The 115,343-nt window shown below is 39.5% G+C and carries 104 protein-coding genes, 1 tRNA gene and 4 pseudogenes (1 of these 109 cut by a window edge); 59 read left to right on the top strand and 50 right to left on the bottom strand.

Translation table 11 applies throughout. The features are described 5' to 3' along the window. A protein-coding gene (gene ftsZ, locus A9Y75_RS10025; RefSeq protein WP_071189419.1) for a cell division protein FtsZ crosses the window boundary here: on the top strand, positions 1 to 902 show its 3' portion. 385 nt of this gene lie to the left of the window's left edge; only the last 902 of its 1,287 coding nucleotides appear in the window; the start codon falls outside the window, past its left edge; the stop codon is at positions 900 to 902. 404 nt (positions 903 to 1,306) lie between these two features. On the opposite strand, the gene gshB is transcribed toward ftsZ, so the two are convergent. Together gshB and grxC are read right to left on the bottom strand one after the other, a co-directional pair. Beyond that, positions 1,307 to 2,296 carry a glutathione synthase gene (gene gshB, locus A9Y75_RS10020; RefSeq protein ID WP_071189418.1) on the bottom strand — a complete coding sequence of 330 codons (990 nt, stop codon included), beginning with the start codon at positions 2,294 to 2,296 and terminating at the stop codon, positions 1,307 to 1,309. Positions 2,297 to 2,403: 107 nt separating this feature from the next. Continuing rightward, the gene (gene grxC, locus A9Y75_RS10015; RefSeq protein WP_071189417.1) at positions 2,404 to 2,673 is read right to left on the bottom strand and encodes a glutaredoxin 3; all 270 of its coding nucleotides are present in this window, start codon (positions 2,671 to 2,673) and stop codon (positions 2,404 to 2,406) included. 368 nt (positions 2,674 to 3,041) lie between these two features. Here grxC and A9Y75_RS10010 point away from each other — a divergent pair, with 368 nt between their 5' ends. After that, positions 3,042 to 3,731, top strand: a complete 690-nt coding sequence (locus A9Y75_RS10010; protein WP_071189416.1) for a PEP-CTERM sorting domain-containing protein — start codon at positions 3,042 to 3,044, stop codon at positions 3,729 to 3,731. 90 nt (positions 3,732 to 3,821) lie between these two features. Here A9Y75_RS10010 and A9Y75_RS30115 read toward each other — a convergent pair whose 3' ends face one another. The 4 genes from A9Y75_RS30115 to cofG form a co-directional block, all read right to left on the bottom strand. Further along, positions 3,822 to 3,950: a hypothetical protein gene (locus A9Y75_RS30115; RefSeq protein ID WP_269086284.1), complete on the bottom strand. Its 129-nt coding sequence runs from the start codon at positions 3,948 to 3,950 to the stop codon at positions 3,822 to 3,824. Between the two features lie 31 nt (positions 3,951 to 3,981). Further along, positions 3,982 to 4,335 carry a hypothetical protein gene (locus A9Y75_RS10005; RefSeq protein ID WP_071189415.1) on the bottom strand — a complete coding sequence of 118 codons (354 nt, stop codon included), beginning with the start codon at positions 4,333 to 4,335 and terminating at the stop codon, positions 3,982 to 3,984. A gap of 240 nt (positions 4,336 to 4,575) precedes the next feature. Continuing rightward, positions 4,576 to 6,315, bottom strand: a complete 1,740-nt coding sequence (hflX, locus tag A9Y75_RS10000) for a GTPase HflX (RefSeq protein ID WP_071189414.1) — start codon at positions 6,313 to 6,315, stop codon at positions 4,576 to 4,578. Positions 6,316 to 6,496: 181 nt separating this feature from the next. Next, positions 6,497 to 7,456 carry a 7,8-didemethyl-8-hydroxy-5-deazariboflavin synthase subunit CofG gene (cofG, locus tag A9Y75_RS09995; RefSeq protein ID WP_071189413.1) on the bottom strand — a complete coding sequence of 320 codons (960 nt, stop codon included), beginning with the start codon at positions 7,454 to 7,456 and terminating at the stop codon, positions 6,497 to 6,499. A gap of 652 nt (positions 7,457 to 8,108) precedes the next feature. On the opposite strand from cofG, the pseudogene A9Y75_RS27485 reads away from it, so the two are divergent. Next, positions 8,109 to 8,255: pseudogene (locus A9Y75_RS27485) on the top strand (photosystem II q(b) protein); the annotation flags it as partial. A 9-nt stretch (positions 8,256 to 8,264) separates the two neighbouring features. Here A9Y75_RS27485 and A9Y75_RS26375 read toward each other — a convergent pair. Beyond that, positions 8,265 to 8,726, bottom strand: a pseudogene (locus A9Y75_RS26375) (GTPase HflX); the annotation flags it as partial. Between the two features lie 202 nt (positions 8,727 to 8,928). On the opposite strand from A9Y75_RS26375, the pseudogene A9Y75_RS09980 reads away from it, so the two are divergent. Next, positions 8,929 to 9,351: pseudogene (locus A9Y75_RS09980) on the top strand (photosystem II q(b) protein); the annotation flags it as partial. A 130-nt stretch (positions 9,352 to 9,481) separates the two neighbouring features. Here A9Y75_RS09980 and A9Y75_RS09975 read toward each other — a convergent pair. Next, a complete protein-coding gene (locus A9Y75_RS09975; protein ID WP_071189411.1) occupies positions 9,482 to 9,823 on the bottom strand; it encodes a hypothetical protein in 342 nt (113 codons plus the stop codon). 143 nt (positions 9,824 to 9,966) lie between these two features. Between A9Y75_RS09975 and A9Y75_RS09970 the strand changes: the two genes are divergently transcribed. Further along, on the top strand, positions 9,967 to 10,302 hold the full coding sequence (locus A9Y75_RS09970) for a hypothetical protein (protein ID WP_071189410.1): 336 nt from the start codon (positions 9,967 to 9,969) through the stop codon (positions 10,300 to 10,302). A 78-nt stretch (positions 10,303 to 10,380) separates the two neighbouring features. On the opposite strand, the gene A9Y75_RS09965 is transcribed toward A9Y75_RS09970, so the two are convergent. Further along, positions 10,381 to 11,493, bottom strand: a complete 1,113-nt coding sequence (locus tag A9Y75_RS09965) for a hypothetical protein (protein WP_071189409.1) — start codon at positions 11,491 to 11,493, stop codon at positions 10,381 to 10,383. A gap of 207 nt (positions 11,494 to 11,700) precedes the next feature. Between A9Y75_RS09965 and A9Y75_RS09960 the strand changes: the two genes are divergently transcribed. The 9 genes from A9Y75_RS09960 (at position 11,701) to crtW (ending at position 19,428) form a co-directional block, all read left to right on the top strand. After that, positions 11,701 to 11,919, top strand: coding sequence for a type II toxin-antitoxin system HicB family antitoxin (locus A9Y75_RS09960; protein ID WP_071189408.1), 219 nt, complete (start codon positions 11,701 to 11,703; stop codon positions 11,917 to 11,919). After that, complete coding sequence (locus A9Y75_RS09955) at positions 11,916 to 12,137, top strand: type II toxin-antitoxin system HicA family toxin (protein WP_071189407.1); 222 nt, start codon at positions 11,916 to 11,918, stop codon at positions 12,135 to 12,137. The genes A9Y75_RS09960 and A9Y75_RS09955 overlap by 4 nt, the downstream gene beginning before the upstream one ends. A 74-nt stretch (positions 12,138 to 12,211) precedes the next feature. Next, entirely contained in the window at positions 12,212 to 13,300 is a 1,089-nt protein-coding gene (aroC, locus tag A9Y75_RS09950; protein ID WP_071189406.1) for a chorismate synthase, read from the top strand. A 102-nt stretch (positions 13,301 to 13,402) separates the two neighbouring features. Next, positions 13,403 to 15,277 carry a hypothetical protein gene (locus A9Y75_RS09945; RefSeq protein WP_071189405.1) on the top strand — a complete coding sequence of 625 codons (1,875 nt, stop codon included), beginning with the start codon at positions 13,403 to 13,405 and terminating at the stop codon, positions 15,275 to 15,277. A gap of 157 nt (positions 15,278 to 15,434) precedes the next feature. Continuing rightward, complete coding sequence (locus tag A9Y75_RS09940; protein WP_071189403.1) at positions 15,435 to 15,689, top strand: SemiSWEET transporter; 255 nt, start codon at positions 15,435 to 15,437, stop codon at positions 15,687 to 15,689. A gap of 142 nt (positions 15,690 to 15,831) precedes the next feature. Beyond that, positions 15,832 to 17,478: a radical SAM protein gene (locus tag A9Y75_RS09935; protein ID WP_071189667.1), complete on the top strand. Its 1,647-nt coding sequence runs from the start codon at positions 15,832 to 15,834 to the stop codon at positions 17,476 to 17,478. A gap of 67 nt (positions 17,479 to 17,545) precedes the next feature. After that, complete coding sequence (locus A9Y75_RS09930) at positions 17,546 to 17,734, top strand: CPXCG motif-containing cysteine-rich protein (protein ID WP_016948965.1); 189 nt, start codon at positions 17,546 to 17,548, stop codon at positions 17,732 to 17,734. A 19-nt stretch (positions 17,735 to 17,753) separates the two neighbouring features. Then, on the top strand, positions 17,754 to 18,200 hold the full coding sequence (locus A9Y75_RS09925) for an SRPBCC family protein (protein ID WP_071189401.1): 447 nt from the start codon (positions 17,754 to 17,756) through the stop codon (positions 18,198 to 18,200). A gap of 484 nt (positions 18,201 to 18,684) precedes the next feature. Continuing rightward, positions 18,685 to 19,428 carry a beta-carotene ketolase CrtW gene (gene crtW / locus A9Y75_RS09915; RefSeq protein WP_071189398.1) on the top strand — a complete coding sequence of 248 codons (744 nt, stop codon included), beginning with the start codon at positions 18,685 to 18,687 and terminating at the stop codon, positions 19,426 to 19,428. A gap of 317 nt (positions 19,429 to 19,745) precedes the next feature. On the opposite strand, the gene A9Y75_RS09910 is transcribed toward crtW, so the two are convergent. The 3 genes from A9Y75_RS09910 to A9Y75_RS09900 form a co-directional block, all read right to left on the bottom strand. Next, positions 19,746 to 20,396 carry a DUF2834 domain-containing protein gene (locus A9Y75_RS09910; protein WP_071189397.1) on the bottom strand — a complete coding sequence of 217 codons (651 nt, stop codon included), beginning with the start codon at positions 20,394 to 20,396 and terminating at the stop codon, positions 19,746 to 19,748. 12 nt (positions 20,397 to 20,408) lie between these two features. After that, the gene (hrcA, locus tag A9Y75_RS09905) at positions 20,409 to 21,548 is read right to left on the bottom strand and encodes a heat-inducible transcriptional repressor HrcA (protein WP_071189395.1); all 1,140 of its coding nucleotides are present in this window, start codon (positions 21,546 to 21,548) and stop codon (positions 20,409 to 20,411) included. A gap of 780 nt (positions 21,549 to 22,328) precedes the next feature. Beyond that, positions 22,329 to 22,676: a rhodanese-like domain-containing protein gene (locus A9Y75_RS09900; protein ID WP_071189394.1), complete on the bottom strand. Its 348-nt coding sequence runs from the start codon at positions 22,674 to 22,676 to the stop codon at positions 22,329 to 22,331. Positions 22,677 to 22,885: 209 nt separating this feature from the next. On the opposite strand from A9Y75_RS09900, the gene A9Y75_RS09895 reads away from it, so the two are divergent. The 3 genes from A9Y75_RS09895 (at position 22,886) to cysE (ending at position 26,177) form a co-directional block, all read left to right on the top strand. Further along, positions 22,886 to 24,577, top strand: a complete 1,692-nt coding sequence (locus A9Y75_RS09895; RefSeq protein WP_071189393.1) for a DUF3352 domain-containing protein — start codon at positions 22,886 to 22,888, stop codon at positions 24,575 to 24,577. Between the two features lie 207 nt (positions 24,578 to 24,784). Further along, positions 24,785 to 25,288 carry a hypothetical protein gene (locus A9Y75_RS09890; protein ID WP_071189392.1) on the top strand — a complete coding sequence of 168 codons (504 nt, stop codon included), beginning with the start codon at positions 24,785 to 24,787 and terminating at the stop codon, positions 25,286 to 25,288. Between the two features lie 136 nt (positions 25,289 to 25,424). Next, positions 25,425 to 26,177, top strand: coding sequence for a serine O-acetyltransferase (gene cysE, locus A9Y75_RS09885; RefSeq protein ID WP_071189390.1), 753 nt, complete (start codon positions 25,425 to 25,427; stop codon positions 26,175 to 26,177). Between the two features lie 36 nt (positions 26,178 to 26,213). On the opposite strand, the gene A9Y75_RS09880 is transcribed toward cysE, so the two are convergent. Both A9Y75_RS09880 and A9Y75_RS09875 read right to left on the bottom strand, forming a co-directional pair. Further along, positions 26,214 to 26,795: an Npun_F5749 family FMN-dependent PPOX-type flavoprotein gene (locus A9Y75_RS09880; protein ID WP_071189389.1), complete on the bottom strand. Its 582-nt coding sequence runs from the start codon at positions 26,793 to 26,795 to the stop codon at positions 26,214 to 26,216. A gap of 141 nt (positions 26,796 to 26,936) precedes the next feature. Continuing rightward, a complete protein-coding gene (locus A9Y75_RS09875; RefSeq protein ID WP_071189387.1) occupies positions 26,937 to 27,797 on the bottom strand; it encodes an Rpn family recombination-promoting nuclease/putative transposase in 861 nt (286 codons plus the stop codon). A gap of 658 nt (positions 27,798 to 28,455) precedes the next feature. Between A9Y75_RS09875 and A9Y75_RS09870 the strand changes: the two genes are divergently transcribed. The 9 genes from A9Y75_RS09870 to A9Y75_RS09830 all read left to right on the top strand — a co-directional run bounded on the left by A9Y75_RS09870 (position 28,456) and on the right by A9Y75_RS09830 (position 41,457). Continuing rightward, positions 28,456 to 28,716 (top strand): hypothetical protein, encoded by a 261-nt coding sequence (locus tag A9Y75_RS09870; protein ID WP_071189386.1) that lies wholly within the window; start codon positions 28,456 to 28,458, stop codon positions 28,714 to 28,716. A 297-nt stretch (positions 28,717 to 29,013) separates the two neighbouring features. After that, a complete protein-coding gene (gene nrdJ / locus A9Y75_RS09865; protein WP_071189384.1) occupies positions 29,014 to 32,433 on the top strand; it encodes a ribonucleoside-triphosphate reductase, adenosylcobalamin-dependent in 3,420 nt (1,139 codons plus the stop codon). Between the two features lie 130 nt (positions 32,434 to 32,563). Then, positions 32,564 to 32,776: a hypothetical protein gene (locus A9Y75_RS09860; RefSeq protein WP_071189383.1), complete on the top strand. Its 213-nt coding sequence runs from the start codon at positions 32,564 to 32,566 to the stop codon at positions 32,774 to 32,776. 564 nt (positions 32,777 to 33,340) lie between these two features. Further along, a complete protein-coding gene (locus tag A9Y75_RS09855) occupies positions 33,341 to 33,625 on the top strand; it encodes an RNA-binding protein (RefSeq protein WP_071189382.1) in 285 nt (94 codons plus the stop codon). A gap of 535 nt (positions 33,626 to 34,160) precedes the next feature. Further along, positions 34,161 to 35,210 (top strand): class 1 fructose-bisphosphatase, encoded by a 1,050-nt coding sequence (gene fbp / locus A9Y75_RS09850; RefSeq protein ID WP_071189380.1) that lies wholly within the window; start codon positions 34,161 to 34,163, stop codon positions 35,208 to 35,210. Between the two features lie 222 nt (positions 35,211 to 35,432). Beyond that, positions 35,433 to 36,578, top strand: coding sequence for a transaldolase (gene tal, locus A9Y75_RS09845; protein ID WP_071189379.1), 1,146 nt, complete (start codon positions 35,433 to 35,435; stop codon positions 36,576 to 36,578). Between the two features lie 240 nt (positions 36,579 to 36,818). After that, on the top strand, positions 36,819 to 38,348 hold the full coding sequence (gene zwf, locus A9Y75_RS09840) for a glucose-6-phosphate dehydrogenase (RefSeq protein ID WP_071189378.1): 1,530 nt from the start codon (positions 36,819 to 36,821) through the stop codon (positions 38,346 to 38,348). 110 nt (positions 38,349 to 38,458) lie between these two features. After that, positions 38,459 to 39,835 (top strand): glucose-6-phosphate dehydrogenase assembly protein OpcA, encoded by a 1,377-nt coding sequence (gene opcA / locus A9Y75_RS09835; protein WP_071189377.1) that lies wholly within the window; start codon positions 38,459 to 38,461, stop codon positions 39,833 to 39,835. 233 nt (positions 39,836 to 40,068) lie between these two features. Next, a complete protein-coding gene (locus A9Y75_RS09830) occupies positions 40,069 to 41,457 on the top strand; it encodes a cobyrinate a,c-diamide synthase (RefSeq protein WP_071189375.1) in 1,389 nt (462 codons plus the stop codon). 28 nt (positions 41,458 to 41,485) lie between these two features. On the opposite strand, the gene A9Y75_RS09825 is transcribed toward A9Y75_RS09830, so the two are convergent. Further along, the gene (locus A9Y75_RS09825) at positions 41,486 to 41,911 is read right to left on the bottom strand and encodes a cyclic nucleotide-binding domain-containing protein (RefSeq protein ID WP_071189373.1); all 426 of its coding nucleotides are present in this window, start codon (positions 41,909 to 41,911) and stop codon (positions 41,486 to 41,488) included. Positions 41,912 to 42,418: 507 nt separating this feature from the next. Here A9Y75_RS09825 and A9Y75_RS09820 point away from each other — a divergent pair. Both A9Y75_RS09820 and A9Y75_RS09815 read left to right on the top strand, forming a co-directional pair. Then, the gene (locus A9Y75_RS09820; protein ID WP_071189372.1) at positions 42,419 to 43,420 is read left to right on the top strand and encodes a hypothetical protein; all 1,002 of its coding nucleotides are present in this window, start codon (positions 42,419 to 42,421) and stop codon (positions 43,418 to 43,420) included. Between the two features lie 33 nt (positions 43,421 to 43,453). Further along, complete coding sequence (locus tag A9Y75_RS09815) at positions 43,454 to 44,950, top strand: CHAT domain-containing protein (protein WP_071189370.1); 1,497 nt, start codon at positions 43,454 to 43,456, stop codon at positions 44,948 to 44,950. 37 nt (positions 44,951 to 44,987) lie between these two features. Here A9Y75_RS09815 and A9Y75_RS30110 read toward each other — a convergent pair whose 3' ends face one another. Next, entirely contained in the window at positions 44,988 to 45,119 is a 132-nt protein-coding gene (locus A9Y75_RS30110) for a hypothetical protein (RefSeq protein WP_269086283.1), read from the bottom strand. A gap of 61 nt (positions 45,120 to 45,180) precedes the next feature. Between A9Y75_RS30110 and A9Y75_RS09810 the strand changes: the two genes are divergently transcribed. Next, positions 45,181 to 48,144, top strand: a complete 2,964-nt coding sequence (locus A9Y75_RS09810) for a UPF0182 family protein (protein ID WP_071189369.1) — start codon at positions 45,181 to 45,183, stop codon at positions 48,142 to 48,144. Positions 48,145 to 48,314: 170 nt separating this feature from the next. Here the strand turns inward: A9Y75_RS09810 and A9Y75_RS09805 are convergent, their stop codons facing one another. After that, positions 48,315 to 48,638: a hypothetical protein gene (locus A9Y75_RS09805; protein ID WP_201788404.1), complete on the bottom strand. Its 324-nt coding sequence runs from the start codon at positions 48,636 to 48,638 to the stop codon at positions 48,315 to 48,317. A gap of 215 nt (positions 48,639 to 48,853) precedes the next feature. On the opposite strand from A9Y75_RS09805, the gene A9Y75_RS09800 reads away from it, so the two are divergent. From A9Y75_RS09800 to A9Y75_RS09780, 6 genes are all read left to right on the top strand, one after another. Next, entirely contained in the window at positions 48,854 to 50,260 is a 1,407-nt protein-coding gene (locus A9Y75_RS09800) for an aspartate ammonia-lyase (protein ID WP_071189367.1), read from the top strand. A 172-nt stretch (positions 50,261 to 50,432) separates the two neighbouring features. After that, positions 50,433 to 51,404 (top strand): DUF362 domain-containing protein, encoded by a 972-nt coding sequence (locus A9Y75_RS09795; protein ID WP_071189365.1) that lies wholly within the window; start codon positions 50,433 to 50,435, stop codon positions 51,402 to 51,404. Positions 51,405 to 52,538: 1,134 nt separating this feature from the next. Then, on the top strand, positions 52,539 to 52,727 hold the full coding sequence (locus A9Y75_RS26360; RefSeq protein ID WP_083389537.1) for a hypothetical protein: 189 nt from the start codon (positions 52,539 to 52,541) through the stop codon (positions 52,725 to 52,727). 193 nt (positions 52,728 to 52,920) lie between these two features. Continuing rightward, positions 52,921 to 53,433: an inorganic diphosphatase gene (locus A9Y75_RS09790; protein WP_071189363.1), complete on the top strand. Its 513-nt coding sequence runs from the start codon at positions 52,921 to 52,923 to the stop codon at positions 53,431 to 53,433. 140 nt (positions 53,434 to 53,573) lie between these two features. After that, a complete protein-coding gene (panD, locus tag A9Y75_RS09785; protein WP_071189362.1) occupies positions 53,574 to 53,957 on the top strand; it encodes an aspartate 1-decarboxylase in 384 nt (127 codons plus the stop codon). Positions 53,958 to 53,968: 11 nt separating this feature from the next. Next, a complete protein-coding gene (locus A9Y75_RS09780) occupies positions 53,969 to 54,871 on the top strand; it encodes an MBL fold metallo-hydrolase (protein ID WP_071189361.1) in 903 nt (300 codons plus the stop codon). Positions 54,872 to 54,878: 7 nt separating this feature from the next. On the opposite strand, the gene A9Y75_RS09775 is transcribed toward A9Y75_RS09780, so the two are convergent. Continuing rightward, positions 54,879 to 55,919, bottom strand: a complete 1,041-nt coding sequence (locus A9Y75_RS09775) for an anthranilate phosphoribosyltransferase family protein (protein ID WP_071189359.1) — start codon at positions 55,917 to 55,919, stop codon at positions 54,879 to 54,881. Positions 55,920 to 56,167: 248 nt separating this feature from the next. Here A9Y75_RS09775 and A9Y75_RS30105 point away from each other — a divergent pair, with 248 nt between their 5' ends. Continuing rightward, on the top strand, positions 56,168 to 56,290 hold the full coding sequence (locus tag A9Y75_RS30105) for a hypothetical protein (protein WP_269086282.1): 123 nt from the start codon (positions 56,168 to 56,170) through the stop codon (positions 56,288 to 56,290). A gap of 71 nt (positions 56,291 to 56,361) precedes the next feature. Here the strand turns inward: A9Y75_RS30105 and A9Y75_RS09770 are convergent, their stop codons facing one another. Together A9Y75_RS09770 and A9Y75_RS09765 are read right to left on the bottom strand one after the other, a co-directional pair. Next, the gene (locus A9Y75_RS09770; protein WP_071189358.1) at positions 56,362 to 57,054 is read right to left on the bottom strand and encodes a glutathione binding-like protein; all 693 of its coding nucleotides are present in this window, start codon (positions 57,052 to 57,054) and stop codon (positions 56,362 to 56,364) included. 211 nt (positions 57,055 to 57,265) lie between these two features. After that, positions 57,266 to 58,207, bottom strand: a complete 942-nt coding sequence (locus A9Y75_RS09765) for a LysR family transcriptional regulator (RefSeq protein WP_071189356.1) — start codon at positions 58,205 to 58,207, stop codon at positions 57,266 to 57,268. Between the two features lie 562 nt (positions 58,208 to 58,769). On the opposite strand from A9Y75_RS09765, the gene A9Y75_RS09760 reads away from it, so the two are divergent. Continuing rightward, entirely contained in the window at positions 58,770 to 59,735 is a 966-nt protein-coding gene (locus A9Y75_RS09760; RefSeq protein ID WP_083389514.1) for a transposase, read from the top strand. Between the two features lie 109 nt (positions 59,736 to 59,844). Here the strand turns inward: A9Y75_RS09760 and A9Y75_RS09755 are convergent, their stop codons facing one another. The 4 genes from A9Y75_RS09755 to glcD form a co-directional block, all read right to left on the bottom strand. Next, the gene (locus tag A9Y75_RS09755) at positions 59,845 to 62,106 is read right to left on the bottom strand and encodes a GAF domain-containing protein (RefSeq protein WP_071189355.1); all 2,262 of its coding nucleotides are present in this window, start codon (positions 62,104 to 62,106) and stop codon (positions 59,845 to 59,847) included. Positions 62,107 to 62,619: 513 nt separating this feature from the next. After that, on the bottom strand, positions 62,620 to 63,201 hold the full coding sequence (locus A9Y75_RS09750; protein ID WP_071189353.1) for a hypothetical protein: 582 nt from the start codon (positions 63,199 to 63,201) through the stop codon (positions 62,620 to 62,622). Continuing rightward, complete coding sequence (locus A9Y75_RS09745) at positions 63,201 to 64,439, bottom strand: glycoside hydrolase family 10 protein (protein ID WP_071189351.1); 1,239 nt, start codon at positions 64,437 to 64,439, stop codon at positions 63,201 to 63,203. Before A9Y75_RS09745 ends, A9Y75_RS09750 begins: the two co-directional genes overlap by 1 nt. Positions 64,440 to 64,641: 202 nt before the next feature. After that, positions 64,642 to 66,123 carry a glycolate oxidase subunit GlcD gene (gene glcD, locus A9Y75_RS09740; RefSeq protein ID WP_071189350.1) on the bottom strand — a complete coding sequence of 494 codons (1,482 nt, stop codon included), beginning with the start codon at positions 66,121 to 66,123 and terminating at the stop codon, positions 64,642 to 64,644. Between the two features lie 205 nt (positions 66,124 to 66,328). On the opposite strand from glcD, the gene A9Y75_RS29055 reads away from it, so the two are divergent. Beyond that, entirely contained in the window at positions 66,329 to 66,640 is a 312-nt protein-coding gene (locus A9Y75_RS29055; RefSeq protein ID WP_201788403.1) for a hypothetical protein, read from the top strand. A gap of 143 nt (positions 66,641 to 66,783) precedes the next feature. After that, positions 66,784 to 67,485, top strand: a complete 702-nt coding sequence (locus A9Y75_RS09730; RefSeq protein WP_071189348.1) for a Uma2 family endonuclease — start codon at positions 66,784 to 66,786, stop codon at positions 67,483 to 67,485. Between the two features lie 106 nt (positions 67,486 to 67,591). Here A9Y75_RS09730 and A9Y75_RS09725 read toward each other — a convergent pair whose 3' ends face one another. The 3 genes from A9Y75_RS09725 to A9Y75_RS09715 form a co-directional block, all read right to left on the bottom strand. Next, positions 67,592 to 69,319, bottom strand: coding sequence for a succinate dehydrogenase/fumarate reductase flavoprotein subunit (locus tag A9Y75_RS09725; protein WP_071189347.1), 1,728 nt, complete (start codon positions 69,317 to 69,319; stop codon positions 67,592 to 67,594). Positions 69,320 to 69,418: 99 nt separating this feature from the next. After that, positions 69,419 to 69,736, bottom strand: coding sequence for a hypothetical protein (locus A9Y75_RS09720; RefSeq protein WP_071189346.1), 318 nt, complete (start codon positions 69,734 to 69,736; stop codon positions 69,419 to 69,421). Between the two features lie 295 nt (positions 69,737 to 70,031). Then, positions 70,032 to 70,316 (bottom strand): DUF2470 domain-containing protein, encoded by a 285-nt coding sequence (locus A9Y75_RS09715; RefSeq protein WP_071189345.1) that lies wholly within the window; start codon positions 70,314 to 70,316, stop codon positions 70,032 to 70,034. A 231-nt stretch (positions 70,317 to 70,547) separates the two neighbouring features. On the opposite strand from A9Y75_RS09715, the gene A9Y75_RS09710 reads away from it, so the two are divergent. Continuing rightward, a complete protein-coding gene (locus A9Y75_RS09710; RefSeq protein ID WP_071189344.1) occupies positions 70,548 to 71,309 on the top strand; it encodes a metallophosphoesterase family protein in 762 nt (253 codons plus the stop codon). Positions 71,310 to 71,375: 66 nt separating this feature from the next. Here A9Y75_RS09710 and A9Y75_RS09705 read toward each other — a convergent pair whose 3' ends face one another. Further along, a complete protein-coding gene (locus A9Y75_RS09705) occupies positions 71,376 to 72,230 on the bottom strand; it encodes a M48 family metallopeptidase (protein ID WP_071189343.1) in 855 nt (284 codons plus the stop codon). Positions 72,231 to 72,565: 335 nt separating this feature from the next. Here A9Y75_RS09705 and A9Y75_RS09700 point away from each other — a divergent pair, with 335 nt between their 5' ends. Then, positions 72,566 to 73,099, top strand: coding sequence for a DUF4330 domain-containing protein (locus tag A9Y75_RS09700; RefSeq protein ID WP_071189342.1), 534 nt, complete (start codon positions 72,566 to 72,568; stop codon positions 73,097 to 73,099). A 130-nt stretch (positions 73,100 to 73,229) separates the two neighbouring features. Here the strand turns inward: A9Y75_RS09700 and A9Y75_RS09695 are convergent, their stop codons facing one another. Next, positions 73,230 to 74,126, bottom strand: a complete 897-nt coding sequence (locus A9Y75_RS09695; protein WP_071189341.1) for an alpha/beta hydrolase — start codon at positions 74,124 to 74,126, stop codon at positions 73,230 to 73,232. A gap of 409 nt (positions 74,127 to 74,535) precedes the next feature. Here A9Y75_RS09695 and A9Y75_RS09690 point away from each other — a divergent pair, with 409 nt between their 5' ends. The 4 genes from A9Y75_RS09690 (at position 74,536) to A9Y75_RS09675 (ending at position 77,750) form a co-directional block, all read left to right on the top strand. Continuing rightward, entirely contained in the window at positions 74,536 to 75,504 is a 969-nt protein-coding gene (locus tag A9Y75_RS09690) for an ROK family protein (RefSeq protein ID WP_071189340.1), read from the top strand. 165 nt (positions 75,505 to 75,669) lie between these two features. Continuing rightward, on the top strand, positions 75,670 to 76,446 hold the full coding sequence (locus tag A9Y75_RS09685) for a TIGR04255 family protein (RefSeq protein ID WP_071189339.1): 777 nt from the start codon (positions 75,670 to 75,672) through the stop codon (positions 76,444 to 76,446). Further along, positions 76,412 to 77,215: a hypothetical protein gene (locus A9Y75_RS09680; RefSeq protein WP_177176142.1), complete on the top strand. Its 804-nt coding sequence runs from the start codon at positions 76,412 to 76,414 to the stop codon at positions 77,213 to 77,215. The genes A9Y75_RS09685 and A9Y75_RS09680 overlap by 35 nt, the downstream gene beginning before the upstream one ends. 19 nt (positions 77,216 to 77,234) lie before the next feature. Beyond that, positions 77,235 to 77,750: a hypothetical protein gene (locus A9Y75_RS09675; protein WP_071189337.1), complete on the top strand. Its 516-nt coding sequence runs from the start codon at positions 77,235 to 77,237 to the stop codon at positions 77,748 to 77,750. A 48-nt stretch (positions 77,751 to 77,798) separates the two neighbouring features. Here the strand turns inward: A9Y75_RS09675 and A9Y75_RS09670 are convergent, their stop codons facing one another. The 8 genes from A9Y75_RS09670 to A9Y75_RS30100 all read right to left on the bottom strand — a co-directional run bounded on the left by A9Y75_RS09670 (position 77,799) and on the right by A9Y75_RS30100 (position 88,688). Next, complete coding sequence (locus tag A9Y75_RS09670; RefSeq protein ID WP_071189336.1) at positions 77,799 to 79,487, bottom strand: NAD-binding protein; 1,689 nt, start codon at positions 79,485 to 79,487, stop codon at positions 77,799 to 77,801. Between the two features lie 331 nt (positions 79,488 to 79,818). Further along, entirely contained in the window at positions 79,819 to 82,350 is a 2,532-nt protein-coding gene (locus tag A9Y75_RS09665) for a sigma 54-interacting transcriptional regulator (RefSeq protein ID WP_071189665.1), read from the bottom strand. Positions 82,351 to 83,260: 910 nt separating this feature from the next. Next, entirely contained in the window at positions 83,261 to 83,872 is a 612-nt protein-coding gene (locus A9Y75_RS09660; RefSeq protein ID WP_071189335.1) for an RloB family protein, read from the bottom strand. Next, entirely contained in the window at positions 83,856 to 85,280 is a 1,425-nt protein-coding gene (locus A9Y75_RS09655) for an ATP/GTP-binding protein (RefSeq protein ID WP_071189334.1), read from the bottom strand. The genes A9Y75_RS09660 and A9Y75_RS09655 overlap by 17 nt, the downstream gene beginning before the upstream one ends. 218 nt (positions 85,281 to 85,498) lie before the next feature. Further along, on the bottom strand, positions 85,499 to 86,692 hold the full coding sequence (locus tag A9Y75_RS09650) for an MFS transporter (RefSeq protein WP_071189333.1): 1,194 nt from the start codon (positions 86,690 to 86,692) through the stop codon (positions 85,499 to 85,501). 26 nt (positions 86,693 to 86,718) lie between these two features. Further along, complete coding sequence (locus tag A9Y75_RS09645) at positions 86,719 to 87,213, bottom strand: hypothetical protein (protein ID WP_071189332.1); 495 nt, start codon at positions 87,211 to 87,213, stop codon at positions 86,719 to 86,721. Between the two features lie 146 nt (positions 87,214 to 87,359). Beyond that, complete coding sequence (locus A9Y75_RS09640) at positions 87,360 to 88,073, bottom strand: rubrerythrin family protein (RefSeq protein WP_071189331.1); 714 nt, start codon at positions 88,071 to 88,073, stop codon at positions 87,360 to 87,362. A gap of 489 nt (positions 88,074 to 88,562) precedes the next feature. Next, positions 88,563 to 88,688, bottom strand: coding sequence for a hypothetical protein (locus tag A9Y75_RS30100; protein WP_269086281.1), 126 nt, complete (start codon positions 88,686 to 88,688; stop codon positions 88,563 to 88,565). Between the two features lie 267 nt (positions 88,689 to 88,955). Between A9Y75_RS30100 and A9Y75_RS09635 the strand changes: the two genes are divergently transcribed. Genes A9Y75_RS09635 through A9Y75_RS09625 form a run of 3 tightly spaced genes read left to right on the top strand, consistent with a single transcriptional unit; the run spans position 88,956 to position 91,558 of the window. After that, positions 88,956 to 89,954, top strand: a complete 999-nt coding sequence (locus A9Y75_RS09635) for a GDP-mannose 4,6-dehydratase (protein WP_071189330.1) — start codon at positions 88,956 to 88,958, stop codon at positions 89,952 to 89,954. Further along, positions 89,944 to 91,131: a glycosyltransferase gene (locus A9Y75_RS09630; RefSeq protein ID WP_071189329.1), complete on the top strand. Its 1,188-nt coding sequence runs from the start codon at positions 89,944 to 89,946 to the stop codon at positions 91,129 to 91,131. Before A9Y75_RS09635 ends, A9Y75_RS09630 begins: the two co-directional genes overlap by 11 nt. A gap of 55 nt (positions 91,132 to 91,186) precedes the next feature. Further along, a complete protein-coding gene (locus A9Y75_RS09625; RefSeq protein ID WP_071189328.1) occupies positions 91,187 to 91,558 on the top strand; it encodes a hypothetical protein in 372 nt (123 codons plus the stop codon). 79 nt (positions 91,559 to 91,637) lie between these two features. Here the strand turns inward: A9Y75_RS09625 and A9Y75_RS09620 are convergent, their stop codons facing one another. Then, positions 91,638 to 92,069 carry a hypothetical protein gene (locus tag A9Y75_RS09620; RefSeq protein ID WP_071189327.1) on the bottom strand — a complete coding sequence of 144 codons (432 nt, stop codon included), beginning with the start codon at positions 92,067 to 92,069 and terminating at the stop codon, positions 91,638 to 91,640. Positions 92,070 to 92,184: 115 nt separating this feature from the next. Continuing rightward, entirely contained in the window at positions 92,185 to 92,421 is a 237-nt protein-coding gene (locus A9Y75_RS27475; RefSeq protein WP_143046391.1) for a hypothetical protein, read from the bottom strand. A 253-nt stretch (positions 92,422 to 92,674) separates the two neighbouring features. On the opposite strand from A9Y75_RS27475, the gene A9Y75_RS09615 reads away from it, so the two are divergent. From A9Y75_RS09615 to tnpA, 6 genes and pseudogenes are all read left to right on the top strand, one after another. Continuing rightward, on the top strand, positions 92,675 to 93,019 hold the full coding sequence (locus A9Y75_RS09615; protein ID WP_071189326.1) for a hypothetical protein: 345 nt from the start codon (positions 92,675 to 92,677) through the stop codon (positions 93,017 to 93,019). 56 nt (positions 93,020 to 93,075) lie between these two features. Then, the gene (locus A9Y75_RS09610) at positions 93,076 to 95,202 is read left to right on the top strand and encodes a pentapeptide repeat-containing protein (RefSeq protein ID WP_071189325.1); all 2,127 of its coding nucleotides are present in this window, start codon (positions 93,076 to 93,078) and stop codon (positions 95,200 to 95,202) included. A gap of 171 nt (positions 95,203 to 95,373) precedes the next feature. Beyond that, positions 95,374 to 95,868 (top strand): hypothetical protein, encoded by a 495-nt coding sequence (locus tag A9Y75_RS09605; protein WP_071189324.1) that lies wholly within the window; start codon positions 95,374 to 95,376, stop codon positions 95,866 to 95,868. A gap of 94 nt (positions 95,869 to 95,962) precedes the next feature. Further along, positions 95,963 to 96,388 carry a DUF1636 domain-containing protein gene (locus A9Y75_RS09600; RefSeq protein ID WP_071189323.1) on the top strand — a complete coding sequence of 142 codons (426 nt, stop codon included), beginning with the start codon at positions 95,963 to 95,965 and terminating at the stop codon, positions 96,386 to 96,388. A gap of 340 nt (positions 96,389 to 96,728) precedes the next feature. After that, entirely contained in the window at positions 96,729 to 97,475 is a 747-nt protein-coding gene (locus A9Y75_RS09595) for a cobalt-precorrin-6A reductase (protein ID WP_071189322.1), read from the top strand. A gap of 402 nt (positions 97,476 to 97,877) precedes the next feature. After that, positions 97,878 to 98,339 (top strand): annotated as a pseudogene (gene tnpA, locus A9Y75_RS09590) (IS200/IS605 family transposase). Between the two features lie 103 nt (positions 98,340 to 98,442). On the opposite strand, the gene A9Y75_RS09585 reads toward tnpA, so the two are convergent. Beyond that, a tRNA-Val gene (locus A9Y75_RS09585) sits at positions 98,443 to 98,516 on the bottom strand. Positions 98,517 to 98,585: 69 nt separating this feature from the next. After that, complete coding sequence (locus A9Y75_RS09580) at positions 98,586 to 99,854, bottom strand: hypothetical protein (protein ID WP_071189321.1); 1,269 nt, start codon at positions 99,852 to 99,854, stop codon at positions 98,586 to 98,588. Between the two features lie 210 nt (positions 99,855 to 100,064). On the opposite strand from A9Y75_RS09580, the gene A9Y75_RS09575 reads away from it, so the two are divergent. Continuing rightward, positions 100,065 to 100,853 carry an SDR family oxidoreductase gene (locus A9Y75_RS09575; protein WP_071189320.1) on the top strand — a complete coding sequence of 263 codons (789 nt, stop codon included), beginning with the start codon at positions 100,065 to 100,067 and terminating at the stop codon, positions 100,851 to 100,853. A gap of 34 nt (positions 100,854 to 100,887) precedes the next feature. Continuing rightward, positions 100,888 to 101,103 (top strand): hypothetical protein, encoded by a 216-nt coding sequence (locus tag A9Y75_RS27470; RefSeq protein WP_143046390.1) that lies wholly within the window; start codon positions 100,888 to 100,890, stop codon positions 101,101 to 101,103. Here the strand turns inward: A9Y75_RS27470 and A9Y75_RS09570 are convergent. The 7 genes from A9Y75_RS09570 to A9Y75_RS09540 all read right to left on the bottom strand — a co-directional run bounded on the left by A9Y75_RS09570 (position 101,035) and on the right by A9Y75_RS09540 (position 107,899). Continuing rightward, a complete protein-coding gene (locus tag A9Y75_RS09570) occupies positions 101,035 to 101,814 on the bottom strand; it encodes a photosystem II S4 domain protein (RefSeq protein ID WP_071189319.1) in 780 nt (259 codons plus the stop codon). The two genes, A9Y75_RS27470 and A9Y75_RS09570, sit on opposite strands and share 69 nt — an antisense overlap. A 93-nt stretch (positions 101,815 to 101,907) precedes the next feature. Next, entirely contained in the window at positions 101,908 to 102,408 is a 501-nt protein-coding gene (locus tag A9Y75_RS09565) for a hypothetical protein (protein WP_071189318.1), read from the bottom strand. A 100-nt stretch (positions 102,409 to 102,508) separates the two neighbouring features. Further along, entirely contained in the window at positions 102,509 to 102,886 is a 378-nt protein-coding gene (locus tag A9Y75_RS09560; protein WP_071189317.1) for a hypothetical protein, read from the bottom strand. Positions 102,887 to 103,221: 335 nt separating this feature from the next. Next, entirely contained in the window at positions 103,222 to 105,126 is a 1,905-nt protein-coding gene (locus A9Y75_RS09555) for a TolC family protein (RefSeq protein ID WP_071189316.1), read from the bottom strand. Positions 105,127 to 105,251: 125 nt separating this feature from the next. Next, positions 105,252 to 106,811, bottom strand: a complete 1,560-nt coding sequence (gene kaiC, locus A9Y75_RS09550; RefSeq protein ID WP_071189315.1) for a circadian clock protein KaiC — start codon at positions 106,809 to 106,811, stop codon at positions 105,252 to 105,254. 77 nt (positions 106,812 to 106,888) lie between these two features. Beyond that, entirely contained in the window at positions 106,889 to 107,203 is a 315-nt protein-coding gene (gene kaiB / locus A9Y75_RS09545; RefSeq protein ID WP_071189314.1) for a circadian clock protein KaiB, read from the bottom strand. A 102-nt stretch (positions 107,204 to 107,305) separates the two neighbouring features. Next, positions 107,306 to 107,899, bottom strand: coding sequence for a KaiA family protein (locus A9Y75_RS09540; RefSeq protein WP_071189313.1), 594 nt, complete (start codon positions 107,897 to 107,899; stop codon positions 107,306 to 107,308). Between the two features lie 782 nt (positions 107,900 to 108,681). Between A9Y75_RS09540 and A9Y75_RS09535 the strand changes: the two genes are divergently transcribed. Both A9Y75_RS09535 and A9Y75_RS26355 read left to right on the top strand, forming a co-directional pair. After that, positions 108,682 to 112,038, top strand: coding sequence for an ATP-binding protein (locus A9Y75_RS09535; RefSeq protein WP_071189312.1), 3,357 nt, complete (start codon positions 108,682 to 108,684; stop codon positions 112,036 to 112,038). A 10-nt stretch (positions 112,039 to 112,048) separates the two neighbouring features. Further along, positions 112,049 to 112,486, top strand: coding sequence for a hypothetical protein (locus tag A9Y75_RS26355; RefSeq protein WP_143046389.1), 438 nt, complete (start codon positions 112,049 to 112,051; stop codon positions 112,484 to 112,486). Here A9Y75_RS26355 and A9Y75_RS09530 read toward each other — a convergent pair. Beyond that, a complete protein-coding gene (locus A9Y75_RS09530) occupies positions 112,426 to 114,243 on the bottom strand; it encodes a glycosyltransferase family 39 protein (protein ID WP_071189311.1) in 1,818 nt (605 codons plus the stop codon). The genes A9Y75_RS26355 and A9Y75_RS09530 overlap by 61 nt on opposite strands. Before the next feature lie 220 nt (positions 114,244 to 114,463). Here A9Y75_RS09530 and A9Y75_RS09525 point away from each other — a divergent pair, with 220 nt between their 5' ends. Next, positions 114,464 to 115,009: a hypothetical protein gene (locus A9Y75_RS09525; RefSeq protein WP_143046388.1), complete on the top strand. Its 546-nt coding sequence runs from the start codon at positions 114,464 to 114,466 to the stop codon at positions 115,007 to 115,009. 121 nt (positions 115,010 to 115,130) lie between these two features. On the opposite strand, the gene A9Y75_RS29535 is transcribed toward A9Y75_RS09525, so the two are convergent. Next, on the bottom strand, positions 115,131 to 115,343 hold a 213-nt coding region (locus A9Y75_RS29535; RefSeq protein ID WP_236721366.1), incomplete at its 5' end, for a hypothetical protein.

The raw sequence follows: 115,343 nt of genomic DNA, 5'->3' as shown, positions 1-115,343 counted from the left end.
GTCAAAAGGCAGCAGAGGAATCTCGTGATGAGATTGCTACGGCTTTAGAAGGTGCAGACCTAGTGTTTATCACCGCTGGTATGGGCGGTGGAACTGGTACGGGTGCAGCACCAATTGTGGCAGAAGTGGCGAAAGAAATGGGCGCTCTTACTGTCGGTGTGGTAACACGTCCATTTGTATTCGAGGGACGGCGACGCACTAGCCAAGCCGAGCAAGGAATTGAAGGCTTGAAAAGTCGGGTGGATACCCTGATAATTATTCCCAATAATAAGCTGTTGGAGGTGATTCCTGAACAAACGCCTGTACAAGAAGCTTTTCGCTATGCTGATGATGTGTTGCGTCAAGGGGTACAAGGTATTTCTGATATCATTACGATTCCTGGGTTAGTCAACGTTGACTTTGCCGATGTGCGAGCAGTTATGGCAGATGCAGGATCAGCATTGATGGGCATTGGTGTGAGTTCTGGCAAATCTAGAGCTAGAGAAGCTGCGATCGCCGCCATTTCTTCACCTTTGTTAGAATGTTCTATAGAAGGAGCTAGAGGAGTTGTCTTCAATATCACTGGGGGAAGTGACCTGACTTTACATGAAGTCAATGCGGCTGCTGAAACCATCTATGAAGTAGTTGATCCCAACGCTAATATTATTTTTGGCGCAGTAATTGATGACAGACTGCAAGGAGAAGTCAGAATTACTGTGATTGCGACTGGGTTTACAGGCGAAATCCAGGTGGCACCACAACAAAATGTGGTTAATACAAGAATAGTCACTCCCACCAATACTAGAAAACCTACACCACAACCAACTGTTAATCAACCCAACCCAATTCCAGAGCCTAAAGAGAAACCCGCATTAGATATTCCTGATTTTCTCCAACGACGACGCACACCACCCAAAAATTAACTGATTGTGGATTTGAGATTTTAGATTAAATTTGCAGTCTCAGTTGCGGTTGAGTGCTGTATACAATTTGCTAGTTTTAGGGTTTATTTCACCAAGGAGGGGTCAGCAATACGGTTGCTACCCCAAAATTTTATCGGTAGTTGCTTGTTAGGGCAAAGGCGACTGGTCACTCGATTTTGGATTTACGATTTTGGATTTTGGATTGACTCCACCTTCAAGTGTAGAGCTTGAAAATTTTGGATTTGGGATTTACGTTAGCGAAGCGTACGCAGCGCAGCGAGTATTTTGCCGTCAGTAGAGGACGGGGAACCTATACCAAATTTTTTTTAATCTAAAATCTAAAATCTAAAATCTAAAATTCCTGGTCAGTAGTTTACCAATTACCAATTACCTTTTTCCCTGCCTCAACTAGAAACTGCATAACTTGGGTTGTTTAGCTTCTGCTCAACCCATTCAATAACCTGATGACCAAGATGTGTTCCATCTAAACGGTCAATCTCACGAATTCCCGTGGGACTGGTAACGTTTACTTCCGTCAAGTAGCCACCAATCACGTCAATACCGACAAAAATTAAACCATCTTGACGGAGTTGGTCGGCTAAAACGGCGCAAATTTTCTGCTCTGAGGGGGTAATTTGGGTTTGAGCCACAGTACCGCCTGTGGCCATATTATTGCGAAAATCACTGCCATTGGAAAGGCGATTGAGCGCCCCAATAGGTTCACCATTGAGCAAAATAATCCGCTTGTCTCCCTCTTTAGCTGCTGGTAAATAGTTTTGTACCATCACAGGTACTCGACCTTGGAGAGTACTAAGTTCGACGATAGAATTGAAATTGCGATCGCCTGATTGCAAAAATAAAATCCCCTCCCCAGCTTTGTTACCTAGTGGTTTGAGAACAGTTGCTCCCTTGGCTTCCACAAAGGAGCGGATAACTTCCTTGTCAGCACTGACAATCGTTTCAGGAATGCATTCGGTGAACTGAAGGGCATACATTTTCTCATTTGCACTTCGGATACCACTAGGACTGTTAATCACCAGGGTTTTATTTGGGTCAACGTAATCCAAAATGTAAGTCGCATACAGGTAGGAATCGTTGACGGGTGGATCTGTCCGCATAAATACAGCATCCATTGATTCTAAGGAAGTTAAGACCCTAGAACTTAACTTATACCAAGGATTTGCTGCTATCCAACGTCCCCCTACCAACTTCACTGGTACAAGTTCTACCTGCTGTAGCACAGCCCAAGCTTTGCTATCCACAACATTCAGTAGGTTAGCTTGAGTTATCCAAACTTCATGACCTAAAATTTGCGCGGCTTCCATGAGAGCAACACTTGTGTCATGGCATGGATCAAGCTGATGGATGGGATCTATAATAAAAGCCAGTTTCACCCTCTTTACCTCAATCACCAAGAATGTAATGGGTCAATTTAGATGATCTCACTGATTGACGTAGAAGCTAAACTTCTAGTCCCTGAGATTACTTCTGTGGATTTGCTTTAAATGCTATCAGCAGCGAGCAGTTCATCTAACTTGCCTTGACTGTCTAAAGCGTGAATATCGTCACAACCACCAATATGATCATCATTGATAAAAATTTGTGGCAGAGAGCGTCTACCATTTGCCCTTTGAGCCATTTTATTCCGTGCGTTTTCATCTCCATCAATGCTGTATTCGATGAAATCAACTTCTTTGTTCTTCAGCAAGCTTTTAGCACGGATGCAAAATGGGCAAGTACTCCAAGTGTAAATTTCTACTTTTGCAGTCATAATATTTTTAACTTAGATCAAAATACTGTTCAATTTTAGCTTAAACAGCAAGGAACCTGTCACTTAGCAGTTCGCGGTAGCGTTCTGTAGGAAAGGAAGCTGATGAAAAGTTGGCACTTTAAAGCTAAAGTTAGCAAAATTTATTTTGAACTGGGTAGTGTGTATCTGCGTAGTGTCCCTGACACCAGTCAGCAAATTCACGTTATGTATAAAATCTTTATATCTTTACACCAAATTCACTGTAATTATCTATAAGATGAAGATAATATGAATTAAACCGTAACCCAATTTACATTCTTAATTTAGTCCTTGTACTATTGATAGTATAGAAACACTTAAAAAAAATTTACACTTAGAGATTTACATTTATGAAATTAGCATCCATTGCTACAGCACTTGCAGCCGTTACCGGAATCACCATCGCGGCAATAGCTATGCCAGCTTCCGCCACTACTACTAACTTTGGTTTTGGTAACATCGAATCTGGTGACACAGTTGGTGATGCTTTTGCCTCAGGCTTATCTTTTAATTTCACCAATAATAATGACGGTACAGTTCTGTTCAAATTCTTAAACAATACTTCTGGTCAAAATGCCATTAAGCAATTTGCTTTCAGCGTTGACCCTACAGTGTCTGGTCTTCTATCTGGTATGCAGCTAAACGTTGGTAACGTTGGTAATGTTAATTTTGCCGCAAATACTCAAAATTTATCCCAAAGCAATAAGATCTCAGGATGGGATGGAACAACTTTTGGCGGCGGAACAACCGGAGGAAACAACAAATCAGTACAAGTAGGCGAACAATTGGGTGTTAAGTTTACTGGTGTCTATGATAATATTTTGGCAGCCCTAAACAATGGTAGCTTAAAGGTAGGTCTCCACGTTGGTAGTTTGCCAATAAATGGAACTGGAGATGGTGGAAGTGATAGCTACGTAAATCTCTACACTCCTCCTGCACCTCCTCCTGCTAGAGTTCCCGAACCAGCCTCTTTGGTAGGTCTTGGTTTAGTCGCCAGTGGCATGGTAATGGTTCGTCGTCGCCGCACCTTTGCTAACTAATACTCCAAAATATTTCACACACGCGAGATTAAAACTTGTACTTAGCCTAAAACTTTCCAGTCGTTACAGAGTGATACCTGTTGCGGCTTATTATTTTTTATCCTCTTCTTGCGGAGGTGATATTGCGGTGAGGAAAGAGAATTTTGTGATTGTTGCACAAATGGCGTAATCATAACTACTAATTAGGGCTTGCTGATAGCGCAGCGTGGCGTAAGCCATATAAATGTAAAACCAAGATAAATCAAGGGATTCAGGGGTAAAAAAGGTGAATCAGGTGCAAGGAATAGACATGAAACCCATCAAAAATCCAAAATTTTAAGGCTCTCCCCGTTGCGGGGAGAGGTTTATCAGAGGGCATCATTTGCCTTCCTACAAGCGAATCATCCTGGAAAAATGAATGATGATTAATTAGGGCTTGCTGATAGCGCTTTTTCAGCTTTCGCATTTCCTCAAAACTGAGGGGACCGACGTTGGTATGTGGTAAAAATCCCATCTCTATTGCTAATGCACACAAATCATTATTATTTTTTATCCTCTTCTTGCGGAGGTGATATTGCGGTGAGGAAAGAGAATTTTGTGATTGTTGCACAAATGGCGTAATCATAACTACTAATTAGGGCTTGCTGATAGCGCAGCGTGGCGTAAGCCATATAAATGTAAAACCAAGATAAATCAAGGGATTCAGGGGTAAAAAAGGTGAATCAGGTGCAAGGAATAGACATGAAACCCATCAAAAATCCAAAATTTTAAGGCTCTCCCCGTTGCGGGGAGAGGTTTATCAGAGGGCATCATTTGCCTTCCTACAAGCGAATCATCCTGGAAAAATGAATGATGATTAGCTTATTTACCCACCATCAACAGCATATTCGATCAACTGAGACAGACGATAGCGTAGAGTTTCTAAACCTAAACGCTGACTAGCGCAGATAAACACGGCTAAGGGAAATTCTTCTTTAGCTAAAGCCAGTGTTTCGCTGCTCACTTGATCAATTTTGTTAAAAGCTACCAAGGCAGGGCCAGGAGCAATAGGCATTTGGGCAAGAATATCCCTAACTGAGCGAATATGACTCAACCAAGCAGGATGGGACAAATCTACCAAATGTAGTAGAGCATCAGCTTCTGTGACTTCCTCCAAAGTGGCGCGAAAGGCATCCATTAAGGAGGGAGGTAACTCATGAATAAACCCCACCGTATCTGTTAGTAAAGTTTCCTGAAGTTCATTAGTATCTGCATGAGGAATGACCAAGCGACGTGTGGTGGGGTCGAGTGTGGCAAACAGTTGGTCGGCTGTGTAAACTTCAGCGTTAGTGAGGGCGTTGAGTAAGGTAGACTTACCCGCGTTGGTATAACCCACCAAGGCCACTGAAGGAACTTCACGATGTTGTCTTCGTTGACGTAAGCGTGAGCGATGAGCTTGCAACTGGTTGACTTCATGTTGTAGTCGGGAAATTCGCTGCTGAATTGCTCGGCGTTCAGTTTCCAGTTTTGTTTCACCAGGCCCGCGAGTCCCAATACCGCCCCCTAGTCGGGACATGGTACGACCTCGACCTGTGAGTCGTGGCATCATATATTCTAACTGTGCCAGTTCGACTTGTAATTTCCCCGCACCTGATTGGGCGCGTTGAGCAAAGATATCTAATATAACTTCTGTACGGTCAACTACTCTGACCCCAATTTGTGCTTCTAGGTTGCGGACTTGAGCGGGTGAGAGGTCTCGGTCAAAGACGACAAGATTGGCTCCCAAGGTTTGGGCTGTGAGGGCAACTTCTTGAACTTTACCTTCACCAATGACGGTTTGGGGATGAATGCGCGATCGCTTTTGTTGGAGTATCTGCAATACATCTCCCCCGGCTGTATCCACTAACCGCACCAATTCTGCTATGGTGTCTTGGAATTGTTGAGGAGTGGTGCTATCCGTTATTACCCCGACAATGACCACACGATCATTGTCAGCGCCTACTTCTTGAGCAATATATTCCCGGCGGAATTCTTCTTCTAGACCTTCCACTAAGTCCAGAAAGTCCTGTTCTGCGATCGCATCTAAACTCTGAGGTGGCGACACGCTGGAATATAGAGTTGCGTCTGGGGTAGTGATTCCCGAAGACTGAGTTAAAACTAACTGTTTGCTATTATTGGCTACTAAATGTGCCAAATAAGCTTCTTTGACGTAACCTGTCGCACCACCGCCTCGTCGGGTAAATCCCGATCCAGTAATGTTTAATACTACCAAAGCATCTAAGCGTTGTAGTGCCATGGCGGTTAATGCCGCTTCATTTGGTGGTTCTGGCTTGAGATGGGTAGCTATACAACGAATCCCACTCAGACGTTCTGCACCGTAACGGGGTAGTTCTAGAGGTGGAATTTGAGTTTGACGTGGACTGCCTACCCCCACCCGAATCACTTGTCCGCGACGGTTGAGGTAGGCACATACAGGCTGATTTAGTTCCGTACTAATGGCGGCCAGACGCTGGGCGAACTCCGATGTTGTGATGAGATTGCCCGATATGCGCTGGTGGTACAGCCGCTGTAGTTGTTTCAGCTGGCTGGACTTTAAACCTTGGAGATTACCGAAGATGGTCTCTATAGACGTTTATGACCAGTGAACTGGCCCCCCCTAATCGTTCTATTGCTCTATTGTCTATTTTACAACAGAGAGTGAGTTGTCAGGTCTATCTGTTGGCAGATGCTTTTGCGTTTTGTAAAAATCATGTATTTAACAGCGATGAGTACACCTGCAAGTTTTTTGCCTAACCGATACAAAAAAGCTAACTAATGCTAATGCGATCGCACAAAAGCTGATCACTCAACCAACTTGCAAACTGAGGATATACTGGCAACCTTGGTACTAACTCCCATCCCCCAAGCTGTAAAATTTCTCTCAATGCCTGTTCTTGCAAATGAGGATAATCAGGATTCACTTCATCTTTAGGACTTATTCCCCCCAAATCCCTCGCACCCGCAGCTATACAAGCAAGTAACCATTCTTGATCTTGAATTAAATTGGGCGGAATTTGAATTGTAATATCTCTTGGTAAAATCTGCCTGGCTTTGGCGATGACTTCGGGTAATTGATGAGGGTCAAAAGGCGATGCATCAAAGCTTTGCTGACTTCCCGGACTGTGGGGTTGCATGATCACTTCTTGTATATGCTGGTAGCGTTGATGCAAATCTGAGATAGCGGCTAAAGTTTCCCACCAATCATTTTCAGTTTCGCCTATTCCCAAAAGCAGTCCAGTAGTAAAAGGAATTTGCAACTCTCCTGCCCATTTTAATTGTTGCAGCCTGACTTCTGGTATTTTACTAGGCGCGTGGCGATGCACTGTATTTAGTAATTGTGGTGTTAACTGTTCCAACATCAACCCCATCGACACATTTACATTTTTCAGCTTTCGCATTTCCTCAAAACTGAGGGGACCGACGTTGGTATGTGGTAAAAATCCCATCTCTATTGCTAATGCACACAAATCATAAATTCGCTGTAACCACGCCGAACGCCTTGGTGAATGCGGATGAACTTCCCCACTGAGGATGAGGATTTCACAGACATTCTGACTTTGCAGTTGTTGTAAAATACTCTTGGCTTCTGCCAGAGTCAACCAGGGATCTTGACCGGGATCTGTGCGGAAATTGCAGTAGGAACAGCGGTTAAAGCATTCATAAGTCGGGACGATGGTGTAAGCAGGGCTATATGTAACAATATTTTGATTTTGACTAAATGAGAACATAGGACATATATATAGGGTTTGCTGTATCCCTTACGGGAGCCGTTAGGCATAAAACTCTTTTGGTTAGGGCTAGGAGTCAGTAGGGGCGTATTGCAATACGCCCGTACAGGAGTCAGCACTTCTCTTCTCCTGTCGGAGACACTACGTGAACGACTACGCTCAGTGAGCGGACGAAGAATTAGAAGAAGAGTCTTGAATCTGGTCAAATGATAGGTAAATGAACAGTTTCAACGCTTATTCCTTGCACCTGATTCACCTTTTTAACCTTCAAACTCTTGATATATCTAAGTTTTAGCTTTATTAAGCAAGCCATATATATAAGTAACGGATTTTTCGTGGGGAGTGTTATGCCAAAAGCTAACGTAGCAATGGCTTTCACTTCAAGTGTTTGATGTGGCAGGTGGCTTACTTTCTGGGCTTTAGCGTAGCCATGCAAGGGCTATACCCACCCTACAAGAAAATTATTAGAGAAATTGTTACAAAACATTAACGCCTAAAACCCTTACTGTGTCTGCTTTATCATTCTATTTTTCAAATTTATTAAAAAATATTAAGAAAAATACTTTACAAATCTCAATAAAAGTCCTAATATAAATTCATGAGGTAGAAACACCTACCAAAACATACATAACTCAAACGCAATTATAAACACATGACCACAGCCATTCAACAGCGCCAAAGCGCTAACGTATGGGATCGCTTTTGCGAGTGGATCACCAGCACCGAAAACCGTATCTACATCGGTTGGTTCGGCGTTCTAATGATCCCTACCCTGTTAGCTGCTACCACCTGCTTCATCAACTAACTGTTTGCTATTATTGGCTACTAAATGTGCCAAATAAGCTTCTTTGACGTAACCTGTCGCACCACCGCCTCGTCGGGTAAATCCCGATCCAGTAATGTTTAATACTACCAAAGCATCTAAGCGTTGTAGTGCCATGGCGGTTAATGCCGCTTCATTTGGTGGTTCTGGCTTGAGATGGGTAGCTATACAACGAATCCCACTCAGACGTTCTGCACCGTAACGGGGTAGTTCTAGAGGTGGAATTTGAGTTTGACGTGGACTGCCTACCCCCACCCGAATCACTTGTCCGCGACGGTTGAGGTAGGCACATACAGGCTGATTTAGTTCCGTACTAATGGCGGCCAGACGCTGGGCGAACTCCGATGTTGTGATGAGATTGCCCGATATGCGCTGGTGGTACAGCCGCTGTAGTTGTTTCAGCTGGCTGGACTTTAAACCTTGGAGATTACCGAAGATGGTCTCTATAGACGTTTATGACCAGTGAACTGGCCCCCCCTAATCGTTCTATTGCTCTATTGTCTATTTTACAACAGAGAGTGAGTTGTCAGGTCTATCTGTTGGCAGATGCTTTTGCGTTTTGTAAAAATCATGTATTTAACAGCGATGAGTACACCTGCAAGTTTTTTGCCTAACCGATACAAAAAAGCTAACTAATGCTAATGCGATCGCATCCTTGGTTCGTGAAACAACCGAAACCGAATCACAAAACTACGGTTACAAGTTCGGTCAAGAAGAAGAAACCTACAACATCGTTGCAGCACACGGTTACTTCGGTCGCTTGATTTTCCAATACGCTTCCTTCAACAACAGCCGTTCACTTCACTTCTTCTTGGCTGCATGGCCAGTAGTTGGAATCTGGTTCACCGCTTTAGGTGTAAGCACAATGGCGTTCAACTTGAACGGTTTCAACTTCAACCAATCCATCATTGATTCTCAAGGTCGTGTAATTGGTACATGGGCTGACGTAATCAACCGCGCTAACCTCGGTATGGAAGTAATGCACGAGCGTAACGCTCACAACTTCCCCCTAGACTTAGCTGCTGGTGATGTTGCTCCTGTTGCAATGAGCGCTCCTGCAATCAACGGTTAATATTTCTAGCTTAGTTAAATAAAAAACGCTCTCCTAACGGGGGGCGTTTTTTTTGTTTTTAATTCACTGTCTGAATCAGGATTTGCAGGATTTGAGGATGAACAGGATTTTATTTTTTGTGCATATTTTTTTACACAGGTAAGCGTCCGGTGATGAACATTTTATAGCCTCCTGACATGAGAATTAATGATAGAAAAAATTGCCATAGGCTCGTAGGATTGAGGATGGCTCGACTGCTCATAAATACAAGGATAATTCCCAGAACTACGGGTATCCAGCCTAGCTCTTTCGTACCTCTGGGGAAGAATATTAATATCATCACTCCTATTGTTAGTGCAAGTACAGAAGTATCTGCGGCTATTCCTCTCCACCAGTAAGGATAAACGTTGGTTGTGAAAATGATGTTTTGTCCAACCAAGTAGATGCCTAATATCAGCAAACCAAAGCCGAATATTCTCAGTAAAAAGCCCATGATTACCTTAGTGCAAAAGTTTTGTTTTAATTTAGCACTTACTATACTTATAGTATAAATATTGTTACAACAGTACAAGATACTTATTTTTTTTGTCTGAATCAGGATGTCCAGGATTTAAGGATTTACAGGATGGTAATTTTATGATTCAAGATGTAAATATTGATAATCCGTCCAGTTCTGAGGTAAATTGGAACTATCTGGAAGCGTCCCAACAGTTGCAGTTAGATAAGCAAAATTATGGCTCAGATTATATTCATCTTTATGTTGATGATATAGAAGGTGATTGGCTGGAAAATTGGGCTTGGGAAGATGATTTAACAGATTATATTGATGCTTTTTATCATCATTGTGAACAGGGAAATTATCAATTTGCTTTAGATACTTTAAAGGCTGGTGATGATTTGTTGAATCAGCCAGAGAATTATGAAAAGCGTTTAGAACTTTATGGTTATTTGAGTAAAATTTCAAAAATTTAAGTTTTCACAAACACCATGTTATATAGAAAATAACTGTAATGTTGGTTTGCCTAAAGTCAACCCAACCTACTACGAATTTTATTCAATTCCATTTTCCTTCATGAAATCAATATATTCACGCCATGCTGTAGAGGTTGTTTCTTTAATATCAATTTCTAAATAATTTTCCTGAATATAAGTCAGAAATTCATCAAATACTAATTCAAGCTGTCTTAAAGCCTCTTTAATATCATCCCAATCTTCTTGCTGTTTGCTAGTGAATGGCATATAGTCATGACTGCTAAAAATATAGAAGTCATGTCTAACTGAAAGTTGGTAATGTTGATCGTATGAAAGAGTTTTATCCCATAGAGCATGAATTTTGGTTACTAAGTCTTTAAGCTTTTCATCATAAAGATAAAGCTCGTAGCTATTATAATAAATTTTTTCATGGAAAATATCCCGAAAAAAGAATATTTTACCATCAATTTTGTAGGGAGCTTCGTTGATATGGTTCTTGAGACTCGTTATATGAATTGTTTCCAGAATAGTTTTGATAGTAGAAATATCATGGTTACGCTTCGTTTCTTCCGGTGTAAGTTCATCTTTGTATCTTGGTTTCTTTGGCGATTTTTCAATGATTAGTTTTAAGGCTTCATGAATTTTTTCGCTCAGTTGTTTTTGATTTCCTTGCAACTGCTTTTCGGTAACATCTTCTGGTTTAGGACTTAAATTATAGTCAGTAATGCGATTTACTACTATATCAAAAGGTGCATCTTTTAAATCACCATAGGAGGTATTAAACAACATAATTATTCTGTCCCAACCAAGATGTGCAATTGCATATCCTAGTTCAATCATTACATTTGGGTTAGGAACAGTTCTTAATTCTTGTGGCTTTTTTCTACCTTCTGTAGCTTGCAGATTTTTTATAGCTTCTATAACTTCCCTTTCTCTAACTTCTTTATTAATTGTCGTTATGTCACAAATAAAGGCATCAGCAGATGCAATTTTATCAAAAATAGCGGATGGTATATGAGGGCTTCCAGGTAAACCACGTGTCGCTTCATCTATAATAATATGTAAATCAGTTTCTTTAAACTCATGTTCCAGTTTATTACTCGCTATTCTGATAGCTCCTTGAATTATTCCTTGGTTAGTTTCTTTGGGTAAATCAGATTGCCAGGAGTAGAATACTGTAAATTGCGTCATAATGTATATTGTTGGAAGTTTCTTTATATTGCAAACATTTTACATCACAGTTTGTAATTATCATAATCAACATAGCGTTTCAAACACCCAACTCAATCTAAAATACATCAGGCAAACTAGCAAATAAAGTTATATGATATAAATAATTTACCTGAATAAAATATTTTTTAACTAGGTTTGTTATTTCATGGAGACACTGATTGAACTATGGTAACAATGAAATCTCAAAGAAAAGTGCTATTATCTCATGGTGAAGATGGGTATTTTGTTGTCGAAGTCCCAAGTTTACCCGGTTGTATAAGTCAGGGTAAAACTCGTGAGGAGGCTTTAGCTAATATTGAAGAAGCAATATCTCTCTACATTGAAGTTTTGCAAGACAGAAATGAACCTATTCCAGAAGATACGGTTGAGGTAGTGCTGGTGTGAGTAAATTACCTATTATCTCAGGTTTAGAGTGTGTGAAAGCACTAGAAAAAATCGGCTTTTTTGTAGATAGACAAAGAGGAAGTCACATTATAATAGTTCGTGAAGAACCTAGAACCACAATATCCGTACCAGATCACAAAGAATTAGATAGAGGTACTTTGCGAGGAATTATTCGACAAGCGGGTTTAAGTGTAGATGAATTTATTGAATTATTGTGACACAGCAATAAAGGCATGATCTCTGGTGCAACTCCATGTAAAATACAGATTCCAGACTGTATTTCCTCAACATCATGGGCAGCACTTTTGGTCATCTTTTCCGAATTACGACATTTGGCGAATCTCACGGCGGCGGTGTGGGCGTTATTATTGATGGTTGTCCCCCACAACTGGAAATTTCCCCGGAAGAAATTCAATTTGAACTAGACAGAAGACGGCCAGGACAAAGTAAAATCACGACTCCTCGCAAGGAAGCGGACACCTGTGAGATATTATCAGGAGTCTTTGAAGGTAAAACTCTGGGAACACCGATCGCTATCTTAGTCAGAAATAAAAATACCCGTCCTGAAGATTATGATGAGATGGCGCAAAAATATCGTCCTTCTCACGCAGATGCTACCTATGATGCTAAGTATGGGTTTAGAAATTGGCAAGGTGGCGGTAGGTCGTCAGCCCGTGAGACAATAGGAAGAGTAGCAGCTGGTGCGATCGCTAAAAAGATTCTTCGTCAAGTTGCAAATGTAGAAGTTATCGCCTATGTGAAGCGCATCAAAGATTTAGAAGGCGTTGTTGATACTAATACCGTCACATTAGAAGATGTAGAAAGCAATATTGTCCGTTGTCCAGATAGCGAAATTGCTAACACCATGATTTCATTAATTGAACAAACTGGTAGAGATGGTAATTCCATCGGTGGTGTGGTTGAATGTGTGGTGCGGAATGTTCCCAAGGGTTTAGGTGAGCCGGTTTTTGATAAATTGGAAGCAGATTTAGCAAAAGCGGTGATGTCCCTTCCTGCAAGTAAAGGTTTTGAAATCGGTTCAGGTTTTGACGGAACTTTGTTAACAGGTTTTGAACATAACGACGAATTTTATATTGATGAAAATGGGGAAATTAGAACAGTAACTAATCGTTCTGGAGGCATTCAAGGGGGAATTTCTAACGGCGAAAATATCATTATCCGAGTTGCATTTAAACCAACTGCAACTATTAGAAAAGAACAAAAAACCGTAACTAAGGAAGGTGAAGAAACGCTTTTGGCAGGAAAGGGAAGGCACGATCCTTGTGTTTTACCCCGCGCTGTACCGATGGTTGATGCGATGGTGGCTTTGGTTTTATGTGACCATCTTTTAAGGCATCATGGGCAGTGTAAGGTGTTGTAGGAAGTTGGAATTTTAGACAATTTTGCTGGGGTGTTTTTCTGGAATGCCCCTTTTGATTGATGTAGTCATACTTAATCAAGCCTAACTGCATCAATAGTTCCTATGACTACCATCAATACAGATCAAGACAACCAAAATCGCGTTAAACACTTTATTTCTTTAAAATCTAAATACCAAGCAACTCAATATCAAAATTCATCACCTTCTAGTCTTCTATATCTGATTTTGCGTAAAGTAGATTTAGAATTAGAACTTAGTGAGTTAGAGTTAAATTGGTTAGAAGAAAATCAACTAACACAAACAATTGAAATCATTTGGATACAGAAATTTAGAAAGGGTGAACTCAAAAAACTGGAAGATGAATTTTTTCAGTTGAAAGCTAAGTATCAAATTACTAAATCTTGTGAATCATCATTAGATAGTTTTTTATATCCTATACTTTGGAAACTTGATCAAGAAGGTAATTTAGGTAATTATGAAATTCAATTACTTCGAGATAATAATTTATCTGCAATAGTTGAAATTGCTCAAGAGATAAGAAATTTTTCCCTTCTAAAACAGAAGTATCAAGCTACTAAATATCAAGACGCATCTCCTGATAAGCTACTCTATCCAATTCTCCAAAAATTAGACAAGTCTCAACGTTTGGATGATTCGGAATATGAATGGTTACTAGAAAATGAATTATTTGAAACTATAGAGATTTTTGAACAACAAGAGTTGAAGAAAGAAGAAGATTTAAAGAGGCAAAAAGAGTTAGAAAAACAAAAAGAGTTAGAAAGACAAGAAGAGTTAGCAAAACAAGCGAAATTTACTCAACTAAAAGAGAAATATAAAGCTAATAAATACTTCGAGGCCTCTGTCGCTAGTAGATTACATGAAATATTGCAAAAATTGGAGGAAAATAAAAAGTTAGCTTATTTTGATGAAGATTGGTTGAAAAATAGAGGGCTAAAACAAACAATTAAGATTGCTAAAGAGCTTGAATTTAAAAGAGAATTTATTGAACTAAAAGGAAAATACAAAGCAGAAAAGTATGCAGACTTATCAGCTGATAGTGATTTGTATATTATTCTCAAAAAACTTGAATCAGAGAATAATTTAAGTAAGGATGAGTTAGAATTTTTGCAAAAATATCAATTAACAGATACTTTAGCCATTGCTAATGAAAAGTATACTGCTAGTTTAAAACACAAAGCAGAATTAGGGCAGTTTTTAAATGATTTGGAAATTGAATGGTTGCAAAATAATGGACGTGAAGATGTTATCAATTTTGCTAAAAATAAGCACTTTGTAGCACTAAAAAGAAAGTATGGATTGATAGATCCTTCACTTCCTCTAGAACCATTATATACGATTATGGTCAAATTAGAGAAAAAAGAACGGCTAGATCCTGTGTTAGTTGTTCAGCTTATAGAAGAAAAGCTTTTATCTCGTGATGGAAAAATTACTGTTGCATATTATAAGTTAGAAGCTGAGTTTTTAGAACAAGAAATTAAACGCACCGGACACAAATGGCATATCCCCACAGCAAGTAGTTATTGGCGCAAAGCCAATGAACCTGAACAGGCTTTAAAACTTACTAATTTAGATTTAGGTAAAATCAAAGAAAATAATCTCAAATCAGCTATTTCAGTCACTAGAGGTGCAGCCTTTAGAGATATTGATAAATTAGACGATGCAGAAAGTTGTGCAATAAAAGCTATGGAGTATCAGCCTGATAGTCATCAACCTTACACATTAATGGGTGCTATCTGTTATGATAGATACGACTATGAGGAAGGTAATGATTGGTTTGAAAAAGCCGTTCAGCGTGGGGCTGATATTGAAGATATAGATTCTGAAATTAAGCGGGTAATCAAGAATGAAAAGAATGATGATAAACGACGTGAAGCAGCAAAGTATCTCTTGAAAAAAGATTCACACCGTTATGCTTGGGCTAAAGATTATCTGAAAAAGCAGAAGGATAAAAAATAAAATCTGCGGATGATATATTCCCGACTTGTTTAATAAGGGAATACCAAAAAATAAATTATCCTATCTTGTGGGGTGGGCAAGATGCCCACCCTTATTTTGAGAATAGACTGTATTATATTAATATGTAATAATATACTCTTTTATAAAAAGATTAAACATGGATTTCGTCACGCTTTTAGGATTCGCAGCCGGTTTATTAACAACTATCGCTTTCTTACCCCAGATGTTTCAAACATGGAAGACAAAATCAGCAAAAGATGTTTCTTTCGTTATGCTGATTACTTTTATGTCTGGTTTATTTCTATGGTTAATCTATGGAATAATTCTCGGTGCATTACCGATTATCTTGGCTAATGGTATAACATTATTTTTTAATTTTATTATTCTCTGGCTGAAAATTAAATATAAGTAAAATTATCTCGTATCGGTAGGGGGTCAGTATTGCTGAACCCTTACAGAATCTAATAATGTGTCAGTGTCGTTACTCAAACCAACCTGCAAATTTATTATTATCTGGTTTACAATTAGATATATATAACGCATTAGATAAACTTGTGACATCATCTGTATTTGACTCTGAACGCCTTCTATTCACCCCAGCAAACCCCCATAATGATGCTATCCCGCTGATTTTCGCTTTTCCTAATGAGTACACTGTGGGGATAACTAGCCTTGGCTATCAGGTAGTTTGGGCGACTTTGGCTATGCGTGATGATTTGCAGGTAAGTCGCTTATTTACTGATACTCAAGAACAACTTCCTAGACAGCCAGAAATCTTAGGTTTTTCTATGTCTTGGGAATTAGATTATGTGAATATTTTCAATCTTTTGGAATCTTTAGGAATTCCCCTTCGGGCTAGTTTTCGTAATAAACAACATCCCTTAGTTTTTGGTGGTGGACCAGTTCTCACAGCGAACCCAGAACCTTTTGCTGAGTTTTTTGATGTAATTTTATTGGGAGACGGAGAAAATCTGCTGGGAAATTTTATTGATGTTTATAAAGAAGTTAGAAATGCTGATAGAGAAACTCAATTAAAAAGATTAGCACAAGTTCCAGGAATTTATATTCCTAGTTTATATTATGTAGAATATAAAACAAAAGATGGAGAAATAAAATCTATTAATCCCATTGCATCTGAAATTCCCGAAGTTGTCCAAAAGCAAACTTACCGAGGAAATACTCTCTCTGCTTCTACTGTAGTGACAGAAAAAGCAGCATGGGAAAATATTTTTATGGTAGAAGTGGTGCGGAGTTGTCCCGAAATGTGCCGCTTTTGTTTAGCGAGTTATTTAACTTTACCTTTTAGAACTGCGAGTTTAGAAGCTTCTTTGATTCCTGCTATTGAACGCGGTTTAAAAGTTACAAATCGCTTGGGTTTATTGGGTGCTTCAGTTACTCAACATCCTGAATTTACAGAGTTATTAGATTATATTAGTCAGCCAAAATATGATGATGTTCGTTTGAGTGTTGCGTCAGTCAGAACGAATACGGTAACGGTTAAACTAGCTCAAACTTTAGCAAAACGAGACACGCGATCGCTTACCATTGCTATAGAAAGTGGTTCGGACAAATTACGCCAAATCATCAATAAAAAGTTATATAACGATGAAATTATTCAAGCAGCTATAAATGCAAAAGCTGGTGGTTTATCAAGTTTGAAGTTATACGGAATGGCGGGAATTCCTGGGGAAGAAGCGGAAGATTTAGAAGAAACTGTAGCGATGATGCAAAATGTCAAAAAAGCTGCTCCTGGTTTGCGGTTAACACTGGGATGTAGCACATTTGTACCCAAGTCTCACACACCTTTTCAATGGTTTGGGGTAAATAAACAAGCCGAGAAGCGGTTACAATTTTTACAAAAAAAACTAAAACCCCAAGGGATAGATTTTCGCCCAGAAAGCTATAATTGGTCAATTATACAGGCTTTGTTATCGAGGGGCGATCGCAGACTCTCTTATCTGCTAGAGTTAACTCGTGACTTTGGTGATTCTTTGGGAAGCTATAAACGCGCTTTTAAGCAACTTAAAGGACAAATTCCCGATTTAGATTTCTATGTTTACGCTAATTGGTCAACTGAGCAAGTTTTACCTTGGAATCACTTGCAAGGGCCGTTACCTCAGTCTACACTAATAAAGCATTTGAGTGAAGCTACCAGTCATTTTCGTTCATCCTCTCAGCAATTAGAAATTGTAAATTTATAAACGCAGAGGGACAATGAGGAAAACGCAGAGGTACGCAGAGTTATGAAATTAAGGATAATCTCTAGAGATGCAAAACACATCTGAATTTTATTGTGCTTATTGTGGGGAACCAAATTTAACTTTTATTGATTTTAGTGCAGGAATGCAACAAAGTTACATAGAAGATTGTCAAGTTTGCTGTCGTCCTAATATTTTGTATGTCAGGATTGATGAAGATACCCTAGATATTGAAATTGATAGTGAATACGAAGGCTAAATTTTAGGTTGTTATTTCTATGTTGCAATTTAAACATTCCTCAATTATTAACGCACCAGTAGAAGTAGTTTGGAAATTACATGAAAGACCAGACATTTTACAACTACTCACCCCACCTTGGCAACCAATCCAAGTAATTCGTCGTGAGGGGGGACTAAATGAAGGTGCAATTACAGAATTTCGCTTGTTTCTTGGCCTGTTACCTTTGACTTGGTTAGCGCGTCATACTGAATATGAACAATATAAACTGTTTACCGATGAACAGATATCCGGTCCTTTTGAGTCTTGGGTACATCGCCATGAATTTGAGCTAGAACATGGCAACACTAGATTAACTGATAATATCGCTTTTTCTATGCCTGGTGGCGATGGTGTGGAATTTGTCAGTGGTTGGTTAGTACAAGTTCAGTTAGAAGCGATGTTTCGTTATCGTCATTATGTGACTAAGCGGGAATGCGAATCATAATAATCTAAAATAAAAATTTATACTGATATTTTCTAGGCATTGGCTCAGTAAACCTTTTGAAAATACTCTTAGTTATACTCAAAACGGCTAGGAACCTTACTTTTTCATAATACAAAAGCCAAGTCTTAAGCCTCTGTTTGGAGAGGGGTTCCATATTTGGTTAAACAATGAGCCGTTTGCAGTATACCAATCATATAACTCTATTCATCCAGCATAGAGCCTTAATATTATTAATTTTAATATTACTAAACCTCTTAGTAATTTCACATATATAATCTAACTTCCTCACAGAAAACAATTTTTGGTCTGGCTGTATTGTGCAATAATACTTAAAGTGTCTTAATACTTCTACATATTTTAGATGATTAACATTAGCCCCTGCGAAAACACTAATCATTTGTAGGCTTTTATGGACAGTGATTGGACTATTCTGCTGTGAGTATATTTTAGGGATTATTACTGAAATTCAACCGGGTGTAAAAGCATGATTCACGTCAAACAACTACTTAGGTTTCCAAACAAATTAAACCCAGCCCAAGGGATGTTTATTGCTATTGCGATTATTAGCGTTTGGGCTATTAGCCTGATTTTTTTAATGTGTATTGATATCTCCAATGTCAATTTTTTAATGTTATCTCCTATCATCCTTTGGCAAACATTTTTATACACAGGATTATTTATTACAGCCCATGATGCTATGCATGGAATAGTGTTTCCACAAAATCCTAAAATTAACCATTTTATGGGTTCGTTATGCCTATTTCTTTATGGTCTTTTACCATATCAAAAACTTTTAAAAAAGCATTGGTTACACCACCATAACCCAGCTAGTGAAATAGATCCCGATTTTCATGATGGTAAACACAAAAATTTCTTAGCTTGGTATTTTTATTTCATGATGCGTTACTGGAATTGGTTGCAAATTATCACTTTAATGGTTATCTATAATATTATAGTTTACACTCTTCATATACCTCGTAATAATCTCACTTATTTTTGGGTAATTCCTTCGCTTTTAAGTTCATTACAATTATTTTATTTTGGCACTTTCTTACCTCATACAGAACCAATTGATGGTTATAATGAACCTCATCGCGCCCAAACTATTAATCGTCCTATTTGGTGGTCTTTTATAACTTGCTATCATTTTGGTTATCACGAAGAACATCATCAATATCCCCATGCAGCTTGGTGGCAGCTACCTGACATTTATAAGCAATACAAATAATTTGCTAGTTTTTATAAATATAGGTTTGTGCCGACATATTCTAGGGTGCGGCACAACCATAAAGTCTACAAAAGCTGGCTTCTCTTGTGTATTGCCAAACTTTAGTTTGTGGGCGTTAAAAAATATAAGATAGACCTAACCCCCCAGCCCCCTTCCCTACCAGGGAAGTGGGAGTCAAAGCCTCTCCAGTATTAAGAGTTATTCCTTTTCTCTCTCCACCCCCCAAGTCCCCCCCCTGAAAGGGGGAGTCCATATGTTCCCTCTCCTTTCAGGAGAGGGGTAGGGGAGAGGTTTTATATTTAATTGCGCCAAGCTACTTAGTTTGTGGATGAATTTTCTGGTAAAGGTGGACGCACACACAAATATATTAAAGGACCGAATAGGGGAATCATAGCAAATAACCAAAATAATTGATTGTGCTTCCAACCTCGTCGCGTCATATCATCTCCTAATAAAGCGGGAAATAATAGACTTAACATACAAAAATCTAAACTCATGACATGAATAAAACGGCTAGTTTGCCATTGCTGAACAAAGTTTTCCCAGTCTCCTTGTAAAGCATAGGCAACTAAAAGCCCTGCGCCTAAAGTTAATAAAATTCCATTTATCCGTGAATCTAAAAGTTTGATAAATAGATTTTTTTTACCTACAAACTCTTGATTTGATGCTCTTAAAGCTAAATACGGTAAAAGAGCAAATGCACCAACAGCAAAGGAAGCAGTAGCAAATGGCCAAGCGCGGATTTTTTGCCCTCTACCATCAATAAATAAAACGGCGCTGTAGATTAAAGGCCATACACCCATGATATTAAATAAGGCGATAACTAAAGGGTTAATGCCTTGCCATTGACCAGTAGAAAGATTTTTAATTAACTCTAAACTTTCTGGGAAATTGTCAGGAGGAGCAAATAAAAAGGCGTAGGAAATAAATCCTAGCCATAACAAACCAAAAGCAATTTTTCTGAACATGATTTAAGTAATTTAACTAAAAGCTTCTGAGAGGTAATCTGCGGCTGCGGCTACAACAGCGATCGCACTTTCATAGTCTAACCGAGTTGGTCCCAAAACTCCCACACTTCCCACTGGTACAGAACCCCGACGATAGGGAGAAGAAATCAAAGTACAAGTGCGAATCGGTTCTAATGGATTTTCTGCACCAATACGAACTGTCACCCTTGACTTACCCAAATCCTCTGTTTCTGGTTCCTCACAAATTAGCCGCCATAGCTGTTCTTGTTCTTCTTCCAGCAGATGGATAATCGTTTGTACTTGCTGTACTTGGGAAAATTCCGGTTGACGCAAAACCTCTCCTACACCCCGCACCATAATTTGTGTAGCAGCTGGTGCAAAAGTCCGACGAGTTAATTCTACCAATGAATTTTTCAAGAATTCGCCATAGCGTTGAAATTCTTGATCCAATTCACTCCAGTCCAGATTAGCTAATTCCAACAGACTGCGGCCTCTTAAGTGGCTATTCAGAAAATTAGATACAATCTGCAACTCATGATCAATTACCTCTGGCTCTGGTTTGGTTTCTGATGAAGCTGTGAATAAATCCATCACCTTGGAATGTGTTTCATAACTATCAGTCACCACAATCAGCATAATCTTACCCGATTCAATTTGCACTAATTGCAAATGTCGTAACTGTGCTGTATTAGTTTGGGGCATAGTAATCAAAGTAATACAGCCACTCAAAGTTGCCAAAATTTGGGCTGCTCCTTGTAATAGCGCTTCCAAACCCCAATCTTCCCAAGGTCGAAGTTGTTGTAATGCGGCTTCCACCTCTTTACCTACAGCTTCCGTACCCCTTTCTTGGGGAACACTACGCGCTCGGTGAAGTAAACTACGTGTAGCATCTTGCAGAGACGGTGTAATCAGTTGGTCAACATAAATGCGATAACCAGAATCAGAAGGTATTCTCCCAGCAGAAGTGTGCGGTTGATAAACTAACCCAGATTTTTCTAAAACTCCCATGACATTGCGAATGGTAGCGGAGCTAACACCCAGGTCAAACTCCTCAATTAAAGCTTTTGAACCAACAGGTTCTGCGGTAGCGATATAGTGACGTATAATTGCACAAAGTATATGCTGTTGTCGATTGGTTAGCTGAACTTGCATAGGAGATGTTTTACTGAAGGCAAATTTTAATCAAAGGTTGAAAAAATTTGTGGCTTTTACCACTAAAAAATATTAAGTATTAATTAATTTAAGATAGCAAATTATATGGTTATGTAATGATAATTTAAAGCAAAACTCTACTTAAGCGTATTTACTAAACTAGTTTGCTGATTGCTACAATCTCTATTTTGAGAGTATCATCTCATCTTTTCCTGTATATTCTCACAGTACATTAACAAAAGCAGTATTTTAAGTTACAAATATAATCTTTGCATTTTGTCGCCTTCATAGCTGTATAAATCCTCAGAGGATGTTTTCAAAGTATTTTATGAAACCATTGGAGAAGGAGTCAGTAGTCAGGAGTCAGTAGTCAGAATCAATCAGTCGAGTATTCAGACCTGCGACTGATTAAAGATTACCAAATCTACGATTTGGTGCGGGTCTTAAACCCGGTTATTCATCCGCCACTCGCACAGAATTCAGAATGTATTCTGACTCCTGACTTCTGAATTCTGTTCGATAAAACCTAGATACTTAACCCCCCTTCCTACAAGGTTATGGGCATTTTAAAGCGTTTTTCCTAAAAAGAGAGAGGTTTTTTGGTAAAGTTTATAACCTTTCAAACATCCTCTCCGGGACTTGCAAATAAAAATCTCCCATTTCTAGGTTGTGTGAGGATGGTAGTCTTTAACACATTCTAGATAGAAGGAATAATGATGGGTGACGCTATCGCTACAATTTTTGGGTAATTTATTTTTGGGAAATCTCTCCATCTTTTCCCTAATATTGTGGAACTGAAGGATCAACTAATATAGAGTAGGCAGCAATACCACCACCAATATTTTTAACATTTGTGAATCCTTGCGCCACTAACCATTGGCACATTTGAGCAGAACGAATACCATGATGACACAGCACAAGAGTTTCCGCTTCCGAATCAAAGCGAGTAGAAACCTCTTCGTTCCATTCAGCAAATTCGCTCAGAGGAAGGTTAACAAAACCCTCAATGCTGGCTATTTCCACTTCTTGAGGTTCTCGGACATCCACCAACTGTAGTCCAGAATCACCAGCAGCCAGACGTTGTGCTAGTTCCTCTACGCTAATTTGGATAAAAGATTGACCTGTCATGTAGTTTTTCTAAACAATCCTCATATTACAGCAGATTGCAGATCAATGAGGTACAGAATCAAAATTGAAACTTAGACACCAAGCCAGTTTTACTCCTGACTCCTGCTGTATTTATGTTCGCAGAAAAAATCAGAAAAATCCTGTTTTTCAATGCATAGAAGTTGCGCTTCTAGCCTAAAATCAAAAACGGAGCATTTACTAGGTCTAATGTGAACAGCCAAAGCTCATTTTTTAGGTTTCTAGTAGCTGGTGCGATCGCCCTGCTACTGTTTAGTATTGCTGGCTTTTACTGGTTTTTTGCCAAAAGTCCGGTTGGCCTAGTGACTTATGGCTCTCAACCTGGCGCTGCTATCTTTGTATCAAAACTGTCACCTGTGATGGTGTCATTGCTGATAAATCCTGATGGGTTGCAGGGATTGGAGCAAAAAGGGGAAATTTCCCAGATCAAAACCAATTTATTGGCTAAAACTAGCATAAATTATCAAGAAGATATCAAACCCTGGCTGGGAAATGAAATTACATTGGCTGTAACTAGCCAAGATATAGACCGCGATCCAGAAAACGGACTACAAACAGGGTATCTGATGGCGTTAGCAACAGAGAACCCAGCCCAAAGCCGCGAGTTTATCGAGTTGTTGTTTTCCAAACGGTCTTTAGCTGGGGCTAATTTAGCTGTTGAACAATACAAAGGTGTGAAGTTACTTTATGACACCCCAGAAACATTAGCACCCGCCAAAATCCCAACTGCTTTAGCTGGTGCGGTTGTTGATAATTTTGTTTTGTTTGCTAATGATGCCAAAGTGGTGCGAGAAGCTATTAATAATGTCCAAGCACCGGATTTGAATTTAACCAGTTCTCCGCAATATGAAAAAGCTACTCAAGAATTAGCTAAAGATGCTGTAGCTGTAGCTTTCCTAAATCTGTCCGAAGTTGCAAAGTGGCAAGGGTTTGAACTGGCGGAATCTACCTATAATAGTCAAATTCTGTCTTTGGTATTAAATCCCCAAGGATTGCTGGCGGAAAGCACGTTTTTAACATCTACTTTAACATCTACAGACGTTACGCCTGTGTCTGCATCACTATCTCAACCTGTGGGAGCATTGAAGTATATTCCAGCATCAGCAGGTTTGGCAATTTCTGGGGCGAATTTGAGTAATTTAGCTGACAGTGATTTAGCAAAACTCTGGAGACAAGGAACAGCGACAATATACGGTTCATCAGCAGAGGCTATTTCTCGCTGGATACAACCTTTGGTAGATGTGCAGAACGATTGGGGTTTGAATTTTAGAGAGGATATTTTTAGTTGGGTAGTAGGAGAATATGCGATCGCTACGCTGACTGAAAATAACACACCTGTAACCAATCAAGGAAATACAACTCCCAATTGGGTGTTTGTGGTAGAAAAAACACCGCAGTTAGTAGCAGGTATAGCCCGTTTAGATAAAATTGCCAGTAGCAAAGGCTTAAATGTCAGTTCCCTAACTCTCAATCAGCAAACAGTCTCCGCTTGGACAGAGTTAACAGCTAATACTGAGGATAAATCAGCCCTCAGCGTCGCCGCCAAAATTCAGGGGGTGCATACAACCCAGGGTAATTATGAGATTTTTACCTCTGACTTAAAGACGATGGATGAAGTCTTGAGTAGCAAGGAAAAATCCTTAATTGACAATCCCAATTTTCAAGATGTGATCGCCCCTATTCCCCAACTTAACCAAGGCTACATCTATGTTGACTGGAAAAAGAGCCAAAAATTTCTCGAACGTCAACTACCCTTGCTGAAATTGGTGGAAGTTTTAGGCAAACCACTGTTTGACAATCTGCGATCGCTTACAGTTAGTAGTTATAGCCGTGAGCCAGGAACTCTAAAAGGCGGTGTATTCTTCCAGTTTCATCGTTCTTAATTTCTATTCATGACCCTGCGCGAACGCTGAGGAAGAGGTATTACGCCAATTCTGATAAAATGTAGTACATATAGCAGGGAGCAGGGAACTTTTTAAAAGGGTGGAAAGTCTCTTGGTATCTGAGTTTTATTAACTGTCTGTACTAATCGATCTGGCAACTTCTATACAGTCTTGCTACGCTGAGGATGGGGTATTCCCCAGAAAAAGATGAAAGATTTTCGTTTCTGGCTTCAATTTCGAGGTGGCTGGTTGTTGGCTACGATGACCGCTATGATGGCGATACCGGCAGCAGCCCAAACAGCAAATTTTGGAACTCTCAAGCTATCACCAGGTTTTCAACCAGCACAAGGAACGGGAACTGGCTATACAGGTGGTTCTTATTCCTTATCTGCAATGAGCAACCGCGATCGCGATAAAAAAGCTTGTATCGGTTTTGCAGATCCAAATCCTGACCACATCCTCATTTTAGAAAAAGACTTTGACAGCTTGAAAATATTAGTCAACAGCGGTGGTGATACGACTTTGTTCATTAAAGGCCCAGACGATGGCACAATCCGTTGTGGAGATGACACAGGTAAAAGTAAAGATGCAAGTGTGATTGATAAGCAATGGACAAGAGGCACTTATCGCATTTGGGTAGGTACATTTAATCCCGGTGTCAAACGTAACTACACTTTAAGAGTTGAACAAAAGGGAATAGATGACAAGTGACAGTCACAAAGGAATAGGCAAGAGGTAAGAGGCAAGAGGCAATTAATTTTTCCCAATCCCCAATCCCTAATCCCAATTACCAAGTAACGATAAAATGGGAAAGTAGCTCTCAATGCTGTCCAAGGGTACTATCTCGATGCTCTCTATACTACGTGCCGATTTTCGCATCATCTTTGAACGTGACCCAGCTGCCCGGAATTGGTTGGAGGTCTTGTTTTGCTATCCAGGTTTACAAGCCCTCATGTTCCACCGCTTTGCTCACTGGTTGCGTAGTATTGGTCTTCCATTTTTCCCCCGGCTCATTTCTCACATAGCTCGGTTTTTAACCGGCATTGAAATTCACCCAGGGGCTGTAATTGGTCAAGGAGTATTTATTGACCACGGAATGGGAGTAGTAATTGGGGAAACAGCCATTATCGGCAACTACGCGCTGATTTATCAAGGTGTCACCCTGGGGGGAACAGGTAAAGAAAGCGGCAAACGCCACCCCACCTTAGGCGAAAATGTCGTCGTTGGTGCTGGTGCAAAAGTTTTAGGAAATATCGCAATTGGTGATAATGTCCGCATTGGTGCTGGTTCTGTGGTGTTGAGGGACGTTCCTTCTAGTTGCACAGTTGTAGGTGTACCTGGTCGCATTATCTACCGTGCTGGAGTTCGGGTTTCACCTCTAGAACACAACAATTTACCAGATTCAGAAGCTCAAGTAATTCGCACCTTAGTTGACCGTATTGAAGCACTAGAAGAACAAATTCAATCTCTCCAAAATCACGCAAAAAATCCGATTTTGGTAGGTAAATTCATTCAAGAAGATGAATTACCAAAAGAACACAACTTCTGTAATCGTAGAGATAAAAAGATTCAGGAATTTTTTGATGGTGCAGGAATATAGAAAACCAAATATCAAAGAATTAACAAAAAATTTAAATTACGGGTTTATTGCTTCAGTTAACCATTTCTGGTTTTCATTGCGGTGATAAACTGATCTATTTTGTGGTTCACCCCGCAATTCTAAATGGTCTACTTCTGTAGGTTCAAGTAATAATAAACAAAAATTTTCTACTGGTTGAATAGGATCTGGTGCTGGTGGTGTAAAAGCTTCTGGTGTTTTTACTCTCATCTCACCCGGATCAGGCCAAGCAAATTGTAAACGTGCTGCATCACTTAATTCTTGCCACATTTTTATCCTCGCTGCTTGTAAATGTGGATGAGAATTAGCCGTAATTAAAATTAATTCTCCAGCAATACGAAATTGTTCTCTGGTGTTTGGGAAATACCAACAAATTTCTGCTGCTGGTTGTTTTGCTATTTGTTCAGCTTTTTCGCTACGGATATCGGTTATAAATTTTAGCTGGTTTGTATCTTCAAGAAAACCACGAAATACTACAGTGCGGTTTGCAGGTAAACCATTTTCTCGCACCGTTGCAAGTTGTACATAACGGGAATAAACCAGACTGCGGTTTTTGTGTAAAGCGCGAGTGATGAGACTTCTCCAAGGTGCTAAAGACATTATTTTTACTGTCAATTTTTTGTAATTTTATTTTGATTTGTTTGTTCTATAATTAGAATTTAAAATCTACTATTTTTAAGATCCCCGACTTTTATCAATATTGAATCATATTGAAAAGTCGGGGTTTTGATCAGTAATAAATTAATCTTGCACTTGACTTAACCAACTTTGTAAATCTTGTAAACTGGTAAAATCTAACAACGCTTCCCCAAGATTTTCTAAATTAGTTAAAGATAAACCAGAAATAGTATTTTTTGTTTCCTCTGGAAACTCTCCCAAACGTCTAGTTAACTGTCGCATAACTAAATTTAAAGCACTCTCTTTGAGTCCTTCTTGTCTTCCTTCTTGTCTTCCTTCTTGTTTAATTTCTTGATAAGCGCGACTTCTTTCTAATGAAATTCCTAACATGACTTGAACCTCCCGCAAAGTCAGATTTTCAAACCTGTACATCATGATTGTAGTAATCATTTCTAAAATCATCTCATTTGATGATGATTCTTGATTACTTTTTGTTAATAAATACTTGGCTGCTGCTGGTGCTTGACTTTCCTTTAAAGTCGTCAGTACCATTAATCCTACCCATATAGGTAATTGTTGAATATCTCCCAACTCATCTAAATATATTCTATGCACTTGATCGCCGTTAAGCAAAGAACGGTGAGGAGAAATATCACTTTGTTCTATATTCCGAGATGGATATATTATAACCGCTTGCCAGTCACTAAATCTATTACGGTTACGGTAGAAATATAAGTGAGATTCAGCAAATAATCGCTCATACAGTTGTTCATCTTTCTGAAACTGCACCTCGCTAAAATAAACTGTCCCCTTGGTTTCACTTTCTGGAGGTAAAAACACTCCATCAATTTCAAATTTCGGTTCTTTCACTGCTACAGAATCAAATTTATATAATTCTGCATTTTGGGGTGGATTTTCCAATAATTGAAATAAGACAGATGGATATTGTTGGAAGAGTTTATAAAAAATAGAGTCTCTACGCATTAATTAAATTCCCGATTTGTTTTGTTAACGAAGGCAGGATTCCGTTTTGGTAACAATTAAATATAAAACTGTTGCATATTATATCATTATACAAAATATTTTATCTGCGTTTAATTATGAATTCTTGTACCTCACTTGAATGGGAATTTCTAGATTACACATATAAGCTATTTCAGAAAAACTGAACGATAAAAATTCGAGACTTTACAACCCTGGCACACAGCCAGGGTTTTGTACTGAAACTAAAATATAGTTATAATTTATACAAACTAAGACATAGCGCAAAGTGGGAAATTTATCAATCTTCCATCCTCTAACTACTTGGCGTTATAGTCTTAATTTGTTAGTCAGCAACAAGACCTTATTATGGTTCAAGAACTGGAACGTAAACGCCAGAGTGCATCTTTATCTAAAACCGCACCAGCAGAGAATCCTGTGTTTTTTAGAACTTACATTTGTTGAACTGGTGGGACAAAAGGCGATCGCACATTACGCTTTTTAGTCGAACTTGGAAAATTTTCGCAACCCGTCAAAATAAATTTGACAAACTACTAGTGTGCAGTTTGCGATAGCGAAGCGCTCCGTAGGAATCGCACTTTACGTGGTTTAGTTAGACAGACTTACCCACAAATACATTTCCATTAATAGGACAGAATCTATGCTCCAACCATTTGAACCACAACCTCTGGAATACTTACTTAAGATATTTAGAGAAAGGGAGTTGAAATACAAGAACCAGATTCAGACACTAAAAACAAAACTCCGCAAGCTATATGAGCAGATTCAACAACTGAAGGATGAAAATTATCAACTGAAGTGGGAAAATAGTGAACTCAAAGATCAAATTATTGAGTTCCAGTATTTACCAAGTAGATATTCATCTGATGGAGATGCAAATTGTAATTGGTCTGATGACTGAAATAATCAGATTTACATCAGCGCAATCAAACCTAAAAAAATCCCCAGCTTCTTGCTAGGGAAGGAATTAAACCAAAGAACAGTATGACACAGATAGCCTATTTCAGGAAAACTGAATAGATAAAACTTCGAGAATTTACAACCCTGGCTCATAGTCAGGGTTTTGTACTGAAACTAAAATATAGTTACAATTAATACTAAATAAGACATAGCGCAAAGTGGGAAATTTATCAATCTTCCATCCTCTAACTACTTGGCGTTATAGTCTTAATTTGTTAGTCAGCAACAAGACCTTATTATGGTTCGAGAACTTGAACGTCAACGTCAGGGTGCAACGTTTCCAGAATCTGCTCCAGCAGCCAATCCTGTGTTTTTTAGAACCTACAGCCGTCGTACAGAGGCAGGTTTAAGAGAAAGTTATGATCAGGTGTGCGATCGCACTCTTAAAGGCTTAGTCGAATTAGGCAAACTCACCCCCGAAGAAGCTGCCCTTTTAGACAAAATGCAGCGCAACATGAAATCCCTCCCCAGTGGTCGCTGGATGTGGGTTGGTGGCACAGACTGGTTAACTAAACCCAAAAACTTCTCCGGGGCTTATAACTGCACTTCTACCAACTTGGTAGACTGGAAAGCCTTCGGTTTGATGATGGACTTGGCCATGATGGGCTGTGGTACAGGAGCTATCATTGAACCACAATATATTAATCAACTGCCTCCTATCCGTAATCGCCTAAATATTACCATCATAGGTGAAATTGGCAGCACTCCTCAAGAACAGCGTCATGAATTTACACAAACCCATATAGAAGCTAACACCGCTACTATCCACGTTGGAGACAGTCGGGAAGGTTGGGTAAAATCCTATCAAACCCTCTTAGAACTATCCAGCGATGAACGCTTTACAGGTGAAGTGGAAGTAATTGTTGATATTAGCGACGTGCGCCAATCTGGGGAAACCCTCAAAGGCTTTGGCGGAATGGCTAACCCTGTGAAGTTACCAGGATTGTATCAGCGTTGCGCCTCTATTCTCAATAAGGCTTTAGGTAGACAATTAAATTCAGTTGAATGCTGTTTGTTAATTGATGAAGCTGCTGTCACAATCGTTGCTGGCAATATCCGTAGAAGCGCGGGTATGCGTCAGTTCGTTTCCGAAGATGAACAAGGCGCAACTGCCAAAGATAACTTATGGCAACAGGACACAGAAGGCAACTGGCGCATAGATCCAGAACGCGATTCTCTGAGAATGGCTAACCATACTAGAGTATTTCACCGCAAGCCAACCTTAGAAGAATCCATTGCCGCTGTACGTAAACAATATTACAGCGGTGAAGGGGCAATTCAATGGGCTGGTGAAGCTGTCGCTAGAGCTAATGCTGATTTACTAAATACACCGGAACTCAAAAAAGACTTTTTGCAAGCTTACGAGCAAGGAAAAGCCGAGCAATGGATAAAAAAATACCATCCTGAAATTGATGCTGATGAGCTAGAACATAGAGCAGGTAGGTTTGGTTTAAATCCGTGTATAACCTCAGATACTTGGATACATACAGAACACGGTGCAAGGCAAGTTAAAGATTTAATTGGCAAACAATTAGCTGTTTATGTAAACGGTGAACTTTTTAGCACTACATCTGATGGTTTTTTCTTCACAGGAGTGAAACCTGTAGTCAAGTTACAAACCAAAGAAGGTTACGCTTTAAGACTTACCGAGAATCATCAAGTTTTAAAAGTCACCGCACAAACTCAACGTAAGCAATACTCAGAATGGTGTGAAGTCAAAGACTTAAACCCTGGTGATCGAATACTAATTCATGACCATAAGAATATAAATCCTTGGGATGGTTTAGGTACACACGCGGAAGGTTGGTTACTCGGTAGCTTATTAGGTGATGGTTGTTTCTCAGTAAATGGTGCTAACTATAGCTATCAGGCATCACTACGCTACTGGGGAGAAACTCAAACTGAGATGAAAGAATTTGCTCTTTCATTAGTGAATAATTTACCAAAACCACTTCAATATTCTCAGGATTTGAGAGGTGTTTACCACCAAACAAACAAATATTTTCAAGTTAGTTCTGCGAGCCTCGCAAAACTGGCTAGTGCTTTTGGTTTAGCACATAAACATAAAAAAGTTACTTCCGAGATTGAGCAAGCAAGCTACGATTTTTATTGTGGTTTTCTCAGAGGTATTTTTGACGCTGATGGAAGTGTACAAGATAAGCATGACAAGGGAATTAGCGTTCATTTAGCGCAAAGTGATTTACCTAATTTAGAAGCTATACAAAGGATGCTTTTACGATTAGGTATTGCTAGTAAAATCTACAAGAATCGTAGACCAGAAGGTCTGAGAATGTTACCTAATAGCAAGAAAGTTTTGACTGAGTATTTTTGTAAGACTCAACATGAATTAGTTATTGCTAAAGATAACATTCAAATATTTCAACAAATAGTTGGTTTCCAAGAACCTAAAAAAGCTGAGTTGTTAGACTCTTTGTTATCAGGGTATAAGCGCAATCTCTATAAAGAACGGTTCGATGTCAGGATTGAATCTATTACCTTTGATGGTGAAGAGTCTGTTTATGATTGCACTGTACCTGGTGTATCTCGCTTTGATGCTAATGGGTTTGTTGCACATAATTGTGGGGAAATTACTGGTAGCAATTTTCACTGTAATTTGTCTGAGGTACACTTAAACCAACTTGATCCCGACAACTACAAAGAACAAGAAGAAGCATTTACAGCAGGTGCTTTGTCAGTAGCCGCATTGTTAAATCACCAGTTCCTTGAACCCCGTTATCAATACAGTCGGGAATTAGATCCCATTGTCGGTGTTTCCTTTACCGGTTTATTTGATTTCTTTGTCCATGCTTTTGGGACAGATTGGTTACGCTGGTGGGAAGCAGGAAGACCAGAAACCACCGAAGGACTGGTTTTCAAACGTGGTGAGCAAAAATATCTCAACTTCTGGAAAGATGTCGTTCATAAAGTTGTGTGGGAATATTGCGATCGCCATCAGATCAAACGCCCCAACCGTTGTACTACAGTGCAGCCATCAGGGACTAAATCCCTCTTAACCGGTGCTAGTTCCGGTTGGCATCCCCCCAAAGCCCAAAGATTTATTCGTCGGATCACCTTCCGTAAAAATGACCCCGTAGCCCTAGCTTGTATAGATTATGGTTACAACGTCATCCCGTCCCAATCTGACAAAGACGAAAACGGCAACTTACTCAACGATCCTTTTGATCCTCGTTGTACAGAATGGTTGGTAGAAATTCCTGTTGCCGTATCTTGGGCAGATTTACCCGGTGCAGATGTGATTGATGTGTCTAAGTTCTCCGTCTTAGCTCAATTAGATTTTGTCATGCAAGTCCAGAGTCATTACGTCACCCATAACACCTCAGCTACCCTGGAACTCCGTTCTGAGGAAGTTGAGCCTTTAGGAACACGCATCTATGAAGCCATTCAAAACGATGAAGGATATATTTCTGCGGCATTGTTAGCGCGGTTTGACGATTTGCAATCATTCCCACGTCTACCTTTTGAACCAATAGACAAAGCCACTTATGAACGCTTGTCAGCGGAAGTGAAAGCAAGACGTACAACAGATGATTTCTGTGGAGCCTTAAGTCGTTACGATTTAGGGGAATTATCAGAAGCAGGCCCCAGTGGTTGCGACTCTGACAAATGTATGTTTCCAGATCAAGCACCAACCTCATAAGGATTGGGAATGGGGTATTGGGGATGAGGAAAAGTTCTTCCCCATTACCCATGATCACCCCGAAATTGCTTTCCGAGTTACGATTGATTAAGAAATAGTAATTTTTACGCCAATACTTGGAGACATTTAAATGTTCACTGATGAATTGTCACCCATCTTTAAACAAGCTACCCAGCACCCAGTCTCATTTTTTGGTGGGTTATTCTCTGGAGTGCTGCGACTCAACCTAGCTGATGATCCTGTTAAAACTTGGCTAGATCAACATATTAATTCCAGCAGTTCCCCTACTTGCGGGGTTCAGAATGGCAAAGCCACTGGCCCTCAACAAATTTCAATTGATTAACTTTTTCTTAACCGTTAAGTGTTAAATGTTAACGGTTAATAACTGTAAAAGCGAAATTATATTTCAATAATCTTTGCCATTTTTTTTGTAGGTTGGGTTGAGGCACAAAACCCAACCTACGAATCAAGGCTTTTTCAATTTTGCAAAAGTATTGATACAGCACTTCCCGGTGTTATGAGGTACAAGAACCCCACCCCAACCCCCTCATCGCTTCCGGGGAGGGGGCTAAGATGTACTTCATAAGAGCGGAAACCGCTGTATTTATCTTGATTTTTAATCGAGCAAATCACCATTTGCAATCAATTTTGTTCAATTATGCAATACATAAAAGAAGATAATTTTATATTATGATTTTTTGTAAAATCTTCTCTTTAGGAAAATGTCATAATCAGTTATGATAATAAACGTATGCGTATATTCAGTCTGATGACAGATGAAGTTATGGTTAATATCATTCAACTTTCGCTGTCCATAAATCAGAGGAGACTATGCAATGCTTGCAATTTGCGTAGTTCTGTTTTCTAGGTGAACTAATCGCTTTTTATTGAAAATTACGTGACCCACATGACTATTTACGTTGGAAATCTCTCTTACCAAGCAACTGAAGCAGACTTAAAATCCGTGTTTGCAGATTATGGTGAAGTCAAAAGAGTTGTCTTACCTACTGACCGCGAAACCGGAAGGCTGCGAGGCTTTGCTTTTGTTGATATGATGGAAGATGCTCAAGAAGACAAAGCTGTCACCGAATTAGATGGTGCAGAGTGGATGGGTCGTCAACTGAGAGTTAATAAAGCAAAACCACGAGAGGATAACAGAAGAGATGATAACCGACGTGGTAGTTGGGGATAAAAACAAGATTTTTAACCAAGCTCGTTTGAAACCATAACAGATTATTAGAAAAGGGTAATATTTTTTTCAAAACAGCTTTTTTCGATTTGATTCAATACGTAGGGGTTTAGCATTGTACTTTACCCCTACCCCACCATTGTCTCAACTCACCACGAGTTTTTTAGCAAGATGCTTTCTACGTAGTTTAGCCGCACCAAAACAAATGCCTAGTGTTGCTAGTCCAGCAGTTGAGTTAAATACCTGATACATATAATAAAACAGTTTTTATACAGTGTCTATAATTACTAAGAAATAAATTGGTTAGTTAGAGAAAACACGTAAAACCACAGAACAGATCCCCGACTTCTTAAAGAAGTCGGGGATCTTAAAATCTTAAGGGGATCTTAAATCTGAAAAAGCAGCCCAAAATTTCAATTCTGTAGTTTATCTAAAAACAATCTTTAGTTATCAAAATACCTTTCTAAGATAGAAGCAGCAACCAAAAGTTGCCATTAGTGAAACCAACCCAACAGCAAAAAGCTAGAGAGTAACAAAAATGGCTCAAGCCTCAGAATCTTTAGATTTGTCAATCAACTACGCTACAGACAAAGCCCTAGATCGTGATTGTACAACCTTATCGCGTCATGTACTCCAGCAATTGCAAAGTTTTTCAGCAGACGCTCAGGATTTAAGTGCGCTGATGAATCGCATCGCTTTGGCTGGTAAACTAGTGGCGCGTCGCATGAGCAATGCCGGCTTAATGGAAGGCGTTCTAGGATTTACTGGAGAAGTTAACGTCCAGGGAGAATCTGTCAAAAATTTGGATGTTTACGCTAACGACGTATTTATCTCAGTGTTTAAGCAAAGCGGCTTAGTTTGTCGCCTAGCTTCCGAGGAAATGGAAAATCCCTACTATATCCCCGAAAACTGCCCCGTTGGTCGTTATACCTTGCTCTATGACCCAATAGATGGTTCATCTAACACAGATACTAATCTCAGCTTAGGTTCGATTTTCTCCATCCGTCAACAAGAAGGAGACGATAGCGATGGTAAAGCTACTGACCTATTGACCAACGGACACAAGCAAATTGCCGCTGGATACATACTGTACGGACCCTGCACGATGCTGGTCTATACTATAGGTAAAGGCGTTCATTCCTTTACCCTTGATCCCAGCTTAGGGGAGTTTATTCTCACACAAGAAAATATCAAGATTCCTGACCACGGTTCCGTTTACAGCGTTAATGAAGGTAACTTCTGGCAGTGGGATGAATCCATTAGGGAATACATTCGCTATGTTCATCGCACTGAAGGTTATACCGCTCGTTATAGTGGCGCAATGGTGAGTGATATACATAGAATTTTAGTTCAAGGTGGTGTGTTTCTCTATCCAGGCACACTGCAAAAACCAGAAGGTAAATTGCGCCTACTTTATGAATCTGCACCTTTAGCATTTGTGATTGAACAAGCTGGGGGTAAAGCAACTACAGGATTAGTGGATATTTTAGATGTAGTTCCCAAAAAACTACATCAACGCACACCTCTGATTATTGGTAGTAAAAACGATGTAGCTAAAGTCGAGTCTTTTATTCAAAACGGTCATTAGACGAAGTTGAAAAAAAGCGTCTAACTTTTGCCAGTAATGAAGCTGAAGATTGGCAATTGGGGATGGGAATGCAGCACTAGCAATGTTTGTATGTGAATTTAAAGATTCATCTCAGTTGGTTGATGTCTCAGTTGGTTGATGTCAAATACAAAAACCACCATCAACTGAGTAACTTTTTCAAATTCACCAAAAAACACTGTGAATTGGAGTTAAAAAATAGCTATGGCAACCAATCATTTATTAGAGATTGAACAATACGGTCAAAGTATCTGGATGGATAATTTGAGCCGTGACATTATTCAATCAGGGGAACTCGAAAACTTGGTGAAAAATCAAGGAATCTCTGGTATTACCTCCAACCCAGCCATCTTTGAAAAAGCAATTACTGGTAATGCCATTTATGATGCCGATATTGAAGTTGGAATTCGTGAGGGTTTAGCGACATACAAAATTTATGAATTCCTAGTTTTTGCAGATATCCGTAATGCTTGTGATATTTTGCGTCCTGTTTATGAAGCCACGAATGGTCTAGATGGTTATGTGAGTATAGAAGTCCCACCAACTATAGCTCATGATACCCAAGCCACCATAGCTGAAGCTCGTCGATATTTCCAGGAAATTGGGCGAGAAAATGTGATGATTAAAATTCCTGGAACCCAGGCAGGTTTACCAGCGGTAGAACAAGCAATAGCTGAAGGAATTAACGTCAACGTGACGTTGTTGTTTGCAGTCCAAAGTTACATTAATGCAGCTTGGGCGTATATTCGGGGCTTAGAAAAACGGGTGAGTGAAGGTAGGGATATTAGCAAAATTGCTTCTGTAGCCAGTTTTTTCCTCAGCCGGATTGATAGCAATATCGACAGTAAGATAGATGCTAAATTGCAGCGAGGCGTTGATGACATCAACCATGAAGCGAGACTGCGAGCTATCAAAGGGAAAATTGCGATCGCTAATGCCAAGATAGCCTACCAAGAATACAAAAAAATCACCAGCACTGATGCTTGGCAAGCCTTAGTAGCAAAAGGCGCAAAAGTACAGCGTTTATTGTGGGCCAGCACCAGCACCAAAGACCCCAGTTACAACGATGTGATGTATGTCAACGAACTGATTGGCAAAGACACCGTTAACACCTTACCACCAGCCACAATTAAAGCTTGTGCCGATCATTGTGATGTTGCCAATCGTCTGGAAACAGGCGTAGACGAGGCTTACAATCTCATCGAAAGCTTGAAAGAAGCGGACATCAACATTGACATCAATACCGTTATGGACGAACTACTCGTTGAAGGTATTGACAAATTTGTCCAGCCCTTCCAGTCACTAATGAACTCTTTAGAAGGCAAAATCAAGCTATTGTCACCAGTATAGAGAATAGTCAAAGGAAAGCGGTGATTATGATATCACTCGCGTTCGTTTTTTGGCTCAAGACCACACCAGTATAGAGAATAGAGAGATGGGGAGATGGGGAGATGGGGAGATGGGAAGATGGGGAGATGGGGAGATGGGGAGGAATTACCTGTCACCTGTTACCTGTTACCTGTCACCTGTCACCTGTCACCTGTCACCTGTCCCTAAATCTAAAATCCAAAATCCAAAATCTAAAATTCTATGGTCAGTCTGCTAGAAAATCCCCTACGCGTTGGTCTACAACAGCAAGGGATGCCCGAACCCCAAATTATAGTTATCTTTGGCGCTTCCGGGGATCTTACCTGGCGCAAACTAGTACCAGCACTGTACAAATTGCGGAGAGAAAGACGTATTCCTCCAGAAACCACCATTGTCGGTGTAGCACGTCGAGAATGGAGCCATGAATACTTCCGTGAGCAAATGCAGAAGGGCATGGAAGAAGCTCATAGTAGTGTCGAACTAGGGGAACTGTGGCAAGACTTTTCTCAAGGTTTATTCTACTGTCCTGGGAATATAGACGACCCGGAAAGTTACCAAAAACTGAAAACCTTATTAAGTGAATTAGACGAGAAACGGGGAACAAGGGGAAACCGAATGTTCTACCTTTCCGTTGCCCCCAACTTCTTCCCTGAAGCTATCAAACAGCTAGGGGGAGGAGGAATGCTAGACGATCCTTACAAACATCGACTGGTAATTGAAAAACCCTTTGGTCGGGATTTATCCTCTGCCCAAAGTCTGAACCAAATAGTGCAGAAATATTGTAAAGAAAACCAAGTCTACCGCATTGACCACTACTTGGGTAAAGAAACAGTTCAAAACTTACTGGTGTTCCGTTTTGCTAACGCCATTTTTGAACCCTTGTGGAATCGACAATTTGTTGACCACGTACAAATTACCGTCGCGGAAACAGTCGGCGTTGAAGACCGGGCTGGTTATTATGAAAGCGCCGGTGCACTGCGGGATATGTTGCAAAACCACCTGATGCAACTTTATTGCTTAACAGCAATGGAAGCACCCAACGCAATGGATGCTGATAGTATTCGCACAGAAAAAGTTAAAGTACTACAGGCTACTCGTCTAGCTGATATTCATAATCTCTCACGTTCGGCAATTCGTGGGCAGTATAGCGCCGGCTGGATGAAAGGACAACCAGTAGCTGGGTATCGGGGAGAACCGGGAGTTGATCCCAACTCAACAACACCCACCTATGTAGCGATGAAGTTCATGGTGGATAACTGGCGCTGGAAAGGTGTTCCTTTCTACCTGAGAACAGGAAAGCGGATGCCGAAAAAGGTGAGCGAAATTGCCATTCACTTCCGCGAAGTTCCTTCCAAAATGTTTACCTCTGCCGCCCAACAGACAAACGCCAACATTTTGACAATGCGAATTCAGCCGAATGAAGGAATTTCCCTGCGCTTTGATGTGAAAATGCCAGGGGCAGAATTCCGCACTCGTGCCGTTGATATGGACTTTAGTTATGGTTCCTTTGGTATCCAAGCTACTTCTGATGCCTATGACCGCCTGTTCCTCGATTGTATGATGGGCGACCAAACACTCTTCACACGGGCAGATGAAGTGGAAGCAGCTTGGCAAGTAGTCACACCAGCACTTTCCGTCTGGGACGCACCCGCAGATCCTACAACTATTCCTCAGTACGAAGCAGGTACTTGGGAGCCAGCAGAAGCAGAATTCTTGATCAACCAAGATGGTCGTCGCTGGCGCAGACTCTAAGAATAAAGTCATTAGTCATTAGTCATTGGTCATTAGTAAAAGTAGATGACTTAATGACTAATTACAACTGACAAATAACCACTGATAACTGACAAAATCCAAAATAGACTATGGCTACCCAAGCTCCGACGATTTTTTCACTACAAGCACCCAAGGATGTTTCGCTCACAGAAATAGAAGCGGAATTAACTCAAATCTGGCAAAGTTATGGTATCACCGGCGAGGACGGTGGACTACCTGCTGCAACCCGCGCTACGACATTTACTTTAGTTGTTTATGAACCAGAAGAAACCCAGTATTTGTTAGCTGCAACAGGCTTTTATAACGGTCCCATCGATGGTATTTTGGGGCCACAAACAGACGCAGCATTGCGGGAAGTACAAAAAAAACATGACTTAGCAGAAACTGGTACTTCCACACCAGAAACTCTCACGGTTTTACGGGAAGAATACTTCAAAAAGCAGCACAGTGGACCACAGGGAGATAATCATGGCGCGGCTATGGGCTATACTTTCAGCGCCACTAGTCCTACTATTGCTGATGAAATTGCGCTCCGTAACCCTTGCCGCATTATTGCTTTGTGTCCCATTGCTGGGGAAGATGAAGGGGTAAAGGCGCAAGTTTCCGCCTATTGTCCAATTCAAAAGCAATCTTCCAGTACACTAGTTTGCTGTGAATACATTACTCTCACAGGGACAGTGGCAGCTTTGGAAAGAGTTGGAGGCATGATTCCCGCTTTGTTAATTGGTGGTTTGCCTAAGTTTTTGTGGTGGAAGGCTACACCAGATGCTCATAACCCTTTGTTCAAAAGGTTAGCGGCAGTTTGTAATAATGTGATTGTTGATTCTTGCAACTTTAATACTCCAGAAGATGATTTATTGACTTTGCAAGAATTGGTAGAAACAGGTGTACCTCTGGCTGATTTGAACTGGCGGCGTTTGGCTGCATGGCAAGAGTTAACTGCTGAAGCTTATGATGCACCTCAGCGTCGTGTTGGTTTGAGAGAAATTGACCGTGTAACTATTGATTACGAAAAAGGCAACCCTGCTCAAGCTTTGCTGTTTTTGGGTTGGTTGGCCAGTCGGTTGGAATGGCAGGCTGTTTCTTATTCAAAGGAAAGCGGTGATTATGATATCACTCGCGTTCGTTTTTTGGCTCAAGACCAAAAACAAATAGAAGCAGAATTAGCAGGTGTTCCCATTGCTGATATTGGTGAGATTGTTGGTGATTTGATTGCTTTGCGCTTGAGTTCTACTAATCCTCAAGCTAATTGCGGAACTTTAATTTGCTCGGAAACGGGTGGTTGTATGCGGATGGAAACTCACGGTGGCGCTCAGTCTGCTGGTTTGTTTCAACAGGTAAGTTCTCTTTCGGAACAAAAGGCAGAAGTGTTGTTGAGTCAACAGGTACAACGCTGGGGTCGTGAGGCACTTTTTGAAGAAAGTTTGGCGGTGATAGCGACAACTTTGAAGTTGGAGAATCGCTAATTGATAATTTGTAATTGGGAATTTATTCCTCACTTTTTTACCCTCTTGCTGTGATGTAAGGGGGTATTTTTTATCACTGATTTAACAGATTTAAGGATTTCACGGAATGAAGGATTTTTTGGTAAATGAAAGGGTTTAATTCATTATCAAAGAATTCAGAATTTAGGTTATTCGCTAAAACTAGATAATTGGCGTTTATAGTAAAAATGTGAATGAAATAATTTTAATTACCAATGTCTATAATTATTGCTGGAGAACGTAGCGGGGTGGGTAAGACAACTGTGACACTTACCCTTTTAGCGTCTTTGTGTCGTCGTGGTGCAAAGGTACAATCTTTTAAAGTGGGGCCAGACTACATTGATCCGATGTTTCATCAATATGTTACTGGTTTTCCTTGTCGGAATTTAGACGCTGTTCTGACTTCGGAAAGTTATGTAAAAGAATGTTTTCATCGTCATTCCCCCAGGTGTGAATATGCTCTAGTTGAGGGGGTAATGGGTTTATTTGATGGGGTGAAGGGGACTGGGGAAGAAAATCAATTACCAACTGATTTTGCGAGTACCGCGCACGTTGCACGGTTATTAGACATACCTGTGATTTTGGTGATTGATTGTAGTCGGTTGTCTGGTTCTGTGGCTGCGATCGCACATGGTTATTGTGCTTTGGATAGTAGAATTAAAATCGCTGGGTTAGTCTTGAATCGGGTGGGGAGCGATCGCCATTTATCCCTCCTCAAAGATTCTCTAAAACCCCTACAATTACCGATTCTCGGCGTTTTACGAAGACAAGATAACATCACTATACCCGACCGTCATCTTGGTTTAGTACCCACTTCTGAATTACCAGAATTGAATGATATAGTCAATCGCTTGGCAGATTTAGGCGATACTTGCTTTGATTGGGATCAGCTACTACCCCTTTTGAAATCTCCTCATCTTCCCATCTCCCCATCTCCCCATCTTCCCATCTTCCCATCTCCCCTAAAAATTGCCGTAGCACGAGATCAAGCTTTTAATTTTTACTATCAAGATAATTTAGATTTACTCCAACAATTAGGTGCAGAATTGGTTTTTTGGAGTCCTTTAGAAAATACAGAATTCCCAAAAAATATCCAAGGACTGTATTTTGGTGGTGGATTTCCCGAAGTATTTGCACAACAATTAGCAGCAAACACCAGCGTTATTAAAGAAGTAAAAAAGGCTATTCTAGCAGGAATACCAACAATTGCTGAATGTGGGGGATTGATGTATTTATGTGAAAATATTATTGATTTTGAAGATAAATCTTGGTCAATGGTGGGAATTTTACCAACATCGGCACAAATGGATAAAAAGTTAACTTTAGGATATCGTCATGGGATAGCTTTACAAAATAGTTTCTTATTCGATACAGGAACAGATATTTATGGACATGAGTTTCATCGTTCTCATTTAATTACTAATCCTCAACAACCTTTATTTGATACTTATCGTTATGATTGTGAAGAAAATACAGGATTTGAAGGTTGGAATTTACCTAATGTTCATGCGTCCTACATTCATCAACATTGGGGAGAAAGTGTAGAAATTCCCCACAGGTTTCTGCAACAAGCTCTAAAATTTAGTACGACTAAAAACAAATAACCAATGACCAATGACCAATGACCAATGACTAATGATTAATACTTTCATTCAGTCGGCGAATTATCCGCGATAGTTCACGAATAATATTTACCGCAATTTCTGGAGTTTCTTCAATCGCATCATAAAGTTGCTCTTGGGTGAGTTCTAAACATTCACAAGGATCTAAAGTCGTAGCCGTGGCTGAACGGGGTTGAGTATCAAATACAGCCATTTCCCCGAAGTATTTCCCTTGCTCAACTTCTGCTAATTTTGTTTCGCCAATATGGACTTTGACTTTACCTGATACAACAATATAAAGCGATCGCCCTTCTTCACCCTGTTTAAAGATACTGTAATTAGCAGGATATGATAGTTCATTCATCACTGAAGCCAGCCTAACCACAAAATCATCTCGCAATTCGTTAAAAATAGGGACGCGCCGGACAAATAACAATCGATCAACGCTAGTGAGCATAATTACTAGTTTCTAATAAAACAGTCTTCACAAGTCTCAAACCTGAAGTGAGAAGGCGATTAGCCATATTAACAAGGATTTTGACTTAGCCTCTTGAGGACAGATATTGGCTATAGGAAATATTATACCAGTTACTGAGTAAGTAAGTGATGATCATGAACACTTCTATATTTCCTTGAGAAGCTTATCACTCAATCTTCGCCATTGACAGAAAACTGATCCCTAAACCCTTATTAATAAGTAACTTTCTTTTTACCTTAGTCATAAAACTGGCTGGAGTATTGATATAATAATTATCACTGTGGGGTATTTAAATAAAGGGTGTTGATATCAAATCCCGCTAATTGTTTATCAAAAAAACTCTCCGTGTTACAACGTTTCGGTGTTAGCCACTAATGATAACTATAAATTTAAATACGGTAAAGCGAATAACCGGACACGACAGAATATCCCCATTTGAGACTTATGAAACTTTAGCATCTCCACTCACTCACATCGGGTAAGATTATGTATTTTATAGAGAATTATTCCCACATAGAAATTTATAACAAGGTACATAGCCAAATTATTTATGAGGATAAATTTACTCCTAATCAAGTTACAGTTCTAAGTCCTATACAAAAATTTCCAACTATAGGAAATATAGAACCAGAAATTGTAACTCCAATCACTCCCACAGCTATACCAATACCATCTGATTACTTAACTCAGGCTCCTGAAATCAACATTGATCAAAATGCTAATCAAGAGGATGGTAATCATTTAAAAACAGAACCTAGCGACCCAGCGCAAAAGCCTTTTAAACCGCAAAAGTTACCTTTAGTATTAGAAAATAATAAAGCGCGGCCGCTTTCATCTCCTAGTATTACTATGCTCACACCATCGGCTTATGGTAAATCTTGGGGGAGAGCTTCTATTGCGGTAGGATTACAATCTCGCGCTCGCTTTACTGACAAAGCAGATGGAGTTTTAGGAGTTGGTATAGGCTTAGGTGATGCTAATAAATCCGTTGGTTTAGATGTAAATTTAGGTATTGTTGATCTAGATTCTTTCCAAGATGGAAGCATGAGTTTAAAATTACATCGCCGACTGCCAAATAATATAGCTGTGGCTGTCGGTGTGAAGAATTTCGCGACTTTTGGTGACACTGATGGAGGTACATCTGGTTACGGTGTAGTTACTAAAATGTTTCCTTTACAAGATAGTGATAGTAAACCTTTTAGCCGCTTTTATGTATCCGCTGGTGTGGGGGGTGGACAGTTTCGTTCAGAATCGGATATTAACAAAAAAATTGATTCAGTTGGTGTTTTTGGTAGTCTAGCGATGCAAGTTGCACAACCAGTAAGTGCAATCTTTGAATGGTCAGGACAAGATTTAGGCTTTGGTTTATCTGTAACTCCATTTAATAAAATTCCTTTAGTAATAACACCAGGAATTAGCGATATTACTGGCAATGCAGGTGATGGCAGCCGCTTTATATTAGGTATCGGTTATAGTCTTTCTTTTTAGCGTAATTTACATCAATAATTTAGGATCAGATTGATGAAATTTAATCGTTCATTCTTGTCAATTTTTTTGTCAGTTATTTTAATTCTCAGTTTATTTAAATCTGTTCAAGCCCAATCTGGAAATCAGTCCGATATTACTAATCCTGACCCGACAGAGGTTGTTAAATCTAATAATACAACCACGGATACTATCGTAGATCGGAACCAATTTGATCAGAATTTTTCAACCGCAACACCAGAAGAAGCGGTGACACAGTTTGAAGAATTACAAGCTTTCCAATTTGGTACATACTTAGATACTAACTTTTTTGGAGATATTACTTCAGCGGAAGGAATTGCTAACAATTTAGCTCTGCTTGCTAAAAAAACAAAGCGAAACGCCGCCGTTATTTATGTAGCTGCGCTAAAAGACAAATTGAGCTTAATCATGATCCCACCAAGTGGAAACCAAAACAATATTTCTAGCAATTATAAAAGCTTAAAATTTACAACACAAATTCCGGCATCTCCACCTCAAATTTTCCGTCAAGATATCCAAGAAGCTAAAAACAGCAATCTCCAAAAAGTTGCTAAAGAGTTTAGATCTAAAATTACTAATAATAGACGCAACGATTACCTAGCAAGCGCTCAACAACTCTATAAGTGGATAATTGAGCCTCTGGAACCAGCCTTAAAAGCCAATAAAATCAATACCTTAATCTTTTCTCTGGATAGCGGCTTGCGAACTATCCCCATTGCTGCTTTTCATGATGGCAAACAATTCTTGATTGAAAAATATAGTATTGGTATTATTCCTAGTTTTAGCCTCACAGATACTCGTTATGTTCCTATCGTCAATTCGGATATCCTGGCTATGGGGATATCACAAAGTACAGAAGGACAAGATCCTTTACCGTCTGTGCCTATAGAAATAGATGCCGTAAGTAAACAAATTTGGCAAAGTCAGGCTCAAGTATTTTTGAATGAAGCATCTACAATAAATAATCTCAAAGCTTTTGGTAGTAAACAGAATTATGGGATTATTCACTTAGCAACTCATGGTGATTTTAAACCGGGAAAAATTAGTAATTCTTATATTCAACTTTGGAATGAAAAAATTCATTTACAACAGTTGAAAGAATTATCTCAAGAATTAAAGTGGAGTAAAAATCCTAAGGTAGAAATGTTAGTTTTGAGTGCCTGTAGAACTGCCTTGGGTAGTCAAGAAGTCGAATTAGGATTTTCTGGTTTAGCAGTGCAAGCAGGTGTAAAATCGGTATTAGGTAGTCTCTGGTATGTGAGTGATCAAGGTTCTCTGGCACTGATGACTAAATTTTACGAGCAGTTAAAGATGACTTCCTTGCGCTCTGAGTCTCTCAGACAAGCTCAGTTAGCCATGCTGAAGGGCGAAGTTCGCATAGCCGATGAACAATTATATCTATCTCCAGAAAAGCGCATTTCTCTACCTCCAGAACTGTCTAATTTAGGTAAGATCGATTTATCCCATCCTTATTTTTGGTCTGCTTTCACTATGATTGGTAACTGGAATTAAAATAATTCGTATAGCCGTAGACAGGGTGGTTAGGACATCAATTGATAATGAAACTCTTACTACAAAAGGGGTTTACTCCTGACTCCTGACTCCTGACTCCTGCTATAATTCGTAATAGTGCCTCCGGTTCCGTTAGGGATACGTAATTCGTAATTACAGCGGTTTGCAACAGGTATTTAAACCCACGGAATTTGTTAACAGTTACAGCAGGGAACAGGGGTGTAAAAGGAATGTTCTGGAAATGGTGCTTGAGAGTTTTTATAGTATGCCTAGGGCTGTTGTTAATATTGGGTTTAACTTCCCATTTGGGAGTGGAAATTTTTTGGTTTCAGGAAGTTGGCTATTTGCAAACATTTCTGCTGCGCTTAATAACTCAGAGTGCTTTATGGGTGGGAGTTGTTGGCATTAGTTTTGCCTATCTTTTAGGAAATCTCGCAGTAGCAAATCGACTGAAATATCCCCAGTTTCTGAAGATTGAGCCAGCTAGAAGTGAGGAAAAACAATTTGGTAGGGAACTAACCAACTTTCTCAGTCCTCAGTATGCCAAAGTTAATGAAATCGCCAAAATTGATCTAGGAAAAAGACAAATTAGATTACACTGGCTACTTCCTTTGAGTTTAGGACTAAGTTTTTTGGTGGGGTTCATTGTGGTGCATTATGGGGAAATTCCCCTAACTTATTGGTATAGGGAGGTTAATCAAGTTAGTCTACTTCCCCCTTTATTTCAATTGGAGACAATTTGGAACTTAGCCAACAGGGTTATTTCACAAGCTTGGTATTTCGTCTTAGCTTTGGTAATAGCGATCGCACTTTTAGTATATTCTCAATTTTGCCTCAGAGCGATCGCAGTTATCCTCAGTCTCGTTTTTGGCTGGGTGCTGTCTCACAATTGGGAAAAGATAGTCCTCTATTCCCACTCCACACCCTTCAACAGCACAGAACCTTTATTGGGTAAGGATATCGGCTTTTATATTTTTTACCTCCCAGTCTGGGAACTATTGGCATTTTGGCTGGTTGGTTTATGTTTATATGGTTTTATTGCCGTTATTCTCACCTATCTTTTATCAGGAGATAGCCTCAGTCAAGGTGTTTTTTCTGGCTTTTCACCACCACAAAAACGTCATTTATTCGGCTTGGGTGGCTGTTTGATGTTGGTAGTAGCTTTTAGTTATTGGCTGAGTCGCTATAAACTCGTTTATTCTCCCCGTGGTGTGAGTTTTGGCGCTAGTTATACCGATGCTAAGATACAGTTGCCCACTGAAACCATGTTATGTGTTTTAGCTGTAGCGATCGCATTTTACCTGTTATGGCAAACTTTATTCTGGAAATCCAAATCTCGGCATCATCGCTGGATAATTTACGGGTTAGGCGTTTATCTAGGCTTAATCGTAATCAGTGATTTTATTGTACCTGCGGTTGTGCAGAATTTAATCGTTCAGCCCAATGAATTACAGCGAGAGCAACCTTACATACAGCGTACTATTGCTCTAACTCGTCAAGCATTCAATTTAGAAGTAATTAATTCTCAAACCTTTAACCCCCAAGGAAAATTAACTCAAGCTGATCTCAAAGCCAATGATCTCACAATTCGCAATATCCGTCTTTGGGATCAAGAACCACTTTTAAAAACTAACCGTCAATTACAACAAATTCGTCCCTATTATCAGTTTCCTGATGCCGATATTGATCGCTACCAAATCACAACTCAATCACAATCAACAGAAAAACAGCAGGTATTAATTGCCGCCAGGGAATTAGACTATAATGCCGTACCACAACAAGCTCAGACATGGGTAAACCGCAATTTAATTTACACTCATGGTTACGGCTTTACTATGAGTCCCGTTAATAAAGTTGCTCCTGGTGGTTTACCAGAGTATTTTGTTAAAGATATTAGCAGTAATGGTAGTGCATTGACTACTTCTAGTGAAGCCATTCGGGAAAGCATTCCTATTAAAGAACCACGAATTTATTACGGTGAAATTACTAACACTCATGTCATGACTGGCACGAAAGTCAAAGAATTAGACTATCCCAGTGGCAGTGAAAATGTTTATAATACTTACGATGGCAAAGGTGGAATTAGAATTGGTTCTCTATGGAGACGCTGGCTATTTGCTACCTATTTAAAAGACTGGCAAATGGTATTCACACGAAATTTTTTGCCAGAAACTAAAGTATTATTCCGGCGAAATATTAACCAACGAATTCGTGCCATTGCACCTTTTTTGAAATTTGACAGTGAGCCTTATTTAGTAGCTGCTGATGCGAATCCTGACAATAAAAATCTACAATTTCCAGGAGCGAAGAATTATCTTTACTGGATAGTGGATGCTTATACAATAAGCGATCACTATCCCTATTCTGACAGAGGTAGGGACGGCATCAACTATATTCGGAACTCCGTTAAAATCGTCATTGATGCTTACAATGGCACAGTGCGATTTTACATTGCTGAACCAAAAGATCCCCTCATTGTTTCTTGGTCAAAAATCTTTCCGCAAATGTTCCAACCGCTGACAGCTATGCCTGAAAATCTTCGTAGTCATATCCGCTATCCGGTTGACTTCTTCAAAATTCAATCGGAACGGTTAATGATTTACCACATGACCGATCCCCAAGTATTTTATAATCGGGAAGACCAATGGCAAATTCCCAATGAAATTTATGGAACCCAAACCCGTCCAGTTGAACCTTACTATTTAATTACTAGCCTTCCTAATGTTGCCTTTGAAGAATTTATATTGCTGATTCCCTACACACCCAAACAAAGAACAAATTTAATTGCTTGGTTAGCCGCGCGTTCAGATTGCGAGAACTACGGTAAATTGCTATTATATAACTTTCCTAAAGAACGCTTGATTTATGGACCTGAGCAAATAGAAGCCAGAATTAACCAAGATCCCGTAATTTCTCAACAAATTTCTCTATGGAATCGTCAAGGTTCTAGTGTAATTCAGGGTAATCTTTTAATTGTTCCCATTGAGCAATCTTTATTGTACGTTGAGCCAATTTATTTAGAAGCAACACAAAATAGTTTACCAACTTTGGTGCGGGTAGTTGTTGCTTATGAAAATCGGATTGTCATGGCGCAAACTTTGGAACAGGCTTTACAGGCAATTTTTCAGCCTGACTTAACACCAGCACCGGCAATTATTCGTCCTGTGGATGAAGTCGGAATACCACCAGGTTAGGGACTTCTGAATAAAGAAGGCAGGGGGCAGGGTGCAGGGAAAGTGTTTTTGATTCTGTTAATTGATATTGCGTCTCTTGAAAACTTTTTATTAATAGGAAAACTCGGAAAGTGACAAAAGAGGGTTACAGCAGATTGCAGATCAATGAGGTACAAAATCAAAATTGAAACCTAGACACATTCGCCAGTCTGACTCCTGACTCCTGACTCCTGACTCCTGACTCCTGACTCCTGACTCCTGACTCCTGACTCCTGACTCCTGACTCCTGACTCCTGACTCCTGACTCCTGACTCCTGACTCCTGACTCCTGACTCCTGACTCCTGACTCCTGACTCCTGACTCCTGACTCCTGACTCCTGACTCCTGACTCCTGACTCCTGACTCCTGACTCCTGACTCCTGACTCCTGACTCCTGACTCCTGACTCCTGACTCCTGAATTCTGCTGTATTTTTTTGAGTTGCCTTAGAGGATGTTTGAAGAAGTCTAATTTCATTTTAGGGAACACCAAAAAATAAATTACCCAAAAATCGTAGGGTGAGTTACGCTGCGCTAACCCACCATAAATTTAGGGGATAATGGTGGGTTACTACAAATTGGGGATTTTTTTATTTGGAAGTCCCTTATCCAACTACTTACAAAAGTTGCAAATTAGTTTTTTAGCGCAACTACATGGCATGATTTGTATTTTGAGATGATTCAAACAATACTATGACTGACAATACAGATTTTCGCATAGAACGGGATTCGATGGGCGATCGCTCAATTGCCAGTAATGTTTATTACGGTATTCAAACCCAAAGGGCTATCGAAAACTTCCCTATTAGCGGGATCAAACCTTTACCCACATACGTTGATGCTTGTTTGTTTATTAAAAAAGCTACCGCAATTGTCAACGCTGAACTAAATTGCATTCCGGCAGATATCAGTAAAGCCATAATCCAAGCTACTGATGAAATCCTTGCAGGTAATTTACGAGATCAGTTTGTTGTCGATATCTACCAAGCCGGTGCGGGAACTTCACACCACATGAACGTTAACGAAGTTCTCGCAAATCGTGCTTTAGAACTTCTCGGTGATGAAAAAGGTAACTACAAACGAGTTAGTCCCAACGATCATGTCAACTATGGGCAGTCTACCAACGATGTCATCCCTACAGCAATTCGTATTGGTGGTTTATTGGCGCTTTCCCAAACTTTACACCCAGCTTTAGAGTTAGCGATATCTGCTTTGGAAGCAAAAGCTATAGAATTTCAAGAGATTGTCAAATCTGGAAGAACCCACCTACAAGACGCTGTACCTGTGCGTTTGGGTGAAAATTTCCGGGCTTGGGCTTATATTCTCACAGAACATCAAAACCGTCTTTATATCGCTTCGGGGGATTTGATGGTGTTGGGTTTAGGTGGTAGTGCTGCGGGTACGGGAATGAATACTCACCCACAATATCGCCAACGGGTGGTAGAAGTGCTTTCGCAATTATTGGAATTTCCCCTAGAACCTGCACCCCATTTAATGGCTGCTATGCAAAGTATGGGTGCTTTTGTGAATGTTTCCGGTGCATTGCGGAATTTAGCCCAGGACTTGGTGAAAATCTCCCATGACTTGCGTTTAATGGATTCAGGCCCCAAAACCGGATTTAAGGAAATTCAACTGCCTCCAGTCCAACCTGGTTCTTCAATTATGCCAGGGAAATATAACCCGGTGATGGCAGAGATGACATCAATGGTATGTTTTCAGGTAATGGGATATGATAGTGCGATCGCACTGGCTGCCCAAGCTGGACAATTAGAATTAAATGTGATGATGCCTCTCATTGCCTATAATTTAATTCACAGTATCGAAATTTTGGGTAATACCATTTCTGCCCTGACTGAAAGTTGTATTCAAGGCATTACCGCGAATCGAGAACGCTGTTTAGCTTATGCCGAAGGAAGTTTAGCATTAGTCACCGCTTTAAATCCTCATATTGGTTATTTGAATGCTGCTGCTGTGGCTAAAGAATCTTTAGAAACCGGAAAATCTCTGCGTCAAATAGTTCTAGAAAAAGAATTAATGACAGAAGCGCAATTAGCCACTGTGCTAGATTTAGAAGAAATGAGTGCTATCGTTCCTTTATAACAAGGTAGGGGTTTAGCAATGCTAAACCCTTACACAAGTGGAAGTTTTATGGTAATTTCTAGCAATCATACCAAGAAAAATTAATTCAGATTTCTATATAATTAGAATACTCTCACTAGGTTTCTCAATTAAATTTCGTTTATATTATTTTCATATAACGCAATTATTACCTATGCAAACACCAAAACCGTCGGTCAGCCTGATTCGGGCTAAATCTTACGCACAAGACGCTTTAAGAGAATCCTTAGAAACCCTGCTAGAACCTTTAGGGGGAATGGCTGCTTTTGTCAAAAGGGGTGATCGCGTTTTACTCAAACCCAACTTACTCACAGGTGCGCGTCCTACTAAAGAATGTACCACCCGCCCAGAATTAGTTCGCGCCGTTGCCGAAATGGTAATTGCAGTTGGTGGTAAGCCATTTTTAGGAGATAGTCCCGCTTTTGGTAGTGCCAAAGGTGTAGCTATAGCCAATGGCTTATTACCAATTTTAGAAGAATTGAATTTACCAATTGTCGAATTTCACGGTAAACGTTATCAAACTGTTAACGAAGATTTTAACCACCTACTTTTATCTAAAGAAGCAATGGAAGCAGATGTGATTATTAACTTACCCAAAGTTAAATCTCATATGCAATTAACCCTAACTTTAGGAGTAAAAAATCTTTTTGGTTGCGTTCCCGGTAAAATGAAAGCTTGGTGGCATATGGAAGCTGGCAAAGATGCTAACAGATTCGGAGAAATGTTAGTAGAAACTGCCAGAGAAATCAACCCAACTTTAACTATTTTAGATGGTATTATCGGTCATGAAGGTAATGGACCAAGTGGGGGTGAACCTCGTCAATTAGAGGTTTTAGCAGCTTCGACAAATGTCTTTGCCTTAGATCGGGCAATGTTGGAAGTTCTCAAAGTTTCACCCGCACAAGTTCCCACTGTTGCCGCTTCCCAAAGGTTAGGGATTTGTCCTGAATTAAGTGAAATTGATTTTCCTAATTTATCCCCAGATTTACTACAAATAGAAGATTGGCAATTACCAGAAAAATTAATGCCTATTGATTTTGCCATGCCTCGTGTGATTAAGTCCACATTTAAGCATCTTTACATTCGCTTTATTAAAGAACCAATGAGTGCTTATGGCAAGGGATAAAAGTTAAACAGGATAACTACAGCGGTTTCCACTCTTATGAGGTACATCTTAGCTCCCTCATCGCTTGCTCTTAGGGGGTTGGGGGTGGGGTTCTTGTACCTCATAACATCGGGAAGTGCTGTATTTAACCTGGAAATGATTTTCTCTTAATCTCTAGAAAATCAGGATAGTGGATAGTCATGGCTTAACTATAACCATCTACACAACAACTACAGCAGATTGCAGATCAATGAGGTACAGAATCAAAATTGAAACCTAGACACATTCGCCAGTTTTACTCCTGACTCCTGACTCCTGACTCCTGAATTCTGACTCCTGAATTCTGCTGTAAGTAGGCCGTGATTACCTCTGATTGCTTAAGCATACCGCCCTATTATCAAGGCGGTTTTTTAATCGCTTTCTCTAGCTGGAACTGCGATTATTTCTCATAATTGCTAATTGTTTGCTGTAAGCAAAGATCTACCATCTGGATGTTCTTTATCGACTTATATAGAGATTGACAAAAAAAACAGTAATAATCCCTAGGCTAAAAAATTTAAATCCGGAAATACTTTTGGTAACAATCACTTAATAAAAGCCGCGAAACAGCTTCACAGTAAATGTGATTGGGTGATGGAACTATTTTGTTGAAAGAATATTATGACTTTGATTGTCCGGAATGCTGGGATCTTTCTGTGTATCTATAGTTGAGCAATTGACAATACTAAAAATTTTTTACGTGGATTTAGCTAAAGAAAAAGTGTATCAAACCCAATAAAAACGGCGTAAATACCCTTACCAAAAGCCTTTACAGATGTTATATTCAAAAAATATCATCCCAATTAACTCGGTTTATTAAACATCAACTTAAATGCATAAGGTAATTAATAATGCAGTGACCATGATCACAATGTTAACCAACCCTGACATAGATGAAGAAACTATCTAAAAAGATTAGTCATCAAATAAAGTAGCAGATGTTCGATACTTTATTTGTAACAAAAAAGTCATGTATAAAAACCCAGTATGCCACTTTTAAAACTGGATGAGATTCTTTAAAGCTACAGAGTTTATCGAAAAAAATAGCTAAAATAGTATTGAGACTCTCTTTATAGAGAGTGAACCTACAAGTGATATGACAAACCACAATTTTGTATGAATTCAAATAGCCAGTCTGCCAATTCTTCCGATACATATTCCCAACGTTTGGCAGACATTGTGGGAACTGCGATCGCTCTAGTAACCCTAATCCTACCTGTATTTATCATTTCTCACTATTCCTCACCCGACGTTCAGAATAGTCAGCAACAGCTAACCTATTATCTGGATAGAAGTGACGATTAAAAAAAATGTAAAAACATTGCCAAATCAATATATTGTGTCCAGCAACTAGATGGTTCATTAATTTAGTATAAAAATACTAATAAATTGCATGAAAATGAATAGCTTGGGCAGAGATCCACAATTGCTCTAAAATTCTACACGGGGAAGCAAACTGAGTTTACCCATGATTTACTGTTAGAAAAGGAGTTTTGTTGTGGATTTATCCCTTATTCCTGCCCAACCGAAACCGGGTGTGATCAATGTTCTCATTGAAATTCCTGGCGGGAGTAAAAATAAATACGAATTTGATAAGGACTTGCAAGCTTTTTCCTTAGACAGGGTACTTTCTTCTTCGGTAAAATACCCTTACGACTACGGCTTTATACCCAACACCTTAGCGGATGATGGCGATCCGCTCGATGGTATGGTAATAATGGATGAACCGACCTTCCCTGGTTGCGTCATTGCTGCAAGACCGATTGGTTATTTGGAAATGATTGATGGTGGCGATCGCGATGAAAAAATTCTTTGTGTTCCCGACAAAGATCCACGCTACGCCCATGTAAGATCATTGAAGGACTTGCCTCCTCACCGTCTAGATGAAATTGCCGAATTTTTCCGCACTTATAAAAATTTGGAAAAAAAGGTGACAGAAATACTCGGTTGGCAAGATGCAGAGAGGGTTGCACCCTTAGTTGAGAAGTTTATCGAAGCTGCTAAAAAATAGATGCTGGGTAATGAGTAATAAGTGATGGGTAATGGGTATAATAAATATCAATTACCCATGACAAAACTGAAAAAACCGCCGACAACCCTACTGACCAGATTAAAACCACTCTCACTTGTTGCAGACAAAACCAAACCGAAATGCAGCGCACACTCCTTTTGGCTAAGATTCATAACTGTACCCTCACGGCAGCGAATATCAACTACGTGGGTAGTATCAGCATTGATGAAGTACTTTTAGATAAAGCTGGTATTTTACCTTATGAGCAAGTACAAGTAGTGAATAATGCTAATGGTAAGCGTTTTATTACTTACGCAATTCCTGCAACTGCTAATTCAGGAGCGATTGAATTAAATGGAGCAGCCGCACGTTTAGGCATTATTGGCGATCGCTTGATTATAATGACTTACGGGCAGTTTACACTAGAGGAGTTAAAACATTACTCTCCTACGGTTGTCATTGTGGACGACAAAAACCAGATGCTGGAAGTGCGAAACTACGATGATCTGCTCAGTAAGCTCTAATTTCAAGAAAAATGTCAAATTTTGAGCTGTCTGATTCCCAAAGCTACGTCAATGAAGAATTAACTCCCACGCTCAATCACCTTGCTGGGGAGTTTTGGATTAAATTCTGGGGTGTACGCGGTTTAATCGCTACCCCCAACAGTCATACCTGCCGCTATGGTAGTAATACTGCTTGTGTTGAAATATATATAGCAGGGCAACGTTTGATTTTTGATGGAGGTACTGGCTTACGGGTTCTAGGAAAAACTTGGCAACTACTGCAAGAATCTCTAAAAGCCCATTTATTTTTTACCAACTCCCAATCAAATCGCATCCAAGGATTTCCCTTTTTTGCCCCTGCATTTATTACAGGTAACTGCTTTAATATTTATGGTATAGCGGCCTCCAATGGTGCATCAATCAAACAATGCCTGTGCGATCAGATGCTCCAACCTCACTTTCCTTACCCGTTACAGGTGATGCAGTCGGAGTTGCTTTTTCATCATTTGACTCCAGGTAATACAGTGGAGTTAGGTGATGTCAAAATCACAACAGCATTAATAAATAAAAATCAGAGGTCAATTGGCTACCGGGTGAATTGGGGAAACCATAGCATGGCCTACGTGACTGATTTAAATCAGAATCTTGATTTAGAAGAGCAAGAGCGAATTCTACAACTTATTCAAGGTGTTGATTTACTAGTTACCAATGCTACCTATACTCCCCCAACGAATAAAAACCATGAATATGCTGAATTATTATGGAAAACTCCCGTTGATTTAGCTCAAACTGCTGGTGTGCAAAGGTTAGTAATATCACACCATCATCCAGATGACGATGATGTTTTTCTTGACCAAGTTCAAGACCAACTGAAGTCTACATTTCCTAATGTGTTACTAGCTTGTGAAGGGATGGTATTACCTGTGAGCAAGTAACTTCAAGTCACCTGAATTCAATCTTCAGTTCTTGAAGTTTAGCAGCTACTGCTCCACTGCTCAATAATTCTGTAGCTTTGGCTATCCCTGCTTGTATATCTAGAGAAAGTCCGCTGCGCCATAGATAAAAACCACCATTCCATAAGGCTGTTTGCATGAGTTCACCGGCTTGTCCAGCCAAAACGGCTTGCATATCCTTGATTAATTCTTCTGTAGTGGTAAGGGGGACATTTTTGGTAGTGAAACCGTATTCACGAGGTACAAGGTGTAGCCGTTCTAATTCTGGGGATGTTGTTAGTGAAGATAATCCGATGATGGCTGTGCGATCGCGCGGTAAGTCACAACTGCCTTCTAAACCCTTGACAAAGGTAAATTGCGTTACCCCACGTAAACCCAAAGCCACTTGAAACATCGCTTCTGTAGGGGGGTGTACAAAGCCAGCAATGATGTGAGCATGACCAGCATAGGGACACCAAATTAACTCCATTGTCGCTAATGGTGGACGTTTACCAAGTTGATCGCGGTATTCCCATAAAGTTTGATTTAAAGGGAAATGCTTGGGTGTGTAAACAAAGCCAATTCCTGTTTGCTCAAAAACCTGCTGGATTTGTTCCAGTGGTAAACCAGTCCAATCTACTCCTAAACCTTGCCAAATCTCAATTAAAGGTAAACCATATTTTGTTGGTAAGCGATAGCTCCCGTGCATAATTACCGATTGTCCAGCAGCAGCCAATAATAAAACCGTAATAATATTAATTGGGGCAGTTCGAGTTCTGCCATCATAGGGTATACCTAAAACGATCACAGGTTGTGCTATTGGTTGCAACTTAGGTCCAAGTTCATAGTAAGCATCCAACATCCCCGCTAACTCTTCACCTGTGGGACGTTTGATACGGTGAGCAATCAAAAACGCGCCAATTTGGGCTGGTGTCGCTTCACCTAATAGCATCATCTTTGTAGCAGTAGCCGCTTCAGCACGAGTTAAATTCTCGGATGTATGACTTCCACTACCTACTTTTTGGATAAATTCTCTAAATATATTAGTCATTGATTAATTCTCATTAGGGATTAATTTTATCAGCTAAAGTAATCTTGGATGATTCCTAACTCCAAAAAAGGGTTACAGCACTTCCCGGTGTTATGAGGTACAAGAACCCCACCCCCAACCCCCTAAGAGCAAGCGATGAGGGGGCTAAGATGTACTTCATAAGAGCGGAAACCGCTGTATTGAATTCTTGTTAATAATTTCGTTAAAATAAGTTATTTACTAAAAAATTGTAAATCACACACAACATCATGAATTTTAATTTAGAACAGTTTGCCAGTGATAACTACTCTGGAATTTGTCCAGAAGCATGGGAATACACATTAAAAGCAAACCAAGGTATATTCGCCCAAAACTTTTCAAATATCCTCTAAGATATTTATCTTTTACACAACATCGTAAAATAGCTTGATATTCCTTACCTGAGAAAGATGTAAATTCCTACTTAAACAGTTTTGGCAGACTGATTAAATAACAAATCTCGTGATTGTTCGGGACTGATTTGCTGATTTTTGAAAGCTTCGGCTTTTTCAAAAGCTCGAATAGTTGCTGGACGGGCTTTAATCTCTTCAAACCAGCGTTGTAGGTGAGGAAAATCTTCTAGCTTTTGGCTTTGTCGTTCGTAGGGTACAATCCAGGGATAGCTGGCAATATCAGCAATGGAATAATCCCCAGCAATAAATTTGCGATCGCTCAATCGTTTATTTAAAACAGCGTATAATCGTCCTGTTTCATTGACATAGCGATTAATGGCGTAATCAATTTTTTCAGGGGCATATTGGCTAAAATGATGGTTTTGACCTGCCATTGGTCCCAATCCCCCCATCTGCCAAAACAGCCATTGGAGAACCTCTACACGACCGCGAATATCTGTGGGCATTAACTTGCCAGTTTTTTGTGCCAAATACTCTAGAATTGCTCCAGATTCAAAAATAGAAATAGGCTCACCACCATCAACAGGTTGGTGATCAATAATTGCAGGAATGCGATTATTAGGAGAAATCTTCAAAAACTCTGGTTTAAACTGATCTCCTGCACCAATATTTACAGGAATGATGTTATAGGGAAGTCCAACTTCCTCCAGAAATATTGTAATTTTATGGCCGTTGGGCGTAGTCCAATAGTAAAGGTCAATCATATAGCGATCCGATTTGAGTTATGAATTTGTCGTGGAGGCAGGGAATAGGGAATAGGGAATAGGGAATAGGGAATAGAGTTTTAGAGGATTTGGATGTACGGAGTTTTGTATGGCTACGCCACGCAAGCTATCAATAATCAAATAGGAGTCCTATAGATGTATTTCCTAGTAGATAAAGTAGTCAGATGAAGAATTTTTTCCAACTCGCAAATTAAGAAACAGAACGTTGTTGGTTAATTTGTAAATGAATATTATCCTTGACAAGTTGCCAAAAATGTTGAATAGGGGGAATCTGAAGACGGTCTTGAGTTGTTACCATAACTACGCGACGAGTCAAACTAGAATTATCAGCTAAATTACTATTATTGGCTAGGGGACGAACTGCCAGAGTCGGATCATATTTAGCTTCTATTAATGCTGAATGGGGAAGTAAAGCAATCACTTCTCCTTGACGAACTACTCCCCGAAAAGCATCTAAAGTGTTTACTTCCAAAGCTGCATGGAGTTTAGCTTCCATCTGTTCAAATCGATCTTGAATTAGACGCTGCATCCCATAACCATCTTTAAATACTACTTGCGGATAACGAATTAACTCCAACCAAGGGATAGATTCATAACCAGCGAGGGGATGATTTGCTGCGGTGAGGACTTCTATCGGTTCATCATATAGGACTTCTACGGCCATTTCTTTGCTAGAGATTAAAAAGCGATTGTGCATGACAATTGCTAAATCTACTAAACCATCTTTGAGAACTTTGAGAGAGCGATCGCTTCCTAATGATGTTACTCGTAATTGTACATCAGGATAATCACGGCAAAATTTTTGTAATACTGGCGGTAAATAAGAAGCACAGACAGAATGAATTGCTGCAATACATAGTTCTGGCTGCTTTCCCCCCATTAAATCCGTTAATTCTTGTGTAGCGGATTCCCATTCTTGGCAAATTTTGCGGACACGGGGAAGTAAAATTTCACCTCCTAAAGTCAATTTAGCATTGGTGCTTCTATGAAATAGTTCTACTCCTAAATCTGCTTCTAATCCCTGAATTTGCCTACTAATAGTTGATTGAGTCACACCACATTGTTTTGCTGCTTGTTGAAAGCTACCACTTTGAGCGATCGCTAAAAAGGCTTGCAACTGCTCTAGACGCATTTTTATCTAGCCTGAATATAACCTGAGTATAAATTTATTACTTTCACTAATTTACAGCAGTTTTCATGTATTTGTACCACACGCTAATTTTTCTATTCCTTTCTTCCTTTGCATCTACTCTACGAGATCGCAGAGCGTTTTGTATAAAAGCGAGATTACACTAACCTAATTCATACTTCGCTTCGCTAATGCGTGAGATATAACGTGAGATATAAAATGTGGTTCATTTACCCGAAAATCGCTGTAACGACTACCACCACAGATGACCTTTTTTTAATTAAAAGTTAAAAGTTAAAAATTAAAAATTTAAGATTAATAATAATTTTTAATTAATTAATTTTGGGTGCAAGCCCCCACTGATTGCAATTTTTAATTAATAATTTTTAATTTTTAATTGGAGCGACTATGCTTTCGCTATCAAATAATTTAGGACTTACGCATTGACAGAATAACAAAATAGTGCATTGATAAATAAGAGTCGTCGAGTAATGGGTATGAGAGAATGAGAGAAATTACTAAACCCTCGACAGCACAATGCAATCTAGACATCTACACCTTATTTTTGCTGTCAGAGCCAAAGTATGGAGGGTGCAGTAGGTTAGCGGAGATATTGGGAGATGTTTCACATGATAGTGTAAACCGCTTTTTATTGAGAGAGAGATACGAACCCAAAGATTTATTCAGCATAATAGAGAAAATTATCAATCTGGAAGGAGGGATATTAAGTGTAGACGATACAGTCATAGAAAAGATTTACAGCGACCCTAAAAATGCGGAATTAATCAGTTATTTTTGGTCAGGGAAAGCCCATAAAACTATTATTGGCTTAAATTTAATTAGTCTATATTACAGTGATATTAATGGTAATTCAGTACCAATAAATTATAGAATATATGATAAAAAGGAGGGAAAAACAAAAAACGATTATTTTAGAGAAATGGTAATTGAAATAATAAGCTGGGGAGTCAAACCCAGAATGGTAACAGGAGATAGTTGGTATTCTGGAGTAGAAAACTTGAAATTTCTAAAAAACCAGAAATTGGGTTTCCTATTCGGAATTGAAAAAAATAGAACTGTTTCAAATGAGCCACACAAGTATTGTCAAGTAAGCACTCTGGCTATTCCCCAAGAAGGATTAAGGACTCATCTGAAAGAATTTGGATTTATAAAATTGTTTAGGAAAGACTTTAAAAAGGAAGACTCTAGACATTATATTTTATATCTACTAGATGAGGAGAAAATCAAAGACATAACCAGAAGTACCTTTATCACAATTCATGATACCCATTGGGGTATTGAAACATTTCATCGAGCCATAAAACAAGTATGTGGAATTTGTCGGTTCATGGTTAGAGATACCTGTGCAATCAAAACTCATATATTTTGTTCACTTCAAGCTTTTGTGAAATTGGAGTTTATGCGCTCTGAAAATATAATTAGCAATTGGTATGAAGTACAAAGGAATCTGTTTACTTCTGTTGTCCGTGAGCATATTTTTGCCAACCTTCGCAAGGATGCCATTATCTAGACTACATAGATGATATTTTTTGTCAATGCGTAAGTCCTATAATTATAGAAAAGCCCAAATTAGAATAGCGAGACTTTGAGCCAAAACGGATTGCAGACGAATTCATGCATCAGACAGAGGAGATATTACTGAATCTAATTGTGAAAGTGATTTGATGATCGGCACTTTGGACATGAATTGAACCGCTTAAACGTTTAACCATTGCTTTCACCAAAGCCAGTTCTAGTCCAGAATCGCTAGATTTCCAGGGAGCATTGTTAGTAAAGCGATAAAATGGCTGAAAAACCCTTGCTAGTTCATGACTGGGAATCTCTACACCGGAATGGCTAACTTTTAGCTCTACTGTGTCTGCAATCAATTCAGCAGAAACGGTGATTGAGTCACCTGCGGGAGTGTATTTACAAGCTTGGTTAAGCAATTGGGTGATAATTCGCTCAAAATCGGTGATATCGGTTTCTAAAGGCGGAAGTTTTGTGGCAATATTTAAGTTTAAGTTTTGTTTTTGACAATTGGCAACATCCCGAAAAGACTCGACAATGGGAGTTAGCCAGGTTTGTAAGTCAATGGCGATTAATGTCGGCGGTTCGGGTTCAATTTTGAGATAGGTGAGGGTAAGCAAATCGTTAATTAATTTGGTTTCACGTCCGCACTCATAATGTAAAATCTGTAAAAGTTGCGGGACTAATTCTAGATCGAGAATACCACTTGGAGTCAGCAGACTTTCTAGAGTTTGAGCAGCAAGACTAATACTAGTTACGGGTGTGCGAAGTTCTTGGGAAAGAGTTTTCAGGAATTCGTTTTTGTGACGTTCCCGTTTTTCTAGTTCTTTTACCTGTGCTTTGGTTTTTTCCTGTAGTTGAGATTGGCGAATTGCGATCGCACATTCATTAGCTATCTCCTGTACTAAGGATATCTCCAATTGCTCAAATATCTCCTCTGTTGGTTTAATTAACCAAATATTGCCTAAAATTCCCTGAGAATCAAAAATTGGACAAGCTAGTTGGGAGACAACTTGTACTTGTATATAGTTTCCGGGCAGAATTTCCACAGATTGCAAAGTTTGTTTTTGCAAAAGTGGCTGATATACTTCGGGAAAGTCGGCAATATCTCTAATTAATCCCTGACAATGCGGTGAACTAGTACTATATTCACAGGTGACTGTGGCTGAAGTTTGGTAAGAGTTATAAAGTTCGATTTGACATCGTTCCAGTTGCAATAATTGCGCTAATTCTTGAACTGCTGTTTGGAGAACTTCCTGAGCATCCACACTATCACGGATTTGTTCAGTAATCCTTCTCACTAGTGCTTGAAAATTCTGCGCTTGATTTAACTGGGATGTATGCTGTTGTTTTTGTAATTCTAGTTGTTCTTGCAGATATTGTACTTGTTTTTGTAGTTCTGCTTGCTGGGCAGCAATACCGAGTTGAATAGCTATTTGTTTGAATAAATCAATTTCTGCTTGTTGCCATTGTCGCTTTTCTCGGCAATGTTGAGCAATCAAAAGTCCCCACAAATTCTGTTTTAATAAAATCGGTACAACTAGATTAGCTTGCACCTGCATGGAAGCCAGAAAATCTCGTTGACAAGGATGCAAACCTGTGGCATAAATATCTTCAACCACGTGAATACAACCACGTCTGTAACGTTCTCGATGTTTGGCATCAAAACAGGGATCTTTGATTTTTCGTCCGAGGAGGAAATCACCAGCGGTAATGGAGGATTCGGCCAAGATTATCCCCCCATTATCCGGCTCAAAGCGATAAATTAAAATGCGATCGCTCTCTAATAAATGCCGAATTTCTTTAACTGTCTGCTGGAGAATCGTTTCTAAGTCTTGACATTGGCGAATTCTTAGCGTTGTTGATGCTAATAACCGTTCCCTTTCTGCTTCTATTTTTCCCGCTTGTTCTGCCAGCTTTGAGGGAGTAATATTGCTACTAGTGCCAATCAGTCTATAAATTCTAGAGTCAGCATCTCGCAATGGCGTTAAAGTTGTACTCCACCAAGTGAATATTCCCTGAAATTGTAAACATTGTTCATAGGAAATCGTTTTCCCAAAACGCACACAATCAGCATAACGCTGACGTACACTAGCAGCATCAACGGGAGAGAGAATATCCTCTGGTTGTTTACCCCGGAGTTCTTCAGAGCGAATACCAAGCCACCGTTCATGGGTAGGATTAAGTGCTAGATAGCGAAAATCCCCGTCTTCCAGAACATCGACAATAAATATAGATGTCTGCACAGAATCGTACATACTGAGTAAAAATTGCTCACTACTACTTTTTTTATCTGCTTCTGTGCCGAAAAAAATCTGCGGTGGTGCTGGGTTTGTCAAATTTGGGATCGATTCAACTGGATTGATTTTCATGGGAGAGCCTCTATTTTGGACTGCTGACTCGATCTAGGCGCTCTCTCTTACATATTAATGCTGATAACAAATTTCCCTTAGCGCCTAAAGCTAAGTATTGTTCAGATTTTGTTCATGGATATATATCTTTGTTTACTTCTAATCCAAAATTGGCTTAAGCTACATAAAATAGTGTAATTAAACACAAATACTGACCTCACCCCCAACCCCTTCCCTAATAGAGAAGGGGAGACTAAAATCCTCTCCCTTTGTAGTCGGGGAGAGGTTTGCAAAGAGATATTATATTTAATTAAGCCCACCCAGTGAATAGGCGTAAACTCAAGCATTCCTGATGTTTGCAGGCAAAAATACATTTGTATTTTCGGGGAATGATACTGAAAGTATTTTTAGTTATGCTTTGTTATTATTGCATATACTGAGTTACAGACTTAGGTAAATTCCATAATTTTAACAAATCTTTACATTATCGTCAAGATGTTTTCGTGGAAATATCTCCTCATGAGCGGTTAAAAGTTATTTAAGCAATTTATAAGCGCTAATTCCTGTCAAGACTCCCACAATCAACCAGGTAATAGCTAAACCGACAACTTCACCTAAAAATAACTGTGTGAGACGGTGCAGAAATAGCCCTACAGCCGAACCAGTGGAAACAGCAACAGCCCAACTTGCGGAACTCACAAACATCCAACACCATACCCAAGGAACTGATTGAGGCATTGCTATCCACCATTGTGCCAGACCAATGACTAAACCGCCTATACTTCCGGAAATAATCCCTAAGAAAATTCTCAGAGGGAAAAATTCACTTGAGGGTACACACCAACCTACCGCACCGACACCAATAGCCGCAATTAGCACCCAACTGAAAATGGTGGATAATATCCAGCCCAGGGGAAAGATTCTATGTCTGAGTATATAAGATTGGGGGAGTGCGATCGCTAATCCACCTATACCTGCTTCTAGCAAACCAATATCCGACTTTTCACCAATTTCAATCCACAGCAAACTTAATAAAAAACCACCCAAAGTGGCAAAAATCCACAAAGATGTAAAACTCAAAATACTATATTTAGGTTTTTTAAATGCTAATTGCATCACACTTTTTTCAGGTTTAAAGGTTTGACAGCTTTGTTATAAAACATTTCCAAAAAAGCATTTCTCCGCTTTTGAGGTGATTCGGGAGAAATGTAACCCCACAAACTTTCCCAATAGAAAAAAGAGAAGCCAAAGAAATTGTGTTCCCGCACAATTTGGACTTTTTCTTTAATGCGATTAATCTCCACAGGATTGATTAAAGTTCCTGTTGATATGCCAATACTTACAGGAATCTTCGTCAAAGCTGATTGTACCGCAGGTTTTTCAATTTCGGCAATAAAAGAATTCTTATCATCTCGATATACCTGCAAAATCAATTCATCTACAAAACCTTTATTTACCCAATTTTCCCAATCTTGTAAATAGTATTTATAGGCAAAATACTGTGAGTTTGGAGAAAGAGATATTTTCGCATGAGGCTTAATTGCTTTTACCTCTTTATTGATTTGGAACATGAAATCAGTAATTTTATTTGCTCTCCAGCGCATCCATTCTGCATCAAAAGGATTGCTAGGTGGACTTTTACCTAAATGTTCTTTTTGATAAAGTTTAATAGTGAAATAATCATAACCAAATTGTACAGGCATTCCAAAATGATCATCAACTTGAATTCCATCTACATCGTAATTTTTAACAACTTCCAAAATTAAACTTTTGAGAAACTTCTGTACTTGTGGGTGCAGAGGATTTAGCCAAGCTTGTCGATTAAACGTGCCATTATCTATTTCTTCCGGTAGATTTTCATCAACAGAATTTATGCCTTGTTGTCCAATTGTCAACCATTCCGGATGTAACTTTGCTAATTTAGAATTAGGTGGAGTCATTAACCCATATTCAAACCAAGGAATCACACTCAAATTTTGATTTTTTGCCAACCTTACCAACTTAGCTAAAACGTCATTTCCCCCATGCACAAAATTGAGAAAAGGTTGAACATCTTCACCCGTTATACTTTTAGCAACATCACTTTTATAGAAAGTGTAACCTCGATTCCAAACTACGGGATAAATTGTATTAAAATTGAGTGCTGCTAATTGATTGATAGCGCGGTTAATACCCCAAGGAACAAAAAGTACACCACTAGCAACATTAGTCAACCAAACGCCACGAATTTCTGTAGTGACAAGACTTGTTTTTTCAGGAGAACCCAAAGTTGAAGAAATTGGCAATACGGTTAAACTGAATACAAATCCTAAACATAGGAATAATAAAAAACAACGGCGTAACACCCTATTCATTGGGAAACTAGACTTAGTTTTATCCTCTATATATAACTACAAAATCAACTTATATTTATCAGGATTATGTAATGATATCAAGATTTGTTGATAAAATAATAAAAAAATTGTAGATTTAAAGGTGCATATCCCCGACTTCTTGAAGAAGTCGGGGATATTGTGTTTGTAAACAAATAGTATTAACTTATACTTTGCTTGCTAATTAAAATTTCTCCACTCCCGGAAATTGCTGAATTGAAGCTTTTGCTGCTTCTCCACAAGTGCGAGGAGTGGGAAAAATCTTCCCAGGATTTGCTAAACCTTGAGGATTAAAAACCTGTCTTACCCATTGCATAGTTTCTAAATCAGCGTCACTAAACATATCTGGCATATAACATTTTTTATCAGCACCAATACCATGTTCACCAGAAATGCTACCACCGACTTTCACACACAATCTCAGAATTTCTCCACCTAATTCTTCAACTTTTTCTAATGCACCATGTACAGAATTATCAAATAAAATCAAAGGATGTAAATTACCATCTCCAGCATGAAACACATTAGCAATTGGATAACCATATTTTTGACTTAAAGCCTCAATTTCATTTAATACATAAGGTAATTGAGTCCGAGGAATTACCCCATCTTGTACATAATAATCAGGGCTTAAATTTCCAGCAGCAGCAAAAGCGGCTTTTCTTCCTTTCCACAATTTTAATCTCGTTTCTGGATCATTTGCAGTCGTGATATTTCGCGCCCTATTCTTTTTACAAATTTCAGCTACTCGCTTTTTATTGACATCAACTTCAATTTCTAAACCATCAATTTCTACTAATAAAATTGCCGTGGCATCACGAGGATAACAATTTGTAGCAACAACATCTTCTACTGCATTAATACTAATATTATCCATCATTTCCATCCCACCAGGAATAATTCCCGCGCTGATGATATCAGATACAGTTGCGGCTGCATCTTCAACACTGGTAAAATCTGCTAAAAGCACACAAATTGATTCTGCACTTTTGAGAATTCGCAAAGTGATTTCTGTCGCAATTCCTAAAGTTCCTTCTGAACCGACAAATACACCTGTTAAATCATAACCTGGTATTTCGGGAATTTGTCCACCAACATCAACAATTGAACCGTCAGGAAGCACAAGTTTTAAACCCAAAACGTGGTTAGTGGTGACACCATATTTTAAACAATGTACTCCACCTGAATTTTCGGCAATATTGCCACCAATTGAGCAGATAATTTGGCTTGAAGGATCTGGTGCATAATAAAATCCAGCACCGCTAACGGCTTGTGTCACCCAGCTATTAATGACTCCTGGTTGAACAACTGCACGTTGATTTTCTAAATCAATTTTAATAATTTGCCGCATTAAGGAAGTAACAATTAAAACCGAATCTTCTGATGGTAAAGCGCCACCAGATAAACCAGTTCCTGAACCTCGTGCAATGAAGGGGACGGAGTATTGATTACAAATTTTGACGATTGCGGCTACTTGTTCTGTGGTGCGTGGTAAAACTGCAACTGGGGGTGTTTGGCGATAGCTGGTTAAGCCGTCGCATTCATAAGTGAGGAGTTCTTCTCGGCGTTTTACTACTCCTTTTTCACCCAGGACAGCGATGAATTTTTTGATGATGGGTTTCCAGTTGATTTGTTTTTTATCTTGTTCTTTATCTTGGGTAAGCATAGGGTTTTGTTTATTGGTGGTAGATGTTTATCTTTACTTTAAGGCTATTTGTGTGGTTATGGAAGTTGTTTTTTTCTCACGCAGAGACGCAAAGAAGAGGAGGGTTTTTGATACATATATAACCATTAGTTTTTTTGTTCTACCTCTTCTCTTATGCTACGGTATTAAAATAAAACTCAAATATCACACTTACCTCTGTCTAAATATGGATTTCCACGAACACGGCTATCACGTTATTAGAGAACTAGGACGTAACCGAGAAGGTGGTAGGATTACCTGGTTAGTAACAAATATTAATACAGGGCAAGAAGAGGTAATTATGCAGGTGCGACTCATTCTAGGATTTGGAGCTAGTGTAGGAGCAGGAATAATAATAGGCTTTCTGAATCCATTTATTTTATTAGCACTAACTGGAACAAGTTTACCTGCACTTTCTATGCTGCTTTATTCACCCCTAAAACAACGTAAGTTAATTGCTAAATATCGTCAGTCTGAGGAATCTTTAATTAAGCCGTGAAAATGTCTGAATCAGGATTTACAGGATTTAAGGATTTACAGGATGAAGAGATTAAATATCTTTTGTCTGATAGCGTAGCGTGGCTACGCTATCAGACAAAATGCTATAATAAACAAATAACTACTTGATGCTATATCAATTTTATGATCATTGCTCAAGAATTAGAAGCTCAACAAAACATCTCCCAAGATGTAATTTTTCCTCCAGGTGATTTATATAGTGACGAACCTCCCGTGGAAACAGAACTGCATCTAGAGCAAATTATGCTCTTAATCAAATGTATCAAATGGCTGTGGAAAGATAGAAATGATTTTTACGCTGCTGGAAATCTCAGCATTTACTATAGTCCTAACCAAAAAAAATCAGAATATTTCCGGGGTCCAGATTTCTTTGTAGTTTTAGGAACTGAACGCAAAACTCGCAAAAGTTGGGTAGTTTGGGAAGAAGACGGTAAATATCCGAATTTCATTTTAGAAATTCTTTCACCAACTACAGCTAATACAGATAGAGAATTTAAAAAAGAACTTTATCAAAATACTTTCCGCACACCAGATTATTTTTGGTTCGATCCTTATACATTAGAATTTGCAGGTTTTCATTTAGTAGATGGAGAATATCAACCTCTAGAAGCAAATGAAAAAGGACATTTGTGGAGTAAGCAGTTAGGGTTATATTTAGGAATTCATGAGGGTTTATTGCGGTATTTTACACCAGAAGAAAAATTAGTTCCCACACCTGAAGAAACCGCAGAAATACAAACTGAAAGAGCAGAAGAAGAAGCAAGAAAAGCAGAACGGTTAGCTGCAAAATTGAGAGAATTAAATATTGATCCAGACACAATTTAAAATGTAAAAATGTAGGTTGGTTTAAGCAACAGCGCAACACAACAAATTACCCGTAAATGAAAATAAATGTCTGATAGCCTAGCCATATCAGACATTTATTCAAATTCTAATACTTCCTCTCCTTTGGCTCAAACATATTAATCATTACCGGACGATATTGAATATCAATTCCCGCAGGTGAATAATAAGCCATTGTGTGTTGCAGAAATTGACTATCATCTCTATTTGGGAAATCTTCTCGAAAATGTGCGCCGCGACTTTCTTGACGATTTAAAGCTGATGCTAAAATTGTCTGTCCTACTACCATTAAACTCTGCAATTCTAAAGCTTCTACTAATTCAGTATTCCAACAAGTGCCTTTATCATCTAAATAAATCTGTGGATATTGTTGTTGTAATGCTTCAAGTTTCTCCAAACCTTTTTGCATTAATTCTTCTGTTCTAAAAACTCCACAATATTGCGTCATTGTGTCTTGAAATTCTTGACGAATTTGGTTAATACGATATTTTCCTGGTTGTTCTAGTAAAGATTGAATTTGTTGTTTTGCTTCGGTAATATAATGTTGCTCATTTACATTTGGTAATTTGCGGTTCTGCACATATCTGGCTATACTTGCCCCTGTGCGTTTGCCATAAACTACACATTCTAATAGCGAATTACTACCGAGACGGTTTGCACCATGAACGGAAACGCAAGAGGTTTCCCCAGCAGCAAAAAAGCCTTCTACTAAGTCATCTGCACTGCTGCGGACTTGTCCATCTGTGTTCACTGGTATACCACCCATGCAATAATGGATTGTGGGACGTACTGGCATGGGTTGAGTGACTGCATCTACACCTACCAAACGATGGGCTTCTTCCCAACAGAAGGGAACGCGACTCATGATTTTTTCTTTACCCAGATGACGCAAATCAAGGTAGACAAATTTACCACCTGGGCTACCATCAGAATTTACACCCCGTCCAGCACGAATTTCATAAGCGATCGCTCTTGAGGTAATATCACGAGGAGCCAATTCCATTCTACTAGGGGCATAATTAGCCATAAAGCGATCGCCATCAGCATTAATCAAATACGCCCCTTCCCCGCGCACAGCCTCGGAAATCAGCACTCCTACAGGATATAAACCGGTGGGATGAAACTGTACAAATTCCATATCTTCTAAAGGCAAACCAGCGATCGCAGTCATTGCTAAACCGTCACCAGTCGAAGCATAATCATTAGAAGTAGTGTTATAAACGCGACCATATCCCCCCGTCGCAAACATCACCGCCTTTGCCCGCACCACCTCAATTTGCCCATCCAACAGGTGAAACATCACCAAACCTTTAGCCTGACCATCTTCTAAAATCAGGCGCATTACATACCATTCTTCGTAAATCTGCACACCATAACGCCGTAAATTATTCACCAACTCGTGCAGAATTGCATGACCAGTTTTATCAGCAGCGTAACAAGTGCGGTTGTGGGAATGTCCACCAAAAGCCCGTTGAGCAATTTTACCATCAGCAAGACGCGAAAACAAAACTCCCATGTGTTCTAAATCAATCACCACATTGGGCGCTTCTTGGGTGAGAATAGCTACAGCGTCTTGGTCTGCCAAATAATCAGAACCCTTGACAGTATCAAAAGCGTGTGCTTCCCAACTATCTTCTGGGTCAACATTTTTCAAAGATGCCGCCATACCACCTTGAGCAGCAACTGAATGAGAACGAATCGGATGGGTTTTGGCAACTACTGCCACATTTAAACTAGGGTCAGTGCGGGCAATTTCTAGCGCAGCCCGACATCCCGCCAAACCACCACCAACAATAATTACATCATGCTCTAACATAAATTTAACTCACATTGCAAAAAAATACCCTGCCTCTAGACAGGGATGTTATCTTAAGTTATCTGTAGGGGCGTATTGCAATACGCCCCTACCAATTTATCAACTAGTTGCTTGTACAGGTTGTTGCTGAGAAATATTACCGGGTATAGGTTCAGTCTTTGTTCCCGGTTCTATAGCAATTAATTCAATATGATTTAACAATGTCGTCACAAAGGCAAACAGCAAGAAAGGCAGTGTCAGAAAAACTACTAATCCGACTGTCGCTAAAGCATACACTGGTCTTCTCGCACCCATCAGCGCCAACGCTGAGGCTAAACTGATAGTAATTGTGATTAACCAAACAATGATTTGACCGTAAATATCACCAAAAGTCAAGGTGCAGACAAACCGATAGTTTTGAATATTATTTTTATTCATCTTATTTGCCTCAATTTTATCCTATAGGTTCTACCTTAAAGCTATGTTTGACTAGCGGTCAATTTCTCAATATTTTGCCAAGGTTTGTAATATCACTTAACAATGTAGTTGTTAATGATCCAAAAAAGCCAAAAAATTAGAGTATTTGAGGCTGTTTTTAGGGAACTCCAAAAAATAAATTATCCAATTTTACCGAATCAAAATTACTTTTCATCTCCCTGCTTTCTGCCCCCTGCTCCCTGCCCCCTGCTCCCTGCCCTAAAAGCGATTGGGTATTTTTTTATTTGCAAGTCCCTTACTCTGCTTTCACCCGTGCTTGTTTCACCATTGCAATCAAGGTTTGATGAGCATCTTCCGCATCTGTTAAAACATGATCAAACTGAATGCGAACTGGTACTGTTTCTCCGTTCACCTGTGCGGTTAAATCCATACCCTCAGCATCAATTGCCAGCATCTGGGCTGCTGTAGCATTTTTTACAGTTCCAAAAGCCTGTGCGTAGATTACAACAGCATTGGCATGATCCTCATTCATGTGTTTGCAGATGCGATCGCTAATTTCTGAAGAGAACTGATCAGACATTGTACGGCTCCCACTGAGATAGATAAATATCGTCTATATTCTAAGCTATACTGGGCTGAGATTGACAATAGCCATTTTATTATGGCTCATAGAATTTTCCTGAGTCACTGACGATATTTGTTCAATATAAATTGTGTAATTAATCAGGTATTTAGTGACCCTTTCAGGGGAAAATCAGACAAATAAGACTGTAGTAAAACTATCCAGTAAATTTATTCAAGGCAAGAGCCGATGAGCGAAATTAGTCCACGAAGAATTATTATTGGCGATGTACATGGTTACTATCAAGGTTTAATGACTCTGTTGGCGGGAATTGCTCCCACATCAACAGATCAAGTCTATTTTTTGGGAGACTTAATCGATCGCGGACCTCAAAGTTCACAGGTAGTAGATTTTGTCAAACAAAATAACTATTCTTGTCTGCTAGGTAATCATGAACAGATGTTACTGAGCGTGCTTGGTAATAAATATACCTCTAATCAAACAATGCACGCATGGCTGTATAGTGGTGGACAAGCAACTATTAATAGTTATCAAGCCGCCCAAATTCCCCAAGAACATATCGATTGGTTTCAAAGTTTACCTATCTATCTTGATTTGGGAGATGTTTGGTTAACTCATGCAGGTGTAGATCCCGATAAATCTGTATCAGAACAAACAGCAGACGATCTTTGTTGGATACGTGATGAATTTCACAGCCTCCAACAGCCTTACTTTCAGGATAAATTAATTATTGTCGGTCATACTATCACCTTCAGTTTACCAGGGGTGGCTCCTGGTCAATTAGCGCAAGGAAAAGGCTGGCTAGACATTGATACCGGTGCGTATCATCCTCGCAGTGGTTGGTTAACCGGACTGGATATTACCAATAAATTGGTTTATCAAGCCAATGTCTTTAACCACTGCGTTCGGACTCTGCCTTTGGAAAAAGCAGTAGCTATAGTTGAGCCAAAGAAAGTTAAAGTTAGTCATCGTCACAAGCAACGAGCCTGAGATGAAAGCCCAGGTTGAGAGCAATGACAATATGGGGGTATTTTTTGACTAGCTGGAACAGTGTTTCTACGGTAAAAAGGCTCGGATATTAGCTTTATAAGTCGTACTATCCAAGCCATAATTTCCCTTACTTGGTTGGTTATTGATTTGACGTTGGAGAACCTTGACGCGATCGCGTGCGCCAGGGTGTGTACTCAAAAACGTGGGAACGGAACTCTTTCCCTCTAGCTTTTTCATAAACGAAACCATCGCTAAGGGGGCATAACCAGCGCGTGTTAAGGTACTTAATCCTCTTCTATCAGCATCATATTCATCTTGACGACTACGTGGACGATTGAGTGCTAAATCGACACCAATACCTACTGCTTGATTTCGATTTAAACCTGCTGCTGTAGCTACACCACTAGCGATCGCTCTTTGCCGCATCTGCTTGACTAAATGCTTACCTTCAATGTGACCCATTTCATGGCCAAGTACACTCGCTAACTCCGCTTCATTATCTGCCACTTTTAATAGCCCCGTATTCACATAAACGAAGCCACCCACAGTGGCAAATGCGTTAACAGCTTCATCTTCAACTACTTGAAAAGTATAAGGAATATTAGGGCGACTGCTATTAGCCGCTAAACGTCTACCAACTTGCTCTATATAGCGATTAAGCTGTTGATTGCGGGAAAGTCGAACTTCCTGCTGCAATTCATCATTCATCTGTTTACCAAGCTCAACTTCCTGACGCTCAGATATATTCGATAACTGAAATATTTGCACACCTTGGAAGAGAAGCGGTAATAAGTCTATAGCTTTGCTGGGAAGGGGTGTACTCAAGCACAGACTAAGAGCAACAGTTAGGGAAATCAACGGATACAACCAGCGGCGCTGCCATAATCGGTAATTTCTCAAAAATCCATTCCAGTTAATCATAATCTTCAGAAAATAGCGTTGTGTGAGAACTTAAAATAGGGGACGTATTTATAGCTGCTGAAGTTGCATTCTCCACTCAATACCCTTAATCTCAACAACTATATCAACTCCAAGATTACCAGACGAAAAACCCTCAAAGTCTGAGCTATGATTAAAAATCAGAAATTCTCAACTACAACTGAGTTGGCTTGCGGCTGCCATTGCTGGGAACTGTCCCAGTACATGATAGACTGTCCCATGACCGCAACACCAAGCCGCTTTAATTTATTAGCAAATACAGAACATTGCCACTTTCCTCCAAAACCTTGCTCTTACAATCATTGACAAAACTTGTTATGCTTATTTTAGATTCCAAAGGTCGCTTATTCGGAAAAATCAACTTACTCGATTTAGGTGCTGGGCTGGTAATTTTGCTGGTTATATTTGGCATCTTTATCTTTCCCGGAACTTACGGTTCTGTGGCTCAACTTGGTAAAAAAACAGTACCTATGGAGGTAGATTTAGTTGTTCGTGGTTTAAATGTTCGCGACCCTGAGCAGTTATTTAAACAAGGATTTAGCAAAGGTGGTAAAACAAGTGTAATTATTCGCAATCAACCCTATGGTGAAATTGGGATAAAATCCATTCAAGAACTACCCAGAACAATTACTGTTCCCCAACCTGATGGTTCTGTGAAAGAATTACCAGACCCAAGATCAAATAATTTTAGTAGAGATTTTCTTTTGACTTTAGAAGGCCCAGCTGAACTTACCGACAGCGGTCCAGTTTTAGGTAAAAATAAAGTGAAAATCGGTATGCCTTTTGAATTAGAAGGTTTTAACTATAATTTCAACGCTTCTGTTATTGATCTCCGCTTAAAAGATAAATAACATTTTGGTAATTGGTGATTGGTAATTGGGAAATTATTGATATTTATTCTCCTGCGTCCCTGCTCCCTGCTCCCTGCTCCCGTTCGGCTACGCTCACGGCAAGCCTGCTCCCCAGTCTCCAATCACCCAATCACCTATTTAGCAAAGTTAAATATCGGCGAATTAATCCAATTGTCACGGCTGGTAATTCTAATTGGGGTGTTAATCCCACATTTTCTAAAGGTTGGAAAAAACGAATAAATTGGGGATTCATTTCCGCAAAGCGGCGACCAATTTCTGGTCCAGTAAATTGTGACTTCTGTCCCCAAATAATAGCGGTGGGAGTTGTTAGCTGTTGAATATAAAGAGACAAATCAAAGCACAAGTCTCCACGCACAAAAGATAGTGCTGCATACTCAGCATTCGGTTGTAGTGCAGATTGTAAATAAGCTTCCACAATCTCTTGATAAACTCGATTACTCTGGGCAAATTGTCTTTGCTCTAAAAAGCTGCGAATACCTGCATCCGTAGCAATTCCAGTACTATACAGCAAGCGGTCAACCAGGGGAACGCTGACCAATTGGGCAAAAAAGCTGCGAGAGTAGTCTTGACCAAAGTCCGAAAGTCCAGAGGGTGTGACCAAAATCAACGACTTAAATAGATCAGGATGAGTGTTTGCGACTTGAATTATAAACCCTGCGGTCAAAGAAGATGCGATCGCTGTTACTGGACTTGTACAAGTCTGTTCAATAAACTCTCGAATCGTCGTTAAATAATCCTCAATTTTGTAACTGCGTTGCGGATGATTAGACCTACCCCAACCGATTAAATCTGGTGCAATCACCCGATATTCAGCCGCAAAAGCCGGATACACCTTCGACCATTCGTAAGCAGAAGATCCACCACCAAAGCCATGTAGAAATACCAAAGTTTCCCTGTCAGTTTTTTCATTTTCATTCTGCCAAGGTAATCCACTAGCAGTATAATATACCATATTACCTAGGGAGGTATTAATAGAGCGTTGCTCAAATCCCAGTGGTTGCAACATACGTATTTTTGGTTTTTTTGTCACTAATGAGCATTTGTAGCACAGAAATAGCTCTAGATTGCTTATTTATTCAGTTTAGAACTTTTCTTGACAAAACCAGTTCCTTGAACAGTAGCTTGACTGCATTAACCCTCTCGATGAATTTTGTCAAGCTGGTGCAGTAAATTTTCAAAAAGCTCTATTTATTGTACTCCGACTTAACTATGAGTTGCCTCTGACTTTTTACTGGGGATTCGATGTAATAAATAGATATGCTGTCAAGAATGCAGCCAAATTTATGGGAAAGGGTCACATTATGCACGACGGCAACTGTCTATTGGCGTGATAATTGAGTAATTGGTAATAGGGAAAAAGGTAATGAGCCAAAACTGCTTTCCTATCACCAATAACCAATAACCAATAATCGATTATGACATTAATATTAGCTCTTGATTTTGGCGGAACTAAACTAGCAGCAGCGACGGTGAAAGCTGGTTCTAGAGAGTGGTTGCGTTATGAAAATCGTCTCTCACCAGCAAACGCAGATGCTTTGAGTGATATAGAAATTATGCGATCGCTCATTGATTCTGTGCTAGATAAAAATAAACCCGATGCTATCGGTGTCAGCTTTGGTGGTCCAGTAGACGCAGCCACAGGAATGGTCAGACTTTCTCATCATGTCCCAGGCTGGGAAAATATTCCCCTTAAAGAGTTGCTAGAAGAAGATTACAATGCTCCTACCAGTGTAGACAACGATGCGAACGTGGCTGCTATTGGCGAACATCGCTTTGGTGCTGGTCGGGGATATGATAGTTTGTTTTATATCACCATCAGTACAGGCGTGGGTGGTGGTTGGATACTCAACGGTAAACCTTGGCAGGGTGCTGGTGGTATGGCTGGGGAAATTGGACACATGGTTGTGGACCCCACCGGGCCAGTATGTTTATGCGGGAAACGGGGATGTGTAGAACGTTTAGCCTCTGGTCCCTACATGGTACAAAATGCGCGGGAACTTTTGGACAAAGAAACCCAGGATTTCTCACCCAGCACAAGAGGAGAAATACTTAGATATTTAGTAAGCAATGATTTAAACTTGCTCACCGGACAAGTCATCAGTACAGCTGCTGCTCATGGTGATGAATTGGCTCAAGAAGTTTTGTACAAAGCGGCTTGGGCTTTAGGTGTAGGTATTGGGAATGTAGCCAACTTGATGAATCCCCAACGCTTTGTTTTAGGTGGTGGTGTCACCAAAGCCGGGGATAGTTTTTGGGCAACAGTACGCAAGGTAGCGCAGGAAACCGCATTACCAGAAGTTAATTTTGAAGTTGTGCGGGCGTTGTTGGGTGATGATGCGCCGTTATGGGGGGCTGTGGCTTTGGGTTTGGATATTGCGCGGTGAATTGAAGGACAAAGGATAATGGACAAATATCCAGATTCATATCTGTATAACTAATTATCCTTAGCCCATCCAATAATCCCTCAATTTGGTATGACTTTGCTATCTATATGAATGCTAATATTATTGTATATTGTCTCATGATTAATATAATCATCACACAGACTAATGGCTTCAGTAAGATTTACACAGCCCCCTCTAGATGAAATTGTTTTTTCTGTAGAATTTGTTGCTCCTGGTTTTTCTTCTGTTCATTTAGGACTTTATTGGGAGTCAATTCGATCAGAGTTTCCATTGCAACAAGATAACATACCCATTGAATTAGAAGACTATGAAAATAATACACCTCCTCTACGCAGAGTATGGTTCATATCAAATGATAGAAAGAAAATAATTCAACTTCAAGATAATCTATTTGTATTCAATTGGAGGTATGATCAACAAGATGAAAATCCTCATTTTGAGGAGATATTTCAAAATTTTCTTATCCAATGGAATCATTTAGAAGAATGGTGGTTAAATATTGCAGAAGAGTCTATAGAAATTAAAAAATATGAATTGGCTTATGTCAATGGAATTGACAAAAATTGGGGATGGAAAAATGCTAAAGATCATGCCAAAATATTTAATTTTATAACAACAGAATGGAATGGTTTTATAAAAATTCCAGATTCATTCGATTTCCAAATTAGTTTCTTATTGCCTAATCAATCTGGAGCATTATCTGTTAAAGTGGAGCAGTTATCTAAAATCTCAAGTGATGTTGATAATGAGGAAGAAGTAACTTCAGAAGATTTTTTAGGTTTTCAACTAATTGCGACAATTGATAATGCTAATATTCCAATAACAAACTGGTTCACATCTGCCCATGATTACATAGTAAAAGCTTTTTTGGAACTAACACAAGAAGATGCTCAAAAATTATGGGGGCGTTATGACTACTAAGTGTACTAGTTTTTCTGAACTTGAAAATTTACAATCTTATAAGAAAAGTAAAAGTCAAAATAATATTGACGAATTGCGATTTTCCAAATCTTCTGTAAACAGAATAAAAAAAGTCAATAAAGTCAAGTTTCAGTCTAGTAGAAAAGCAATTAATACAGCTATTGAGGGGGTTATATTTTCAACAGGAAGTTACAATATCTTAGGTAAAAATAATTATGTTAATAAAACCCCAGTTACTGCCTCTCGTGGTGAATTAATTGGTTCAATCCTAATCAAAGATTATTTCCAAGAGCATCCAAATAACAGAAAAGCACTTGCTCAAAATGTTGCAAAATACATCACCTCTACTAATACAGTATTGGAAGTATTAGATTGGGGTACTTCCAGAAAAATTCGTGAAGGTTTTGATGCTACAGTTATGCTGTTAGCAAAATGTGGAAATGTAATTCTTTCTACTCTTAATCATCTATCAAAACCTAGCACTGACAATAAGGATTTATTAGTTTTAGAAGAAAAATGGGAAATTCTAATTACAAGTATTGCTTGTAGCTCGAATATTCCTGCTCAAAAAAGATTTGATGCAATCGTTAAATTGATTCCAGATAGCAACAGACGCTCAGTGAAAACTGCCATTATAGATGCTTTGTTAATCATGGAAGATGAGATAGATGTTCAATCTATCAAAAGTCAATTAGAATATTTTTTGTCAGATTCTGAGCATGATGAATATGTAAAGGAATATGCCAAAGAAGCGATGGAAGATATGTAGGAGTTGAGAACTTTAAAAAATGCTTCCAACTCTTGAAGAATTTGGTGTACAAACTCCTGCATACATTAGAAAAATAAATAAGCTCACACATTGGCATCCAGAAGATTGTAATAGTCAACAGGAACGCGCTCAAAAAGCTGCTATAGATATATTTGACGATGGTATTAATAGTCTTTACCTAGTTAAGTCAGATCAAGATTTTTATGCCACGATAGTTGCTATAAGCGCGAATAGAACTCCAAAAGATCAAAATTTTGATTTTATCTGGATAACCCAAGAAGAACTACAAGAAGTTGGAATAAATTTTGAATTAGTTATAGAAGGAAATTGTTTACATTCCCAAAAGCTACATTTTAATACTTCTATTGACACAAATACTGCTTGCAAATTATGTGAAAATATTATGTCAAAAAATAGAGAAGCAAAGCGTTCTAAAAAGAAAAATACAATGGAAGTTTTAAATCATTTAGAAACTTTAGGATGTAAAGCTCTAGTACCTAACAGCCCAAACTGCAAGTGTGAAAACCAAAACTAAGCAGTTCTAAAACTCTTGTAGGGTAGTCCAGACAGCCAGCCCTTATCATCAACCTATTATCGGCTGCTGTTCCTCGCGCCATAATTGATATAACCGATTTGCCGGAATAGTCATATACAAAATATCTCCAGCACTGAGGTTAGTTTCTAATAAATCCCAACCGTTTAAAGTTTGATGATTTGTCTCTATATACAAAGGTACAAAATCAGCAGACCTGGCTACATCTTTCACCCATTGACCACAAAAAGGATGTAAAGGTGTAATTAAAGTGGCAAAAGCTACCCACAAACTATCGGCAATAATCCCATTCCCAATAATCCTACCCCCAAGGGCAGCAGCAGCAAAAGCAGGGGCTGCTAATTCCGCCGGACTCAATACAGCTTCAAAGTCAAAAACCTGTTGTGCCATACCCGCAAAATCAGGATCAGCGTAATTAACAATTACAGGAATTTTGGGTTTTAAACATTTAGCTTTAAGAGCAATTTCTAAATTAGTCGCATCGTTATTAGTAACAGCAAGAACTGCGGCGGCTGTATCTATATTACTAGTTTGCAAAGTTGTCCGAAAACTAGCATCAGCAATAATTACAGGAATACTCATTCCCCTAGCAGTATTAACAAATCTATTATTAGGATCTGTTTCAATTACTACTACTTCGTGTCCACTAGCGTGGAGTTGCTGGATAATTCTAATACCAATTCCACTCAAACCACAAACAATATAATGACTACGTTGGGGAATTCTAGCAACATCCCAAAATTGTTTGAGGCGAGTACCTAAAACAAAATCGGTGAGCATAGCATACCAAATACCAAAAACTGCTGCCCCTGCCAGCATCATAAAAACTGTAAATAATTTAATACTGTTGGGTGCTTGTTCTACTACTTTATCATTACCACCTGCACCTGTAATCATGCCCACAGCAAAATATAAAGCATCAACAAAAGAGATATTTAATTTAGTAGAAACATAGGTAAATGTAGCCATTAAAATAATGCCTACTAGCACCATTGCCATGACTATTACAGATTGGGCGTGTTTCTGAAACTGGCGGATACTTGTAAATATTTTTAGTAGTTTTCTTGCAAATGATTTACGTGATTGATTGACGCGAGGTTGAATGCCAATAATTAAGCGATCGCCCACTTTTAATCTTTGTTCAGACAACACCGCCGATACTAAATTCATCTTCCCGACTACAGGTAGATAATAAATTAGCATCCGCGTCTTATCTTCCCATAAATCACTTATTTTCTGACCTATCCAAACATGATCCTCATCAAGATATTCTTCCTGAATTGGCCAAGTTTGATCAAATAATTTAATTTGTCCTATTGCTTGATTTCCTAAAGCAGCAAAAGTAAATACTGGTGCTGCCAACCCGACAACACTCATACTTAAATGGTCTACTATAGTTTGATCTAGACGTTCACCTAAATTCGTATTATAAAAGCGGTTAATAATCCGAATATGAGAATTCAGTACCCGCGCTTGCATCATGATTGACAAATTTAGCGCATCATCAGAACCGGCAATTACTAAAGTATGTGCTTGCTCAATTCCTGCTGCTTTCAGGGTTGAAGCTGCGTGTAAATCGCCAATAATTACATCTCCCGAAGCTTCGCCAGGTATGGGTTTGCGATGAATACCAACGACTAAAGCACCCTGTTGTCTCAGCAAACGAAAGATTTTATATCCAGTACGTCCTAAGCCACAAACAATTATTCGAGGTTTCATGAAACAGCCGCATTATTTACAGGAAAGGCTGCATATCAGTTCTTTATTTCCATTGTTGCTCACTTAGGAGAGGGATTACTGTAGCTGAAAATACGATAAGTTCAAATGAGATGGCACTTTAAGATTTAGCAAGGATTCAAATTGGTGATAAATGGGGCTACATAGATAAAACAGGCAAAATTGAGAGAGTTAAATATTGACCCGGACACAATTTAAAATGTAGAAATGTAGGTTGGGTTAAGCGACAGCGCAACCCAACAAAAGTTTTGATAATCAGGTTTGATAATGTTGGGTTTCCTTGCGTCAACCCAACCTACTGAAGTAATTAAATTTAATTGACAAACACAATCAACATCCACATACTGCTACCTAAAACAACAGATCCCAAGTGTTGCCAAAGCAGCATCCGTAAGGGTTGTCGAGCAATTCTTTGTGTTAAAACCATCGTTAACAGCACAGAAAACACAAGAGTAGAACCTTGTAAAAATGCAATCACTGCTGGATGTGCTACCAATATTGGCAACTGTTCACCATTTAAACCAAAAGTCGCAAAAGTCACAGGTAAAATTCGCCCTCCTTCATTTAAACCCAAACGTAAATAATGCGCCAAATTTCCCCCCAATATCAAAGGTAAATAACCATAAACAAGTGCGATAAAAGGTCTAGGTTTAAAAGATGTTTGAATTTTGGATTTTCCCAGCCAGTAAAAAATTTGCATTAATTTATATGCCCCAAAAGGAACAGCCACAGGAATAATTAACGCCAACAGCGATAAACCCAAATGCGGCAAAAACAGGTTTAAATCTAGTTCTAAGCCTAACAAAGTTTGCAATTCTGGTAAACGATGCAAATATACTCCACCCAAGAGTAAAAATAATAATGCCACTTCATAGCTACGGGGGGTATGAGTTGTCCACAATTCAATACCAGGAGGACGCAAATTGAAGGCTACAGAACGATGAGGACAAGCTTTTAAACAAGTCATGCACAGAACACAATCGCGGTTTTCTTCTAACTGGGCTGGGTGGGAATATATAGGACAGCCGTTAGTTTCTAAACCTTCGCCTTTCTGGACTCCGCCTTTATAACATTGATAAGTTGTGCAACTGGCAGAACAGATACCTTGTTCAGCGCGAAGTTCGGTCATAGAAAGTTTAGCAAATAAACCATTCATCCCGCCAATAGGACAGAGATAGCGACACCAAAACCGCCGCTCAAAAATGGCAGAACAAATCATTGCACCAGCAGTAATTAATAATAGTAACCAAGCCGAAAGATAAGCTGTATTTTCTAAATGCCAAAGTTCTTCCCAGAGGAAAATGAGGGTAAATAAACCAAATAAAAACCAGCCGCCCCACTTTTCAGCTTTTTCTCTCGGCCAGCGTTGGAGTGTGCGCGGAAATAATAGCAAAGATAGCTTTTGAGTGATTTCTCCATAAATCATAAATGGACAAACAGAACACCACACCCGCCCTAAAAAGGGAAATATCAACAGCGACAAAGGCCACCACCAAGCCCAAAACATATTTAAAGCAAAATTGCGATCGCGTGTTTGCGGTCCCATGAACAACACAGCCACAATCAAAGGAAAGGCTATCACCGTGAAACCATAGTTGATACGTTCCGGCCACCAAGGACTTCGCAGAAATCGCCGCAACCCTGGATAGGCATTTAATAAATTTACCCGAAATTGCTGTTGCTTCCCTTGGGTAGCCCAAAACAGTTCTGTTGTTAATTCTCTGGCTGTTCCAGCTTGCACTATTGCCCGTTCCACAAGATTTTTGAGTTCTTTGAGGTTTCCGGGAAAATCATAGGATTGAAGGCTGCGTAAAGCTTCTGGAGTCATCCGTGGTTTAGCTAAACCTCTGGAACGAACATAAAGACCAGTGTAATATTCCACCTGCACTTTAATATCAGCTTTTCTAACCCGTAACGGTGGAACTTTTATACTATGTCCAACACAGCGCTCAACAGTTGGTAAAGTTTTTTCTGATACCATGAGAATCCGGGCTTTACTGGTGCGAGATTGAGCCGGTGGATCTTCAGGACGAGTGGTAGGTGAATATGTCCCTGTTTTGAGTAGCTGTATCAAACTCGGTAATAATTCTGTGGGTAATTCTTGGATGTTGTTGAGAATGAGAGTACCTTCTCCCAACCATTCCAACAGTCCTGGTTTACCACCAGCACGACCAAATAAATCTGCACCGCTATGTTGAAGAAGTCCACAATTAATTTTAATAATCGGTTGTCGTCGTTGAGGCGAACTATAGTGAATTAGAGCGGCGATATTATCTTTGTCTAAACCAGGTTCCCCAAAAATAACTACAGATTTCTGGTCATTAGTCGCTTTGCGAATTTGCTCTCGTAACTTGACAGCATACCGACTTGTACCCACAATTCCCCGTTGGGCTTTGGTGACTAAATAAGGTCGCAAAGCTATAGAACGCTCTTGTTCGTAGGTTAACGCAGATGCTAATTGAGCCAATTCTTGAGCTAATAGACGAGACAAAGCTTGGCTAATTTCTGGGTATTGACTAACTAAATCCTGAAATTTGGCGCGGGGGATAACCCAGAGATGACATTCTGTGAGGGTGGTAATTGTGAATGGGGTTAATTCATCTAGGAGTATTTCTTGGAGGTGAATGACTGCACCAGGAAGGAACCCACAGACATCATCGCTTTCTATTTGACCATTGACGAGAATATAGAGGGCTTGTGGGGATGTTCCTTCAGTAACAAGGTTTTTTCCAGCGGGAATAACGGTTTCTTCTATAGCCGCAGGCATCGCATTCAATACTTCAGATGAGAGAATGCCTAGAGTTGTACGTTCTTGTAGCCATGTAACAATTTCTGGAGATGTCAGCATGAGTTCTCCGTGCAGGCGTATAACCAAAATTATCGCTGAAATTCCTGACAAAATAACTTTGTTCAGATGTTGTACATCAATAGTGCAGTTGTTGTCGCCCCCTAAAAGCTGCATCTTTACCAACTGGAGCCGACTATATCACCTTTGCGTTGCCTATGTGGCTAGGTATCACAACTCATGAATTTTTTCATCCCACCGTTGCTGATTTTGCCCCCAGGAGAATTGGGTTAACCATTTAAATTCGATAATTACGACTTTTAGAAAACGGGTTGTTAATTAATGAAGGGTTTCACCCCTCATAGCTAAAACCTTTGTTGTACATGGTTAAGTTGCTTTAAAATCCGTTTTAGCTAAATAGATAAAGTGTCTTAAAACCCACTGAAATCAAGTCTGGATAAAGATGAGGGGTGTGACCCCTTTTTAATTTGCTAACAGTGTTTTTTCAATAATCCGGACATTTTGGCAGAAATTTATCTAGTAATTTTCTGTCGTATTAACAGAGTTATATGTTGTAAAGTGTTAAAAATGAACAATCTAAAAACTAAAATAAAATGCCAATTTGGCAACCACCTGATGATGAACCAAGTTACATTGTATTAGACAAACGAAAGCAAGGCAGTTGTTAAAAGGTTAAACAAATTAGCAAATGATTCTTGTTAAGGTTGTCCGATAAATAAATAGAATTAGTGTTTGCTGCAATAGGAATACTCACTGAGTAGAGGCGTTATCGTTAACCTGTAGATTACCCCCCTAAGAAACGATTAGCGTTATGTGTATATTCCTGAATCGCTTCAGCAGCAAATAGTAGAGTGGGAGAGAATGGCGCTTGATAATGCCTCCTCCCACTCTCTTTTTTTGGGGGGTATTTTTGAAAAAATAATTCTTACAACTCTAATTAAATTAATGATTAACTAAAATCTTGTATTGCTTCAAGAAGTATCTCAACGAGTTTATAAACTCGCGTTCCTGGTGTATGAGGCCAATTATGTCGATAGTTTGTATCTAAATCCCTAGCACGTTGTATAGCTTCTTCAATGTGTTCTTTATATAAACTTAAGTCAAGATTACTCTTATTGTAACTTCCTAGCTTTGCACGTAACTTATCTTCAAGAATTCTGCATGGTTTATCATCAAGACTTAAATCATCAAAGTGTAAATATAACCAGCTTTCAAAACAGGGATTACTAATTGCTACATGATATCTTTTCTGTCTAGCTTGACGGCAAATAGCACTTAATTTTTTTGCCCCCCAACGGTCAACATCTAACATCAGCCACAGACTATCATCTTCATCTAAATCATATTTATTTACAAATTCTTCTAATCGCTCTAGTACGTATTCAGGGGCGGATCTATTATCCTCTCCTGTGGATAATACTTCTATCTTTATGCGGGAATCATAAAACATACTAAAATATTGCTTTTCAGTTTCTTTACCTTCAGTAGCGATTACAAAAAGTTTTGGATCTCGTATATTATAAGCGCGATCAATTAATTTAGTTCTACTGATTTTTGCCATTATCAATATTATTTTTTTTAGTTACATCATCCTCACAATCAAGCCATCCTAAACTACGAATATCGCCAAAAAATGGAATGGCTCCAAATCGACCGTTTAAATAACCTTTTTCAATTTCCAAATCAGGTCGAATTTTAAATTCTGCTAGCGAATAGATATGTGATACACCTTGTTTATTTTTCTCAACAAACCAAATTTCATCTCGACGCAAAAGTTCTAAGTCAAGTAAGTTAGTGTCATGAGTTGTGAAAATTAGTTGGCTCATATTGTTTTGACTCTTGCATTTTAATGCACCTTCTACAAATTGACGTGATAGCAAGGGATGTAAACGACGATCTAACTCATCTAGAAAAATGACTTTTTCAGAGTTTTCCTTCAAAAGAAAAAGAGCAGGAATGAGATTAATCAAGCGCTGTGTACCCTCAGATTCCTCCTCAATTGTAAAGTCAACAAGATGACCACTTTCATGACGATGTTGAGTTCTGATCTGAATTAAATTTAACTGATTTTGATCGTTTTTTATAAGAAGGTAACGCTTACCTAGTGAATTTTCAATCATGACAGCTGAATTTTCACCGGATTCAGAAAGATTTTGAATTATTTCCTCTCTATGTTTTTCTGGTATGTCTGGAAGATAACGGTCAAAATCCAGTTCAACCTCTGTTGTTCCTATCGAATCAATTCCTGTACCAGCAAATTTCAAAAAATTGCTTAAAAAATCAGTGAATTCCTTACTATTCAGCATTCTAAGCTCTAAACCTTGATGTGTAGATTCTGCTGATATAATAGTGAGAGCTTTTTTGAACCAGTCAAATACTGGATTTACTAACTGGACATTACGATCCACAGCTTCTGTCAAAAAAAGCTGATTATGACGAGTTCCCTGTTCAACAAACTCTAAAAATTGCTTATTTTTGTTACTTCTGCCTTTAAGAGATGCTCCAAAATCTATTTTTGTCTCTTTGTTTTCAGAGGTAATACGCTCAAAATATGTTACTTCTCTTTTCTTACCAGCAGGAGTGACATAAAGCCACTCTTCAAGAATCTGAGTAGAATTCAGTTTAAATCCATAAGAATAAAGATTGTCTTGATAGGTAAAGATAAATTCAAACTTACTAGGTTTTTTATGGCTATCACCTAGTTTAAATGGAGAAATTGGAATAATTTGCCCACTACGTGTTCCTTCTACAATCAAATCTTTTGCAAAATTAATTGCCTTGATTAGATTAGACTTACCTGCTGCATTTGCACCATATATAGCAGAGATAGGCAATAGTGAACGCCCTTTACCTGCTGCGTCTACAGCAAAATGGTCTGCATGACGCTGGTCACTGCTTACCCCCACTAGACTAAATATTGTCTCCTCCCTGAAAGATAGGAAGTTTTCTATAGTTAACTGAACTAGCATTGCTGTTCCACCTACTAAAGACCTTCATATAAAACTACTGCAATTTATTTAAATCATGTCATAAAATCTGATTTATGGAGATTTTTTCTCTTAAGTAGTCATAAAGCAATCTTTTTTGGTGTGGAATATCACCAGCGGACGAGAAAATTTGCAAGTATCAATAGAAACCAATACACATCTGCTGAATTTTTAACCCTAGCAACTTTCACCTAACCTCCTCACTCACAAGTCAAATACCTAAATACGAAAAATATCAAAATCGTCAACCCCACCGCTGTGAAAAATACGCTATTGATTCCCCCAAACCCAAACGCAATACCCATTAACAACGGCCCCAAAGTTTGCCCTAAACCAAAAAATGTCCCATTCACTGATACAACCGTTGCCAAATATTCTCTGGGTGCTAACTCCGCTAACAAAGTTTGAATGCTGGGAAAACCAATTCCTAAAGCAATACCCAATATTGTTGTCGGGATTAACAATAACCAAATACTTGAGACAAAAGGAACAATTAACATTGATAAAGCATATAAAATATAGGATGCCTTAATTAAAGTTGTCGGTTGATATCTTCTCGCTAATTTCCCTAATTGAGAAGATGTAACTGTAATTGCTACAGACACACTTGAAAGTATTAAGCCAATGGTAGAAGGTGGTGCTTTGAAAGTATCATTCATTAATTGTGGTAAATATGTGACATAAGCACCATAAAGCAGCACAAAATTAGACGCACTGACAATAAATAAACCAAATAATCGCCGATTTTTAATGATTGTTCCCGCATTACTCAAATATTCCTGAAGATTGCGATCGCCTTTTGGTTCTGGATTTTTTAAAGCAAACAACACCAGCAACCCTACAGGAATAGCTACCGCAGATAACATAAAAGGATAATACCACCCCAGCGTTGCTAATGCACCACCAATTAACGGATAACTTGCCGTACCCACACTGCTGAAACTAGAAGCATAACCCATAGCCGCAGCACGTTTATCTCCTGTATATAAATCACCAATTAAAGTAATACTTAAAGACAATAAAGAAGCAGCACCAATTCCTTGCAACAAACGGAAAAATAACAATAAATTAAAATCACGAGCAAAAGCACAAGCTGTACCAGCAATCCCGAATAAAAATAGAGAAGGGATAATAATTTTTTTTCTGCCCCATTTATCAGCTACTACTCCAATTACAGGCCCTAAAATCAACGCAGGTAGTGTAAATAGTGTAATTAACAATCCCAAATTTTTGGGGTTGATATTTAAAGATTTAGCTAAATAAGGAAATGCAGGAGTAACGCTAGAAACTCCAATCACAGCAATCAGAATCACTGCACAAATAATCTGAAAATTAAATTCTTGATAAACGGGTTTACGGTTATCAAATTGAGCTTGTTGTTCTGATGAATTCATAATGATGCACCTCTAGATAATTAATGTTATATATTCTCTTTCAGAAATAAAATATAATCAATCATGTTTTGTTTACTCTTAAACATAGTAGTTTCATAATAAGTCAAGCGACGATGTTCACCAGAATGCAAAACAACAACAATCCAATATAACTGATTATCAATTTGGATTTTTTTACCAAACCTAGCTTTAGTAGTAAAGGAAGAACTGCGTGAGTTAATTAGTACTGTTTCAATTTCATTAAGTGCTAGTTCAATTACTCCCTGAGAAAATATATTTTTTTGTCCCAAGGTGATTTTACCAAGTGCTGAATTGAAATTGCAAGTTAGTACCTCATGACAATTATCAATATCTAAAAAGAAAATACTAATAAATGCACCTGTTAAAAACCAAAAACAAAGCATTATCCAGCCACCAAAAACAGATAAGATTATCCCCACGATGGGAGCTAAAGAATGATAGAATATATCTGATTGAGAGTATTCTTCAAGTCGGTAAATTTTTCTGATTTTTGGCAGCATATTTATTTCTCCAGAAATTAAATTCAGTTAGTTAAAAATATAAAAAATCCCCCTTCCATATTTTATACCTTATCAGGGAAGAGGGATAAAGGCTAGATTACCTATAATTTACATAAATTGAACCGAGAAACTCTATTCGTGTTGTCTTAAGCAGCAACTTTTTCCTCAAGAGGTTTAAAAGTCTTTTTAGTAGCACCGCAAATAGGACAACTCCAATCATCAGGAATTGCGGCAAAAGGTGTACCAGGTGCAATTCCCGAATCAGGATCACCCGCAACAGGATCATAAATCATACTGCATTGTCTACAAATCCATTTCTGAGTTGCGGGATCTTCACCTGCTACTCTAGTTACAGCTTGTCCTCCATTTAATACTTCCAATGCTTCAGAGTAGCGATCTGCATGGTAATTTTCAATGAATTTTAGCAACCCAAAACGGTGTGCTGCGGAGCGAAATGTGTTAGCGTGATCGCTAGATTCTTGAGCTTGTTTGAGAAATTCTTCTGCTGCGGGGTTATCTCTGTCTTGTTGAGCAGCAGCAGCAAATTCAGGATACATTGTAGTGTATTCATAGGTTTCACCTTCAATTGCTAAAGACAAACAACGAGAGATAATTTCCCGTTTTTGTTCATCAGTTAAAGCTGCTGCATCTTTAACAACTAGTTCTGGATGTAATAACTCAAAATGTGCAAAAGCGTGTTCAGTTTCTTGATCTGCTGTTTCCTTAAAAAGTTTTGCTAAGTCTGAAAAACCCAGTTGACGCGCTACATTAGCAAAAAACAGGTATTTGCGATTTGCCATCGATTCACCACCGAAAGCAGATTCTAAGTTTTGAAGTGTAGTAAAGTTTGACAAATCCATAATCAGTTGTGTGTGCCTGCGAAGTGATATTTAATGGTAAAAACAGACTTTCAAAATAGGTTAGATGAGCCGATATCTAAAATACAGTAGGGGCGTATTGCTAAAATACAGTAGGGGCGTATTGCAATACGCCCCTACTAAATTTTGGGCTAAATGTACCTGCAATAGGCTGTGTTTAAACAGGTTTGATCCAACCTATTTCCGCTCATCTTTAATTACCTGTTTTCTTAGCTGCTCTAGACGATTATAAAACCGAAAACGATTGTTAGTTTATCGATTTTATGCTGTCTTTGTGAAGATGCTAAGATTCTAAGAAAGCATAATCAGTATATCCTGTAGGGGAAACGCATCTTATCAATAAGGACAATTGAATCTCAATAATGACCAAAATATTCGCATTAATGCCTACTTATTGACAATACTCTAGTCCATCACTATGACGCTAAAAAAATCAATCAAACGATAAATTGGGATTTCTTTGTTTATGCGTTAAAACGGTATTTTGTCAATAATCACAGGATTCAACACCTCACGGGTAGCTAAATCAACTTCATTTCCCCGCAGAATATAGGCTCCCATTTGAACAGGTGCGAAAAGATTGAAATTATTATTCATTTTGTCAAATCTTTAAAATAGACAGTCAAAATTAATATATTCATAAATCTTTAATAAATGTTTAAGAAATTTCCGAAATCTCACTAATGGAAAAACCAATTTTTCTGTAAAAATAATACTAAATATACTATGGCAATTTCCGCATTCATTGAGATACAGCCAGAAAGATTTAATATCAAGTCCGGTTAATTGCTTATTAAAAAACTCTCCGCGTCAGCCCTATTCCCTATTTCCTCCCCTAACTAGATAATTTATCTACGACTACTTATGACAAAAACAGCCCTAATTACAGGCATTACAGGTCAAGATGGCTACTATCTCAGCCATTTACTACTTAACCAAAATTACCGAGTCGTGGGCTTGGTATCTCCCCATCGACAACCTAACTTGTCAAAATTGGGCAATCTGGCAGATAAAGTAAAAATTTACACCGTTAACTTAAGAGATAGTGCGGGTTTATTAACTGCTGTCGAACAACTACAGCCCCACGAAATTTACAATTTGGCTGCGCCGAGTTTTGTTCCCGATTCCTGGCATGATCCTTTAGGAACTCTCGATTTGATCACCGGCACTGCTACCAGGTTATTAAACGCAATCCGGCAAATTGGTTTATCTACAAGGTTTTATCAAGCCAGCAGTTCAGAAATGTTTGGGGATGTTGATGTTTCTCCTCAAGATGAAGAAACTACTTTCCGTCCCAAAAATCCCTATGCGGCTGCAAAATTACACGCTCACTGGACTATGGTGCATCACCGACAGCGTTATGGTTTGTTTGCTTGTAGTGGTATTTTATATAACCATGAATCTCCACTGCGTCCTCCTCAGTTTGTAACACGCAAAGTCTCTTTAGCGGCAGCATCGATTAAATTGGGTTTAGCCCAAACCTTAGAAATGGGTAACTTGGATGCCAAACGTGATTGGGGTTTTGCTGGAGATCATGTTGAAGCTATGTGGCGAATGCTACAGGTGGATGAGCCAGAGGAATATGTTATTGGCACAGGTAAACTCCACAGTGTCCGAGAATTAATCGCTACGGCTTTTGATTGTGTGGGACTAGACTGGCAAAATTACGTAGTTACTAATAGCAATTTATTACGAGCAGACGAACATTTTCAACTCGTGGCTAATCCCAGTAAAGCCAAACAAAATCTCGGTTGGGAACCAAAAGTTAGTTTTGAACAACTTTTAGAAAAGATGGTAAAAACAGATTTGGAACTTTTACAAAGTGGCAAAGTTAAGCCATTTATATCCAACAATGCTAATTAATCAAGTGGCAGATAAAGTAACTTCAAGTGGAAAATTGAACGAGAGAGCTAATCATGTATTTGTGTTCTTAGAAATTTTTGCCCTTGAAGGTGGAATTCAATCCTATGTTAAGGATATTTTTCGCGCCTATTTGGGATTAAACCAAAGTTGTAAAGCGGAAGTTTTTTTGTTGCGGGATAGTCCTGATTGTGTTAATCCTTTTGCATCAGAAAATTTAAAATTTAATTATTTTAAAGGTAATTCCCCCAAAATAGGGAGAATCAAATTGGCTTTGGCATTATTTCGATATCTCATCCAAAACCGACCACAACAGGTTTTCTGTGGTCATATTAAGTTAGCGGGACTTATCCAAATTTTATGTCAGCCCTTGGGTATTCCTTATACTGTATTAACTTATGGGAAGGAAGTCTGGGAACCGCTGAAAAATCAAGAACGACGTGCGTTGGCTTCAGCTTCGGCAATTTGGACAATTAGCCGCTACAGTCGAGATCGTGCTTGTGCTGCTAATGGGATAGATCCTCATCAGGTAAAAATGTTACCTTGTGCTATTGATGGGGATAAATTTACTCCTGGCTCCAAAGCACCAGAATTAGTTGAGAAGTATGGCTTAAATAATGCCAAGGTATTAATGACTGTAGCGCGTTTATGGTCTGGGGATATTTACAAAGGTGTAGATGTCACAATTAGAGCATTACCGCAAATTATCCAGGTGGTTCCAGAGGTAAAATATTTGGTAATTGGTCGTGGTGATGACCAACCACGATTAGCTCAGTTAGCACAAGATTTAGGTGTGAGCGATCGCGTGATCTTTGCCGGTTTTGTGCCTACAGAAGCATTAATGTTACACTACCGTCTAGCGGATGCCTATGTTATGCCCTCTCAAGAAGGCTTTGGCATAGTTTATCTAGAAGCAATGGCTTGTGGTGTCCCAGTTTTATCTGGTGACAATGATGGCTCGGCTGATCCCTTACAAGATGGTAAACTAGGATGGAGAGTACCACACCGCAACCTAGATGCAGTAGCAGCAGCTTGTATAGAAATTCTTCAAGGTCAGGATCAACGTTGTCATGGTGAATGGTTACGAGAGCAAGCGATCGCTATTTTTGGAATACAAGCCTTTCAACAACGTCTACAACAAATGCTCCTCTCCTCCTCTTTACTGACTAATGACCAATGACCAATGACCAATGACCAATGACTAAGATAGAGAGAAAGTCGAAAAAATTTGAGAAATGCGCCTTAATAACTTTCAATTGAATCTTGATAAACTCCGCCCTTGGCTGACACTATTAGCAGTGTTCTGGTTGTTAGCATCATTGGGCTTAGGCTGGTTAGTTAATTCTTTGCTCATTATTGTGGGACTGTTCCTGGTGACACCAGTTATAGCTTACGTTGGGTTTCGCTGGTGGTTACAACGTAACTTGGTTGCTGATAACTGTCCCGTCTGCGGATTTGAATCGACAGGTTTAAATAACAGCCAGTTACAGTGTCCAAATTGCGGAGAACAGCTATTAGTACAAAATAGTAAATTTCGCCGCTTCACACCAGACGGCACAATTGATATCACAGCAGTTGAAGTCCCAGCCCAATCAATAGAAGATTAAAATAATTCGTAATTCGTAATTCGTAATTCGTAATTCGTAATTATCCAATGCCCCATGCCCCATGCCCCATGCCCAATAACTATTTCTTTTGTTGCGAAATGGATAGGGTATAGGGATACTGCTGTTGGGATAAATCGCCTATGTAGATCGAGTATTGCCCAACCTGCCAAAAACCAGATTGTTCAGGCTTATTTCCTGAGTAATTATCTGCCATGACGCAAAAGCGCCCCCCTGGCCCGTCAATTAACAGTGTGGGCTTTCCCTGGCTCTCAACTGTTAATCGTAAATAAGGTAGTGGTTCTTTAACCTTGATAACTTGATTGGGTGCAGTGGTAATATCTCCGCAATTGCTCTTGACATTTCCCCCAGACGTTCCATTGACAATAGTCGGGTCTGTCTGGAGATTTTTATCAATTAGAATTATGGGAGTCTCGGCGAAACTGACTTGGTTGAAAACCAAACTCATAGCCAAGGCTGCGGGAACAAGGGTCAATAACCTTAAAGTCTTCATCTTAATTAATGCTCCCCACTGTTGATATGTTGATATAAAAATTTATAAATTATCTCTATCTGCCTTTAAAGACGCAAGCCAGCCAGTTTTGTTCCGGCAGAGAAGGTATAAATTTTTAAGTAATTCGTAATTCGTAATTCGTAATTCGTAATTCGTAATCAGGGAACAGGGAACAGGTGACAGATGACAGGTGACAGGTGACAGGTGACAGGTGACAGGTGACAGGGAACAGGGAACAGGTGACAGGTGACAGGTAATTCTTAATTTTCCCCGCGTCTCCGTGTCTCCGTGTCTCCGTGTCTCTCCGTCCCCGCGTCCCCGTGTCCCAACTTCTCCGCGTCAGGGACTTCAACCTCCTGAATTAGTTAAAATATCCTGAAATGTGAGCAGAAAGACAGAAAAGTTTTGCTGATACCCAAACTCTTGTTTTACAACCTCTAGTAAATTAACGGCGAAATACATTATTTTTCCTAACTCATTATTTTTCCTAACTACAGAGGTACTGCACATATAAACATTAGCTAAAATCACTAAAACAACCGCCAAATAAGGGATTTGGTGGATTGGTTGTAAAATAAGTGTCCTAGCTGAAGTAAATAAGATTTATGAACCCGAAATCTGAAGAAGACTGGCAACGTCGTCTCCAAAAGCTAGAAGAGGAAATGAATTCATTTTCCCCAACCCCTGTCCAACCAGAAACACAACAACAGACATCCCCGTCTAGGTTTGCCAAATTGAACTTATATCTAGAGCGATCGCGTTTATGGTTCCAAAGTTTAGCGGGGATAAAAAAAGTTGCTGTTGCTGGTTTGACGATCTTTTTGGGCTTTTTGGTGCTACAAACAGTGTTTAAACTTGTGGCATCTGTAATTAGTCTGGCACTGTTGGCAGTGTTAGTGTATCTTGGATACAAATTTTTTGTGTCTAATAGCTTTCAAAATAAGCAATAGCCTATTTTAACCGCGCCGAGAGTGGCGTAAACATTAAAGTCAAAGGGAATTATGCAATGACGACCCCAACTGTCAGGACAAATATTAATCAATCTAGCCAGTCCAAAGAACCAGAAAAAGCTAATTCCCTGCCCCTAGTAACAAGGCGGTTTGCAGCTTGGGCAGTGGAAATGACACTAGTAGTTACCAGTGGCTTGGTTCCCTTTGGCATGGGTGTTTATGCCAATTCTCGCAGCGATCTCAACCGAGTGCCGCTGAATCCAGTGTTAGTAGTCACAGAAAGAGCGATCGCTCGCCCTTTAGCTCTACCCGTAAGTTACGGTATTAGAAATGTGGCCTGGCCGACTAATTTCTTATGGACAGTCGCCCTATTAGCACCAATCACTCTTTCCTGGTGGCAATTGTATTTACTGGGTAAAACCGGCAGTACCATCCCCAAACGCAGGTTTGGTGTGCAGGTAGTTAATGAGGAAGGTAACGCCCCCGGTTTGGGCGCTGTCGTCGTGCGGGAAGGACTGGGACGCTGGTCTGTGCCAGTTTCCATCGCCTATCTACTCTGGCGCTACAGCTTTGCCTTTCCTAACCTAGGTCTGTTCACATTTTTAGCTGTGTTGATGGTGCTAGGAGAAGGCATGGGCTGGCCTTCGCAAAAGCGCCGTCGCGCCTTCCATGATCAGTTAGCAGGTACGTACACCATTGATGCCACAACTGGCAACAAGCGGGTTAAACCCACTGTCAGTCCTGCCAACGAGGAGTCACCATTAGCAAATGAGGATAGGGTAAATACATCTAGTCAGCAGCCTACCTCAACAGCAGCCAGAACCCGCAGCCCCAATGTCACCCTGTTTTTGGTGGGTGTAGCCAGCATGATTGCTGTTTTGTCAACTTTAGTAGGGACACAAATCTACATCCAAAACCAAGAAAGCCTGCGAAAAACCCAGCAACTCAACAGCCAAAAGTTTCTCGAACTGGTAAAACAACTTAATCCTAACGCTGGTGTCACCAATGAGGAACGCCAAAGGGCGATTCTGGTTTTGGGTGGTATCAACGACACACAAGCAATCAAATTTCTTGTGGATTTGCTGGTTAAGGAAACTGACCCCAGCACCTTGGATACAATCCAACAGGCTTTGGCAAATATTGGCCCCAAAGCTTTGCCAGAATTAAAACGCATGAATCAGTTTCTCTCAGGGGAACTAGAATCAGCAGGTAACAGCCCAAACCGAGAACTTCGACAACAGCAGTTAATTCTTAACCAACAAGCTATCAATAAGATTTTGACTGTCTATAGCGGCAAAATTAATGACATCGATTTGAGCAGCACCCAACTGGGGATGAAAAGCTTCGAGGCAAGTGCTGTATTCAACTTGGTACTAAACAACACTGATTTATCTGGAGTTATTTTGAAAGCTGCCAATCTGAATCGAGCTAGTTTGACCGGTAGTCGCTTTCGCAGTGTAGGTGAAGATGGACGTTGGGATACTTATGATGATGTCATCGCTGATTTGAGTAAAACTCAGTTGAAGCAAGCCAACCTCTCCCAGGCTAATCTTAGTCGAGTATTGATGACCCGCAGCGACTTAAGCCGCGCTACCCTTAACAAAGCTAACTTATCCTATGCCCGTCTCGTGGATGCAAACCTCAGCAGCGCCCAGCTAATAGGTAGCGATTTACAGAAAGCAGTCTTGGAAAATGCCAGCCTCACAGGGGCAGATATCAGTGATGCTAAATTCATGGAAGCTAATTTATACGCTGCTCATTTAGGGCGTGTTTCTGCTATTGGCACACAGTTATCCTATGCCAATTTAACTAACACCAATTGGCAAGGCTCGGACTTATCTGAAGCTTATTTGGATAATGCTAATCTTAGCAATGCTAATTTCAGTACGGCTCGTCTCTCTGGTGCTGTTTTGCGCTCTGCCCACATGGAAAACGCCAACCTGCGAAATGCTGATTTAAGTCGTGCAGATTTACGGGGAGCAAATTTGAACGGAGCCGATTTTCAAGGTACTATACTCTTCCCACCCAAACAAGACCCCGCAGATCAATTTGTCCAAACTTCTGATCTCGGTTCACAAGCAGCTATAGTCCAGGGTGTTGATTTTACTGAAGCCAAAAATCTAGATCCCAACCAACTGGCTTTCATTTGTACTAAAGGTGGCATTCATCCCCGTTGTCCATAGTATTAGGTGACAGGTGACAGGTGACAGGTGACAGGGAAGAGAGTAAGGGAAGTAAGGGAAGTAGGGGAGTGGAGAAGAATAACTTCTATCTATTCCCAATCACCAATCACCAATCACCGTTAAGAGTAATATAGGTAACATATTTATATAAATGGTGTCAGGAGTTCGCTCATGAAGGATATTAAATATTTAATTTCAGTTTTAGGGGTTGGTGCGGTTTTGAGTCTGACTATCAATACTCAAACAGCACAAGCTCAAGTAGCTTATGGTAGCTACGTTGGTATAGGACCAACATTGGGGCTGAGTGATGGTACTCAACTTGGTGGAGTGTTAGCTGCCCGTTACAAGTTACTAGAAACACCAGTTTCTTTCCGCGCTCAAGCTTTAATTGGTCAAGGTACAGCAGTTGTGCCTACAGTTTCTTATGATCTTCCCATCAATTGGCAAACTGATGTTTATTTGGGTGCTGGGATGGTCTTAACTAGTGGGAATACAGCTTCCCCTGTGGGTAATAAAATTAGTTTTGCTTTGCAACCGGGAATTGATTATGTTGTACCTAATAGCAATACTGTGATTTTTGGTAATGCTATTATCGCTTTTGATGCTTACCGCAATAGTGGAGGTACGGCTTTATCTTTGCAAGGTGGAGTGGGTTTAAGATTTTAATGTGTAAAATTACTTATATCTTTGCTATTCCCAAGCCTTTGAGGCGTGGGATTTTTGTTGAAGGAATAAATTCTGTAAATCTGGAAAGATACTGATGACTGCTGCTGCTAACATTTCTCCAATTTCCCCTACCAGTGACATCGGTGTTGCTTCTCATAGTTTATTTGTGTGTAAAACCTGCGCCAGTGTTTGGCAAGATGGTAAGCGTGTCGGTGAAACTGGTGGTCAAAAACTATTACAAGAAATTCAACAACTCGCCCAAAATTGGGATTTACGCGATGATTTCCCCATTAAAGAAGTTGAATGTATGAGTGCTTGTAACCGTTCCTGTGTGGTCGCTTTTGCCGGTCAAGGTAAATTAACTTATCTATTCGGTGATTTGCCGGTTGAAGGTTGTGCTGAAGCTGTTCTGGAATGTGCCAGTAAATACTACTCTCAGCCTGATGGTGTCCTACCTTGGTCAGAACGCCCAGAACCTTTAAAAAAAGGCATCTTAGCCAGAATTCCAGGAATTGCTTAAAGAATATGGGAATTTTCCAGTGGGTAGAAGAACCTCTCCCCCAACCCCCTCTCCGTAAACGGAAGAGGGGGCTACTGTTTTATACTAAAAACGGGTAAAAATTGGACTTTTTTATAATACAAAGAACAAGTTCAAAGCCTCTCCCGTATTAAAAGTTTCTCCTCTTCCCTCCCTTGTAGGGGAGGGTTAGGGAGGGGTGCGGGGAGAGGTTTGGAGAGGGGTTCCATATTTGGTTAAACTATGAACCGTTTGCAGTATATCTAATTACCCATTAGCAATTACCTATTACCAGCCCTAACAGATATGATAAGTCTTCAAACGAAGATGATCGAGAATTGCTATGTTGCGTGTTTTGATTCTGGGTGGAACTGGTGACGCTGCTGAATTAGCTGCTAAAGTGGCAAATATTAGTGGTGTGGAAGCGATCGCATCTTTAGCCGGTCGTACCCGTGAACCTTCTACCCCTGTTGGTAATTTCCGTATTGGCGGTTTTGGTGGTGTGGAAGGATTGGCTAGTTATCTACATCAAATGCAAATTGATGTGTTAATTGATGCTACTCACCCTTTTGCAAATCAGATTTCCTGGAATGCAGCAAATGCAGCAACGATAGCAGGTATTCCCCGTTTAATGATGATTCGTCCTCCTTGGGAAAAAGAGGAGGAAGATATCTGGATAGAAGTAGAAAATATTATCGATGCGGCCGCAGCGTTAAAAAATCAAGCACAAAGGGTATTTTTGACCATTGGGAGACAGGAAATTTCTGCTTTTTCTCATTTGCAGGAAATGTGGTTTTTGATGCGAATGATCGATCCACCTAACCCTGATGTTCTATTACCTCCAGGGATTGTGTTGTGCGCTACGGGTCCTTTTACTTTAGCAAAGGAAAAAGAAATTTTAAGTAATTATGAAATTGATACTATTGTTAGCAAAAATAGTGGTGGTAATGCCACTTATGCCAAAATTATTGCTGCGCGGGAAATGGGTATAAAAGTTGTAATGGTAAACCGCCCAGCAGTACCAGCAGGGGAACAAGTCCCGGATGTGGAAAGTGCTGTAAATTGGCTTTTAAGGATGTACGGTGACTAAACTTTCGGTAAGGTAAATTAAGTTTTATTCAGCCACCCCAAGGATGAGGTGGATGATTTGTTGGCGTTTACGGAATTGTTAGCGGCTTAGTTTGTATTTTACAGGTGATTAAGTGGCATATCCAAACTAATGGATATAATTGAATTTTTATATAGCCATTTATTTAGCCAGGGAATAAATTCCCTGTCTTATAGCTAAAGTCGGTTAAAACCGACTAAATGGGGTTTTTATGTTATTCTTTTTTTGGATTTTTGGGTAATAATGGAAATTTCGGTTTTTAATTTAATTAATTCAATTTTTTGGTAATATCATGTGAGTCCGTTTCAACGGACTTTAACTTTGAGACTCTTAATTTATTCCCTGGACAATTAGACATTTATTGTTATTGTTTTTAAATCCATTATGGCTTTATGGCGGTTGTATTATCATATTGTTTGGGCTACGAAAAAACGCGAGCCTTTAATCACCAATGATATAGAGGAAAAATTTTATGGTTATTTAATTGGCAAGGCGGATTATTTAGGGTGTATAATTCATGCTATTGGTGGAATTGAAGACCATATTCATTTGGTGGTTTCTATTCCTCCTACATTGTCTATTGCTGAATTTGTGAAAACTTTAAAAGGTAGTAGTGCCTATCATTATAATCATTCTTTAGGTAATGTAAAACAACAATTTGCCTAGCAGGAAGGATATGGTGTTTTTTCTGTAGGAGGTAAACAATTACAAGAAGCTATTGATTATGTGCATAATCAAAAAATACATCATTTCAATGGAACGACAATTGCATTATTAGAACAAGAAACAGATTTAGATAAACCACCCCAACCTCCAACAAAATCAGAAAATAAATTTACCGACTAATAACCAAAATACATTAAACCCGATTAAACATATCAAAATTAGTCGGTTTAAACCGACTTTAGCTATTAGACAGGGAATTTATTCCCTGGCTTTACAGTTTCAATGGACGTAACTGGATTCGAACCAGTGACCTCTACGATGTCAACGTAGCGCTCTAACCAACTGAGCTATACGTCCTTAACCACATGAACATCTAAATTAGCATATCCTTTTAGCAATTGTCAAGCATAATTGGCAGCTAATTACTTATTGTGCCTGTAGCTGCTTGAGCTTATTATTCGCCAATGTCAATAATCGCCGTGCTTCAGGATATGCAGTGGTTCCTGATTTTACACTGTTCAACTGAGTGATAATTCCGTGAATTTCAGCTTTAATCTCATTATTATCAGCAGGTGTGCTGGCAATCAATCTTTGGATTTCTTTGTTAGCTTGATTGAGAATTTGCTGTGAATCACTTTCAATTTGACGACGATTATTAATAATTCCCAAGTTAGTTTGATACTGTGCTAGTAATTTTTGCGCTTCCACATAACTCGGTTCTTGAACTTGAATATTTTCTAATTGCCGAATCGCTTTTTCCCATAAATTCCCAATTTGTTCCCACTCAAGAGCCGTATGAGGTGGATTTTGAGAAGCTTTAGCAGCTGCTAAGGCAAACTGTTTTGCCCCTTCAACATATGTACCACTGCGGGTATCAACCACCGTTTTTTGTTTGACTTGGTATGCAGCAATTAATTTTTGTGCATCTAAATAGCGGGGATTGTCATTGGGAACTTGTTCAAGTCGGTTAATTGCTTGTAGCCATAATTCCGATGCAGCTTGAGATTTTGTAGGTTGAACTTTCTGAGCTTCTAAATCAAATTCTTGTGCAGCAGCGATAAAATTACCAATCCGCGCATTATCAAAATCCCGTTTGTAAGCTGTAAGTTGAGTTTGGGCAGTTTTACCTGCTAATGTTTGTTGGGAAATTTCCTCTAATTGATCGATCGCTATTTGCCAGGATGCGATCGCACTTTCTCTATCTTTTGTATTTGTAGCTTGTTCATATTGCAGCTTTGCTGCCAATAGATCCTTTTTGGCTTCATTCAAGGGAATCAAAGCGTTTTTGTCTTGGAAAACTACCGCATCTAGTCGTGCTACCCGTTTTCGTGCTTGTTCAAATTCATCCAAAGTAAACTGCCAGGAACAACTAAACAGACTACAATAACGCTGAGGATAGTAACCCAAAAACCAAACTGGTAAATTTTTCAAGTGTTTTTTTGCAGCTTTGACTTTTTCTCCACCTAGTTCAATATCCGCAGTACTAGTAGCTCGACTTACTAACTGATCTGCTTGTTCTAGGGAATCAATTGCACCTCGGTAATGATGATCCATACTCATAAAGCTAGGTAACAACAGAATTGGTGCTACCTGCGCTACAGGTTTGCGAATCATGGGATAAGGTAAGTTTACAACCCACACCACCCCCGCTGTACCTGCCATGAGCATAGCTGCAAATTTGATTTTCCCGAACATAGTCATACCTAATCGCTACTTAAACTAGTATTCCCTCTTTTCGCGGAAAATTATACATATAGAAATCATCCGACAACAGGGAACACATTTTTGCACAAATCATTTAGTAGGATTGCTATATTCACAAATCAACTTTTTTTAACCACCACAGATTCGGAAAAGAGTTGCTACCATAAATAAGGTGATTAAATAAATCAGATAATACTTAAAATGTCAACAGCTTTAGTTACCGGGGCTTCTGGGGGAATTGGTAAAGCTTTTGCAGAAGAACTTGCTGCACGTCAAACAAATCTTGTTCTGATTGCACGTTCAGTAGAGAAGTTGGAAGAAATAGCCACACAATTACAACAAAAACACAACGTTCAAGTCGAGATTATAGCCAAAGACTTAACTGAACCTAATGCCACTAATGATGTATTTGATTTGCTCAAAGCTAAAGGATTAACAATTGATTTGTTAATCAATAATGCTGGGTTTGGCGATTATGGCGACTTTGCGGAAAGAGACGGGCAACGACAATTAAATATGATTCAATTAAATATTATGGCATTGGTAGATTTAACTCATAAATTTCTACCTTTAATGCGAGAACGCCGTTCAGGAAGCATTATTAATGTTTCTTCAATTGCGGGATTTCAACCAATGCCTTATCTTTCTGTTTATGCAGCAACTAAAGCTTTCGTTCTCAGTTTTAGTGAAGCATTATGGGCAGAAAATCGTGATTATGGTGTCCGGGTTTTGGTAGTTTGTCCAGGGCCAACAGAAACAGACTTTTTCACAGAAGCTAAGTTTCCCACAGCTTTGGCAGGTTCAACAAATAAAATAGCCTCTCCTAAAGAAGTTGTGGATGATGCTTTGCAAGCTTTAGAAAAAGGTGACTCGACAGTAGTTAGTGGTGGTTTAGGAAATCGAGTCATTGTGAATATGCACAGATTTTTACCAAGAGAATCTTTAGTGAATTTGGTGGCAAAACAGTTTAAAGTAATTCGTAATTCGTAATTCGTAATTCGTAATTCGTAATTAGAGAACTTACTTGTTCCCTGTTCCCTGTTCCCTGTCACCTGTCACCTGTCACCTGTCACCTGTCACCTGTCACCTGTCACCTGTCACCTGTCACCTGTCACCTGTCACCTGTCACCTGTCACCTGTCACCTGTCACCTGTCACCTGTTCCCTCTCACCTACATAAATCGAGTCAATTGCACGCGGTAACGGTCTTTTTTAGTAACAGCGATTTCGCCAACTTCTAAACGTCCTTTACCGCGAATTGCGATTAAATCGCCTGATTTGACTTGAGAACTGGCTTGGGTGATTTCTTTCCAATTGACACGAACATCATTAGAGTCAATTAAATCCACCATTTTGCTGCGAGACATTCCAAAACCGGCAGATGCGATCGCATCTAAACGCAAAGAAGCTTCCACCGTCGTCAATTCTTTTTTCTTCGGTTCTCGGACTTTTAACTCATTAATATCAATCCGCTGGGTTTTCACAGGAACTGAACGCACTTGTTGGAGACTCATTTCCAGAAATTCCGCCAATTCCGGGACGACAATTACCTGCGCCCCTCTCTCTCCCAAAACAATCACATCTCCTGTCTTTTCCCGAACAATTCCCGTCCCCAACATTGCGCCTAAATAGTCGCGGTGAGTTGCGGTATCAAACAAGAAATTACCCGCAATTTCTAAAGCACTGATAGCGACTTGAGATGAATCTAATGGTAATTCAGAACGTGCGATCGCAATTCTTTGGCGTTCAGCTTGAGGATAACCACCCCACGCCACTAAATGCACGTCTGTTAATCGACTAAACACCCGTTGAATTTCTGCCAACTCTGGCGGAGATAAAAAATCAGTAAAAACCACTTCCCAGGTCTTTATAGCTTGTTCTGCCTGGTCAATTACACGGGCAATACTCTCGCGGTTTTCAACACCTTTTAAAAGTTCTTCTCTGGGTAACATGGGGACTGGGGACTGGAGATTGGGGACTGGAAAGAAAGCAGAAGGGCGAATTCACAAATGACCAATGACAAATGACCAATGACTAATGACCAATTAATTAGTTTCAGCATAACCCTGGATATTTTCTGGATCAAACTGACGTAATATGCGGGTAGCTTGGCGAGTAAGAGTTTCTGAACCCTCAACTACAATTATGTACTTACCAGCATCCAAGCGGTTGCGATAGGGTAAAGCATCTCCACCACCTGAAACTAAACCAACTCCACCACCAACAACTACGCTACCCATTGCACCACTACCGGCACCCAGTAGCCCACCAACAACATGATTGCCAATTTCCCCCGCCCAAGCAAAGGTATTCAACCCAGTGATGAAACTGAAAGTAAAACCTGCAAAAAAGCCAAAGGGAACCAGCCAGAATGACATAAGTTGCGCTTGCTTTATAGCTTGCTCTTTCGGGTCAATTAAGCCAAACTCATCAGCGGTTTTGTACCCTCTACCTAGGATACTGCTTTTTATGCCTACTTTTTCTAAGTCTAAATAAGCGGCTTCGGCTTGAATACGGTCTGATAATACGGCCACAAGGTAATTCATTGATTTTAATTAAAATAGTAATCTGACAGAGGTTTTGCTTAATTAACAGCGTATCAGCACTGGTTCCAGATCTCAGGAGGAAACCAGCTGGGCAGCTGTATTACTTTAACGAATCCAATGGCTCGCAAAAAGTATTGACACCTTGTTTGAGAATATATATCAAAACTGGGGTTGCTAAAATTTTCGGAAAAGCGGGTATTGTGGTTAGATGTGTCATCATGGCTGGAATTGAGCCGTTCACCAAGTCTTCTCGATATTCTTGTTCACAAATCACCGCCCGCCATTTTCTGGCCAATGCGTCTAACCACTCAGCATTCGTTCTTTCTGGTTGTTGTCCAGCCCGAATTGCTAGAGACATGGCTGCATCTTCTAAGTCTCCGTCACAATCCTCTATTAAGTCTAGCGCTTCCATTGCTTGAGAATCATCTGCCAATTGAGAGCGGAACTGGGCAATTTCTTGTGATGTCACTTTAGTCATGAGTTCTTTTATCTTTGATCAGTTTTCAGTTGTTATAGCAGGAGTCAGTAGGGGCGTATTGCAATACGCCCGTACAGGAGTCAGGAGTAAAACCATCTTGTAGTAGGAGTTTCATTATCAATTGATGTCCTAACCACCCTGTCCACGGCTATATATCAATTCACTTAAATTAAAGCTACAAATAAATCTCCCCATCTCCCCATCTTCCCGTCACTGAATCCCCGCGTCTTCCCTGACTTTACCCAATATAGCCTTTTTGACAAAAAAGCCTCATTTGCTAGTAATTACACTGCTAAATGAGGCTTTTGGGGCTTTTAAAAAAAGTTTGTATTTATTTACTTATTAAAAGCTCTGGAAGTGACGTAGCGTTGTAATTCAGTCAAAGCTCGGTTGTAATCCAAAATGGCGCGAATGCGATTACCTTCGGATCTTGTGAGGTCATTTTCTGAGTTAATGACATCAGTTTGAGTACCTACACCTGCTTGGAATCGCAAACGAGCTAACCGTAAAGACTCTTTAGCTTGTTCTAGAGCCGCGTTAGCAGTTTGGACATTTTCTAAATTAGAACGCTGGGTAGAATAGGCTTGTTCTACTTGAAAGCGGATTTGGTTACGTTGTTCAGAAAAATTAGTTTCAGCGATCGCTATATTAGATTTTGCCTGAGATGCTCTGGCTTTTGCTGCGCCCCCATCGTATAAATTTAGGGTTGCTTGCACGCCGACTGAATAACCATCGCTAACGTTGGTATTATCATTAAACACATCTAACAAATCATAGCTGGCAACTAAACTAATTTGTGGTCCCAACGAAGCTAAAGCCTGTCTTCTTTGCTGCTCGCTCACATTCCGCTGTGCCAACTGCTGTTGCAGTTCAGGACGGTTTTGATAAGCTAAGACAATACTCTGTTCGAGAGTTTCCTGCCAAAGACCAGCTAACTGTACAGGATCTGCCGCAGTAATATTTGCCGACTGGGGAATATTTAAGCGAGTTGCTAAACGACGACGTGCAATTTCTTGTTGAGAGCGAGCATTAGTGAGGTCTTGTTGGGCATTTGCTAAGTTCACCTGCGATCGCAACACATCGAACCTTGTACCCACACCTGCCCGTTCTAGAGCCTGTGCATCTCGCAAACTCGCCTCAGAATTCTGCACCGCTGACTGAGAAATCCGGACATTTTCATCTGCTCGTTGCAATTCATAGTATTCTATGGCAACATTCAAGCGAATATCCTCTGATTGCCGCTCTACATCCAACTCCTGAATGCGGATATTTTCCTCAGCTTCTCTAATAGCCGCGTTCCGTCTCCCAGAGGTATAAAGGTCATATCTCAGTTGTGCTTCACTAGTAAAGCTGGTATCAGATTCAGCGTCCGGTGCATTGGGATTTAACCTCTGTGTTCGTTTAGCTTGCAATGTACTGCTACTACTACGGCTGTTAGTAATACGACCAGTCAGCCCCACAGTTGGCAACAAAGAAGCTTGTTGTTCCTTGACAGAGCCTCTACTGCGTTCTAACTGCAATATTGACACCTGTAGTTCATTATTATTGCGCTTTGCCAGTTCTAGAGCCTGTGCCAAAGTAATTGGCTGATTGCCCTGAACTGTCACTTCCTCTGGTTTCGTGGGAAATAGTAGAGGATTGGGACTGGGATTCAGGTATTCAGAAGTCTCTGTAGAACCTGTAGGTGCAGGCGTTACAGTGTCTGAGTTTTGAACAGGCTGCTCTGAATTATTAGGCGTTTCTGATTCAGTAGTGGTAGTAGCCTGGGCTAACCGATTACTAGAGGCATTTTTTTGTAAACAGTTTGTTGAGCCTGAGAGCAAAGCAGCTTGGCTGTTCTGCTTTGTTCGTAAACATTTTTTGCTCTCAAATAACTGTGTTAACTTTGTCCCAGTCACTGAAATTGGTAAAATTGTTTTCGGTATTTGATCTCCTGGCAAACTTTTATGATTAACCTCAGCGATTTCTGGAACAATATGATTACCTTTAGGCTTCACATTGAGGTTATTGAAATCAAGGGTAGGTACTAAGACTGGAGAACTATCAACCGCCCTATTGGGTAGTTGCTGATTCATGTTGTCCACAACCGAGGCTTTTGCATCTGTTGCAGTCAATACTATAGGGGAAGAAGCCGTTTTGACTTCACCTACTTTGACCGTACCCGCCCAAGCTGACTGAGTTGTTAATACCGCTGCTGTTACACCAGGTAAAAAACTATGAAATAATTGCTGTCCTTTCACCGCATCCCCTCACACGAAAATCTATTCTAGCGGCAGAAAACTTGTCTTCACACAGAATATAGCACGATAGTGAACTACCCGAAGCTAACCGCTTAGGCGTTACAGTGCAGGCTTTCCCACCGAATTTAAGAATCAGAACCCTGCTTCTCTTCAAAACGTTTGACAATGCGAGAAAGTTCCGCCTTTTCATCTATGCTAACGCGGGTAGGAGCGCCACTGACAATTCGTTCGTAATTACGGAAGGAATCTTTAATATTAGGACCATCAGCCGTAATATTGTACTCCCGAATCCCTTTATCGTGCCACGAACCCCGCATTTTAAAGACGTTGATTGCCCGCGACATTTCACCATGAATTTCTACATACTGCAACATTAAAATTGTATCAGTAATCGTGGAAATGTGAGAGTCAGTAATGGAATGTGATCCCATAAATTGATCACTGGTGTTAGTAAAGAAACCAGTAATTTCTTCTTGTTTAGCATAACCTGTAACACCGATCACAAATTGTCGAAAAGCATTATTACTTACGCCTCTAGCTAGTGCTGAGAGCGAGTCAATGGCAATTCTGGCTGGCTTAAAATCGGCAATTTCTGATTTAATAATTTGCAAGTGATCTTCTAAACCGGTTGATTCAGGATATGTACAAATTATTTTTAATAAACCTTGGTGTTCTAATTCCTCAAAGTCAATTCCCCAAGAATAAGCATTGCGAGACAATTGAGCGCGGGATTCTTCATAAGCAAATAATATCGCCCGCTCACCGCTCACACAGCCATCTTGAATAAACTTGCTGACTAACAGAGTTTTACCAGTACCTGTTGCTCCTGTGGCTAAAATAATCGAGTCTTTAAAGAAACCACCACCACACATTTCATCCAGGGTTTTGACTCCAGAAGATACGCGAACATTTGAAGACCTTTGTGTTAAACGCATTGCTCCTAATGGGAAAATATTGACTCCTGCATTTGTAATTGTGAATGGATATTCGCCTTTCATGTGGGTTGTACCGCGCAATTTGAGAATTTCAATTGTGCGTCGGCGGCGTTCTCCTTCTAAAACGTTGCGAACAATTACGACATTGTCAGAGACAAATTCTTCTACCCCAAAGGAAGCCACAGGCCCATATTCTTCACCACGCTCTGTGGTAATGATAGTGGTAACGTTCAGTTGTTTGAGTCTTGCTACTAGCCGAAATATTTCTCGTCTTACTACTCCTACGGCTTCATATTGTTGAAATACTGCTGTGATTGAGTCTATGGAAACTCGATGAGCTTTGTATTTGCGAATCGCATATTGTAAGCGCTCGATTAGGGCTGAAAGGTCAAAGTTACCGACGATATCTTGACCTTCAGGATCAGGTGATGCGTCGAGAATAAACAGTTTCCCTTCTTCAATTAAGCGTTGCAAATTCCAGCCAAAAATATGAGCATTTTTAATAATATCGCTGGGTGATTCCTCGAAGGTAACAAATACTCCTGGTTCATCAAAGTAGGTGATGCCATTATACAGAAATTGTAGAGATAATAAAGTTTTACCTGTACCAGAAGTTCCGCTGACTAAGGTTGTTCTACCCACTGGTAAACCGCCATGACTAATATCGTCAAAGCCCTCGATCATTGTACGAATTTTCTCTACACCCCCAATTAGTGGATTTTTTGGCTCTTTTTGCTCTTTGTAACTCATTTTTTATCACATTTGGGTATTTAACCCTAATTTTTAAATTACTAAAAGTTGGACTTGGTTTTTGATGAAAAACTGTTTTATTCTGCCCAGTCTTCTTCACTCAATTCTTCATAAAGTAAATCTAATCCTATCAAAACTCTTTCTCTATCTGAAAGATCACCGATGATTTTGCGGACTGGGGGCGGCAAAATCTTTGATAATGTCGGTGTGGCTAATATTTTATCTTCTTCTGCTAGTTGTGGGTTTTTGAGGACATCGATTACTTTTAAAGCATAAACACCTTTGAACTCTTGTTCTAATATGTTTTTGAGTGTGTTTAATGCTCTGACGGAGTTGGGAGTGTTGCCTGCTACATACAACTTGAGAACATAGGTCTTTTTGGATTTATTCATAAATAAGGTACAGAGTAGTTTTGAGTATAGAAATACAAAATATGCTGATGCATTTATCTAAAGTTACAGAAGATGCCATGAGAATTTAACTTTCTTCATTCTTCATTTGATTTTAGAAACCGCACATCTATAGACTTCACACAAATTTGCCAAAATATCTATTAATGTCAGTCTGTAATCGAGTAATGTTTCGTCGCTCCTTCCTTCTAATTTTAGCTGTTTGGAAAACTCGTCAATAAGTTCCATGTGCATTTCTATAATTTTTTGCACAGGAATATTAGCATAAAATAAGGCATTGATAAATTTATCAATGCTAGATTGCAGAGTTTTGTCTGTAATATAGTAACGTATAAGAATTTGGCGGTAATCTGATTTAAGTTGCTCTAACAATTCATGCTTATCAGCTTGACTCATGTGTTGAAAGCACTGCTGGTTTTTAGGCTTGTTACAGGCTAAGACATAGTTATTTTTTTGATCATCATTCAACTGTTGATTAGGGTTTTTTTGGGTACTTTTGTCTAAAGAGTAGATATTGATAGGGATAGTAGCCGGAAAATAAAAACACCACATTTGGGCAATAATGTGATCGATAAGGTTCCATATCTGCCCGATTAAACCTTGAAGGTTATTCAGATCAGCGGGTGCATATAAATATTTTTTAAAGTTTGGTTGCCAAATCAATATCGGTAATAACATTTATTGCTTATCTTTAGGAATTCGGTGGGATTATTGATAGCTTGCATGGGCATAATTACTCATGGAATCTCTTGACTTTTAACAGGAAAGAAGGGTACTAATTTTTTTAAGCGCAGAGCGCAGGTTACTTTCACAAAAATTAAGCGTCCTCTATATTTATGATCATTGCCCAAACAAAAATGTCTGGGTTGATTAAGTTTTGTAAAATCTTTTAAGTAAGGATTGACGAAAAAACACTTTTTGTCAACAAATATTGAGAAGTCACCACTCAAAAAGGGAGTTGCCACAACTGGGTGGTATAACTAGGTAGTTGATGAAGCGTTCAACATCAGGTAGATAATAGCTGAATTATGATGTGTAGTATGTATATCTATATTTAGATAGATCTTTTTATTTCACTCCTTGATAAGATACATAAACAATGTTAAAGCATCGTTTCATTCTAAATCATTATAATTCCTCAAGGTTCTAAAACGAATCTTTGGAGCGATAATTGTTCTAGCTGTAACTATCAATGAAAAGTTTCAACACCAGTATCTTACTGGTGAGGATGGTCGCTAGTCCAAAAGAGTGGGACTCGAAAAGCAGCGCCTTGGGAATTGTTGGAGGCAACCAAATTGTCCGTCAAAGCCGAGTTGATTGTTTCAATATCCTTTAAATTGTCACGAAAATCGCTTGTGTGACTCTTCTTGGAGGATATTGCTTCAGGCATAAAGACCATCAGCACTTTGGTAGATGTTTATGCCAAAAGTAACCACAGGAAGAATGACCCCCTAAGCCCTATGTTAATGCTACAGTACCCGCTTTATGACTTTCTAGCAACCGTACCCATCTGCCCAGAAACAAGCACTCTGGCAGCGGTGCTGGAGATTTTAGAGAAAGAGCAGTGCGATCGCTTGGTAGTGGTGAATCAACAGCAATGCCCCATAGGATTGTTGTACTCTGCGCGTTTAATCCCCCAATTATTGGCAGCAGCCAGTGGTGAACAATTTCTAAATTTACATCAGCCCCTGTCAACTTTGGGGTCAACCCTAATTGAACCAATACATAAAATACCCATTTGTGATCATCTAGAAAAATTTAGCTTGTTTTTGCGTTATCAGCAAACTCCAAAAAACCGCGACCTAGATTGGGCATTAATTGATGCAGAAGAAAAATTTGTAGGGCTGCTGGATAGCCCACGCTTACTGCGATTTTTAGCTAAGGAAAAAGTAGCACTTGTTACTAACGCCCCAGAAACTAGGCAAAAAAGTGATCCGGCGGCAAAACCTGCTGACAAGCAAAATGAACACCAGCTAATCACACACAATCCTCTAGTACAGTTGTTGGAAAGACTGCCTTGGCCTTTGATGTTGCAAACAAGTACTGGGGAAGTGGTGACGCAAAATCCAGCGTGGTGGCAACAATTGGGAGTGTTGAAAGATCCCGAAGGAATTAGGCAACAGGTAGAAGCCATACTTGCCCCTGAACACAGTCAACAGCCACAATACGCCGATCAACAAGCGGTTAAAGTCTATGCCAATGGTAGAGAAGGCGAGATATCATCGTCCCAGGCTAAACTGTATTCCGAGGGTGATAGCGCCAACCCTGACCGCTGGTCACGGACGAGTGCCGCTACTCCTCAAAAAGGCTTACCTCCTTACGCCCCATCTGTTTTACCAATGATGCAGGAGCAACCTGTACCGGGAAATACTGCATCTAGTTATTGTTATTTAGATTCTCAACTAGGTACTTGTACTTGCGTTGTGGAAATACAAAATGGTCAGGAGCGAATTTGGCAATTTGCCAAAATCCTCTTAGATAGTCCTGAATTAAAAGTCTGGAGTGCCGATTCGCAAGTGACACTCAGCAGTCAGAACCCAGAAATCGGCAATGAAAAGCTGTGGTTAGTCTTAGCAACTGATGTCACCGAACAGCAACAACTTTGCAAGGAACTGGCAGCAAAAAACGCCGATTTGATTCAACTAAATCGCTTAAAAGATGAGTTTTTAGCTTGTATTAGCCATGAACTGAAAACACCGCTGACGGCAGTTTTGGGCTTGTCCAGGTTACTGGTAGATCAACAATTAGGAGAACTAAACGAGCGTCAAGCGCGTTATGCAGGCTTAATTCATCAAAGTGGCCGTCATTTGATGAGTGTGGTTAATGACATTTTGGATTTGACGCGCATGGAAACTGGACAGATGGAACTCGCCCCATCTCCAGTTAAAATTAGGGAAGTGTGCGATCGCGCTTTATTAGAAGTAAGCACACTCCACAATCAAGCCAGCAAAACTAGCCCATCTTACCAATCCGAAAATAAACGTTCACCGGACGATCACCAATTCAGCCTCACCATTGAACCTGGCTTAGAGCAGATGGTAGCAGATGAATTACGCTTGCGTCAGATGCTGGTACATTTACTTTCCAACGCCTTTAAGTTCACGGAAATTTCTGGAGAAATTGGACTGCGGGTAAATCGTTGGGAAGGGTGGATTGCTTTTACAGTCTGGGATACTGGCATTGGTATTCCCGAACATCAACAACATTTAATATTTCAAAAATTCCAACAACTCGAAAATCCCCTCACTCGCCAATTTGAAGGCACCGGTTTGGGGCTAGTATTAACTAGGGCATTAGCTCGCCTACATGGTGGAGATGTCAGCTTTTTGTCTCGTGAAGGCAAAGGTAGTCAGTTTACACTACTATTGCCACCCAGTCCGCCAAAGACAAGTTTTGCCGAATCAGAGCCAGGAAATTCATCAGAATCACATCAACCGATTTCCTCCCAACGGTTAGTCTTAGTAGTCGAGGCAGTAGCCGGATATATTGAAGACTTGACTCAACATCTTAAAGGTTTAGGTTATCGGGTGGTGATTGCTCGTTCGGGAACAGAAGCACTAGAAAAAGCCCGACGCTTGCAACCGAAAACTATATTCTTGAATCCGTTGTTACCCCTACTGTCAGGTTGGGATGTGCTGACTTTACTCAAATCTGATAGTGCAACTCGCCATATTCCCGTCATTGTCACAGCTACAGGTGCAGAAAAAGAACAGGCATTTGCTAACCGAGCCGATGATTTTGTTAGCTTACCAGTAGAACATTCGGGATTATTACCAATTTTAGAAAGATTGTGTGCTGCACCAGAAGTTGAGCAGATAAGTTTAGAAAATAACGAAATCACACCCATAAAAACTCCCCTGCGGATTCTCAGGTTGGTAAATCCAGAATTAGAATCTGTCACTCCTAACCCTTCACTGCGAGAACATCGGGTGATTGAAGTAGATGATCTAGATCAGGCCGAACTTTTAGCGCGAGTGTGGCAGTTTGATGTAGTTTTGCTAGATGTGGAAAGTTCTACCGCCCAAAATTACCTGCAACAGTTGACTAAGCATCCACGCTTGGCAGCTTTACCACTGGTAACTTGTGATGTAGCCACTACCTTGGTAGCTTCCCAAATACCAGGATTAGGTGTGTTTCCTTGCTTAATTCCATTAAGTAAACAAGACGGTAGTTGCAAAGGCAAACCAGATCCTTTATTATCGGTGTTGCAAATTGCTTCTGGTCTTAGCTGCCCTCCTAATATTTTAGTAGTCGATGTCACTATGCTGCGCGATTTACCACAGGTAAAACGCAAGCCAGTCAAGGGTTATCGATTAGAAAGAAACTTATCTCTCAAAGGTGAGTACAGAAGGGGTTCATCTTCCTCAAATACAGAACGGGGATCTGAGTGGTTCCAAGCTTTAATTCAATATTTACAAACTGCCGGTTTTAAAGCATCTATGGGTAACTGCTGGGCAGAAGTTCTGCAACAAATTCGCCACCAAAGTGTTGATTTACTACTAATTTGTTTGGGAGAATCGGCAATTCATAAAGAAATGCAAAAAGCACTCCAAGCTTTGTCAGATTTACCGTTGAATTTGCCACCAATTTTAGTACTTGACCAAAGATTAAATCAGATAAAACATACAGAAATTGGGCAAATCAAAAAGAACGGAAATCAATTTCTACAAAATAATGTAGTTGGTGAGTTAGAACAGCTAACTGGCGGTATCGCTACCCAGATATTACCTCGTTCTATCTCAATGGAAGACTTATTAAGTCAGATCAATCAAGCTTTGGTGACAGGGAATAGGGGACAGGTGATAGGTGACAGGTGACAGGTGACAGGTGACAGGGAACAGGGAACAGGGAACAGGGAACTCTTCTAATTACGAATTACGAATTACGAATTACGAATTACGAATTACGAATTACGAATTACGAATTACGAATTACGAATTACGAATTACGAATTACGAATTACGAATTACGAATTACGAATTACGAATTACGAATTACGAATTACGAATTACGAATTACGAATTACGAATTACGAATTACGAATTACGAATTACGAATTACGAATTACGAATTACGAATTACGAATTACGAATTACGAATTACGAATTACGAATTACGAATTACGAATTACGAATTACGAATTACGAATTACGAATTACGAATTACGAATTACGAATTACGAATTACGAATTACGAATTACGAATTACGAAATGTCCAGTTTTTCCTTTTTGCTGTTCTTAAAAGGGATGCGAATGAGATTATAAGCTCCTTTAGTGGCTATGTTCTTGTAATTATCTGGTGGTAAGTTCATTTCCAGCAACTTTTTCTGTTCAGTCAGAAGTAGTACTGATTGTGGACGGATTTTCGCATTTGCTTGATTTTGAATATAGTCTAGTGCCTGTTGGGAAAATTTGAGGTAATTAACATTATGTTGGGTGTAGAAAGTCACTGTAGGCTTTTTGAAACCAACCATGACTAATTCTTCATTCGGTTGTTTTTCTTGGACTGCGATCGCAGATAATTCTCTTAAAGGTAGTTGACGCTGTTGATCCATCACAAACAAAGTAGGCATTAACACCACGGATAAAAATGCCACAAATCCTATTAAATTAATAAAAATGATGGAACGCAGATGATAACTCAAGATTAACGCCGCGATCATAATAGCAGCAACAAGCCAAATTATACCTCCTAAATTTGTAAACCCTGACTTTTCAATTAGTTCGTATAATTCAGGTGCAGCAGGATCAGTACCTACTAACTTGGATAGGTTAAATAGTCCTACTGCTAATGTGGATAAAAAGGCAACATTTATCCAGCTACTAATATTGAAAGATTTAAGGGAATTGGGAATTTGGGGATTTGGGAAAAGGTCACTCCAAAACAATGCTACCAAAATAGCTGTGGCTGGCATTAAAGGTAAAAGGTAGCTGGGGAGTTTAGTGACAGCAATGCTAAAAAAACCAAAGACACCAAAAAACCAGAAACAAGCAAATAAACCTAATTGTTGAGAACGTTCCTGGTTGAGCCAGTGCGATCGCTGCCAAAATTTTAACCTAGCTACAGCTGCGGGAATGTACACTGAGTATGGTGCAAAACCCAACAACACGACTAAAAAGTAAAAATACCAAGGGGCTGAGTGACCATTCACAACTTCTGTAAAGCGTTCTATGTTGTGATAACCAAAAAAGGCGTTAATAAAATTCCAGCCATTGCGCCAAGTCACCAAGACATACCAGGGAGCAGATATAGCGAAAACTATCCCCATTCCTAAGATAGGACGCATTTCTCGCCACAGTTCCCAGAATTTGCCTAAATATACAGCAAAGGCAATCATAATCAGTCCGGGTAACACAATTCCGACTGGCCCTTTAGTTAAAATTGCCCCAGCAATCAATACATAACAAGCCAAATACCATTTATTGGGGAAAGGGGAAGAAGAAGATTTTTGAGCGTATCCCAGAAAGAAACATAGCAAAGCTGAGGCTATACAACCGGTCAGTAACATATCAGAAACGCCGATTCTACCCCAAACAATCATTTCCGGGTTAAGTGCCATTAAAGCCGATGCTACAGCAGCTGTTAAGTAACGACGAGTAGGATTTGCAACTTGCTCTAATTCATCTTTTTTGGCAAAATGCCACTGTACCGCGTAGAATGCCAAAGCAGTTACAGCCGTTGCTGCCAGTGCGGAAGGGATACGGGCTGCCCACTCATTCACCCCCATAATAGAATATGCGATCGCTTGACACCAATAAATTAACGCTGGTTTGTCAAAACGAGTTTCACCATTAAAAAATGGGGTAATCCAATCACCTGTAACTAGCATTTGCCGGGAAGCTTCAGCAAACAACGGCTCCGTTTCGTCAACCAAGCCAACGTTGCCCAAATTCCATCCAAAAGCTATCCAGTTAATCAGCAGTAACCACAAGATGGAAATAGTCACAGCAAGGGCTGGACGCTGTTCTATCTTGTGAAAAAATTGGTCAACAGGGAGGGTAACGCTCAATTTCAGCCTCATAAATCCATACTCACAGACACCGTGAATCGCGTCTTTCTCATACACAATAATTCAAAAGTCGTTAATAAGTTCGATTTTGTTCTCACCACACCCCACACCATATCTCCACAAATAATCTTGGTGCATAATTTCTATTTGTCAAGACAAACATTTCTGGAAAGCATCTAAGGCACTTGTATCCAACTATGTAATCGCAGCCTACCTACTTACTTCAAGCAATATGAACCGTTATTATCCATTTACATTGCCATTGATAACTGTAGCTGTACTGCTGTGCAGTGCGATGAATGGTTCTAAGAGTCTATCCCAACCTGCCGCTCTTAATTTGAACTTACTTCCTAATGGCAACCATCGCTTTTGTAGTCAACAACCCAAATCAAGTAATGTAGCTTCTCCAGATGCGATAATTGGTGATTGTTTTTTATTTCGGAAACAAGAAAATCAAGTTGTTGGTACTTATTACGACACTAGGACATTAGGGGAAGAATCACTATGTTTGCAAGGCACTTTTATAGATCGCTTTTACGGTGAAGGATTAGAAATTATTCGTGGTATTGGTCGTCAGAGTATACCTACCAAAGCCCAAGGTTCGCGGTTAGTAAATTGGGACAAGGAAGGAATTTTACAAGTTGCCAAAGCCATACCCTATGGTAAAAGTACAAGATTCGGTCAACCAATACGCTACCGTCAAGCTACCTTGGATTTCAAGCGGCTTTATCGATATAATTTAGGTAATAAACTGCCACCAACACGCTGTCTGCGTTAACGACTATTACAGCAGTTTTCATGTATTTGTATCACACGCTAATTTTTCTATTCCTTTCTTCCTTTGCGCCTTTGCGCCTTTGCGTGAGATATACAGCACTTCCCGGTGTTATGAGGTACAATCACCCCACCCCCAACCCCCTCCCCGCAAGCGATGAGGGGGCTAAGATGTACTTCATAAGAGCGGAAACCGCTGTAAGATGTGGTTCATTTACCCGCAAATCGCTGTAAACTACAAACTTCACTGTAAGGCATATCGGCAGAGACGGAAAATTTTCTGTCTCTACATCAATCCACTCTGAGGATTGCCATTTGCGCCTTTGCGCCTTTGCGTG

The sequence above is a fragment of the Trichormus sp. NMC-1 genome, from assembly GCF_001858025.1.
In the GTDB taxonomy this organism is placed as follows: domain Bacteria; phylum Cyanobacteriota; class Cyanobacteriia; order Cyanobacteriales; family Nostocaceae; genus Anabaena.
This window is presented reverse-complemented; position numbering and strand designations above follow the sequence as displayed.

Excerpts from the sequence above, each read along its gene's own strand:
- grxC (WP_071189417.1), bottom strand. The coding sequence starts at position 2,673 with ATGACTGCAAAAGTAGAAATTTACACTTGGAGTACTTGCCCATTTTGC.
- A9Y75_RS10010 (WP_071189416.1), top strand. The coding sequence starts at position 3,042 with ATGAAATTAGCATCCATTGCTACAGCACTTGCAGCCGTTACCGGAATC.
- A9Y75_RS30115 (WP_269086284.1), bottom strand. The coding sequence starts at position 3,950 with ATGGCTTACGCCACGCTGCGCTATCAGCAAGCCCTAATTAGTAGTTAT.
- A9Y75_RS10005 (WP_071189415.1), bottom strand. The coding sequence starts at position 4,335 with ATGATTACGCCATTTGTGCAACAATCACAAAATTCTCTTTCCTCACCG.
- cofG (WP_071189413.1), bottom strand. The coding sequence starts at position 7,456 with ATGTTCTCATTTAGTCAAAATCAAAATATTGTTACATATAGCCCTGCT.
- A9Y75_RS09975 (WP_071189411.1), bottom strand. The coding sequence starts at position 9,823 with ATGGGCTTTTTACTGAGAATATTCGGCTTTGGTTTGCTGATATTAGGC.
- A9Y75_RS09970 (WP_071189410.1), top strand. The coding sequence starts at position 9,967 with ATGATTCAAGATGTAAATATTGATAATCCGTCCAGTTCTGAGGTAAAT.
- A9Y75_RS09965 (WP_071189409.1), bottom strand. The coding sequence starts at position 11,493 with ATGACGCAATTTACAGTATTCTACTCCTGGCAATCTGATTTACCCAAA.
- A9Y75_RS09960 (WP_071189408.1), top strand. The coding sequence starts at position 11,701 with ATGGTAACAATGAAATCTCAAAGAAAAGTGCTATTATCTCATGGTGAA.
- aroC (WP_071189406.1), top strand. The coding sequence starts at position 12,212 with ATGGGCAGCACTTTTGGTCATCTTTTCCGAATTACGACATTTGGCGAA.
- A9Y75_RS09945 (WP_071189405.1), top strand. The coding sequence starts at position 13,403 with ATGACTACCATCAATACAGATCAAGACAACCAAAATCGCGTTAAACAC.
- A9Y75_RS09940 (WP_071189403.1), top strand. The coding sequence starts at position 15,435 with ATGGATTTCGTCACGCTTTTAGGATTCGCAGCCGGTTTATTAACAACT.
- A9Y75_RS09930 (WP_016948965.1), top strand. The coding sequence starts at position 17,546 with ATGCAAAACACATCTGAATTTTATTGTGCTTATTGTGGGGAACCAAAT.
- A9Y75_RS09925 (WP_071189401.1), top strand. The coding sequence starts at position 17,754 with ATGTTGCAATTTAAACATTCCTCAATTATTAACGCACCAGTAGAAGTA.
- crtW (WP_071189398.1), top strand. The coding sequence starts at position 18,685 with ATGATTCACGTCAAACAACTACTTAGGTTTCCAAACAAATTAAACCCA.
- A9Y75_RS09910 (WP_071189397.1), bottom strand. The coding sequence starts at position 20,396 with ATGTTCAGAAAAATTGCTTTTGGTTTGTTATGGCTAGGATTTATTTCC.
- hrcA (WP_071189395.1), bottom strand. The coding sequence starts at position 21,548 with ATGCAAGTTCAGCTAACCAATCGACAACAGCATATACTTTGTGCAATT.
- A9Y75_RS09900 (WP_071189394.1), bottom strand. The coding sequence starts at position 22,676 with ATGACAGGTCAATCTTTTATCCAAATTAGCGTAGAGGAACTAGCACAA.
- A9Y75_RS09890 (WP_071189392.1), top strand. The coding sequence starts at position 24,785 with ATGAAAGATTTTCGTTTCTGGCTTCAATTTCGAGGTGGCTGGTTGTTG.
- cysE (WP_071189390.1), top strand. The coding sequence starts at position 25,425 with ATGCTCTCTATACTACGTGCCGATTTTCGCATCATCTTTGAACGTGAC.
- A9Y75_RS09880 (WP_071189389.1), bottom strand. The coding sequence starts at position 26,795 with ATGTCTTTAGCACCTTGGAGAAGTCTCATCACTCGCGCTTTACACAAA.
- A9Y75_RS09875 (WP_071189387.1), bottom strand. The coding sequence starts at position 27,797 with ATGCGTAGAGACTCTATTTTTTATAAACTCTTCCAACAATATCCATCT.
- A9Y75_RS09870 (WP_071189386.1), top strand. The coding sequence starts at position 28,456 with ATGCTCCAACCATTTGAACCACAACCTCTGGAATACTTACTTAAGATA.
- nrdJ (WP_071189384.1), top strand. The coding sequence starts at position 29,014 with ATGGTTCGAGAACTTGAACGTCAACGTCAGGGTGCAACGTTTCCAGAA.
- A9Y75_RS09860 (WP_071189383.1), top strand. The coding sequence starts at position 32,564 with ATGTTCACTGATGAATTGTCACCCATCTTTAAACAAGCTACCCAGCAC.
- A9Y75_RS09855 (WP_071189382.1), top strand. The coding sequence starts at position 33,341 with ATGACTATTTACGTTGGAAATCTCTCTTACCAAGCAACTGAAGCAGAC.
- fbp (WP_071189380.1), top strand. The coding sequence starts at position 34,161 with ATGGCTCAAGCCTCAGAATCTTTAGATTTGTCAATCAACTACGCTACA.
- tal (WP_071189379.1), top strand. The coding sequence starts at position 35,433 with ATGGCAACCAATCATTTATTAGAGATTGAACAATACGGTCAAAGTATC.
- zwf (WP_071189378.1), top strand. The coding sequence starts at position 36,819 with ATGGTCAGTCTGCTAGAAAATCCCCTACGCGTTGGTCTACAACAGCAA.
- opcA (WP_071189377.1), top strand. The coding sequence starts at position 38,459 with ATGGCTACCCAAGCTCCGACGATTTTTTCACTACAAGCACCCAAGGAT.
- A9Y75_RS09830 (WP_071189375.1), top strand. The coding sequence starts at position 40,069 with ATGTCTATAATTATTGCTGGAGAACGTAGCGGGGTGGGTAAGACAACT.
- A9Y75_RS09825 (WP_071189373.1), bottom strand. The coding sequence starts at position 41,911 with ATGCTCACTAGCGTTGATCGATTGTTATTTGTCCGGCGCGTCCCTATT.
- A9Y75_RS09820 (WP_071189372.1), top strand. The coding sequence starts at position 42,419 with ATGTATTTTATAGAGAATTATTCCCACATAGAAATTTATAACAAGGTA.
- A9Y75_RS09815 (WP_071189370.1), top strand. The coding sequence starts at position 43,454 with ATGAAATTTAATCGTTCATTCTTGTCAATTTTTTTGTCAGTTATTTTA.
- A9Y75_RS09810 (WP_071189369.1), top strand. The coding sequence starts at position 45,181 with ATGTTCTGGAAATGGTGCTTGAGAGTTTTTATAGTATGCCTAGGGCTG.
- A9Y75_RS09805 (WP_201788404.1), bottom strand. The coding sequence starts at position 48,638 with ATGAAATTAGACTTCTTCAAACATCCTCTAAGGCAACTCAAAAAAATA.
- A9Y75_RS09800 (WP_071189367.1), top strand. The coding sequence starts at position 48,854 with ATGACTGACAATACAGATTTTCGCATAGAACGGGATTCGATGGGCGAT.
- A9Y75_RS09795 (WP_071189365.1), top strand. The coding sequence starts at position 50,433 with ATGCAAACACCAAAACCGTCGGTCAGCCTGATTCGGGCTAAATCTTAC.
- A9Y75_RS26360 (WP_083389537.1), top strand. The coding sequence starts at position 52,539 with ATGAATTCAAATAGCCAGTCTGCCAATTCTTCCGATACATATTCCCAA.
- panD (WP_071189362.1), top strand. The coding sequence starts at position 53,574 with ATGCAGCGCACACTCCTTTTGGCTAAGATTCATAACTGTACCCTCACG.
- A9Y75_RS09780 (WP_071189361.1), top strand. The coding sequence starts at position 53,969 with ATGTCAAATTTTGAGCTGTCTGATTCCCAAAGCTACGTCAATGAAGAA.
- A9Y75_RS09775 (WP_071189359.1), bottom strand. The coding sequence starts at position 55,919 with ATGACTAATATATTTAGAGAATTTATCCAAAAAGTAGGTAGTGGAAGT.
- A9Y75_RS30105 (WP_269086282.1), top strand. The coding sequence starts at position 56,168 with ATGAATTTTAATTTAGAACAGTTTGCCAGTGATAACTACTCTGGAATT.
- A9Y75_RS09770 (WP_071189358.1), bottom strand. The coding sequence starts at position 57,054 with ATGATTGACCTTTACTATTGGACTACGCCCAACGGCCATAAAATTACA.
- A9Y75_RS09765 (WP_071189356.1), bottom strand. The coding sequence starts at position 58,207 with ATGCGTCTAGAGCAGTTGCAAGCCTTTTTAGCGATCGCTCAAAGTGGT.
- A9Y75_RS09755 (WP_071189355.1), bottom strand. The coding sequence starts at position 62,106 with ATGAAAATCAATCCAGTTGAATCGATCCCAAATTTGACAAACCCAGCA.
- A9Y75_RS09750 (WP_071189353.1), bottom strand. The coding sequence starts at position 63,201 with ATGCAATTAGCATTTAAAAAACCTAAATATAGTATTTTGAGTTTTACA.
- A9Y75_RS09745 (WP_071189351.1), bottom strand. The coding sequence starts at position 64,439 with ATGAATAGGGTGTTACGCCGTTGTTTTTTATTATTCCTATGTTTAGGA.
- glcD (WP_071189350.1), bottom strand. The coding sequence starts at position 66,123 with ATGCTTACCCAAGATAAAGAACAAGATAAAAAACAAATCAACTGGAAA.
- A9Y75_RS29055 (WP_201788403.1), top strand. The coding sequence starts at position 66,329 with ATGGATTTCCACGAACACGGCTATCACGTTATTAGAGAACTAGGACGT.
- A9Y75_RS09730 (WP_071189348.1), top strand. The coding sequence starts at position 66,784 with ATGATCATTGCTCAAGAATTAGAAGCTCAACAAAACATCTCCCAAGAT.
- A9Y75_RS09725 (WP_071189347.1), bottom strand. The coding sequence starts at position 69,319 with ATGTTAGAGCATGATGTAATTATTGTTGGTGGTGGTTTGGCGGGATGT.
- A9Y75_RS09720 (WP_071189346.1), bottom strand. The coding sequence starts at position 69,736 with ATGAATAAAAATAATATTCAAAACTATCGGTTTGTCTGCACCTTGACT.
- A9Y75_RS09715 (WP_071189345.1), bottom strand. The coding sequence starts at position 70,316 with ATGTCTGATCAGTTCTCTTCAGAAATTAGCGATCGCATCTGCAAACAC.
- A9Y75_RS09710 (WP_071189344.1), top strand. The coding sequence starts at position 70,548 with ATGAGCGAAATTAGTCCACGAAGAATTATTATTGGCGATGTACATGGT.
- A9Y75_RS09705 (WP_071189343.1), bottom strand. The coding sequence starts at position 72,230 with ATGATTAACTGGAATGGATTTTTGAGAAATTACCGATTATGGCAGCGC.
- A9Y75_RS09700 (WP_071189342.1), top strand. The coding sequence starts at position 72,566 with ATGCTTATTTTAGATTCCAAAGGTCGCTTATTCGGAAAAATCAACTTA.
- A9Y75_RS09695 (WP_071189341.1), bottom strand. The coding sequence starts at position 74,126 with ATGTTGCAACCACTGGGATTTGAGCAACGCTCTATTAATACCTCCCTA.
- A9Y75_RS09690 (WP_071189340.1), top strand. The coding sequence starts at position 74,536 with ATGACATTAATATTAGCTCTTGATTTTGGCGGAACTAAACTAGCAGCA.
- A9Y75_RS09685 (WP_071189339.1), top strand. The coding sequence starts at position 75,670 with ATGGCTTCAGTAAGATTTACACAGCCCCCTCTAGATGAAATTGTTTTT.
- A9Y75_RS09680 (WP_177176142.1), top strand. The coding sequence starts at position 76,412 with ATGCTCAAAAATTATGGGGGCGTTATGACTACTAAGTGTACTAGTTTT.
- A9Y75_RS09675 (WP_071189337.1), top strand. The coding sequence starts at position 77,235 with ATGCTTCCAACTCTTGAAGAATTTGGTGTACAAACTCCTGCATACATT.
- A9Y75_RS09670 (WP_071189336.1), bottom strand. The coding sequence starts at position 79,487 with ATGAAACCTCGAATAATTGTTTGTGGCTTAGGACGTACTGGATATAAA.
- A9Y75_RS09660 (WP_071189335.1), bottom strand. The coding sequence starts at position 83,872 with ATGGCAAAAATCAGTAGAACTAAATTAATTGATCGCGCTTATAATATA.
- A9Y75_RS09655 (WP_071189334.1), bottom strand. The coding sequence starts at position 85,280 with ATGCTAGTTCAGTTAACTATAGAAAACTTCCTATCTTTCAGGGAGGAG.
- A9Y75_RS09650 (WP_071189333.1), bottom strand. The coding sequence starts at position 86,692 with ATGAATTCATCAGAACAACAAGCTCAATTTGATAACCGTAAACCCGTT.
- A9Y75_RS09645 (WP_071189332.1), bottom strand. The coding sequence starts at position 87,213 with ATGCTGCCAAAAATCAGAAAAATTTACCGACTTGAAGAATACTCTCAA.
- A9Y75_RS09640 (WP_071189331.1), bottom strand. The coding sequence starts at position 88,073 with ATGGATTTGTCAAACTTTACTACACTTCAAAACTTAGAATCTGCTTTC.
- A9Y75_RS30100 (WP_269086281.1), bottom strand. The coding sequence starts at position 88,688 with ATGAATAATAATTTCAATCTTTTCGCACCTGTTCAAATGGGAGCCTAT.
- A9Y75_RS09635 (WP_071189330.1), top strand. The coding sequence starts at position 88,956 with ATGACAAAAACAGCCCTAATTACAGGCATTACAGGTCAAGATGGCTAC.
- A9Y75_RS09630 (WP_071189329.1), top strand. The coding sequence starts at position 89,944 with ATGCTAATTAATCAAGTGGCAGATAAAGTAACTTCAAGTGGAAAATTG.
- A9Y75_RS09625 (WP_071189328.1), top strand. The coding sequence starts at position 91,187 with ATGCGCCTTAATAACTTTCAATTGAATCTTGATAAACTCCGCCCTTGG.
- A9Y75_RS09620 (WP_071189327.1), bottom strand. The coding sequence starts at position 92,069 with ATGAAGACTTTAAGGTTATTGACCCTTGTTCCCGCAGCCTTGGCTATG.
- A9Y75_RS09615 (WP_071189326.1), top strand. The coding sequence starts at position 92,675 with ATGAACCCGAAATCTGAAGAAGACTGGCAACGTCGTCTCCAAAAGCTA.
- A9Y75_RS09610 (WP_071189325.1), top strand. The coding sequence starts at position 93,076 with ATGACGACCCCAACTGTCAGGACAAATATTAATCAATCTAGCCAGTCC.
- A9Y75_RS09605 (WP_071189324.1), top strand. The coding sequence starts at position 95,374 with ATGAAGGATATTAAATATTTAATTTCAGTTTTAGGGGTTGGTGCGGTT.
- A9Y75_RS09600 (WP_071189323.1), top strand. The coding sequence starts at position 95,963 with ATGACTGCTGCTGCTAACATTTCTCCAATTTCCCCTACCAGTGACATC.
- A9Y75_RS09595 (WP_071189322.1), top strand. The coding sequence starts at position 96,729 with ATGTTGCGTGTTTTGATTCTGGGTGGAACTGGTGACGCTGCTGAATTA.
- A9Y75_RS09580 (WP_071189321.1), bottom strand. The coding sequence starts at position 99,854 with ATGTTCGGGAAAATCAAATTTGCAGCTATGCTCATGGCAGGTACAGCG.
- A9Y75_RS09575 (WP_071189320.1), top strand. The coding sequence starts at position 100,065 with ATGTCAACAGCTTTAGTTACCGGGGCTTCTGGGGGAATTGGTAAAGCT.
- A9Y75_RS09570 (WP_071189319.1), bottom strand. The coding sequence starts at position 101,814 with ATGTTACCCAGAGAAGAACTTTTAAAAGGTGTTGAAAACCGCGAGAGT.
- A9Y75_RS09565 (WP_071189318.1), bottom strand. The coding sequence starts at position 102,408 with ATGAATTACCTTGTGGCCGTATTATCAGACCGTATTCAAGCCGAAGCC.
- A9Y75_RS09560 (WP_071189317.1), bottom strand. The coding sequence starts at position 102,886 with ATGACTAAAGTGACATCACAAGAAATTGCCCAGTTCCGCTCTCAATTG.
- kaiC (WP_071189315.1), bottom strand. The coding sequence starts at position 106,811 with ATGAGTTACAAAGAGCAAAAAGAGCCAAAAAATCCACTAATTGGGGGT.
- kaiB (WP_071189314.1), bottom strand. The coding sequence starts at position 107,203 with ATGAATAAATCCAAAAAGACCTATGTTCTCAAGTTGTATGTAGCAGGC.
- A9Y75_RS09540 (WP_071189313.1), bottom strand. The coding sequence starts at position 107,899 with ATGTTATTACCGATATTGATTTGGCAACCAAACTTTAAAAAATATTTA.
- A9Y75_RS09535 (WP_071189312.1), top strand. The coding sequence starts at position 108,682 with ATGTTAATGCTACAGTACCCGCTTTATGACTTTCTAGCAACCGTACCC.
- A9Y75_RS09530 (WP_071189311.1), bottom strand. The coding sequence starts at position 114,243 with ATGAGGCTGAAATTGAGCGTTACCCTCCCTGTTGACCAATTTTTTCAC.
- A9Y75_RS09525 (WP_143046388.1), top strand. The coding sequence starts at position 114,464 with ATGAACCGTTATTATCCATTTACATTGCCATTGATAACTGTAGCTGTA.